The organism is Stenotrophomonas sp. STEN018, assembly GCF_056760235.1.
Window position 1 is genome coordinate 1 of sequence record NZ_JBRREK010000014.1, and the last position, 92,288, is coordinate 92,288.

General features: G+C 61.7%; 80 protein-coding genes and 1 tRNA gene. 49 read left to right on the top strand and 32 right to left on the bottom strand.

The genetic code is table 11. From position 1 onward, the window contains the following. The first annotated feature begins 187 nt into the window (after positions 1 to 187). The 4 genes from ACVOMB_RS07495 (at position 188) to ACVOMB_RS07510 (ending at position 2,681) form a co-directional block, all read left to right on the top strand. Positions 188 to 514 carry a metalloregulator ArsR/SmtB family transcription factor gene (locus ACVOMB_RS07495; protein ID WP_481530585.1) on the top strand — a complete coding sequence of 109 codons (327 nt, stop codon included), beginning with the start codon at positions 188 to 190 and terminating at the stop codon, positions 512 to 514. 17 nt (positions 515 to 531) lie between these two features. Next, positions 532 to 1,920 (top strand): DUF2867 domain-containing protein, encoded by a 1,389-nt coding sequence (locus ACVOMB_RS07500; RefSeq protein WP_481530586.1) that lies wholly within the window; start codon positions 532 to 534, stop codon positions 1,918 to 1,920. Between the two features lie 104 nt (positions 1,921 to 2,024). Further along, on the top strand, positions 2,025 to 2,426 hold the full coding sequence (locus tag ACVOMB_RS07505) for an OsmC family protein (protein WP_481530587.1): 402 nt from the start codon (positions 2,025 to 2,027) through the stop codon (positions 2,424 to 2,426). 6 nt (positions 2,427 to 2,432) lie between these two features. Next, positions 2,433 to 2,681, top strand: a complete 249-nt coding sequence (locus tag ACVOMB_RS07510; RefSeq protein WP_481512674.1) for a hypothetical protein — start codon at positions 2,433 to 2,435, stop codon at positions 2,679 to 2,681. A 278-nt stretch (positions 2,682 to 2,959) separates the two neighbouring features. On the opposite strand, the gene ACVOMB_RS07515 is transcribed toward ACVOMB_RS07510, so the two are convergent. After that, positions 2,960 to 3,751 carry a DUF4349 domain-containing protein gene (locus tag ACVOMB_RS07515; RefSeq protein WP_481530588.1) on the bottom strand — a complete coding sequence of 264 codons (792 nt, stop codon included), beginning with the start codon at positions 3,749 to 3,751 and terminating at the stop codon, positions 2,960 to 2,962. A gap of 264 nt (positions 3,752 to 4,015) precedes the next feature. Here ACVOMB_RS07515 and ACVOMB_RS07520 point away from each other — a divergent pair, with 264 nt between their 5' ends. The 6 genes from ACVOMB_RS07520 (at position 4,016) to ACVOMB_RS07545 (ending at position 9,353) form a co-directional block, all read left to right on the top strand. Further along, complete coding sequence (locus tag ACVOMB_RS07520; RefSeq protein ID WP_481530589.1) at positions 4,016 to 5,818, top strand: DUF885 domain-containing protein; 1,803 nt, start codon at positions 4,016 to 4,018, stop codon at positions 5,816 to 5,818. Positions 5,819 to 6,186: 368 nt separating this feature from the next. Further along, positions 6,187 to 7,191, top strand: a complete 1,005-nt coding sequence (locus tag ACVOMB_RS07525; protein ID WP_481530590.1) for an NAD(P)H-quinone oxidoreductase — start codon at positions 6,187 to 6,189, stop codon at positions 7,189 to 7,191. Between the two features lie 110 nt (positions 7,192 to 7,301). Beyond that, positions 7,302 to 7,883 (top strand): TMEM175 family protein, encoded by a 582-nt coding sequence (locus ACVOMB_RS07530; RefSeq protein WP_481530591.1) that lies wholly within the window; start codon positions 7,302 to 7,304, stop codon positions 7,881 to 7,883. Between the two features lie 143 nt (positions 7,884 to 8,026). Further along, on the top strand, positions 8,027 to 8,482 hold the full coding sequence (locus ACVOMB_RS07535; RefSeq protein WP_481530592.1) for an iron chaperone: 456 nt from the start codon (positions 8,027 to 8,029) through the stop codon (positions 8,480 to 8,482). 51 nt (positions 8,483 to 8,533) lie between these two features. Continuing rightward, the gene (locus tag ACVOMB_RS07540; RefSeq protein WP_481530593.1) at positions 8,534 to 9,031 is read left to right on the top strand and encodes a hypothetical protein; all 498 of its coding nucleotides are present in this window, start codon (positions 8,534 to 8,536) and stop codon (positions 9,029 to 9,031) included. 22 nt (positions 9,032 to 9,053) lie between these two features. Further along, positions 9,054 to 9,353 carry a hypothetical protein gene (locus ACVOMB_RS07545; RefSeq protein ID WP_481530594.1) on the top strand — a complete coding sequence of 100 codons (300 nt, stop codon included), beginning with the start codon at positions 9,054 to 9,056 and terminating at the stop codon, positions 9,351 to 9,353. Positions 9,354 to 9,436: 83 nt separating this feature from the next. Here the strand turns inward: ACVOMB_RS07545 and ACVOMB_RS07550 are convergent, their stop codons facing one another. Both ACVOMB_RS07550 and ACVOMB_RS07555 read right to left on the bottom strand, forming a co-directional pair. Further along, a complete protein-coding gene (locus ACVOMB_RS07550) occupies positions 9,437 to 11,269 on the bottom strand; it encodes an ABC transporter ATP-binding protein (protein WP_481530595.1) in 1,833 nt (610 codons plus the stop codon). A 193-nt stretch (positions 11,270 to 11,462) separates the two neighbouring features. Continuing rightward, positions 11,463 to 13,040 carry a serine hydrolase gene (locus tag ACVOMB_RS07555; RefSeq protein ID WP_481530596.1) on the bottom strand — a complete coding sequence of 526 codons (1,578 nt, stop codon included), beginning with the start codon at positions 13,038 to 13,040 and terminating at the stop codon, positions 11,463 to 11,465. A 103-nt stretch (positions 13,041 to 13,143) separates the two neighbouring features. Between ACVOMB_RS07555 and ACVOMB_RS07560 the strand changes: the two genes are divergently transcribed. The 3 genes from ACVOMB_RS07560 to ACVOMB_RS07570 all read left to right on the top strand — a co-directional run bounded on the left by ACVOMB_RS07560 (position 13,144) and on the right by ACVOMB_RS07570 (position 15,565). Beyond that, a complete protein-coding gene (locus tag ACVOMB_RS07560; protein ID WP_481530597.1) occupies positions 13,144 to 13,572 on the top strand; it encodes a VOC family protein in 429 nt (142 codons plus the stop codon). A gap of 198 nt (positions 13,573 to 13,770) precedes the next feature. Beyond that, entirely contained in the window at positions 13,771 to 14,598 is an 828-nt protein-coding gene (locus tag ACVOMB_RS07565; protein ID WP_481530598.1) for a DUF72 domain-containing protein, read from the top strand. Between the two features lie 46 nt (positions 14,599 to 14,644). Beyond that, on the top strand, positions 14,645 to 15,565 hold the full coding sequence (locus tag ACVOMB_RS07570) for a DMT family transporter (RefSeq protein ID WP_481530599.1): 921 nt from the start codon (positions 14,645 to 14,647) through the stop codon (positions 15,563 to 15,565). 25 nt (positions 15,566 to 15,590) lie between these two features. On the opposite strand, the gene ACVOMB_RS07575 is transcribed toward ACVOMB_RS07570, so the two are convergent. The 4 genes from ACVOMB_RS07575 to ACVOMB_RS07590 form a co-directional block, all read right to left on the bottom strand. Then, positions 15,591 to 16,655, bottom strand: coding sequence for a GGDEF domain-containing protein (locus ACVOMB_RS07575; RefSeq protein ID WP_481530600.1), 1,065 nt, complete (start codon positions 16,653 to 16,655; stop codon positions 15,591 to 15,593). Positions 16,656 to 16,736: 81 nt separating this feature from the next. Then, entirely contained in the window at positions 16,737 to 17,459 is a 723-nt protein-coding gene (locus tag ACVOMB_RS07580) for a pseudouridine synthase (RefSeq protein ID WP_481530601.1), read from the bottom strand. A gap of 54 nt (positions 17,460 to 17,513) precedes the next feature. Continuing rightward, positions 17,514 to 19,139 carry a sensor domain-containing diguanylate cyclase gene (locus ACVOMB_RS07585; RefSeq protein ID WP_481530602.1) on the bottom strand — a complete coding sequence of 542 codons (1,626 nt, stop codon included), beginning with the start codon at positions 19,137 to 19,139 and terminating at the stop codon, positions 17,514 to 17,516. 238 nt (positions 19,140 to 19,377) lie between these two features. Continuing rightward, complete coding sequence (locus ACVOMB_RS07590) at positions 19,378 to 21,360, bottom strand: DEAD/DEAH box helicase (RefSeq protein ID WP_481530603.1); 1,983 nt, start codon at positions 21,358 to 21,360, stop codon at positions 19,378 to 19,380. A gap of 195 nt (positions 21,361 to 21,555) precedes the next feature. Here ACVOMB_RS07590 and ACVOMB_RS07595 point away from each other — a divergent pair, with 195 nt between their 5' ends. After that, a complete protein-coding gene (locus ACVOMB_RS07595) occupies positions 21,556 to 21,819 on the top strand; it encodes an RNA-binding S4 domain-containing protein (RefSeq protein WP_481530604.1) in 264 nt (87 codons plus the stop codon). Positions 21,820 to 21,992: 173 nt separating this feature from the next. On the opposite strand, the gene ubiM is transcribed toward ACVOMB_RS07595, so the two are convergent. From ubiM to ACVOMB_RS07610, 3 genes are all read right to left on the bottom strand, one after another. Further along, the gene (gene ubiM, locus ACVOMB_RS07600) at positions 21,993 to 23,171 is read right to left on the bottom strand and encodes a 5-demethoxyubiquinol-8 5-hydroxylase UbiM (protein WP_481530605.1); all 1,179 of its coding nucleotides are present in this window, start codon (positions 23,169 to 23,171) and stop codon (positions 21,993 to 21,995) included. Positions 23,172 to 23,316: 145 nt separating this feature from the next. Then, positions 23,317 to 23,880 (bottom strand): DUF4019 domain-containing protein, encoded by a 564-nt coding sequence (locus ACVOMB_RS07605; protein ID WP_481530655.1) that lies wholly within the window; start codon positions 23,878 to 23,880, stop codon positions 23,317 to 23,319. Positions 23,881 to 23,980: 100 nt separating this feature from the next. Beyond that, complete coding sequence (locus ACVOMB_RS07610; protein ID WP_481530606.1) at positions 23,981 to 25,138, bottom strand: COG3904 family protein; 1,158 nt, start codon at positions 25,136 to 25,138, stop codon at positions 23,981 to 23,983. 165 nt (positions 25,139 to 25,303) lie between these two features. On the opposite strand from ACVOMB_RS07610, the gene ACVOMB_RS07615 reads away from it, so the two are divergent. The 3 genes from ACVOMB_RS07615 to ACVOMB_RS07625 all read left to right on the top strand — a co-directional run bounded on the left by ACVOMB_RS07615 (position 25,304) and on the right by ACVOMB_RS07625 (position 28,665). Further along, complete coding sequence (locus tag ACVOMB_RS07615) at positions 25,304 to 26,794, top strand: DNA-3-methyladenine glycosylase 2 family protein (protein ID WP_481530607.1); 1,491 nt, start codon at positions 25,304 to 25,306, stop codon at positions 26,792 to 26,794. After that, the gene (locus ACVOMB_RS07620) at positions 26,791 to 27,303 is read left to right on the top strand and encodes a methylated-DNA--[protein]-cysteine S-methyltransferase (protein WP_481530608.1); all 513 of its coding nucleotides are present in this window, start codon (positions 26,791 to 26,793) and stop codon (positions 27,301 to 27,303) included. Before ACVOMB_RS07615 ends, ACVOMB_RS07620 begins: the two co-directional genes overlap by 4 nt. 114 nt (positions 27,304 to 27,417) lie before the next feature. Next, positions 27,418 to 28,665: an alkaline phosphatase family protein gene (locus tag ACVOMB_RS07625; protein WP_481530609.1), complete on the top strand. Its 1,248-nt coding sequence runs from the start codon at positions 27,418 to 27,420 to the stop codon at positions 28,663 to 28,665. Between the two features lie 109 nt (positions 28,666 to 28,774). On the opposite strand, the gene ACVOMB_RS07630 is transcribed toward ACVOMB_RS07625, so the two are convergent. Beyond that, on the bottom strand, positions 28,775 to 28,954 hold the full coding sequence (locus tag ACVOMB_RS07630; RefSeq protein ID WP_481517546.1) for a 30S ribosomal protein THX: 180 nt from the start codon (positions 28,952 to 28,954) through the stop codon (positions 28,775 to 28,777). Positions 28,955 to 29,059: 105 nt separating this feature from the next. After that, positions 29,060 to 29,476, bottom strand: coding sequence for a MerC domain-containing protein (locus ACVOMB_RS07635; RefSeq protein WP_481530610.1), 417 nt, complete (start codon positions 29,474 to 29,476; stop codon positions 29,060 to 29,062). A 138-nt stretch (positions 29,477 to 29,614) separates the two neighbouring features. Here ACVOMB_RS07635 and ACVOMB_RS07640 point away from each other — a divergent pair, with 138 nt between their 5' ends. From ACVOMB_RS07640 to ACVOMB_RS07670, 7 genes are all read left to right on the top strand, one after another. After that, a complete protein-coding gene (locus ACVOMB_RS07640; protein ID WP_481530611.1) occupies positions 29,615 to 31,810 on the top strand; it encodes a TonB-dependent receptor in 2,196 nt (731 codons plus the stop codon). A gap of 634 nt (positions 31,811 to 32,444) precedes the next feature. Beyond that, on the top strand, positions 32,445 to 32,873 hold the full coding sequence (locus tag ACVOMB_RS07645) for a MarR family winged helix-turn-helix transcriptional regulator (protein WP_481530612.1): 429 nt from the start codon (positions 32,445 to 32,447) through the stop codon (positions 32,871 to 32,873). Next, entirely contained in the window at positions 32,870 to 34,081 is a 1,212-nt protein-coding gene (locus ACVOMB_RS07650) for an MFS transporter (protein WP_481530613.1), read from the top strand. The genes ACVOMB_RS07645 and ACVOMB_RS07650 overlap by 4 nt, the downstream gene beginning before the upstream one ends. A gap of 76 nt (positions 34,082 to 34,157) precedes the next feature. Further along, positions 34,158 to 34,727 (top strand): TetR/AcrR family transcriptional regulator, encoded by a 570-nt coding sequence (locus tag ACVOMB_RS07655; protein WP_481530614.1) that lies wholly within the window; start codon positions 34,158 to 34,160, stop codon positions 34,725 to 34,727. Then, the gene (locus tag ACVOMB_RS07660) at positions 34,724 to 36,388 is read left to right on the top strand and encodes an MFS transporter (protein WP_481530615.1); all 1,665 of its coding nucleotides are present in this window, start codon (positions 34,724 to 34,726) and stop codon (positions 36,386 to 36,388) included. The genes ACVOMB_RS07655 and ACVOMB_RS07660 overlap by 4 nt, the downstream gene beginning before the upstream one ends. Next, a complete protein-coding gene (locus ACVOMB_RS07665) occupies positions 36,385 to 37,476 on the top strand; it encodes an HlyD family secretion protein (RefSeq protein WP_481530616.1) in 1,092 nt (363 codons plus the stop codon). The genes ACVOMB_RS07660 and ACVOMB_RS07665 overlap by 4 nt, the downstream gene beginning before the upstream one ends. A gap of 342 nt (positions 37,477 to 37,818) precedes the next feature. Beyond that, positions 37,819 to 39,513, top strand: a complete 1,695-nt coding sequence (locus tag ACVOMB_RS07670) for an amidohydrolase (RefSeq protein WP_481530656.1) — start codon at positions 37,819 to 37,821, stop codon at positions 39,511 to 39,513. A 202-nt stretch (positions 39,514 to 39,715) separates the two neighbouring features. Here ACVOMB_RS07670 and ACVOMB_RS07675 read toward each other — a convergent pair whose 3' ends face one another. The 7 genes from ACVOMB_RS07675 to creB form a co-directional block, all read right to left on the bottom strand. Further along, a complete protein-coding gene (locus ACVOMB_RS07675; RefSeq protein WP_481517869.1) occupies positions 39,716 to 40,201 on the bottom strand; it encodes a transcriptional repressor in 486 nt (161 codons plus the stop codon). A gap of 13 nt (positions 40,202 to 40,214) precedes the next feature. After that, positions 40,215 to 41,615 carry a glutamate--tRNA ligase gene (gltX, locus tag ACVOMB_RS07680; protein WP_481530617.1) on the bottom strand — a complete coding sequence of 467 codons (1,401 nt, stop codon included), beginning with the start codon at positions 41,613 to 41,615 and terminating at the stop codon, positions 40,215 to 40,217. A gap of 648 nt (positions 41,616 to 42,263) precedes the next feature. Then, on the bottom strand, positions 42,264 to 43,856 hold the full coding sequence (locus tag ACVOMB_RS07685) for a M20/M25/M40 family metallo-hydrolase (protein ID WP_481530618.1): 1,593 nt from the start codon (positions 43,854 to 43,856) through the stop codon (positions 42,264 to 42,266). Between the two features lie 886 nt (positions 43,857 to 44,742). After that, positions 44,743 to 45,156: a hypothetical protein gene (locus ACVOMB_RS07690; protein ID WP_481530619.1), complete on the bottom strand. Its 414-nt coding sequence runs from the start codon at positions 45,154 to 45,156 to the stop codon at positions 44,743 to 44,745. A 67-nt stretch (positions 45,157 to 45,223) separates the two neighbouring features. Then, on the bottom strand, positions 45,224 to 46,570 hold the full coding sequence (creD, locus tag ACVOMB_RS07695) for a cell envelope integrity protein CreD (protein WP_481530620.1): 1,347 nt from the start codon (positions 46,568 to 46,570) through the stop codon (positions 45,224 to 45,226). A gap of 82 nt (positions 46,571 to 46,652) precedes the next feature. Then, the gene (gene creC, locus ACVOMB_RS07700) at positions 46,653 to 48,089 is read right to left on the bottom strand and encodes a two-component system sensor histidine kinase CreC (protein WP_481530621.1); all 1,437 of its coding nucleotides are present in this window, start codon (positions 48,087 to 48,089) and stop codon (positions 46,653 to 46,655) included. Between the two features lie 3 nt (positions 48,090 to 48,092). Beyond that, positions 48,093 to 48,794: a two-component system response regulator CreB gene (gene creB, locus ACVOMB_RS07705; protein ID WP_481530622.1), complete on the bottom strand. Its 702-nt coding sequence runs from the start codon at positions 48,792 to 48,794 to the stop codon at positions 48,093 to 48,095. Positions 48,795 to 48,945: 151 nt separating this feature from the next. On the opposite strand from creB, the gene ACVOMB_RS07710 reads away from it, so the two are divergent. The 4 genes from ACVOMB_RS07710 (at position 48,946) to ACVOMB_RS07725 (ending at position 54,897) form a co-directional block, all read left to right on the top strand. Next, on the top strand, positions 48,946 to 49,803 hold the full coding sequence (locus ACVOMB_RS07710) for a 23S rRNA (adenine(2030)-N(6))-methyltransferase RlmJ (RefSeq protein WP_481530623.1): 858 nt from the start codon (positions 48,946 to 48,948) through the stop codon (positions 49,801 to 49,803). 96 nt (positions 49,804 to 49,899) lie between these two features. Continuing rightward, the gene (locus ACVOMB_RS07715; RefSeq protein ID WP_481511147.1) at positions 49,900 to 50,445 is read left to right on the top strand and encodes an N-acetyltransferase family protein; all 546 of its coding nucleotides are present in this window, start codon (positions 49,900 to 49,902) and stop codon (positions 50,443 to 50,445) included. A 137-nt stretch (positions 50,446 to 50,582) separates the two neighbouring features. Further along, the gene (gene mfd / locus ACVOMB_RS07720) at positions 50,583 to 54,179 is read left to right on the top strand and encodes a transcription-repair coupling factor (RefSeq protein WP_481530624.1); all 3,597 of its coding nucleotides are present in this window, start codon (positions 50,583 to 50,585) and stop codon (positions 54,177 to 54,179) included. 97 nt (positions 54,180 to 54,276) lie between these two features. After that, on the top strand, positions 54,277 to 54,897 hold the full coding sequence (locus ACVOMB_RS07725; protein WP_481530625.1) for an HD-GYP domain-containing protein: 621 nt from the start codon (positions 54,277 to 54,279) through the stop codon (positions 54,895 to 54,897). Between the two features lie 9 nt (positions 54,898 to 54,906). Here ACVOMB_RS07725 and cls read toward each other — a convergent pair whose 3' ends face one another. Then, positions 54,907 to 56,403 carry a cardiolipin synthase gene (cls, locus tag ACVOMB_RS07730; protein ID WP_481530626.1) on the bottom strand — a complete coding sequence of 499 codons (1,497 nt, stop codon included), beginning with the start codon at positions 56,401 to 56,403 and terminating at the stop codon, positions 54,907 to 54,909. A gap of 215 nt (positions 56,404 to 56,618) precedes the next feature. Here cls and ACVOMB_RS07735 point away from each other — a divergent pair, with 215 nt between their 5' ends. Next, entirely contained in the window at positions 56,619 to 56,903 is a 285-nt protein-coding gene (locus tag ACVOMB_RS07735) for an EF-hand domain-containing protein (RefSeq protein WP_481530627.1), read from the top strand. 27 nt (positions 56,904 to 56,930) lie between these two features. Here the strand turns inward: ACVOMB_RS07735 and ACVOMB_RS07740 are convergent, their stop codons facing one another. The 4 genes from ACVOMB_RS07740 to ffh are packed head-to-tail and all read right to left on the bottom strand — an operon-like array spanning position 56,931 to position 60,680. After that, a complete protein-coding gene (locus ACVOMB_RS07740; RefSeq protein WP_481530628.1) occupies positions 56,931 to 57,725 on the bottom strand; it encodes an aminotransferase class IV in 795 nt (264 codons plus the stop codon). Next, positions 57,722 to 58,795 carry an NAD(P)H-dependent flavin oxidoreductase gene (locus ACVOMB_RS07745; RefSeq protein WP_481530629.1) on the bottom strand — a complete coding sequence of 358 codons (1,074 nt, stop codon included), beginning with the start codon at positions 58,793 to 58,795 and terminating at the stop codon, positions 57,722 to 57,724. Before ACVOMB_RS07745 ends, ACVOMB_RS07740 begins: the two co-directional genes overlap by 4 nt. Before the next feature lie 32 nt (positions 58,796 to 58,827). After that, positions 58,828 to 59,262: a hypothetical protein gene (locus ACVOMB_RS07750; protein WP_481517790.1), complete on the bottom strand. Its 435-nt coding sequence runs from the start codon at positions 59,260 to 59,262 to the stop codon at positions 58,828 to 58,830. 38 nt (positions 59,263 to 59,300) lie between these two features. Beyond that, complete coding sequence (gene ffh / locus ACVOMB_RS07755; RefSeq protein ID WP_481530630.1) at positions 59,301 to 60,680, bottom strand: signal recognition particle protein; 1,380 nt, start codon at positions 60,678 to 60,680, stop codon at positions 59,301 to 59,303. Positions 60,681 to 60,790: 110 nt separating this feature from the next. On the opposite strand from ffh, the gene ACVOMB_RS07760 reads away from it, so the two are divergent. Next, positions 60,791 to 61,582, top strand: coding sequence for a cytochrome C assembly family protein (locus ACVOMB_RS07760; protein ID WP_481530631.1), 792 nt, complete (start codon positions 60,791 to 60,793; stop codon positions 61,580 to 61,582). Positions 61,583 to 61,805: 223 nt separating this feature from the next. Here ACVOMB_RS07760 and radA read toward each other — a convergent pair whose 3' ends face one another. Continuing rightward, entirely contained in the window at positions 61,806 to 63,188 is a 1,383-nt protein-coding gene (radA, locus tag ACVOMB_RS07765; protein ID WP_481530632.1) for a DNA repair protein RadA, read from the bottom strand. 132 nt (positions 63,189 to 63,320) lie between these two features. On the opposite strand from radA, the gene ACVOMB_RS07770 reads away from it, so the two are divergent. Further along, the gene (locus ACVOMB_RS07770) at positions 63,321 to 65,381 is read left to right on the top strand and encodes a putative bifunctional diguanylate cyclase/phosphodiesterase (protein ID WP_481530633.1); all 2,061 of its coding nucleotides are present in this window, start codon (positions 63,321 to 63,323) and stop codon (positions 65,379 to 65,381) included. A gap of 233 nt (positions 65,382 to 65,614) precedes the next feature. Here ACVOMB_RS07770 and cyoD read toward each other — a convergent pair whose 3' ends face one another. The 7 genes from cyoD to ACVOMB_RS07805 all read right to left on the bottom strand — a co-directional run bounded on the left by cyoD (position 65,615) and on the right by ACVOMB_RS07805 (position 77,067). After that, positions 65,615 to 65,953 (bottom strand): cytochrome o ubiquinol oxidase subunit IV, encoded by a 339-nt coding sequence (gene cyoD / locus ACVOMB_RS07775; protein ID WP_282271076.1) that lies wholly within the window; start codon positions 65,951 to 65,953, stop codon positions 65,615 to 65,617. Continuing rightward, entirely contained in the window at positions 65,953 to 66,591 is a 639-nt protein-coding gene (cyoC, locus tag ACVOMB_RS07780; RefSeq protein ID WP_481511135.1) for a cytochrome o ubiquinol oxidase subunit III, read from the bottom strand. Before cyoC ends, cyoD begins: the two co-directional genes overlap by 1 nt. Further along, positions 66,588 to 68,585 (bottom strand): cytochrome o ubiquinol oxidase subunit I, encoded by a 1,998-nt coding sequence (gene cyoB, locus ACVOMB_RS07785; RefSeq protein WP_481530634.1) that lies wholly within the window; start codon positions 68,583 to 68,585, stop codon positions 66,588 to 66,590. Before cyoB ends, cyoC begins: the two co-directional genes overlap by 4 nt. 2 nt (positions 68,586 to 68,587) lie before the next feature. After that, entirely contained in the window at positions 68,588 to 69,676 is a 1,089-nt protein-coding gene (gene cyoA / locus ACVOMB_RS07790; RefSeq protein ID WP_481530635.1) for a ubiquinol oxidase subunit II, read from the bottom strand. A gap of 626 nt (positions 69,677 to 70,302) precedes the next feature. Further along, positions 70,303 to 70,378 (bottom strand) — tRNA-Thr (locus tag ACVOMB_RS07795). A gap of 362 nt (positions 70,379 to 70,740) precedes the next feature. Beyond that, on the bottom strand, positions 70,741 to 71,709 hold the full coding sequence (locus tag ACVOMB_RS07800) for an IS5 family transposase (RefSeq protein WP_481530636.1): 969 nt from the start codon (positions 71,707 to 71,709) through the stop codon (positions 70,741 to 70,743). A gap of 765 nt (positions 71,710 to 72,474) precedes the next feature. Further along, a complete protein-coding gene (locus tag ACVOMB_RS07805; protein WP_481530637.1) occupies positions 72,475 to 77,067 on the bottom strand; it encodes a LysM peptidoglycan-binding domain-containing protein in 4,593 nt (1,530 codons plus the stop codon). 78 nt (positions 77,068 to 77,145) lie between these two features. On the opposite strand from ACVOMB_RS07805, the gene ACVOMB_RS07810 reads away from it, so the two are divergent. From ACVOMB_RS07810 to ACVOMB_RS07895, 18 genes are all read left to right on the top strand, one after another. Then, complete coding sequence (locus tag ACVOMB_RS07810) at positions 77,146 to 78,216, top strand: EscU/YscU/HrcU family type III secretion system export apparatus switch protein (RefSeq protein ID WP_481530638.1); 1,071 nt, start codon at positions 77,146 to 77,148, stop codon at positions 78,214 to 78,216. Continuing rightward, entirely contained in the window at positions 78,213 to 80,288 is a 2,076-nt protein-coding gene (locus ACVOMB_RS07815; RefSeq protein ID WP_481530639.1) for a flagellar biosynthesis protein FlhA, read from the top strand. The genes ACVOMB_RS07810 and ACVOMB_RS07815 overlap by 4 nt, the downstream gene beginning before the upstream one ends. 14 nt (positions 80,289 to 80,302) lie before the next feature. After that, a complete protein-coding gene (locus ACVOMB_RS07820; protein WP_481530640.1) occupies positions 80,303 to 81,019 on the top strand; it encodes a flagellar hook-basal body protein in 717 nt (238 codons plus the stop codon). Between the two features lies 1 nt (position 81,020). Further along, the gene (locus ACVOMB_RS07825; protein ID WP_481530641.1) at positions 81,021 to 81,782 is read left to right on the top strand and encodes a flagellar hook-basal body protein; all 762 of its coding nucleotides are present in this window, start codon (positions 81,021 to 81,023) and stop codon (positions 81,780 to 81,782) included. Then, complete coding sequence (locus ACVOMB_RS07830) at positions 81,782 to 82,264, top strand: flagella basal body P-ring formation protein FlgA (RefSeq protein ID WP_481530642.1); 483 nt, start codon at positions 81,782 to 81,784, stop codon at positions 82,262 to 82,264. Before ACVOMB_RS07825 ends, ACVOMB_RS07830 begins: the two co-directional genes overlap by 1 nt. After that, complete coding sequence (locus tag ACVOMB_RS07835; RefSeq protein ID WP_481530643.1) at positions 82,264 to 82,848, top strand: flagellar basal body L-ring protein FlgH; 585 nt, start codon at positions 82,264 to 82,266, stop codon at positions 82,846 to 82,848. The genes ACVOMB_RS07830 and ACVOMB_RS07835 overlap by 1 nt, the downstream gene beginning before the upstream one ends. A 134-nt stretch (positions 82,849 to 82,982) precedes the next feature. Further along, the gene (gene flgI / locus ACVOMB_RS07840; RefSeq protein ID WP_481530657.1) at positions 82,983 to 84,113 is read left to right on the top strand and encodes a flagellar basal body P-ring protein FlgI; all 1,131 of its coding nucleotides are present in this window, start codon (positions 82,983 to 82,985) and stop codon (positions 84,111 to 84,113) included. A gap of 11 nt (positions 84,114 to 84,124) precedes the next feature. Continuing rightward, a complete protein-coding gene (locus ACVOMB_RS07845; protein WP_481530644.1) occupies positions 84,125 to 84,490 on the top strand; it encodes a flagellar basal body rod protein FlgB in 366 nt (121 codons plus the stop codon). A gap of 3 nt (positions 84,491 to 84,493) precedes the next feature. After that, positions 84,494 to 84,928 carry a flagellar basal body rod protein FlgC gene (gene flgC / locus ACVOMB_RS07850; RefSeq protein WP_481530645.1) on the top strand — a complete coding sequence of 145 codons (435 nt, stop codon included), beginning with the start codon at positions 84,494 to 84,496 and terminating at the stop codon, positions 84,926 to 84,928. Next, positions 84,925 to 85,227: a flagellar hook-basal body complex protein FliE gene (fliE, locus tag ACVOMB_RS07855; protein ID WP_481530646.1), complete on the top strand. Its 303-nt coding sequence runs from the start codon at positions 84,925 to 84,927 to the stop codon at positions 85,225 to 85,227. Before flgC ends, fliE begins: the two co-directional genes overlap by 4 nt. Further along, positions 85,228 to 86,697, top strand: coding sequence for a flagellar basal-body MS-ring/collar protein FliF (gene fliF, locus ACVOMB_RS07860; protein WP_481530647.1), 1,470 nt, complete (start codon positions 85,228 to 85,230; stop codon positions 86,695 to 86,697). Then, positions 86,684 to 87,214: a hypothetical protein gene (locus ACVOMB_RS07865; RefSeq protein ID WP_481530648.1), complete on the top strand. Its 531-nt coding sequence runs from the start codon at positions 86,684 to 86,686 to the stop codon at positions 87,212 to 87,214. The genes fliF and ACVOMB_RS07865 overlap by 14 nt, the downstream gene beginning before the upstream one ends. After that, complete coding sequence (locus ACVOMB_RS07870) at positions 87,196 to 87,894, top strand: FliH/SctL family protein (protein WP_481530649.1); 699 nt, start codon at positions 87,196 to 87,198, stop codon at positions 87,892 to 87,894. Before ACVOMB_RS07865 ends, ACVOMB_RS07870 begins: the two co-directional genes overlap by 19 nt. Beyond that, positions 87,887 to 89,212: a FliI/YscN family ATPase gene (locus tag ACVOMB_RS07875; protein WP_481530650.1), complete on the top strand. Its 1,326-nt coding sequence runs from the start codon at positions 87,887 to 87,889 to the stop codon at positions 89,210 to 89,212. The genes ACVOMB_RS07870 and ACVOMB_RS07875 overlap by 8 nt, the downstream gene beginning before the upstream one ends. Further along, the gene (locus tag ACVOMB_RS07880) at positions 89,209 to 89,661 is read left to right on the top strand and encodes a hypothetical protein (RefSeq protein ID WP_481530651.1); all 453 of its coding nucleotides are present in this window, start codon (positions 89,209 to 89,211) and stop codon (positions 89,659 to 89,661) included. Before ACVOMB_RS07875 ends, ACVOMB_RS07880 begins: the two co-directional genes overlap by 4 nt. 107 nt (positions 89,662 to 89,768) lie before the next feature. Next, positions 89,769 to 90,341, top strand: coding sequence for a hypothetical protein (locus ACVOMB_RS07885; protein WP_481530652.1), 573 nt, complete (start codon positions 89,769 to 89,771; stop codon positions 90,339 to 90,341). Then, positions 90,331 to 90,738: a flagellar hook assembly protein FlgD gene (locus ACVOMB_RS07890; RefSeq protein ID WP_481530653.1), complete on the top strand. Its 408-nt coding sequence runs from the start codon at positions 90,331 to 90,333 to the stop codon at positions 90,736 to 90,738. The genes ACVOMB_RS07885 and ACVOMB_RS07890 overlap by 11 nt, the downstream gene beginning before the upstream one ends. Before the next feature lie 12 nt (positions 90,739 to 90,750). After that, positions 90,751 to 91,944, top strand: a complete 1,194-nt coding sequence (locus ACVOMB_RS07895) for a flagellar hook protein FlgE (protein ID WP_481530654.1) — start codon at positions 90,751 to 90,753, stop codon at positions 91,942 to 91,944. Positions 91,945 to 92,288 lie beyond the last annotated feature (344 nt).

Below are 92,288 nucleotides of genomic sequence, written 5' to 3' on the forward strand. Positions count from 1 at the left end.
CCCCCCGCCCCCCCGCCCCCCCCCCGCCCCCCCCCCCCGCCCCCCCCCCCCCCCCCCGCCGCCCCGCCCCCCCCCCCCCCCCCCCCCCCCCCCCCCCCCCCCCCCCCCCCCCACTACAGGTACACCGCTTGACATGCCCGGGCAATCAGGCGCTTAATTAATTAACGAATTAGTTAATTGATTATCCATGCCTGCCGATCAGATCTTCGAAGCCCTTGCCTCTCGCCCGCGCCGGGAGATCCTGGCCTATCTGTCGGCGCAGGAACTCACCGCAGGCGAGATTGGCCAGCGTTTCGAGATGAGCGCACCGGCCATCTCGCGCCACCTCTCGGTTCTCTCCGCCGCCGGGCTGGTCACCAGCGAGCGTCGCGGCCAGTTCGTTTTCTACCGGCTTACCCCCGACAACATGGTCAACACTTTGAGCAGCTTCGCCTTCAAGCTCTGCCCAACCGCCGGGCCGCTGCAGCGCGAATCGCGTCGCAATGCCAAGACCAAGGCAAAACCCGTCAGCTGACTACCACGAGGCATCGCATGGAACGCAGTCGCACTCCCAACGAAAGCAGCTTTCCGCATGTCTCGGTCAATGCCAGTGATGGCAGCCGCGCTGCGGAAGTCACACTACTGACCCAGCTGGATGTGGGCGCCGGCGATGCGGTTGCAACAGCGGCAGGTGCACGGCAGGCCCAGCATGCGCATTTCAACGATGCGCTGGACGAGCCTTCGGCGCGGCTTTCAGCACCCAACCTGGCGGCCGGCGACAACGCCGCGCTCTACACGTTCTCGGTGGGTCGCAATGGTCACCCCTTCCACCGTCATGCTGCACCGCGTGTGTTCACCGCGATCAGCGGCAGCGGCGGCGCGCGCCTGCGATTCATCGCCGCCGGTTCGGCCTGCGATACGTCGATGGATATCCAGCGCGCCCTGCGCCACGTCGAAATTCCCGCCGATTGCCTGTTCACCGTGCGCATGGCCGCCAACACCTGGCACCAGTTTGAGCCGCTACGCGGCAATGGCAGGCATCCGGCCCTGTTCGCGGTTTCCTGCCACCCTGATGAAACCGCAGGCGCGCTGGATCCCACACTGCAGGCACAGGTAATGCGCGGCGAAGCCGACCTCGCCAGTCTCACTGAACTGATGCCGGCAGCACTGCAGCAGCACACACAACAGACGCAGGTGTGGACCAGCGTACTCAGCTTCGATCCACTGCCTCGGCAAGCTTGGGCCTGTGCGTTTTTGCGTCGTCATGCCGGGCAGTTGCGCCAACTGCTGGTGCAACGCCGCCCGCGCAGCGGCACTACATCGCACAAGCTCCCCACCCTGCGAGCGCAAAGCACGCATCAACTGCCGCCGAACTCACTGTTGGCCAAGCAACTGGCGAGTTACCACCATCAGGATCACGTAGAAGTTCAGATCGACCAACGCTGGCTGGTCGGTAGCAATCCGGAACAACTACTGGCAGCGCTGCTCGCCGCCTTCATCCAACAACCCGCCGGCAGCGTCAGCGGCCTGATGCGGCTACGGAATCTATTGGCGCGGCCGTTGCGACTGCGCACCTCTTCATTGGGTTGCCCGGTGTCGTCGCTACTGAGCGATGCGCCAGCACAACGCTTTGCCCAACGCTTCCCGGTGCTGGCCACTTCCATCAGAGCCAACTCGGCACAGGTGCTGCTCGGCGCCGATGATCGCCATCTGCAATTCCGTTCCAGCGTCGCCGTGCAGCGCGATGGCGAGCTGATCACCTTCAGCCTTTCCACCCGCGTGCATTGCCGCAATACCTTCGGGCATCTGTACATGGCAGCGGTGGACCCGATGCATCGCCATTTCATCGCACCGAAGATGCTGAAGACTGCGGTCAATTGCCTGCTTGAGGAGGCTGCAACAGCCCACCATGCGGGCGCCGCGGCCATCGTGACGATGTGAACAACGGCATCGTTCAGCCGATGGGACGATGCAGGCAATAATTGGTGACTACCGGAGCTGCCTGTATCGCAGTAGTTTGGTGATTCGTTCCGAAGGAGGCTGCCATGGCCCACGTCACCATTGAATCAACGGCAAGCAACTACGCCCATCACATCAGCAACGGCGTCCACAGTCTGGTTGCTGATGAGCCGGCCCGGTTGGGCGGGCAGGACGCGGGCATGGCGCCATTCGATCTGTATCTGGCATCGCTGGCAGCCTGCACCGCCATTACCTTGCGCATGTATGCAGAGAAAAAAGGTTGGCAGCTGGGTGAGTTCAACGCCGATCTCACATCCAGCCGCGATGAAGCCGGTAAGCTGCAGGTGCACCGCATTCTTTCCGCTACCGGCGCGTTGACTGGCGAACAATGGGAGCGATTACTTGATGTCGCCACCCGCACACCGGTCACAAAAGTGATGGGCGAAGGTGCGACCATCACCAGCGAACACCGCGCCCTGAAAAGTTGAGACGCCATGTTTACGATTGTTGTGATCTGGGATGCAGACAACGCGGAAGTGACGCAGTGGGATGAGACCCCATGGGTCACCACTTTCAAGGATCGCGAAGTGTCTTTGCGGGCTGGGCCGCGCGAGCGGGTGGATGCCAATGGCGTCAGCAGCCAGGTGGCGGTCTATCTGCCCGATGAGTTCAACGAGGAGGAGTTCCAGGAACTGTTTGCCGCGCATGAAAAGCGCATTCCGGAGCTTCATCTGCACGGCTGATGCTTGATGTGGGATGTGGAATGTGGGAGCGGGGGGGGGGGGGGGGGGGGGGGGGGGGGGGGGGGGGGGGGGCGGGGCGCGGCGGGGGGGGGGGGGGCGGGGGGGGGGGGGGGGGGGGCCGCGGCGGCGGCGGGGGCGGGGGGGGGGGGGGGGGGGGGGGGGGGGGGGGGGGGGGGGGGCGGGGGGGCGGGGCGCCGCCCCCCCCCCCCCCCCGCCCCCCCCCCCCCCCCCCCCCCCCCCCCCCCCCCCCCCCCCCCCCCCCCCCACAAAACCAATGATTACTTCTTCTTGCGACGGCGCCACCACAGCCGCAGCAGCCACGCCATGAAGCCACCAACCAGAATCAACGGCAGCAGGCCTGCGGCAATGCGGATCACATAGGCCACGCTGGTGGTGAAGATCTCGCCGAAATCGCCGAACGCCCGACCAATCTCGCTGCGGTTGCGCTGACTGTTGGTCGATTCGATATTGATGGTCACCAGCTGCGTATCGATGCGGCGGTGCTGCTGTGCCGAATCACGATTGGCCTGCTGCAGCCCGGCTTCAATTTCCGAAAGACGCTGCGAGATGGTCAACAGGTCGGCCACGGCCAGATCACGGCGCTGTTGATACTCGATCAGGCGCTCGTGCTCGGCCTTCAAACGGTCCTGCATCAACTGGGTATCGGCAACCTGCTGGGCCAGATCCTCGGCCTCGGTGTTGCGGGTGGTCACTTCGCCCTTGTCGCTGGCCAGCGCGATCAGCGGCTCCACGCCCTTGGGGGCGACCCGCACCTTGATCGAACCGCGGGGCGTATCACCGCCCTGCTGGGACACGTTGAGCACCGCACAATCGCCGAGCTTCGCGCTCTGGCAGGCCTCGGATACAGCCTTCACCCTGGGGCCAATGTCCTTGCCCGGCAACTGCAGCTGTACCGTGTGCTCGTAGGCCAGGAACGCGCCTTCCGGGGATTGCACCGCATCGGCGGCACTGGCCGCGCTATCGGCCGACATCTCATGCTTGGCGCAACCACCCAGCGCAAGTAGCGCGCCCAATGCCAACGCCAAGGTCCTTCCGTGCAATTGCTTCATGCTTCCATGTTCCAGGTGGTTTCGTGGCGGCAGCATAGCGATATAGCTGAATACGAAGGCTAAAAATTTGTGCAGAGCCAGGTAGCCCGTGTAAGCGCAGCACTCCCGGGAGCTGATTCGCCCGGCAGACCGCACTCGCAGGTGCGCTGCGGTGTCCATCCGCACCCAATCGCCTATCTCGGCAAGCCGCCACCAACCAACGGCATGTGCGGCGCAGGCCCAGTCCGCCTATGCTCGGGGATTCCCTCAGTAACAGGATCACCGATGCGCAAGCACCTGCTCGCCGCCGCCCTGCTCGCCAGCCTTGCCGGCTGCCAGAGTGGCGACGCCCCGACCGCTCCGTCCACCACCACCGAGCAGGCTGGACAGGCCCAGGCCGATGCACAGTTCGCCGAGCTGTCGAAGAAGGCGCTGGATACCTGGATGCAGCTGTCCCCGGTCAGCGCCACCCAGATCGGTGATCACCGCTACGATAGCCAGCTCGACGACCTCAGCGCCGCCGGCCAGCAGAAGAGCCTGGACGCCAGCAAGGCCCTGCTTGCCGAGCTGGACAAGCTCGACGTCAGCAAGCTCGGCCGCGAAAACCAGGTGGATGCCGCGATCCTGCGCAACCAGCTGCAGTCGGACATCTGGTCCAACGAAACCATGCAGTCGTGGAAGTGGGACCCGCAGGTTTATAACGGCCTGGCTGGCAGCGCCATCTACGGCCTGATGGCGCGCGAGTTCGCACCGCTGCCGGAGCGCCTGAAGTCGGCCACCGCACGTATCGAACTGATCCCGCAGATCTTCGCCGCCGCGCGTACCAACCTGGACCCGGCACGCGTGCCGAAGATCCACGCCGAGACCGTGGCCAAGCAGAACCGCGGCATCCTCAGCCTGGTTGAAACCTTCATCGTGCCCAACATCGGCCAGCTTGAAGCCGCCGACCAGGAACGCCTGAAGACCACCATCGCCACGCTGACCACCGCCGTCGAAGAACAGCAGACCTGGCTGGACAAGACCCTGGTGCCGAATGCCAAGGGTGAGTTCCGCATCGGCGCGGAGAAGTACGACCAGAAGCTGAAGTTCTCGCTGAACTCCTCGCTGTCGCGTGCCGAGATCGGCGAGCGTGCCCGCGCTGAACTGACCCGCGTGCGCAAGGACATGTACGGCATCGCCCAGGTGGTGTTGAAGGACAAGCCGGGCGCACCGGAAATGCCGGCCAACCCGACCGATGACCAGCAGCAGAAGGCGATCGAAGCCGCGCTGGAACTGGCCTATGCCGACAAGCCGGCCCGCGACAAGGTCGTTGACGATGCCAAGGCCGCGCTGGACCAGTCCACCGAGTTCGTGCGCAAGCATGACCTGATGACCCTGCCCGACGCGCCGGTCGACATCATCCTGATGCCGGAATTCCAGCGTGGCGTGGCCGTGGCCTATTGCGACTCGCCGGGCCCGTTGGACAAGAACCTGAAGACCTTCTACGCGGTCTCGCCGATTCCGGACGACTGGAACGACAAGCAGGTGGATTCCTTCCTGCGCGAATACAACAGCCGCATGATCCACCTGCTGTCCATCCACGAAGGCACCCCGGGCCATTACCTGGAAGGCTGGCATTCGGGCAAGTTCCCGTCGACGCTGCGTGCGGTATTGCGCTCAGGCCTGTTTGCCGAAGGCTGGGCGGTGTACACCGAGCGCATGATGCAGGAGCAGGGCTACCTGGATAACGACCCGCTGTTCCACCTGGTGCAGCTGAAGTTCTACCTGCGCACCATTGCCAATGCCATCCTCGACCAGGGTGTGCACGTGGACAACTGGAGCCGCGAGCAGGCCATGCAGCTGATGACCCACGACGCCTTCCAGCAGGAAAGCGAAGCCTCCGGCAAGTGGGTGCGCGCACAGCTCACCTCCGCGCAGCTGCCGACCTACTTCGTCGGTGCGCAGGAGCACTTCGACACCCGCAAGGCAGTGCAGGAAAAGCAGGGTGCAAACTTCAACCTGAAGGCCTACCACGACCAGATCCTGTCCTACGGCGCGCCGCCGGTGCGTTTCGCACGCCAGCTGATGCTGGAACAGCCGATCGAGTAAGACCGGTTGGTTTGTCTACTGAAAAGCCCGGGCAATGCCCGGGCTTTTTTTGCGCCCCTTGCATCACACGCCACCCGCGCGCAGCGCTTGCGTTTGTAGGAGCGGTGTAAGCCGCGAAGCTGGCATTGCTTGAGCCAAGCGTACCTGTGCAGTCCAGTGATGTATCTGTTTGCCGGCATATGCCGATCCCAAGAACGGACGCCTAGCATTCAGCAGCTCAGCTGCCAGCTGCCAGCTGCCAGCTGCCAGCTGCACCGTACATAACAATGCATGGCAGAAAAATCATATGTGGATGTGCGCTTGTAGCTGACGCTGAGAGCTATTGTCGATGCGTTCCAATACGCAGCGGCCGCGCCAAATCTCTAAAAATGACCATCCCAAAGAAGATGCAACAGATCCAGGTTTCGGCTGCAGGCGATGCCAGCACGCTGCAGCTTGCAACCGGCACCACGCCAGAACCGCGTAGCGGTGAAGTCCTGATACGCGTGGCCGCCGCCGGCATCAATCGCCCCGATCTGTTGCAGCGACGCGGCCTGTATCCACAACCCGCAGGTGCCTCCGATATTCTGGGATTGGAGGTTGCAGGAACCGTGGTCGACACCGCTGCCGATGTGCAGTCGCCGCGCGTGGGCGAGCGCGTCTGTGCGCTGCTGACTGGCGGTGGCTACGCCGAGTATGTGACCGCACCGGCGCTGCAATGCCTGCCCATTCCTGCGCGCCTGTCCATGCTGGAAGCCTGCGCACTACCGGAAACCTTCTTCACCGTCTGGTCCAACCTGTTCATGCCTGGCAACTTGGCAGCGGACGAAAGCATCCTCATCCATGGCGGCAGCAGTGGCATAGGCACCACCGCCATTGCACTCACGCACGCCTTTGGCGCACGCGTCATCGTCACCGCAGGCAGCGATGAGAAGTGCCGCGCCTGCCTGCGTCTAGGCGCCGACCATGCGATCAACTACAACACCCAGGACTTCGTCAGCGAGGTCCGTGACATCCAGCACATTGGCGGCGTGGATGTGGTGCTGGACATTATCGGTGGCGAGTACTTTGCGAGGAACCTGGAGTTGTTGAACATAAAGGGGCGCATCGTCCAGATCGGCATACAGCAGGGTTCGGAAGTGACACTTCCGCTGCGCACCCTGATGCAGAAACGCGCCTCGATTACCGGCTCGACACTGCGCCCGCGCAGCGTCGCCGAGAAAGCCGCTATCGCCCAGCAGCTTCAGCAGCAGGTGTGGCCATTGATCGAGTCAGGCAAGATCCGCCCACCCTTGATCGACAAGGTCTTCCCCCTGGCCGATGCTGCGCAGGCACATGCATGGATGGAACGCGGCGAGCATATCGGCAAGATCGTGTTGCAGGTGGCGCACTGAGGCGGCCACCTAGCGTCCCCTCCACTTCGCGCGCTCCAACACACCGCCACGACGCTCCGGCATGTTAGGTTTCCGCCAAATTGAAGGCGGAATCCCGCCAGGAGCTGACGATGGGCAAGGGTCGACTTGAAGCCTTCAGTGACGGTGTACTGGCCATCATCATCACCATCATGGTGTTGGAGATGCGACCACCGGAGGGCGCCTCGCTTGACGCACTACGGCCGCTGCTGACTACCCTGCTCAGTTACCTGCTGAGCTTCGTCTACATCGGCATCTACTGGAACAACCACCATCACCTGCTGCAGGCCTGCCAGAAGGTCACCGGCAGTGTGTTGTGGGCCAACCTGCACCTGCTGTTCTGGCTGTCGCTGCTGCCGTTCGCCACCCATTGGATGGACGACTTCAACAACCAGCCACTGCCCACCGCACTCTACGGCTGCATCCTGCTGGCCGCCGCCATCGCTTACTGGATCCTGCAGCGACGCATCGTCGCTGCCGACGGCGAAAACTCGCGCCTGCGGCATGCGCTGGGCAGTGACTGGAAGGGCAAGTTGTCGCCGCTGCTCTACATCAGCGGCGTCGCCCTGAGCTTCGTCAACGCCCATCTTGCACAGCTGCTATACGCCGCCGCTGCCCTGCTCTGGCTGATCCCCGACCGGCGCATTGAGCGCGAGCTCGGCCAAGCCGACTGAGCTGCCAGCAACTGGCAAGCAGTCGCTTCGCCTGCCGATACCGCCTGCCTCATGGCGGACTGCCCATCTGCACCCGCACTTTACATTTGCGCCCGTCGCTTGGGTTAAAAAGCCCTGCCCACCCATCCTTTGCAGGAGTTTCGATGGCCGCTTCCAAATCCAGCGGGTTTACCGCCGAAGAACAGGCCGCGATGAAAGAACGCGCGCGCGAGCTGAAGGCCGAAGCCAAGGCCGGCAAGCTGAAAGCCGATGGCGAAGCCGAACTGCTGGCCAAGATCGCCGAGATGCCAGCCGCGGAACAGCAGATGGCCCAGCGCCTGCATGCCATCGTCAGCGCCGACGCCCCCTCGCTCAGCCCCAAGACCTGGTACGGCATGCCAGCCTACGCACGTGATGGCAAAGTGGTTGTGTTCTTCCAAGGGGCAAGCAAGTTCGGCTCGCGCTACTCAACGTTGGGCTTCAACGACACCGCGGCACTGGATGACGGCGCCATGTGGGCCACCGCCTTTGCGCTGACCGAGTTCACGCCCGACGTCGAGAAGAAGATCACCATGCTGATCAAGAAAGCCTTGCGCAACCGGGGCAGCAGCCTGCAATAGGCAATCCTGACGTCTGCAGCTATCTTGTCCTGCCCGACAGTGATGGACCGCATGTCTTTCTGGACCTGGTTGTTTCCGCGTACGCATATTGTGTTCTCCAGCCCTCTGCCGCGCCAGCAGGCGGTACAGGCTCTGCGCGCTGCCACCGCGCGTGGCAACCTGACCGCCACCGGCAGCGTCGCCGGATCGGTAGGCGAGCAGAATGTGCATCTGTATCACCGGGTCGTGATGCGAAATTCGTTCAAACCGCATTTCCGCGGCGAGTGGCACGCCACCGCGCAGGGCTGCGAACTGCGGGGCAGGTTTGCCCTGCCAGCACTGGTCTTTCTCTTTGTATCCTTCTGGCTGGGCTTCTGCGTATTGTGGAGCCTGGTGACAGCCACGCAGTTGGGCAGGTTCGACCTGATGCTGCTGCCTGCAGTGTTACCGGGCGTGCTGATGTGCGGCTTCGGTATCGGCCTGTTGCGGCTAGGCCAATATCTGGCCGCTGATGACCCGGCGATCCTGTCACGGGTGATCAGGCAGGCACTACAGTCCCCGTCTGTCTGATCCCAGTTGAGAGAATCCCTGCTTGTCCAATCACAACAACGCCACGCTGGAACTGCAGAAGCTGCAATTTGAAGTGATGCAGCAACTGGAAGTGATCGCCGACGACATCAAGGCCGGGCGGCTTGCTGCCGATGAGGGCTCGGCCAAGGCCAAAGCCATCATCGCCGCCAGCGAACAGCAGCGTGTAGCCATGTTCAACGCCGCGATCAGCGCGACCCAGCGCCAGCGCCGCCGCGGCTGGTTGTTTGCGTTGATGGTAGTTGTCGCCATCGCGGCATTGGTAGCCGGTCTGCTGCTGGCGCGTATCAGCGCTAGCATTTAGCCCTGTAGTGCCGAGCCATGCTCGGCAGGGGCATTACCGGGAAGGCCTCTGTCGAGTATGGCTCGGCACTACCACACACCAATTCAGCCTTCGGCTGCAACAAACCCACCGGTCTGCCGCGCCCACAACCGCGCATACAGCCCGCCCGCTGCAACCAGCTCGGCATGCGTGCCGGTCTCAACGATCCGGCCCTGGTCCATCACCACCAATCGATCCATGCGTGCGATGGTCGACAGGCGATGGGCAATGGCAATGACGGTCTTGTCGCCCATCAGCTCGTCCAGACTGTCCTGGATCGCCGCTTCCACTTCCGAATCCAACGCCGAAGTCGCCTCGTCGAGGATCAGGATCGGCGCGTCCTTCAGCAATACGCGGGCGATGGCGATACGCTGGCGCTGTCCACCGGACAGCTTCACTCCGCGCTCGCCAACATGGGCGTCATAGCCCTGCCGGCCCTGCCCGTCCACCAATGAATCGATGAAGCCTTCGGCACGGGCCTTGGCCACGGCGGCGCGCAACTGCTCCTCACTGGCATCCGGACGGCCGTACAGCAGGTTGTCGCGGATCGAGCGATGCAGCAGCGAGGTGTCCTGGGTAACCACGCCGATATTCGCGCGCAGGCTGTCCTGGGTGACGTGGGCGATGTCCTGCCCATCAACCAAGATCCTGCCGCTCTCCAGGTCATACAGCCGCAGCAGCACGTTGACCAGGGTGGACTTGCCGGCGCCCGAGGGCCCGACCAGACCGATCTTCTCCCCCGGCTTTACCGCCAGGTTCAAACCAGCCATCACCCCGCCGCGCTTGCCGTAATGGAAGTGCACGTTCTGGAAATCCACCGCGCCGGCAGTGACAAGCAGTGGCTTGGCATCGGCCGCATCCTGTACGGTCAAGGGCTGGGCGATGGTTTCCATGCCGTCCTGCACCGTGCCGATATCCTCGAAGATGCCGTTGATGGTCCACATGATCCAGCCGGACATATTGTGGATGCGGATCACCAAACCGGTCGCCAAGGTGATCGCGCCGACGCTGATCAGGCTGTCCTGCCACAGCCACAAGGCCAGCGCACAGGTACCGACGATCAGGAAGCCATTGAGGACTGCGATCACCATCTCCAGGCCGGTGGTGATCCGTGTCTGCGCGCGGTGCTTTTCTGCAAGCTCCTGGATGGCCTCGGCGACATAGCGCTGCTCATGGCCGCTGTGCGCGAACAGCTTGAGCGTGGCGATATTGGTATAGCCGTCGACGATGCGGCCCATCGCCCGCGAACGTGCATCGGATGCGATCCAGGCGCGGTGCTTCATCCGCGGCACGAAGTACACGCCGATGCCGATATAGGCCACCAGCCAGATCGCCAGTGGCAGCATCAAACGCCAATCCGCCTGTGCGAACAGGTAGAGCGCGGTGCCGGTATAGACCACGATGTACCACAGCGAATCCACCATCTGCACAGCGGATTCGCGCAGCGAGGTGCCGGTCTGCATCACCCGGTTGGCGACGCTGCCAGCAAAATCATTCTGGAAGAAACTCAGGCTCTGCCGCACCACATGGTTGTGCATCAGCCAACGCGAACGGTTGCTCAAGCCCGGAACGATGGACTGGTTGACCAGCAGATTGTGCAGCGCGACCAGCAGCGGCCGCGCCAGCAGGGTGATACCGGCCATCCACAGCAGTTCACTGGCGTGGCGCTGGAAGAAGCCATTGCCAGAACCCTCGGCAAGCATGTCGACGATGCGGCCGAGGAAATCGAACATTGCCACTTCAACCAGCGCCAGCAGCAGGCCGGCGATCAGCGTGGCCAGCAGCACCGGCCAGACCGGGCGCAGGTAATGCAGGTAGAAGCGCACCACGCCACGCGGCGGCGTGCGGGTATCCACCGGCGGGAAGACGGGAATCAGGGATTCGAACCAGCGCAGCATCGCCACGGCCTGTAAAACCAGAACAGGCCGCGATTGTCCCATCGCGGCCTGTGTTGTGTCTGTCTAGACGATGAGGAACTGTCTGGTTGTGGGAGCGGCGTCAGCCGCGAAGCCGATACCGCTTCCACACCCCTGATCAGCAGCGATCTGACAATTCATCTGCTTCGCGGCTTACGCCGCTCCTACAAATGCGTCACTCCGCCTTTGGCTTCAGCAGCAGATCCTGGAAGTCGAAGCTGAAATCGGTCAATGACGACACTGCCTGCATCCTTACCTCACGCACCTTGCCATCCGGATCCAGGCTGAAGTTGACGAAGGCATCAGCGTTGAGCGAGCGGTTGTCCCAACGCACGATGAAGGTGTCGTGCTGCCAGTGCTCCATGGTGCCGACCAGATCCGCCGTCGCACCGAAGCGCAGGCGTAGCTTGCTGCCCTGCTGCTCGACGAACACATCGCCGTACCATGCATCGCGATAGGCGCCCGCATAGCCGGACAGCGGCAATGAAGACTTGCTCTTGGCATCACGTGCAGCCACATGCTTGTCCCAGCCCTCGTCGGCGTTGCCCTGCGCCTTGGCGACACCGGCGGCATACGCAGCCACCCAGTCATTGCCCTGCGCGCCGAGCATGGCATCGAGCACACTCATGGTGATCGCATTGAAGGCGGCACCGGATTCCTGATTGGTCAGCACCACCACGCCGAGGTTCTGCTCCGGCACCAAGGTCAGACGCGACACCTGGCCCGGCCAGCCGCCTGTATGCCAGACCAGTTTCTGGCCGCGGTAGTCACTCAGGCTCCAGCCCTCGCCGTAACCGGCGAAGTTCGGCCGTGCCGGCGCCAACTCCGGCACCGATGGCTTGGGCACCACCTGCGGGATCTGCATCTGCCACATCTGCTGCTGGGTCTTCTCGGTGAACAGCGGCGTGCCATCGGCGAGCTTGCCTTCGGCCAGCTGCACGTTCATCCACTTGGCCAGGTCATGCACGCTGGAATAGATGCCACCGGCACCAGCGTTGTTGGACCAGGTCAGCGGCGGCACCGGGCGCAGGTCCTTGAAGTCGAACTTGGCATGGCCAACGGCGGCCTTGTCACCGGGCTGCAGGTGGTCGGCGTTGTAGCGGGTCTCGCTCATGCCAACTTTGTTGAAGATACGCTGCTGCAGGAAGTCGGCGAACGACTGCCCGGACACCTTCTCGATCACCTGCTGGGCAACCGCATACAGGATGTTGTCGTAGGCATAGCGGTCACGGAAGCCGTTCTTCAGCGGCACCTGCGCCAGCCGCGCCACCACCTCGGCATTGCTGTAACGGGTGGTCGGCCAGAACAGCAGGTCGCCAGCGCCCAGACTCAAGCCGCTACGGTGCGAAAGCAGGTCACGGATGCGCATTTCGCCGGTGACATAGGGATCGGACATGCGGAACGACGGCAGGTGATCGACTACGCGGTCGTCCATCTTCAGCTTGCCGTCCTCGGCCAGCAGGTTCAGCGAGGTGGCGGTGAAGGCCTTGGTGTTGGAGGCGATGGCGAACAAGGTATCGGCCTGCACCGGCTCGGGCTTGCCCAGCTCGCGCAGGCCCCAGCCACGTTCCAGAATCACCTTGCCGTCCTTGACCACGGCCACGGCCACGCCTGGCACATCGAACAGCTGGCGTACGCGCTCCACCGTGGCGTCCAGCTGCTGCAGTTCCGTCGGCACTGCCTCCTGTGCGGAGGCCATCGGTGCCACCACGCCCATCGCGAGCACCAGCCCGCCACCCAACCAACTATTCAAAGTGCGCTCCTGTGTGGATCGATGCCAGCTCGGCGCCGGCCTTCTCGCGATGGTAACGCGAGCGCGCCCACCCTCGCCTTTCCGCAGCTGCCCACAAGCCACCATGGACCTCGCCGCCCGCACCACCGCTACCATCATCCCCTGCCTGCGCTACCGCGATGCACCGGCCGCCATCGAGTGGTTGTGCACGGCCTTTGGCTTCCAGCGTCACGCCGTGTACCAGGACGGTAACGTGGTTCATCACGCACAGCTGGTGTTCGGCAACGGCATGATCATGCTCGGCTCGGTGCAGCCAGGCGAATGGGGCAGCAATATGATCCAGCCCGATGAAGTGGGCGGCATGGAGACGCAGAGCGCCTGCGTCATCGTCAGCGATGCCGACGCGCATTACGCGCAGGCCAAGGCCGCTGGCGCGGAGATCATCATGGATATCGCCGACCAGGCTTACGGCGGCCGCGGCTATGCCTGCCGCGATCCGGAGGGCCATCTGTGGTGGTTTGGCAGCTATGACCCGTGGGCCCCCAGCGCGTAGGGGCCGCGGCCCCGCCGCCGCGTGTGGGGGGGTGGGTGGGTGGGGTGTGGGGGGGGGTGGGGGGGGGTCGGTGGCGGGGGGGGGGGGGGCGCCCCAACTACACCGCCCTCTTGCCGAGCATGGCTCGGCACTACCTTGTGCGGTTACATTGTCGGCTTCGCGGCTTACGCCGCTCCCACAAAACATCGGGGTTTGGCTTTGAACGATCTGTTTGCGAGCGCGCCGCATACACCCGGTGTGCACATCGGTATTGGTGGCTGGACCTATGTGCCGTGGCGCGGCGGCACCTTTTATCCAGTCGGGCTGGTGCAGCGGCGTGAGCTGGAATTCGCCAGCCAGCAGTTGACCAGCATCGAGATCAACGGCACCTACTACGGCGCACAGAAGCCACACATCTACGCCGCTTGGCGCGATGCCACGCCGGAGGGCTTCGTGTTCTCGGCCAAGGCGCCCAAGCGCATTGTCACTGCACGCAAACTTGCAGCTACCGGCGGGCAGATCGAAGACTTCATCGACGGCATCAGCCATCTCGGTGATCGCCTCGGGCCGCTGCTGTGGCAGTTCGAAGCCGGGCGCAGCTTGGACCGCGACGATCTTGCCGCCTTCCTGCAATTGCTGCCGCAGCAGGTCAACGGCCGCCGCCAGCGCCATGCACTGGAAGTACGTGATCCAGGCTGCTTCGACGCAGATTTGGTGGCGCTGATCCGCCAGCACGGTATCGCTCTGGTCTATACCGACTCGACGGCCTATCCCAACGCCGCCGACCTCTCCGGCGACTTCGTCTACGCACGCCTGATGGGCAGCCGCGACGAGCACGCTACCGGCTACCCCGCCAGTGAGCTTGGACAATGGGCCGAACGGGTCCGTCGCTGGCGCAAGGGCGAAGATGTGGCCGAACTGCCACATCTGGCCGCGCCGGTTGCGGCCGCCGCACCGCGCGAGGTCTTCCTCTACTTCATCAGCGCCGCCAAGCACCGCAACCCATCGGCAGCGCGCGAACTGCAGCGCTTGGTCGATACAAACTGAAGCCGGCAGCACGGCGCCGCCGATCCGCATCGGCGACAATAGGCCGATGCCTACCGACGATACCCGCAAAGCCCTGTTGCAGATCCATTTCTGTGTTCTGCTATGGGGCATCACCGCCATTCTTGGCAAATTGATCACTCTGCCCGCGCTGCCGCTGGTGTGGTGGCGCATGTTGCTGGTGGTGGCGATGCTGGCACTGCTGCCACGGGTGTGGCGCGGCCTGTCGGGCTTGAACCTGCGGCTGGTGCTGGGCTATGCCGGTATAGGTGCACTGGTGGCGCTGCACTGGCTAACGTTCTATGGCGCGGTGAAGCTGGCCAATGCCTCGGTTGCCGCGACCTGCATCGCACTGGCGCCGGTGTTCACCGCCATCATCGAACCGTGGATCGCGCGGCGTCCGTTCCAGATGCGCGAGTTGGCGCTGGGCGTGGTGGTGCTGCCAGGTGTCGCGCTGGTGGTTGGCGGCGTGCCTGATGGCATGCGCCTGGGCGTGGCGGTAGGTGCTGCATCCGCGTTGCTGGTTGCCCTGTTCGGCTCGCTCAACAAGCGCATGGTCGGCCATGCCGATCCGCTGACCGTCACTGCTGTGGAATTGGGCGCGGGCACCTTGACCCTGACCCTGTTGGCTCCGGTACTGCCGTTCCTGCTGCCCGCCTTGGCCAGCGATCTGTGGGTGCTGCCCAACCTGCACGATGGCTTGTTGCTGCTTGCCCTGTCCGGCCTGTGCACGCTGCTGCCGTTTGCCTTGGCACTGGTCGCACTAAGGCATTTGAGCGCCTACACCACGCAGTTGGTAACCAATCTGGAACCGGTCTACGCGATCGTGCTGGCGATGCTGTTCCTCGGCGAGCAGCATGAGCTGACGCCGCAGTTCTATCTGGGCGTGGCGATCATTCTCGGTGGTGTGTTCCTGCATCCACTGCTCAACCGCCTGCGGCCGGCGGCGGCAAGCGCCGGTTCGGCCTGATCGGCTGTTGTTGGTATAGCCCGACTCAGCTTGCTACCACCACGCGGTCGCGCCCCTCGGCCTTGGCCTGATAGAGCGCGGCGTCGGCACGCCGCAGGGTTTCGCCCGGGGCTTCGCCGGCGCGATGCACGGCCAAACCGATGCTGACCGAAATCGGCAGGCCGATCGGCAGCAGTCCCACCGATTCGCGCAGGTATTCGCATTGCAGCTCGGCCTGTTGCAGCGGCGTGTCCGGCATCAGGATCACGAACTCCTCGCCGCCATAGCGCGCAGCCATGCCGCGACCCGCGAACTGCGACTTCAGCACGCTGGACAGCTCGGTAAGAACCCGATCACCTTCGTTGTGGCCATGGATGTCATTGACCAGCTTGAAGTGGTCGATATCGACGATGGCCACTGCTGGCGGCACCTCACCAGCACGCCCGATCGCTTCCGAAAGCGCGGCAGACAGGGCGCGACGATTGGGCAAGCCGGTCAGCGGATCGGTACGGGTCTGTTCGGACAGCTCAAGATTGAGCTGCTCCAATTGCTGGTAGTACTCGAGCAGATGCGCCTCGTACCAATCGTGCTCAGCCTGGTGATGGTCGATTTCAATCCGCAGCAGGCGCATCTCCATCATCCGGCTGACCTGCCGCGACAGCGCGCGCAGCGCTTCGGCCTGCGGCGTACCCAACTGCGCCGGCACCGAGTCGAACACGCACAGCGAACCCAGCGCATAGCCGTCGCTGCTGAGCAGCGGCGCACCGGCATAGAAGCGGATGTGCGGGTCGCCCAACACCGACGGGTTGCCACTGAAACGCTGATCCTGGCGGGCGTCGGCTACCACCGTCAGCTCCTGCGGCTTGAGGATGGTGTGGGCGCAGAACGCCTCGTCGCGCGGGGTCTGCTCGCCATCCAGCCCCTGCAGCGATTTGAACCATTGGCGGTCGCGATCAATCAAGGTCACCGCCCCCATCGGCGTGCCGCAGATGGTGCGGGCGATGGTCACCAGATCATCGAACTCCTGCTCGCGTGCGGTATCCAGCACGCGGTAGCGCTGCAGCGCGGCAATACGTTCGGTTTCATTGGCAGGCAGGGCGGGCTTGATCATGCACGAGTCCAAAGCGGCAGGATGGAGAGCGCTGCAGAGTCTAGCTGCACCGCGCGCAAGGCGCGGTGAGCACGTCACATTTCACCACTGCTGCTGTTGCGGCAGCAGACCGTGCAGTTCCTGCTCGCTCAGGTTGCGCCATTGGCCCGGCTTCAACGCACCGATCTTGACGTTGTCGATGCGTACGCGCCGTAGCGTGTTGACGCGGTAGCCGAACTCGGACGCCATCAGGCGGATCTGCCGATTCAAGCCCTGCTCCAAAATGATGCGGAAGCCATACTTGCCCAGGCGGCTGGTGCGGCACGGCAGCGTGGTCTCGTTGCGGATGCGTACGCCACGGGCCATGCCACGCAGGAATTCATCGGTGACCGGCTTGTTGACCGCCACCAGATACTCCTTCTGGTGGCCGTTTTCGGCACGCAGGATCTGGTTGACGATGTCGCCATTGCTGGTCAGCAGGATCAGTCCTTCGGAATCCTTGTCCAAGCGGCCGATCGGAAAGATGCGCTGCTCGTGGCCAATGAACTCGATGATGTTGTCGCTGACCGCACTCTCGGTGGTGCAGGTGATGCCCACCGGCTTGTTCAGCACGATATAGACATGGCGGCGGCCGGTGCTCTTCTGCACCGTACGCGCACGCAGCGGCTGGCCGTCGACTTTTACATCGTCGCCCTCGCCCACCACCGCACCGGTACCGGCGACGATGCCGTTGACGGTGACGCGACGGGCGGAGAGCAGGCGGTCGGCCTCACGGCGCGAACAGAAGCCGGTTTCGGCAATGTGCTTGTTGATTCGAATTGTCATAAGCGAATTATCCGCCATCGCCCGCGGCCGGAACAGCACGGCCGAATCGCTTGTTCAGGGCACTTCCTGAATATCGCGCGCATCCACCACCTGGTCGCGGCCGCTACGCTTGGCCTGGTACATGGCATTGTCGGCCCGCCGCAGCAGCCCGGCCACGTCATTGTCGCGGTACTGCAGCTCGGCCAGACCAATGCTGGCGGTGACCACCAGGCCATCGTGCTTGAGCCCCCGCGCCTGTACGGTGACCTTCTCACGCAGCTGCTCAAGCCGCGGCCGCGCCGCATCAGCGCGGATCCCGGGCAGCAGGATCAGGAACTCTTCACCACCCATGCGGATCACGTCACTGCGGCTGCGTACGCCGCTCAGCAGTGTTCCAGCCACCGATACCAGCACCTCATCGCCGCCATCGTGGCCATAACGGTCGTTGATCTGCTTGAACAGGTCGATATCCAGAAAACCGATCGACAGCGGCTGCCCGGCGGCCTTGGCCTCGCGCAGGTAGTGCTCCAGCTGGCGCAGGCCGGCGCGTCGATTGGGCAGGCCGGTCAAAGTGTCGGTATCAGCAAGCTCACGCATCTCGTCGCGCTGCTGACGTAACTGACTGAGACTGCGGTTGAGCGAGTACGCAGCCATCATCAGGAACCAGGTTACCGATACCTGGATCGCCTCGACCCGGAATTCCACCAGCAGGCGGTTGTCCAGCAGGTCCGCCAGCGCCATCACCAGCAATGGAATCACTGCCACCAAGCCATCCAACGCCTGGAAATAGCCGCGCCGCAAAGCGACGATGGCAATGCCTACCGAGGCCAGGCAGATCAGCGTGAACAGGTCATCCAGCGTGCCTCCCATCCACGCCAGCAGCGGCCATGGCATCAACGGCGCAGCCAGCGCGACCAGTGCCAACACGATCATCAGCACCTGCATCCAGCGCCGCGAGCCACGCATCACCCAGCGGCCACCGCACATGCGCCAAAGCACCCAGCCCATCACTGCATAGCTGAGTGCGGATACCGACACCATCCACACCGGCGCATGCCCGCCCACCGGCAGCCACGGCTCGGGATAGCCGCTGAGCCCGCTCAACACTGCCTGCCACACCACCAACAGCGCGCAGACCAAGGTATAGATCAGGAAATCACGCCCACGGGTGGTGGCAAAACCCATCAATGCAGACAACGCCAAGGCCAGTGCAATCGCCACGCATGCGGTACGCACCACCAGTCGCAGGGTGTCCTGCTGCTGCAACGGGCTGGGCGCACCGAGGTGCACGGTGGGAATCCAGCGTGGCTTCAGTGGCGACTCCCAGGCCACCCGGATCGGCTCGACCGTGCCCTGTTTGGGCACCACGACCAGACCTACGCCCGCGCGGAAACGCGAGTCGCGAGTGCGGGCGTCCTGCATGTCACCGCAGACCTGTCGCTCACCGTGCACAATCATCACTTCACCGGCAAAGACGTTGAACACGCCCACGCCCTGCGGTGCGCCTGACCAACCGCCTTCGGGAGCCGGAATTTCAATCGCCGGGCGCATTCGCGCCAAGGCTTCGGCGCTGCAGGCACGCAAGGGCGCCTGTTCAGCGGTTGCGGCGCCGGTAATCAGGAAGTCACGGTCCACCTGCAGCGGCTGGGTAGCGCCCAGCAACGGCCACAACGTGAAAAACGCCGACAGCAACAGAAGCACGGCCCAGCCACGCCTTACCCTGCCAGCACCTGCCCCTCCCCCTACTGCCATGAGCTTCCCTCTCGCGTTCCCCGACGCGGACGGGCGGCATTATCGCAATAACCCGACGCCAGCAGTACGTGAAGGCGATCGCGGCCTGCACTTGTCGCCCCGCTCTGTCCTGGCAGGCCGACAAACGGTCAAAACAGACAACCCCGGCATTGCCGGGGTTGTCTGGTCACACATTGGACTGGCTGGATCAGTAGTTGCGCGGGCCGCGCGGCTTGAAGCCACCCGGACGCGAACCACCAGGACCACCCGGGCCGCCCGGACGCGGGCCGCGCGGGCCACCCGGACGCGGACCGCCCGGCTTGCCGTCGCCCTTGTCGAAGCGCGGCTTGAACGGCGTCGCTGCGCCACCCTGCTCTTCGCCTGCCTCAACCTTGCGCATCTGCAATTGCTGGCCCGACACCCACACCTTCTTCAGGTGCTGCAGCACGTCGGTCGGCATGTCTGCCGGCAGATCCAGCACTGAGTGGCCGTCATGGATATCGATGCGACCAATGAAACGGCTCTCAAGACCCGCTTCGTTGGCGATGGCACCGACGATATTGGCCGGCTTCACACCATGGGTGTGACCGACTTCAATGCGGTAGGTCTCCATGCCGAATTCCGGCGCGCTGCGCGGCGGCATTTCGCGACGCGGACGCGACTCGAAATCACCTTCGCCACGCGGCGGACGCGGTGCACGCTCGCCGTCGTCATGACGCGGTGCACGCTCGAAACGCGGCTCGAAACGGGCCGGGCGATCGCCACGGTCACCGCGCTCGTCACGGCGATGGAAGCCGCCGTCACGGGCCGGACGCTCGTTGCGGTCATTGCGCTCGAACGACGGCTCGCGGCGTTCACGCACCGGCGGGCTCAGCAGGAACGGCGAATCACCCTGCAGCAGCTTGGCCAGCGCGGCGGCGATATCGATGGCCGGCACGTTGTGCTCGCCTTCGTAACGCTGCAGCAGGTCGCGGTAGAAATCCATGTCACCAGCAGCCAGGGTCTGGCTGATGCGGTCCATGAACTTGGTCACGCGGTGGTCGTTGACCGCATCCACGCTCGGCAGCTGCATTTCTTCGATCGGCTGGCGGGTAGCGCGCTCGATCTGGCGCAGCATGCCCTTCTCGCGCGGGGTGACGAACAGGATCGCCTCACCGCTGCGGCCGGCACGGCCGGTACGGCCGATACGGTGCACGTAGCTTTCGGTGTCGTACGGGATGTCGTAGTTCAGCACGTGGCTGATGCGTTCCACGTCCAGACCACGGGCGGCCACGTCGGTGGCAACCAGGATGTCGAGCTTGCCTTCCTTCAGCATGGCGATGGTGCGCTCACGCTGGGCCTGCTGCATGTCGCCGTTGATGGCGGCAGCGGCCAGGCCACGCGCCTGCAGCTTGCTGGCAAGCTCCTCGGTGCCGGCCTTGGTACGCGCGAAGATGATCATCGCGTCGAAGGTTTCCACTTCCAGGATGCGGGTCAGCGCGTCCAGCTTGTGCATGCCAGCCACCCACCAGTAACGCTGGCGGATATTGGCCGAGGTGGTGGTCTTGGACTGGATGGTCACTTCCACCGGCTCACGCAGATAGGTCTGCGCGATGCGGCGGATCTGCTGCGGCATGGTGGCCGAGAACAGCGCGACCTGACGGCTTTCCGGCAGCTTCTTGAGCACGGCTTCGACGTCGTCGATGAAGCCCATGCGCAGCATTTCGTCGGCTTCGTCGAGCACCAGCGTCTTCAGCTCGGACAGATCCAGGGTGCCGCGATCAAGGTGATCGATCACCCGGCCCGGGGTGCCGACCACGACGTGCACGCCACGGCGCAGCGCCTGCAACTGCTGTGCATACGGCTGGCCGCCGTACACCGGCAGCACGCGGAAGCCCGGCATCGACGCCGAATAGGTCTGGAACGCCTCGGCGACCTGGATGGCCAGCTCGCGGGTCGGGGCCAGCACCAGCACCTGCGGCTTGGTGGCGGAAAGATTGATGTTGGACAGCACTGGCAGCGCGAAGGCACCGGTCTTGCCGGTGCCGGTCTGCGCCTGGCCGAGCACGTCGCGGCCTTCCAGCATGGCCGGAATGGTGGCAGCCTGGATCGGTGACGGGGTCTCGTAGCCGACTTCGGCCACTGCCTTCATCACAGGCTCGGATAGGCCGAGATCTGCAAACAGCAGCGGCGCGGGGGTATCTTGGGACATGGTAACTCCGGGGGCACCGCCGCGAACGGGCGGGCGAAAAGACGCATATTGTGCGCTCTAAACAGCTCTGCTGTCGCGCATGGCTTGATTTGCGTTCAGCTTACGAACACAACCGGCCGCCGCTTGGCCCCTGTTGGAGCACCCGCACGGGTCGCCGATGACGCACAATAGCACTCGTTTTTATCCGTGAACACCATGCAGACCATAGAATTTGAACTTGACCGCGATTACGTGGAACTGAAGCAGCTGCTGAAACTGGCCGATCTGGTCACCAGCGGCGGCGAGGCAAAAATGATCATTGCCGACGGCCAGGTCACCGTGGATGGCGTGGTGGAGCTGCGTAAAGCCTGCAAGATCCGCGGCGGCCAGCAGGTTGTGCTGGGCGATGTCAGCATCAACGTGCTCGCCGACCCGGACCCGAATCGTGCCGAAGAAGACGACGAAGACGAAGACGAGTGATGTAGTGCCGAGCCATGCTCGGCAGAAGCTTTCCCCGCACCCGTCAGCCCCGCAGCGTTTGTAGGAGCGGCGTAAGCCGCGAAGCTCACGCCCTGTCCGGCATCGCACCCTCGCCTGCCACCTACACCGGCTTCGCGGCTTACGCCGCTCCTACAAACCCGCGAGCCCCGCCGCTACGCACGAGCCTGGGTCAGATGCCCGGCGATCAACTTCCTGAACGGAACCACACCCTGCGCGGCCCGCAATGCCGCGCCGCGCAGCAAACGCGCCGGCAACCGGCTGTCGTTATAGAGCCCGGCAATGGCATTGGTGGCTTCGTATAGCGGCCGTGTCGCCAGCCGATGGCCGCGCTGGTAACTGGCCAGCAGGCCGTCCGCGCCGATATCGCCGCCACCGCGAACCGCATCCAGCAGCAACCGCGCCAGCCGTTGCTGGCTGTGCAGGCCAAAATTGAAGCCGTGCGCGGTAACCGGATGCATGCCGACCGCGGCATCGCCGATCAAGGCATAACGCTTGCCGACAAAGCGGTGCGCATACACCCCCACCAAGGGATAGGCATGACGCGTCCCCACCGGGGTCATCGCGCCCAGTCGATGTTCGAAGAAACCGCTGACAATGCGGCCGAAGTCAGCCTCATCCAGCGCCAACAACTGCTGCAACTGCTGCGGCGGCATGGTGATCACGGCCGAGGCCTGATTGCCCGGCAACGGCAGCATCGCCAGCGTGCGCTCGTAGCCGAACCACTCCCAGGCGGCGTGCTCATGCGGCCGCTCGCACTGCATCCTGCAAACCAGCATGGACTTGCCGAAGTCACGCATCTGCGCGCCGATCCCCATCATCCGCCGGGTCGCCGAGAAGCGGCTGTCGGCGGCGACCACCAGCCGCGCGCCGAGCTGACTGCCGTCACTCAAGCTAACCGTGCTGTACGCCTCGCCGGCATCGATTGCAGTGACCGAACGGCCATCCAGCAGCTCCAGCCCGGCCTGGCCCTGCACCGCCTCCCAGGCGGCGCGCCGGATCAGGTGGTTGGGAATCAGCCAGCCGAGCTCATCGACGCCCTCGCCCTGCGCGGCGAAACCCAGCGCAAACGGCGAGCTGCCATTCATTACTTTTGCACTGCGCAACGGCGAGATCTCGGCCGGATCGATGCGCTGCCACAGGCCCATGCTGCGCATGATCTGCCGCGAGGCGTGGGTCAGCGCGATCTCGCGACCGTCGAAAGCCGGCTCGGCAAGCGCCGCCAGCGGTTGCTGCTCGACCAGCGCCAACGACAGGCCACTACCCGCAAGACTGCGGGCCAGACTCAAGCCGGCCGGGCCAGCTCCCACCACCACCACATCCACCTTGCGCATGTGCCACTCCGTTAGGCCTACCGCAGGCAGGGTAAGCAGGCTGATGTAAGGATTCATTGATCCAGATCAGCTACCCGGCAGTCAGCGCGCAACCGCAACGGGCGCCCTGCGGCGCCCGTGTGCGATGCATGCGATGTGATGGCGCTTAGTTGGCCGAGGCCGCGCGCACGCTATAGCCGGAGGCGCGCCACACCTTGTCCTCATCCAGACGGAACGAGACCAGCTCGCGTACCGGCTGCGCATTGTTGGCAAATCGCGTAGGGAAGCTCACGTTCAAGTAGATGCCTTCCGGCACCGAGGCACCGGCCGGGTATTGCACGCGGGTGATCGATGGTTTGCCACGCGATACCAGCGCGCCCAGCTTGGCGCGATCTGCGTTGACGTTGTTGGCGAACACATCACGGGTCACCGCCTTGCGCGCGACTGCCGAGGCACCGTCCCAGACCGAGCTAGCCTGCTGGCTGTCCACCAACTGCGCCACACGCTGGGCGGCAGCGGTCATCTCCGCGTCCTGCTTTGCCACCTGCGCCTGCTGCGCTGCATTGAGCGCGGGTGCCGGTCGAGCAGCGGCAGGAGCCGCTGCGGGTGCCGCCGGCGTCGCAGCCCGCGCCGGAGCAGGAGCCGGGGTTCGACTCGCCGCGGGAGCCGGAACGGCGGCGGGCGCCTGCGCAAATGCGCTGGCAGCCGGCAGGACCAAGGACAACACCATCAACAAACAACTGGATCGCATAGCTCTCTCCATGACGCTTTCAGTTGAACGGAACGCCAATCCAATCATGGTTTGCGGCGTTCCGCACCCTCCTTCCTGTTCATTTCCGTGTGCCGGGCGCCCCCACCTGCGCGCCGACGGCTGGCGCAGTAGCTACAGCCGGCGCGGCCACCGCCGCCGCAGCGCCGGTCGGGATGGTGGTCGGCATCGGCTCCAGCATGGCGGTATCGATTTCCGACAGCGGACTTTCCTCCGGGCAGGTCTCATCCGGGAACCCGAACTGCTCCTTCAATGCCTGACCGCAGCTGTTCACCGCTTCCAGACCCGCGCCCGCCGTCTTGCAGTCGCGATCGAAGGCGACCAGGAACGCATCCTTGCGGCGTACGAAGTCATCCCCACATTTGCGCATCTGCTTGATCCGCTCCAGGTCATCCTGCACCGCGTTGGTACCGTCCAGACCGTACTGCTTGAGCTCTTCGTTGGTCAGCACCCGCAGGCTGCGGTTGGGCACGGTCATCATCAGGTCGGCCACGCCCACCGCCACGCCGTTGCGCTGCAGGTAGTCCTTCACGTTGTCGTAGACCTCATGCAGCTCCTTGTTCAACTCCGCGCGTGAACTGGCGCTGGAGCTGATCCGCATCATCCGGTGGATGCCAACCTTGCCGGAGATCAGCCGGTTGTCGCCGGCCGCCAGCACGAATACACAGGCGCTGTGGCAGACCGAGCCTTCACGCACCCAGATGGTCCAGCCGGACTCGCCAATGCTGTCGCCAGCGACGATCGCCGCTTCCACCTGGCCGCCACTGGAATCCAGATCGAGGATGCGCCGGCTGATCTTCATCGCATCGGCCACGACTGCCAGCCGCGTCACCATCGCCGCAAACGAAGGGTTGATCTTGCCGGCATAGCGCACCCGCAGCAGCCCACGCTCTTTGCACGGCTCCAAGGCTGCATCCATGCTGGCGCGGTCAAACGCGGCCAGCTCGGTGCCATCGCCGTTCTCGCCGGCATAGTCGGTGCCGCAGCTGACCCAGGCCTTGCCGTTCTCCAACACCAGCTCGGGCCAGGGCTTGTCCTTGGCCGGCAGTACCGGCGCTGGCGGAGTCGGCGCATCGGCGGCATTGATCGACACCATGTGGTCGCCATCGGCAGCCAGTGCAGCCGTGGGGTCGACCACAGGCTTTTTATCGCCGGTCTGCGGATTGCAGGCCAACAGCCCGATGCACAACAACGGCGACCAGCAGAACTTGGGCAACATGGAGAGCAATCAGGTCCGTACTACGGCGCAACCGCGCCAGGAAGGTGGACAGTCTAGTGCGCAACACCCTCTCTGCTGCAACGCCCAATGAATCAACACAGCGTCGCGCGCATTGATGTCCGAAAATGGCCAGTAACGACCGCCGGCCGCGCCTAGACTGGGGCCATGCAAAACCTCCTGATGCCCGCCCATGTGCAATGCGAACAAGCCCGTCTGGCCCGCGATGCGCGCTTTGACGGCCTGTTCTTCACTGCCGTGCGCAGCACCGGCATCTACTGCCGGCCGGTCTGCCCGGCACCGCCGCCCAAGCCCGAGAACGTCAGTTACTACCCCAGCGCAGCTGCGGCCAGCGCCGCCGGCTACCGGCCCTGCCTGCGCTGCCGTCCCGAGCTGTCGCCGGATGACGCCAATCTGCTGCAGGACCAGACCCTGCATCAGGCATTGGCCTTACTCAACGAAGGCATCCTGCAGGAGCAGTCGGCCAGCGCCCTGGCCGACGCGATGGGGGTCAGCGCGCGTCAGTTGCAGCGTCTGTTCGTGGCCAAGCTGGGTGCCACACCGGCACAGCTGCACACCACCCGCCGCCTGTTGCTGGCCAAGCAGCTACTGACCGAAACCGCGCTGCCGGTAACCCAGGTCGCACTGGCGGCCGGTTTCAACAGCCTGCGCCGTTTCAACAGCGCCTTCCTGGAGGGCTGCGGCATGCCGCCCAGCGCGCTGCGCAAGCAACATGGCGCAGTGTCAGGCGGCGAGCCGGTGCTGCGACTGGCCTACCGGCCGCCGCTGGACTTCCCGTTGATGCTGGCCTTCCTGCGCCGCCGCTCGTTGCCGGGCATCGAGTGCATCGACGAGAGCAGCTACCAGCGCGTGGTCCTCGCCAATGGCGTGGCCAGCCTGATCCGGGTCACCGCCGATCCCAAGCGGCCGGAACTGCGCCTGCAACTGGGCACCACCGACCCCCGCGCGATTCCCGCCATCGTCGCCAAAGTGCGGCGGGTCTTCGACCTGGATGCCGACCTGCGTACCGTCCATGCGGCGTTGGGCCAGGAACCGTTGCTGGCGCGGGGCATCACTGAACGGCCGGGCCTGCGCATTCCCGGCGGCTGGGACGGCTTTGAAGTCGCAGCGCGCGCCGTACTTGGCCAGCAGGTCAGCGTCGCCGCGGCGACCACGCTGGCGCGGCGCTTGGTCGACCGTTTTGGTGAGCACCTGCCCGGCATGCCCGAAGGCCTGGACCGGCAGTTCCCGGCACCGGCAACCGTGGCCGACGCGCCACTGGAAAGCATCGGCCTGCCGCGCAGCCGCGCAGCCACCCTGCGCGCGATTGCCCGCGCCTGCGCCGAGCAGCGTCTGGATTTCAGCCGCGCGCAGACGCTGGAAAGCTTCGTGCAGAAAGCCACTGCCCTGCCCGGCATCGGCCCGTGGACCGCACATTACATGGCACTGCGGGCAATGGGACTGCCCGATGCCTTCCCAGCCGGTGATCTGGTGCTGCAGCAGGTACTGGGCGAAGGCCAACGCCTGAGCGAACGCGAGACCGAGCGTCGCTCGCAACTCTGGCGGCCATGGCGCGCCTACGCCGTGTTGCATCTATGGCATCTGGCGGTGCCGACCGAAAGAAAGAATTCCAAGACTGTTACGGAAGCCAGCGCATGAACACCCTCTACTACGACCGCTTCGACAGCCCCATTGGTGCACTGACCGTCGCTGTCGACGAGGTCGGCGTACGCCATATCCTGTTCGCCGAGAACCGCCACGACGCCAAGGGCCGCGAGCACTGGCAGCGCGACCCGGATGCGGTCGCCGAACCGCGCCGGCAGTTGCTGGAGTACCTGCGCGGTGAGCGCCATCAGTTTCAGTTGGAGTTGGCACCGGTGGGCACCGAGTTCCAGTTGCAGGTCTGGCACACGCTGGCACAGATTCCATTCGGCGCAACCTGGAGCTACCGGCAACTGGCCGAGCGCGTCGGCCGGCCCACCGCTACACGTGCGGTAGGTGCTGCCAATGGCCGCAATCCTTTGCCGATCGTGCTGCCCTGCCATCGGGTGATCGGCAACAACGGCACGCTGACCGGGTTCGGTGGCGGGCTGCCGACCAAGGCGGCATTGTTAAAGCTGGAAGGCGTAGCCAGCGAAGGCGAGCGCGTGGCGGATCTGTTTGGCTGAACCCTCCGATTGTCCGGGAGCGGCTTGCTTCCTGCGGCTACAGGGTCAATCAGCCCCAAGCAACATGCCGAAGGTTGTATTTGTACGGTCACTGGCCCGGCCTATCATTGCTGCATGACTTTTCTACGCATTTCGGCCACTGCACTGGCCTGCGCACTGCTCGCTGCTTGCGCCACCACATCCTCGCCCAACGCCGCACCGGAAGCACCGCCCACCGTATTGATGATCTCCATCGACGGCCTGCGCGCGGACAAGCTCAGTGAAGCAGACAGTCCAAACCTGATGCGATTGGCCCGCGAGGGTGTGCGCAGCGTCGGCATGCGTCCGTCCTATCCCTCGCTCACCTTCCCCAATCACTACACACTGGTCACCGGTCTACGCCCGGACCATCACGGCCTGGTGCACAACGCGATGAGCGCCGACGTACTGGGCGAATTCAAGGTCAGTGATCGCTCGGCCGTGCAGAACCCCGCATGGTGGGAGGGCGGCGAGCCACTTTGGGTCAGCGTGCGCAAGGCGGGGTTCAAGAGTGCCACCTGGTCCTGGCCCGGCAGCGAAGCGCCGGTGCACGGCCTGCACGCCAACCATTGGCGCATGTACGACGAAAGCGTGCCGCTGCCCGAGCGCATGAACCAGGTGCTGGCCTGGCTGAATGGCGAGCCGGATGCGATCAAGCCGCGCTTCATTGCCACTTACATGGAGCAGGTGGACAAGGCTGGGCACACCTATGGCCCGGACTCACCCGAGTACAGGACGGCGTTGCAGCAGGTTGATGGCACCATCGGCCAGTTGGTCGACGGGATGCGCCGCGACGGCCTGCTCGACCACACCAACGTGATCGTCGTTTCTGATCACGGCATGGCAACGGTCAAGTACGGCAATGCTGTCGCGGTTGAAGACATGGTCTCGGCGGATATCGCCAAGGTGGTGTCGGTGGGCCAGTCAGTAGGTTTCGCACCACTGCCGGGCAAGCAGGCCGAAGCGGAAAAGGCGCTGCTTGGCGAGCACGCGCACTACCAGTGCTGGAACAAGGCGCAACTGCCAGCGCGCTGGCACTACGGCAGCAACCCGCGCATACCCGCCATCATCTGCCAGATGCAGGAAGGCTGGGATGCGGTGACCCGCGACACCATCGCCAAGCGCCCGCCCGGTGATCGCGGCTCGCATGGTTACGATCCTGCATTGCCGTCGATGCAGGCGGTATTCGTCGCACGTGGCCCGGCGTTCGCGCAGGGCAAGCAACTCACCGCCTTCGACAACGTTGACGTCTATCCATTGCTCACGCGCTTGATCGGCATCCCGGCCCAGCCCAACGATGGCGACCCGCACGCACTGGAGCAGGCACTGCGCCAATCGAAGTAAGGTTGGCCGGGTGCGCTGAGCGCCCCCGGGAACGAAGCCCACCCCACGCAACAGGCACAAAAAAAAGCGGCGCAATGCGCCGCTTTTCTGTAACCACTGCCTGGCTGGATCAGCCGGCCTTGGCGACGGTCTTCTTGGCAACAGCCTTCTTGGCGGCAGCCTTGGCGACGGTCTTCTTGGCGACCGGCGCAGCTGCGCCCACGGCCACCTTGCTCACGTGCGAACGCGAAATGCCGTAGCTGGCGTTATAGCGCTTGCCCTTGGCGGTCTTACGGTCACCCTTACCCATGTCGTCAACTCCTTGGTTTGTAATCAGTTACCCCGTGCATGCACGGGTTTGGCGAGGCCACAACAAGCGCCCTCGCGCATGGACAGGAAGCCTACCATGCGCCCCTCAATGTGCGCAGCTGGCGTCGTGTACGTGCACGTGGTTCAAGCGCAGGTTGGCAACATGCGCCAAACCCACCAGCACGCCGCCCAAGGTCATCACCACGGCATGCGGAACCTGCGAATGATGCAGCTCCGGATACAGCAGACCGGCCCACAGCAGCAGCAGGCCCGGCACCAGCAGCAACAAGGCCATCAGCGCACGATGGCGCAGATAGCCCCAGATAAGGCTGAACAGACCCAGCACGGTAACGAAGATGACGATGCTGGCTTCCACTCCATCACTGAGCCAGAACGACAATCCCAGTGCCGGTGCCACCGCCAGCAAGGCCGGCAACAACGCGCAATGCACCGCACAGATCAGGGATCCGGTCGCACCAAAGCGATCGAGGAATTTGCGTAGTCCGGTAGGTGGGGTGGGCATGACTTCCAGCAGGGGCGACGGAACGTTATGGAATAATATAACATTATTGTCCTCCCCGCCCTAGCCGCCTGCGCCAGCCCACTGCCGCCTCCGGTTCAGACTGCCACCCCAGTGATACAAAGTAACAAAGGAATCCTCATGCCCTTCCCTCGTCGCACCCAGCATCACCTGCTGTTCCTCGCCCTTGCCGCCGCCCTGCCTGCTGTCGCCAGTGCCGCCGATGACGACGCCGGGCAGAGCCATCATCTGACCGAACTGACTGCTGTGAAGGTCACCGCCTCACCGCTGCAGGGTTCGGCCGAGTCACTGGCCCGTCCGGTCGAGGTATTGGCCGGTGCTGATCTGGATGAACACAAGGCCGGCACCCTCGGCGACACCGTCGCCAAACTGCCGGGCGTGCAGAGCACCTTCTTCGGGCCTGGCGTGGGCCGCCCGATCATCCGTGGCCAGGAAGGCCCGCGCGTGGCCGTGGTCGCCAATGGCATCGGCAACATGGACGCCTCCACGGTAAGTGCCGATCACGCATCGAGCATCGAGCCGTTCCTGGCCGACCAGATCGAAGTATTGAAAGGCCCGGCCACCCTGCTGTTCGGCAGCGGCGCGATCGGCGGTGCGGTGAACGTGGTCGACGGCCGCATCGCCAGCGACGTGCCGGACCGCCCGCTCAGCGGTCGCGCCGAGCTGCGAGGCAACTCGGTCAACCAGGAACGCAGCGGCATGTTCCGCCTGGACGGCGTCAGCGGCGGCAATGTAGTGCTGCATGTCGACGGTCTGGTGCGCAACGGCGATGACTATCGCATTCCCGGCTACGCGATCGACCCGCACGCCCTGGATGCCGATGGCCACGACGACCATGCGGATCTGGAAGGCGAACTCGGCCCGCGTGGCCGCCTTGAGAACAGTTCCACCCGCACCCGCGCCGGTGGCGTAGGCGCCACCTGGCTGGGCGACAAGGCCTTCCTCGGCGCTTCGCTGAGCACCTACCGCAGCAACTACGGCATTCCCAACGGTGCCCACGTCCATGCTGACGATGATCACGGCCACGACCATGACGACCATGACCACGCAGAAGAAGACGGCGGCGAGCACGACGTGCGCATCGACATGGTGCAGAACCGGTTTGAACTGAAGGGAGGCCTGTACAACCCGACCTCGTTCCTGAAGAGCCTGACCCTGCATGGCGGCTACACCGATTACGAGCACACCGAGCTCGAAGCCGGCACGCCTTCTACCCGCTTTACCAACAAGGGCTTCGAGGGCCGCCTGGAAGCCGTGCAGCAACCGCTGGCTGGCTGGGACGGCGCATTCGGCCTGCAGTTCGGCAGCAGCGACTTCGGTGCCATCGGCGAAGAAGCCTTCGTACCGGGCACCACCACCGACACCATTGGCGCATTCGTCCTGCAGGAAAAGCAGTTCGGCCCATTCAAGCTGGAACTTGGCGCACGCCACGACCAGGTCAAGCTGGACCCGAACGACGCCCAGCGCAGCCGCAGCTTTGGTGCCACCAATCTGTCGGCCTCCGGCATCTGGGCGTTGAACGATACCTTCGACCTGCGCTTCGGCGTGGATGCCTCCGAGCGTGCGCCAACCAACGAAGAGCTGTATGCCGCCGGGGCACACATCGCCACCCGCTCGCTGGAAATCGGCAACGCCAACATGGACACCGAGCGCGGCCGTCGCATGGAGCTGGGCCTGCATGCGCATAACGAGCGTATCGACGTACAGGCTGCGATCTACCAGACCAAGTTCAAGGACTTCATCTACCTGGCAGATACCGGCGTGGTCGAAGGCGGCCTGCCGGTGCGCACCTGGACCCAAAACGACGCAACGTTCAAGGGCGCTGAAGCTGAAGCCACCTGGCACATGCTGGAGAACGTGGCCGGTGACTGGGACCTGCGCGTGTTTGGTGACTACGTGAAGGCCGAACTGGATGGCAACGGCACCCGCAATGTCGCCATTGCCGTGCCGCATGGCGATCACGCGCACAATTACAACGTCGAGCTGGCCAACGGCGGCTACCTGCCGCGCATCGCACCAGCCCGCGTCGGTGCTGATCTGCATTGGTCGCTCGGCGGTTGGCGCGCCTCGCTGGGCGCCGTGCGTTATGGCAGCCAGAAGGATGTTGCTGTGAACGAAGAAGCCAGTGCCGGTTACACGCTGGTGGATGCACACCTTGCTTATCGCTGGGACCGCAACGGCAGCAACAGCTACGAAGTGTTCTTTGATGGCAGCAACCTGACCAATCGTGAGGCACGGCCGCATACCTCGCTGCTGCGGGATTACTCGCCGCTGCCGGGCCGTGGTGTGGCGTTTGGTATCCGCGCCTGGTTCTAAGCGATTGGTTTGAGCAATGGCTCAGAGCTGTTGCTTTGAGCTGTTGCTTTGAGCTGTTGCTTTGAGCTGTTGCTTTGGCACTTGCTTTCCCCTCTCCCGCCTGCGGGAGAGGGGTAGGGGTGAGGGCAAGCCTTTGTCTTTTGCTTTTGCTTTTGCTTTTGCTTTTGCTTTTGCTTTTGCTCTTGTTCTCGCTTCTGCCGCCCCCTCACAGCCCGAGCACAGATGAAAACCACCGCAAGGTGGTTTTTCTTTGCGCTGAGCAATTTATGCGGGAACCATTTCAAAAAATGCCGAAGCCAAATCAATAGCGCCCCCATCCGCCCTTCGGGCACCTTCCCCCGCAGGCGGGAGAAGGGAAGACAAAAAGCAAAGCCGGAGCCAGAGCCGGAGCCAAAGCCAAAGCCAATACCAAAGCCAATACCAAAGCCAGAGCCAGAGCCAGAGCCAGAGCCGGAGCCGGAGCCGGAGCCAAAACCAAAGCCAGAGCCAGAGCCAGAGCCAGAGCCAAAGCCAAAGCCAGAGCCAGAGCCAGACCTAAAACCAAATCACAGCAAGAGCGCGACCGCACAACCCATTCTCGCAATTACGTGCATATACACATAAACTCCACCCCATCGCCCCGCCCTACAAGCCGATGGACACTTCCAGCCCCTGCACCTGCTTCCAGCTGCGCCGCGCCACACGCCGCGTCACCCAGTTTTATGACCGCCATCTTGCAGCCGCCGATCTAAGCCTCAACGCCTATTCCATCCTGCGCCGCTCCAGCCAACCACGCCCGCTGGGCGAGCTCGCCGATGCGCTGGGCATGGACCGCACCACCCTCACCCGCAACCTCAAGCCGCTGCTCGAATCCGGCCTGCTCAGCTCCGCGCCCGGCGCAGATTCCCGCCAGCGCCAGCTGCACATCACCGCCGCCGGCAAACGTCGCCTGCAGAAAGCCTTGCCCCTCTGGCAACAGGCGCAACAGGAAATCGAAAACCTGTTCGGCAGCGCGCGGATCGCGGGTCTCAACCAACAGCTGGAAGCACTCACCCAATCACTGGAACAGGAGCAACCGGCATGAGCGCGCAAGCCCCAACCCGCACACCTTGGCTGCTGTTGCTGGCCGCCTCCAGCATCTTGATGGTGACCATGGGCGTGCGTCAGACCAGCGGTCTGCTGATCGACCCCATCCATGTCAGCACCGGCCTCGGCATCGCTCAGATCAGCTTTTCATTGGCAATCGGCCAGTTCGTCTGGGGCGCTGTACAGCCGCTGTTCGGTGCCATGGCCGACCAGCGCGGGCCACTTCCGGTCTTGGTTGGCGGTGGTGTGCTGCTGGCCGTCGGCCTGCTCGCAGCAACCCTGCTACCTGGCGCCTGGGGGCTGAACCTCAGCTTCGGCCTGTTGCTGGCCGCCGGTGCCGGTGCCGGCAGTTTCTCGGTACTGATCGGCGCAACCGCCTGGCGCATCCCCGCGCAGAAGCGCTCGATGGCAGCCGGCATCATCAATGCCGGTGGCTCGCTCGGCCAATTCCTGTTTGCGCCGCTGGTGCAGTTGCTGCTCAGCGCCTTCGGCTGGATCAAGGCTTTATATGCATTGGCCTTCATCGTGCTGTTGTCATTGCCGCTGGCCTGGCCGCTGCGCAAGCGTGCGCCGCGCAGCGAAGGAACCGACGACGGCGAAGCACTGCGCCCACAACTGCAGCGCGCCCTGCGTGACCGCAGCTACTGGTGCCTGCATCTGGGCTTCTTTACCTGCGGGGTGCACATCGCCTTTCTGGTCACCCACCTACCCGGCGAGATCGCGCTCTGCGGCCTGTCGCCGAACGTGGCCTCGGTATCGATTGCCTTGATCGGCCTGTTCAATGTCGCCGGCAGCCTGATCATCGGCGCGCTCGGCGAGCGCTTCCGGATGAAGTGGCTGCTGTTCTGGATGTACCTCAGCCGCGCGGTGTTGATCGCGGTCTATCTGGCTTCGCCGCCGACGCCGATGACCTTCTATGTATTTGCCGCAGCATTGGGCTTCACCTGGCTGGCGACGGTGCCGCCCACCGCTGGGCTGGTCGGCAAGCTGTTCGGGCCGCGCCATATGGGCACCTTGTTCGGCCTGACCCTGTTCTCGCACCAGATCGGCGCCTTCTTCGGTGCTTGGCTGGGCGGCGTGGCGCTGGAATACGGCGGCGACTACAGCTGGATGTGGTACGCGGACATGGCACTGGCGGCCGCTGCAGCTCTGATCAACCTGCCGATCCGCGAGGCACCGGTGCGCCGCCAGCTCGCCGCGAGCTGAACGAAACGGGCCGCTGCAACGGCCCGTTTCATCACGCCCATTGAAACCGGACACTTTTGTCCGGATCATATGGAGCATGACCTCCATTCGTTCCGATGCCGCCGCACGTCGCGCCTTGCTGCTGGATGCGGCCGACGCTGTGTTCGGCGAACACGGCATTACCGCCCCGCTCGACCTGGTGGTGGCGCGGGCCGGCGTGGGCCGGGCAACGCTGTACCGCAACTTCCCCGACCGCACCGCGTTGATCGAAGCCCTGCTGCAGCGGACCGTGGAAAAGATCGAAGCGCATCTGCAGGAGCTGGGCGAGCGTGACGATGCGCTGTTCGAGCTGATCATCGGCATGGCCAAGCGCATCGTGTACTCGCCAGCGCTGGCCGACTACTGGCGCGCAGTGGACCAGGACGAACCCGCAATCAAGGCCGCACGCGAGCGCATCCTGAGTCTGTCCGAACCCGCCCTGCTGCGGGCAAAGGCCGCAGGACTGTGCCGGCTGGACCTGCAGCTGTCCGATATTTCATTGATCTCCGGCATGCTCGGCGCGGCGTTGCGCGGGCGCACCGTCGAAGATCGCGCCACCCTCGCACGGCGTGCGATTGAATTGCTGCGTCCCGGCCTGTCCAAGCAGGCTGCAGCGGAACGCACATGAAGCCACTCAAACCCATTCCGGACTGGGAAGAACACGAAAAACCCAGCCTGCCCGGCTCGGCCTCGATGCCCTGGCACCCACCACACCGGCGCGCGGCCTATGCCGCGGTGGCGGTGCTGGTGGCGATCACCGGCGGGCTGGGCAATGCGTTGATCAGCGCCAACCTGCCGCTGATCACCGGCCAGATGGGGCTGCAGGCCAGCGAGGCCAACTGGTTGGTGGCTGCCTATCTGATGGTCAACGTCAGCGCCAACCTGCTGGTGTTCAAATTCCGTCAGGAATACGGTATCCGCCTGTTCGCCGAGATTGGTCTTGGCACCTATGCCGCACTGGCGGTGCTGCATCTGTTTGTCGGCAACAACACGACTACCTTGCTGGTACGCGCAGGCAGCGGTTTTGCCGGCGCCGCCTGCACCACGCTGGGCACGCTGTACATGCTGCAGGCGCTGCCGCGCAAATACGTGGGCAACCTGCTGGTGATCGGCGTTGGCCTGTCGCAGCTGGCCGTGCCTTTGGCCTGGCTGTTGTCGCCCAGCCTGCTCGACCACGGCGAATGGCAGAACCTGTACCTGTTTGAAGCCGGGTTGGCGCTGTGTTCGTTCGCCGCCGTGGTGGTGCTGAAGCTGCCCCCCGGCATCCAGATCAAGGTCTTCGAGCGCACCGACTTCCTCACCTTCGCCCTGCTCGCGCCGGGACTGGCGCTGCTGGTGGCGGTACTCAGCCAAGGCTATCTGCATTGGTGGTTTGACTCGCCCTGGCTGGGCTGGGCACTGGCCGCCGCCGTCGTGCTGATCACCACCGGCCTGTGCATTGAACAACAGCGCCGCAACCCGCTGCTGCAGGTTCGCTGGTTGATGGGGCCGGTGATGCTGCGCTTCATCGTCGGTGCATTCCTGATCCGCTTCCTCACCAACGAGCAGTCCTACGGGATGATCTCGATGATGCGTGCGCTGGGCATGGGCCCGGAGCAGATGGCGCCCTTGTTCGGGGTGATACTGATCGGCGTACTCGTCGGTATTGCTGCCGGTGCGCTGACCTTCGGTCCGAAGGCGCTGATTCCGCAGTTGCTGGTGTCGATCATCCTGCTCGGCAGTGCCGCCTTCCTCGACCAGCACCGCACCAGCATGGACCGGCCGATGGATTTCGCCCTCAGCCAGTTCCTGGCGGCGGTGGGCAGCGGCATGTTCATGGGCCCGCTGATGCTGATGGGCATACGCCAGGCGATGGCGCGCGGGTTGGACCATATCGTGTCCTTCATCGTCATCCTGTCGCTGACGCAGAGCTTCGGCAGCCTTGCCGGCTCGGCCTTCCTGAGCAGTTTCCAGCTGCACCGCGAACATATCTATTCCACCGCACTGGTCAGCCAGCTCAATCCCGCCGATCCGCAGGTGGCGCGCCGCCTGCAGCTGCAGCAACAAGCCTACGCCCGCGTCATCACCGACCCGGTACAACTCAAGGCACAGGCCAGTGCAGCCTTGGCGGCAGCAGCCAGGCGCGAGGCCAATGTTCGCGCGTTCAATGATGTCTTCGCCTTCAGTGGCTGGGTGGCGATCTGCTTCCTGAGCTGGCTGCTGCTGGAAGTGACGCTGCGCAATCCACGCGTGAAACAGGTGATCCGGCGTGACCGCGCCGGGGCCCAGGACAACCGAGCAGAAACATGAGCAACAAGACCGAAAAGAAAGCCTCAGCACCGGCAGCCGAGGCCGTGTCCAAATACAACCGACCCAGCCGCCGCGCGGTGGTGCTGATGATCATCGTCGCCCTGGTCGGACTGACCTTGATCCTGCGCGCCTGGCAGCTTTGGCCATTCAACAGCACGTACATGCATACCGACGACGCCTATGTGCGCGGCCAGGTAACGGTGCTTGCGCCGCAGGTCAACGGCTATGTCACCGAAGTACTGGTCAGCGACTTCGACCATGTGAAAAAGGGCCAGCCGCTGCTGCGCATTGATCCGCGCATCTACCAGCAGAAGGTGGATCAAGCGCAGGCTTCCCTGGAAGATGCACGCGCGCAGTTGGCCAACTCCGACCAGAGCCAGGCGCAGAACCGCGCGCAGATCAGCTCGGCCCGTGCAAATCATTCAGCGCAGCAGGCCGAGCAGCAACGCAGTCGCACCGAACTGCAGCGCTATGAAGCCCTGGCCGCACAGCAACTGGTCTCCAATAGCGACCGCGACAAGCTGCGCGCCTCCGCGCAGGCGGCAACTGCTGGCGTGGCGCAATCGCAGGCAGCCATCCATATCGCCGAGGAAACCCTCACCTCCACCGAGGTCGCGCGCAAGGGCTTGGAAGCGAAGGTCGCCATGGCTGAAGCCGCCTTGGAACTGGCAAAGATCGACCTCGACAACACGGTTATCAAAGCGCCGCGTGATGGTCAGGTATCCGAGGCCACCGTGCGGCTTGGGCAATACGTTACCGCCGGCAGCCAGTTGCTGTTCCTGGTGCCGGACACGCTGTGGGTAGTGGCCAACTACAAGGAAAGCCAGACCTGGAACATGGCCATTGGCCAGCCAGCGACGTTCAGTGTCGATGCGTTCCAGGGCAAGAAACTGACTGGTCGCATAGAGCAGATTGCCCCGGCCACAGGCTCGGAGTTCTCGGTACTCAAGCCCGACAACGCCAGCGGCAATTTCACCAAGGTGGTGCAACGCCTACCGATCCGCATCGCCATCGACCCCGACCAACCGCTGGCCGCACGCCTGCGCCCCGGCATGTCAGTGGTGGTGGAAGTAGACACCGCACGGTAGTGCCGAGCCATGCTCGGCAGGGGCATTACCGGTGCTGAACTTGTAGGAGCGGCGTAAGCCGCGAAGCTGACATTGGTAGAAAGGCCCAAAAGCCAACCCCTCCCCAACCCTCCCCTGCTGCGCAAGGGAGGGAGCAACAGCGGTAGTGCCGAGCCATGCTCGGCAGGGGCACTACCGACAATCTTGTGGGAGCGGCGTAAGCCGCGAAGCTGACATGAGTAGGAAGGCCCAAAAGCCAACCCCTCCCCAACCCTCCCCTGCTGCGCAAAGGAGACAGCAAAGCCTTAACCCGATTGCGCTAGGCTGTACCCCTGCCCACAGCCGGGAGAACCCTCGGTGAAAATGATTCTGGCGCTCTCCGTACTGGCCGCACTTACGGCCACCTCCGCCAACGCAGCCGACACGCTGTACTCCGGCGGCCCCATCGTCACCGTGGATGACCGCCAACCCGATGCAGAGGCCATCGTCGTGCGCGATGGCCGCATCGCCTTTGTCGGCACCCGCAAGGCGGCGCGCAGCTTCAGTCCGCAGGCGCAGCAGGTTGACCTGCAAGGCCATACCCTGACGCCGGGTTTCATCGATGCCCACGGCCACGTCTCCGGCGTCGGCCTGCAGGCGCTGTCAGCCAATCTGCTGCCCGCACCCGATGGCGAAGGCAATTCGATTCCCGCCCTGCAGAAGATCATGCGCGAGTTCCGCGCGCATCCGACCACACCCGAGGGTTACAAGGTGTTGATCGGCTTCGGCTACGACGATTCACAGCTGGTCGAACAGCGGCATCCGACCCGGCAGGATCTGGATGCGATCGCCACTGATATTCCGATCATCCTGATGCATCAGTCTGGCCATCTCGGCGCCTACAACAGCAAGGCGCTGGAAATGGCGGGTATCACTGCCGACACGCCCAATCCACCCGGTGGAGTGATCCGCCGCGAACCGGGCAGCAATGTGCCTGACGGTGTGCTTGAGGAAAGCGCGCACAACATCGCCCTGGCCAAGCTGATGCCGGCGATGACTGTCGAGCAATCCTTTGCCATGCTCGAAGCCGGCCAGGCGCTGTACATGAAATACGGTTACACCACTGCCCAGGACGGCAAGACCGACGCCGGTACCTTGCAGCTGCTGCCGATGGCGGCCAAGGCCGGCAAGCTCAAGATCGACGTGGTGTCCTATCCCGACATTGAAGTGGCCTTGCACAACCCAGCCATGCAGGGGCCGTTCTATGGCCTGAACTACACCGACCACTTTCGCATCGGCGGGGTAAAGATCAGCCTGGATGGCTCACCACAGGGCAAGACCGCATGGCTGACCAAGCCTTACTACAAGGTGCCCGAGGGCGAGAAGCCAGACTATGCCGGTTATCCCGCCTTCCCTACCGCCAAGGTCGATGACCTCATCACCCAGGCCTGGGGCCACGGCTGGCAGGTGCTGGCACATGCCAATGGCGATGCCGCCATCGATCAGCTGATCCATGCCGTGTCCGCCGCTGAAGCCAAGTACCCGGACAAGCATCTCGTCCCCGTGCTGATCCACGGCCAGACCCTGCGCAAGGACCAGGTTGGCGAACTGCGCCGCCTCGGTATCTTCCCTTCCCTGTTCCCGATGCACACCTATTACTGGGGCGACTGGCATCGCGATTCAGTGTTGGGCCCGGAGCGTGCCGAGAACATCTCGCCGACGCAATGGGTGCTGGATGCGGGCATGGTATTCACCTCGCACCATGATGCGCCGGTGGTATTCCCGGATTCGATGCGGGTGCTGGATGCGACGGTCAACCGCGTGACCCGCAGTGGCCGCGTACTGGGGCCGGATCAACGTGTATCACCGGCGATCGCGCTGAAGTCGATCACCTTGTGGGCAGCGCGTCAGTACGGCGAAGAGAGCAGCAAGGGCTCGATCGAAGTCGGCAAGCGCGCGGACCTGGTGCTGCTCTCGGATAACCCAATGAGCATCGAACGCAGCCAGCTGCACACCATCAAGGTGCTGCAGACCATCAAGGATGGCGAAGTGGTCTACGAAGCAAAACCGAAGCCGTAAGCATAGTGGGCTGTTGTAGGAGCGGCGTAAGCCGCGAAGCTGATAGGCCCGGACCTTCCCGGTTACTTCGGCTTGGTCAATGCACTATCGGCTTCGGGTGTTGCAGTGGTTTCGCGGCTTACGCCGCTCCCACAAAGACCGGTTCAGTGCGGCACCTTCCCCGCACCCCACCCCCTCTCCCGCAGGGAGAGGGACTAAAGCCTCAGCCTGCGCAGTTCGCGCACAGGCCGTGTACTTCCAGCGTCTGTGCCTGCGGCTTGAAACCAAGCTCCTTGGCGCGGGCTTCGAGCTGGCGAACGATGTCGCGGTCTTCCAACTCCACTGCGCTATGGCAGCGATCGCAGATCAGGAACGGTACCGAGTGCTGGTTGCTGCTCGGGTGATGGCAGGCAACGAACGAGTTGACCGAAGACAACTTGTGCACGAAGCCATTGGCCATCAGGAAATCCAGCGCGCGGTAGACCGTGGGTGGGGCATCAGCGCCCACACCCTTGCCTTCGCGCACCCATTCCAGCAGCTCGTAGGCCTTGACCGGCTTGCCGGCCTCGGCGATCAGCCGCAGCACGTTGGCGCGGATCGGGGTCAGCCGCAATCCGCGCTCGCGGCACACCCGTTCGACCACCGCGACAAAGCCCGCCGCGTCTTCGACGTGGTGGTGCGGAGCGGTACAGGAGTGTGCTTCGGTCATGTCTACCTCAGGGTCAGGCCGTTGGGATCTTGATGAGTGCTGCGTCGATGCGTTTCAAGGCCTCGTCGCGTCCCGCCAGATACACGGTATGGGAAATGTCAGGACTCACCTGGGTGCCGGTGATGGCCACACGCAGTGGCTGGGCGACTTTGCCCATGCCCATTTCCAGCTGTGCGGCCACCTCATGCAACGCGACCGACACGCCTTCGGCGGTCCATTCAGCATTGGCCAGCAGCTCGCGGGCCTTGGCCAGCGGCAGATCGGCACCGGGCTTGAAGTGCTTGGCAACCGCGGCGTCGTCGTACTCGTTCAGCGGGGTGTACCAGACCACGGCCTTCTCAGCCATTTCCTTCAGGGTCTGCACGCGCTCGCGCAGGGCGATGACCACGTCGACCGGGGCCGGACCCTTGCTCACGTCCAAACCCAGTTTTTCCAGCTGGTAAACCAGCTGCGGGGCAATGGATTCCGGGGTTTCGGTCTTCAGGAAGTGCTGGTTGACCCAGCCCAACTTGGCCATATCCAGGCGCGCGGCCTTGGAATTGCAGTTGGTGACGTCGAACAGCTCGATCAGCTCCTGACGGGTGAAGATCTCCTGGTCACCGTGCGACCAGCCCAGACGGGCCAGGTAGCTCAGCAGCGCCTCGGGCAGGTAGCCAGCGTCCTTGTACTGAATGACATCGGCCGCGCCGGTGCGCTTGGACAGCTTGGCGCCCTGCTCGTCCAGGATCATCGGCATATGGCCGAACTTGGGCACCGGCGCACCGATGGCCTCGTACAGATTGATCTGGCGCGGGGTGTTGTTGATGTGGTCATCACCGCGGATGACCTCATTGATCTTCATGTCCCAATCGTCGACCACCACTGCGAAGTTGTAGGTGGGGAAGCCGTCCGGGCGGAAGATGACCATGTCATCCAGCTCGCTGTTGGCGATCTCGATATTGCCCTTGATCAGGTCATCGAACAGCACCGTGCCTTCAAGCGGGTTCTTGAAGCGGATGACGCGGTTCGGGTCGTCCTTGTACGGCAGGTTCAGCTCGCGGGCAGCGCCGTTGTAGCGCGGCTTTTCCTGCTTGGCCATGGCAGCTTCGCGCATGGCGTCGAGCTCTTCCTTGGTCTCGTAGGCGTAGTAGGCCTTGCCCGAAGCAATCAACTGCTCGGCCACTTCCTGATAACGGGCGACACGCGCGGTCTGGTAGATCGGACCTTCGTCGTAGCTCAGGCCCAGCCAATCCATCGCCTCGATGATGGCATCGATAGCTGCCTGGGTAGAGCGCTCGCGGTCGGTATCTTCAATGCGCAGCACGAACTCACCGCCACGGTGGCGCGCTTCCAGCCAGCAATACAGCGCGGTGCGGGCGCCACCAATGTGTAGGTAGCCGGTGGGACTGGGGGCAAAGCGGGTACGGACGGTCATGACGGGCGCAGAAGTGGGAATCGGGGCATTTTACCTCTTCGCCCCTGCCTGCGCTTTGAACCCGCTTCAGCCCTTCGCGCACCGGCCAGAAAACGCAGCAAAGCCCGCTACCTGCAGCTGCAAGCCCCTCTCCCGTTCACGGGAGAGGGGTTGGGGTGAGGGCAGCTCTGGCTTCGGCCGTTGCCGTTGCCGTTGCCGTTGCCGTTGCTCCAGCCCTTGACCCACCGGGCCCCTTCCGCAGCGACGGAGCTGGCGGACAAGACCCCGCACGGGGCGACGCACATGGATGTGCGTCGTTTTTCGACGAGACAGGGATGTCTCGTCGAAAAATCCTGCCAGCGGAGTGGACCCGCGTCGCGTAGCGGCCGTGGGCGCGGAGGCAGGGTGTGTTTCTTTTGGTTACTTGTTCTTTGCACAAGCAAAGAAAAGTGACTCGCTCCCCGCAGGGGAGTGAAAGCTCTTGATCTTGCTGTTGCTGTTGCTGTTGCTTAGAGCAACAACCGAAGCCAAAGCCAAAGCTCCCCTCATCCGCCCTTCGGGCACCTTCTCCCGCATGCGGGAGAAGGGAGGCATCAAGCATCTGTTTGCTCTGCACCAAAAAGCAGAAGGGCCGCGATGCGGCCCTTCCTTCAAGCAAACCCGGCTAGCTCACTTCTCCAACAACGGCTTGCGCGGGAACCGCTCCTCACGCATCGCAGCGTTGTAAACAAACGACGCCACAATCGCCGCCGCCTGCTTCAGATCCTCCGCCTCGGCGTGATCCCAGGTATCCAGATGGCTGTGGTGCACATTGCTGAAGTAATCCAGACGATCCTGGATGAACTGGAAGCCCGGCAGGCCAACCCGGTCATAACTGATGTGATCGGTGCTACCGGTATTGCGCGTGGCCACCGTGGTCGCACCCACATCGTTGAACGGCTTCAACCATGCCTCGAAAATCGGCATCGCCGCCATGTTTTCCTGCGCATAGATGCCGCGGAACCGGCCCGAACCATTGTCCATGTTGAAGTAGACCTGGAACTTCTCGTAGTCACGCAGCTTCTGCAACGGACCCGTCGGCTCACGCAACGACGCCGGCAGCGCCTTCTGCGTTGCATCGGCCGGCTCCGGGTAACGCGCGAAATGCTGCGCCACATAAGCCTGCGAACCAATCAGGCCCTGCTCCTCACCACTCCACAGACCCACGCGGATCGTGCGCTTGGGCTTGGCCCCCACCGCCTTGAGGATGCGCATCGCCTCCATCATCACCGCCACGCCCGCAGCATTGTCAGCCGCCCCGGTACCGGTGTGCCAGGAATCCATGTGCGCACCCAGCATCACGATCTCGTCGGCCTTGCTGCTGCCACGGATCTCGGCCAGCGTGTTGTGGCCCGGCTGATTGGTCTCGTCGGTGAAGCGCGCGTCCACATTGACCCGCAGCGTCACCGTCTGCTTGTCCTTGAGCGCACGCACCAACGGATTGAAGTGCTCGGCGATCATCGCCAGCTCCGGGATGCCCACCGACTCGCCGGCCTTGCGCGAACCACCACCTGCCACACGGATGATGCCGTTGTCCCAGCCACTGATGCTGATCGACGCCAACGCGCCTTCTTCGATGAAGAACGCATTGACTGCCTTGGTCAGCTCCTGGCGCTCGTTGAAATCCTTCAGCCGCTTTGCGCGATCTTCTTCCGCCGCCTTCGGAATGGTGAAGGCCTGCAGGCCTTCCAGCGAGGTTGCATCGTGGCGGTGCGAATCGGACTCGGTGCCACGCTTGTATTCGCGCGCATCCCCCAACAGCAGGATCTTGCCGCGCAGCTTGCCCTTGTACTGCTCAAGGTCAGCAAGCTTCTTGATATCGACCTGGATCAGCTCACCTTCCACCGCACCATTGGTACCCGGTGTCCATGCCTTGGGCAGGGCATGCAGCGGCTGTACCCGCTGGCCCAGCATCTCGACGCTCGCCGAGGTGAACTCCCAGCCGCGACCAAAGTCCTCGAAGGCCTCGTCGTGCACATTGACCAGGCCCCACTCGTTGAACTTGCCACGGCTCCAGGCATTGGCCTGGGTCATGGCCGGCGAATTGCTCAGGCGCGGGCCGATGGTTTCGGTCAGATGGCTGAAGGTATCCATCACCTGCGAACGGTGGAACGCCTCCTGACGGATCTTGCTGACCATGTCCAGATCCACCTGTTCGGCCGCCTGCGCCGTAGCGCTCACCGCCAAACCCATGCACAACGCCAACAATCCCCGCTTGATCATGCTTTCCCCGGCCTAAGGCCCAATAACGACAAACCACCGAGTCTAGCCAGTGAACAGCAGCTGCCGAGTCGGCCAATGGTCATGGTTTAGCTATAACGGTGCGATTCAGTCCGCGCGGATTGCCACCACGTAAGCCAGCATAGGCTGCAGCCGACTTTGCCGATCAAGGTCATTGGCTTTTGGAGCAGGTTTCGGTAGGTCAGATAGGCTGCGGAACCCAGATCCACGTCAGTCCACAGCAGTCGCGCTTGTTGCTGTTGCTGTTGCTGTTGCTGTTGCTGTTGCTGTTGTTTCCGCCGTTGACTCACCGGGCCCCTTCCGCAGCGACGGAGCTGGCAGACAAGACCCCGCACGGGGCGGCGCACATGGATGTGCGTCGTTTTTCGACGAGACAGGGATGTCTCGTCGAAAAATCCTGTCAGCGTAGTGGACCCGCGTCGCATAGCGGCGTGGGCGCGGAGGCAGGGTGTGCTTTCTTTTGGTTATCTTTTCTTTGCACAAGCAAAGAAAAGTAACTCGCTCCCCGAAGGGGAGTGAAAGCTCTAGCTCAAGCTCCCGCTCCCGCTCCCGCTTTGGCTTTGGCTTTGGCTTTGGCTTTGGCTTTGGCTTTGGCTTTGGCTTTGGCTTTGGCTTTGGCTTTGGCTTTGGCTATCAGCAGTCATTTTCACAGCAACAGCCAAGGCAAAAGCTCCCCTCATCCGCCCTCCGGGCACCTTCTCCCGCAAGCGGGAGAAGGGACGTGTCATGCAGCACGGTATGCGCCCGCTGCCCGCCTTCGCGGGGTCGGCTCTTCAAGCATCCCGCCTTTGCGGCAGAAGGCCCAACATTCCTCTCGAACGCGAGAGAAGGGAGCAAATGCGCAATCTGGCAAGAACTCAGCACTCCCTCACTTCCACCACCCATAAACCACCATCCGCTCCACCGGCAGTACCACAAACCACGAACGACCATCTTGAGCGACTGCCGAGTACCCGGCGCCATGTGTCTTCGGCAGCGCGTCCATAGCTACTGTCGTCCCGCACGCATCGTCATCAACATCCAGCGTAAAAGCCGCAGCAAACGCCGAATACACCCAATCCCCCGGCTCGAAATACCGCAGGCCCTTGCGCCGGATCGCCAACGCCGTCGACAACGACAACCGCAGCGCCACAACTCCCTGCCCCTGCTCACCAGCAAACACACTGCCCAACAACGCCCGCTCCACCTGTCCCGGCGCCATACCAAAGTGCAACAAACCACAGGTCTCGATACCAGCCGGCAACAAGCGCTGCGCGCGGCGATGGATCAATGCACGATTCATGTCATTCCTCCTTACGAAAGAGGCGGGATGGCCAACGCCACCCCGCCCCGTCATCGCAATCGTCCAATCAAGCCTGCTTGCTCACTGCACGACTGCTCAACTCGTACCAGTCCACCTTGCGGGTGATCCACATGATCGCCGCCAGGATGCCGAACAGCAGCAGCGAGCCCATCAGCAATGCGTTGTTTTCCGAGATCAAGAGCACGTACAACACGCCGTACAACATCGTCAGCATCGTTGCGAAGCCGACACCGCGCTTCCAGCTATGCAGCACTCCGCTGAGATAGAAACCCTGCAGACCGATACACGCCGCCGCCGCGATCAGATACGCCTGCCAGAACGCAATCTGCTCAGACAGACTCAGCAGCAGCAGGAAGAAGATCGCCAACGCCAGACCGACCAACAGATACTGCAGCGGATGGATCTTCAGCTGCTTGATCAGCTCGAACAGCGCAAAGCCAACGAAGGTGAGCAATACGAACAGGATGCCGTACTTGCTGGCCCGGTCCACCTGCGTATAGGTGTCCACCGGATCCACCAAGGCCACGTTGAGGACCTCGACATTGCTACCGTCACTGCGGATGGCCTGGGTCAGCTGCGACTGCGCCGCCGACGCCAGCGAAGACACCGCCCACTCCGCTTTGAAACCGCTGGCATCGATGCTGCGCTCGTTGGGCAGGAAACTGCCACCAAACAACGGGTGCTGCCAGGTCGAAGACAAGGAGACCCGGGTATCGTCACCCACCGGCGCAATCGCCAACGAACGCGTGCCGCCAAGCACGAACTCCAGTTCAACCTTGTTGCCCTCGCGCAACACGCCCTGCATCGAGTCCTGCAATGGCGACAGCGTTGCATGCAGGCCCTTTGAGGTTCCTTCCAATACCCCGGCGCCCGGCTTCAACTGGATCGCACGGCCGTCGACGCGCAGGTTCGGCGTACCAACAAGACCGCGTACGTCGGAGATGCCCATCGCCAGATACGGGTTGCCATAGGTGCGGCCCGGCACCGCGACATAGCTGGTTTCGGAAAACTCAGCCTGCAGCTTGGCCTGCCAGTTGTAAACCGGCACCTTGAACAGGCCCACGGTGCGCTCATCGGTGCGCATAGTGCCCTGTACGTTCAAGCGCGTCGGCATCTGCAGGTCATAGCCGCTTTCGACGCGCAGCTCGGTCCGGCGCGGCTTGTCGCCTTCGGCCGGAATATCCACTTCACGCTGCTGGGTCCACGGCAGCACCCGCACCGGGCCAATCAGCGACTGCTCGCCAGCCCAGCTCTGCGATACCCGTTCGACCGCCTCGTCGCGGTAACGCTCACGCTCATTGATGGTGCTGCGGATCAGCAGCAGAGGAATCAGCAGCAACAACACCAGCCCGCCGACAATGGCGAAGCGCAACAGCAGTTTCAGGGAAGTCATGTCCCGTCCTCGTGTGGAAACAGGGACAGGTTGAACGCCGCTGGTGAGCAGGGTTTGTGCCGAGTTTGAAGCGAATGTGAAGTCAGCCAGCCGGCAGCAACAAGCGTGCCTCTGCACCGCCGTCAGGGTGATTGCCCAGCTGCGCGACGCCACCATGCAGGCGCGCCACCTCGGCCACGAACGGCAGGCCCAGGCCGGAACTGCGTTGGCCCGTACCCGGCCGCGCCAGCGAGTAGAAACGCTCGAACACCCGCTCCTGCGCGTACTCCGGCACACCGGGGCCGTTGTCGCGCACGGCGATCCGCCAGTTCTGCTGCTGGCGCTGCACGCTCAGCACGATGCGGCTGCCCGGCGCGGAGAATGCAATCGCGTTGTCCAGCAGGTTGGACAGCGCCTGCCGCAGCAGGAAGGCATCGCCCTGCACCGCTGCCTGCTCTGGCAATTCCACATCCAGACGAATCTGCCCGGCCTGCAGGCGCGGCGCTGCATCGTCGGCCAGCGCGCGGCAGACCGCGACCAGATCGACCTCGGTACGCCGCTGCAACCAGCCGTGCTGTTCGACCTCGGCCAGTCGCAGCAACTGGTCGATGGTTTCGGTCAGGCGCCGCTCCTGCTGCACGATGTTGGCGGCGAAGCGTTGCCGGTCGGCTTCCGGCAGGGGCTCCTGCAGCAACTCGGCAGCGCCGCGTATCGCCGCCAGCGGGCTCTTCATTTCGTGCGTCAGCGATTGCACGTACTGCTCGACGTAGGCCTTGCCTTCGAGCTTGCGGCGCATGGTTTCCAATGCCTGACCAAGGTCACCGATTTCATCGCGGCGACGTTTCGGCGGCGGTACCGGCTCACCAGCACTTACCGCCTTGGCATAGCGGCTGAGACTGCCAATGCCGCGCGACAGCCACCAGGTCATCAACAGGCCGATCAAGGCCGACAATCCGATCAGCCACGCGCCGCGAGCGATGATGGCGCGCTGGCTGGCAACGATGAACGGATCGATGGTGTCGTTGGGCTGTGACAGGGTCAGCACGCCGATCATGCTGCGGCCATCCGCCGGGTCATACATCGGCGCGGCGACGTGCATCACCGTCTTGGTTTCGTCGCCGGGGGTTTCGGCGCTGGAACGCGCTCCGTACTCACCACGCAGGGTTTTGTAGACATCATTCCAGCGCGAGTTGTCGCGGCCCACGTCCTGCCCGCGCGAGTCGTAAACCACGATGCCCTGCGCATTGGTCACCGTTACCCGGTAGTCGATGCTGCGTTTGGGGAAGCGCCACACCATCGCCTTGGGATCGCGGCGCTGGGCCATGGCCAGGCGCGCGGCGAATTCGCCATCGCCGATATGACCGGCCTTCAGATCCGGCGCGGCCATCACTGCCAGCACATTGGCCGCGTCCACCAAGGTCGATTCCATGGCTTGGCGTACGCCGGGTTTGACTTCGTTGACGAACACCCGCATCACGAAGAATGCGGCGATGCCGACAATCAGGAAGAATCCCAAAAATATCTTCAGCCCAAGCCGCATCTGTCACACATCCAGGGCGTAGCCGACGCCACGATGCGTGCGGATAGGCTCGCCCTGCGCACCGGCCGCGCGCAACTTTGCGCGCAGGGTTTTGACGTGGGTATCGACGGTGCGATCGGTGCTGTCGCTGGCGTGGTCCCAGCCGCGTTCCATCAACTGCGTCCGGCTCAGGATCGCCCCGGGCCGCTGCAGCAATGCGGCCAGCAAGGCGTACTCGTAGCGGGTCAGCTCCAGCAACGCCTCGTCGTAGCGGATGCGGCGGCCTTCGTGATCAATCGCAAACCGGCCCAATTGCTTCCAGCCACCCGCCTCGGCCGCAACCGGCGCAGCAGGCGTGGTCCGGCGCAGCCGCGCGCGCACCCGCGCCACCATCTCGCGCGGCGAGAACGGCTTGGTCACATAGTCGTCGGCGCCCAGCTCCAGGCCCAGCACGCGGTCGAACTCGTCGTTGCGGGCGGTCAGGAAGATCACCGGCACCTGGCTGAAAGTGCGCAGCTCACGGCAGACCTCGAAGCCACCCAGGTCGGGCAGGCCGACATCCAGCACCACCACATCGGCGCCGTCCTGGCGCAGCAAGGCCAAGGCCTCGCGGCCCAAGGCGCAATGGCTGGCGGCGTAGCCTTCGCTGCGCAGCGCATAAAGAAGGGTGTCGGCGATGGCGGCCTCGTCTTCGACGACGAGTACCCGGGCTGGTTGGCTGGACATTGCATCAGCATAGCTGGCCTTGCCACAGACACCAGCGGGACGCGCCCGGAGCGGGCGGATCAAGCCCTCCGACCAGCCACTTGAGCCGCCGCCCAGCCGTCCCCGTCCAATGAAAACGCCCACACAACGCTGCAAGCCGTAAACTTCGCCGATGAATTATCGCCACGCCTTCCACGCCGGTAACCACGCCGACGTTCTCAAGCACATCGTCATGTTGGCGATGATCGACGCGCTCAAGCGCAAAGACTCGCCCTTCTTCGTGCTGGACACGCATGCCGGCCGTGGTCGCTACCTGCTGTCCGCCGAGGAAAGCCGCAAAACCGCCGAGATCGATGAAGGCGTGCTGCGACTGATGACCACCCCATCGCTGCCCGAAGTGGTGGAGCAGTACCTGCGCGCGGTGCAGGCCGACAATCCGGTCGGCGCGCTGATCTCCTACCCGGGCTCGCCGTTGCTGGCCGCCCGCGCCCTGCGCGAACAGGACCGCATGGCCGCCTGCGAGCTGCAGAAGGACGAGGTCACCGCGCTCAAGGAGCTGTTTGCCCACGATCGCCGGGTACAGGTGCACGCCGGCAACGGCTACGAATCCATCCGTGCCTTCATTCCGCCGAAGAGTGGCGCCATCAAGATTGGCCGGGCGCTGGTGCTGATCGACCCGCCGTATGAAGTACAGGACGCCGAGTACCCGCTGATCATCTCAACTCTGCGTGAGATTTTGACCCGTATGCCGCAGGCACAATGCGCGGTCTGGTATCCGATCAAGCAGCGCCGCACCCTGCAGCCGTTCTTCCGCAAGGCGGCCGCGCTGCCGGCCAAATCCATCCTGATCGCCGAATTCATGGTGAGGGCCGATGACTCCCCGCTGCGTCTGAATGGTAGCGGGATGCTGTTGCTGAACCCGCCATGGCAGTTTGAGCAGGTGCTGGCCCCGGCCTTGCCCGTCCTGAAGCAGTATCTGGGTGAAGCCGGTGCCTCGACCCGACTGGAGTGGCTCAAGACGCCCGAGTGACGGGCACCGCCGGCAATCTGCGGCTGCTTTGGACCGCGTTCACAGAACGTAGCACTGGCAGTGACAGAATCAGGCGACTTTGGAGGAAACGTAGTCATGGCAACTCGCAACCGCATGCCCCCGTGGCATGAAAATTTCAAGGCACCCAGCGGCCGTGAGCTGCTGATACGACCCATCCGCCCTGAAGACGGTGCGCCGCTGCAGGGCGCGTTTGCCCTGTTCGGGCCGGAAGAAGTGCGCGACAAGTTCCTGCAGTCGGTTGAATCACTGTCTGATGAGACCGCCCAGCGCCTGACCCACCCCAATCCCAAGACCGAGATCGCGCTGGTTGCGGCCGAGCCACTGCCTCCCGGTGAAGCGGTAGTCGGCGCGGTGGCGCGCGCCTCCATCATCCCGGGCACCCGCGATGCCGAATACGCGATCCTGGTCAGCGGTTTCCTCGCTGGTCAGGGCCTGGGCCGGCAGTTGATGCGCAAACTGGTCAAATGGGCGCGCGGCAAGTACCTGGACCGTCTGTATGGCGACATCGCCCAGGACAACGAGCCAATGCTGCAGTTGGCAGCGTCGCTGGGCTTCAAGCAGGTACCCCACCCCTCCGCCGCCCCCGGGCTGGTGCGGATGGTGCTGGAACTGGCCACCTGAGTAGCCATCCCAGGCTTTACTTACGACGGGCGCCGACAAGGCGCCTGTCGCATTTATGGCCTACGCCGTGCCTTGCTGCGCAAATCAGCGCTTGCCCGGGCAGGCAACAAGGGCGCATCTGGTAAAATTCGCGGTTCATGTCGCCTATTACCTACCCCATTCCGCCGCTGCCCCGTTCGGGCCAGCTCCGCGCCTGGTGGCGCGCTCCGGCTTCCAGCAGTGCGCTGGCCTGGCATGTTGCCTGCGCGGCGCAGGCGCACGCCAAACCGCTGCTGCTGGTAACCCGTGACAACCACAGTGCGCATCAGCTGGTAGCTGATCTGCAGACACTGCTTGGTGCAAACAGCCCGCTGCCGGTGGTGCCGTTCCCGGATTGGGAAACCCTGCCCTACGATCAGTTCAGCCCACACCCGGACATCATTTCGCAGCGCCTGGCTGCCCTGCACCGCCTACCGACGCTGAAGCAAGGCATCGTCGTGGTGCCGGTGCAGACCCTGCTGCAGCGCTTGGCACCGCTGAGCTACATCGTCGGTGGCAGCTTCGACCTGAAGGTAGGCCAGCGCCTGGATATGGACGCTGAAAAGCGCCGTCTGGAAAGCGCCGGCTACCGCAATGTCGTGCAGGTGATGGACCCGGGTGATTTCGCCGTGCGCGGCGGCCTGCTCGATGTCTATCCGATGGGCGCCGACGCGCCACTGCGCATCGAGCTGCTGGACGAGGACATCGATTCCATCCGCGAGTTCGACCCGGAATCGCAGCGCTCACTGGACAAGGTAACGGCAGTAAAGATGCTGCCCGGCCGCGAAGTACCGATGGACGAGGCCAGCCTCAGCAAGGTGCTGGCCACGTTGCGCGAACGTTTCGACGTGGATACCCGGCGCAGCCCCCTATACCAGGATCTGAAGGCTGGTCTGGCGCCTTCGGGCATCGAATACATGCTGCCGCTGTTCTTCAACCAGACCGCGACCTTGTTCGACTACCTGCCGGACGGTTTCATGACCGTACTCGGCAGCGGTGTCAGCGAAGCCTCCGATGCGTTCTGGCTGCAGACCAATAGCCGTTACGAGCAGCGCCGCCACGATATCGAACGGCCGCTGCTGCCTCCGGAAGAGATCTACCAGTCGCCGGACAGCCTGCGCGAGCAGTTCAACAAGCTGCCGCGCGTGGAAGTGTGTGCGGCCGATCATCCGCGCGCCGCCGAAGCGCAGGCGCTGGGTGACCAGCCGCTGCCGCCGTTGCCGGTCGCGGCCAAGGATGCGCCGGCTGGACAGGCACTGAAATCTTTCATCGAGCATTACCCGGGCCGGGTGTTGATCGCGGCGGATTCGCCGGGACGGCGTGAAGCCTTGTTGGAAGTGCTGCAGGCTGCTGAATTGCGGCCTGAAGTTGTTGGCAGCTTCAACGACTTTCTTCCTTCCCCCATCGGGGGAAGGTGGCCCGAAGGGTCGGATGGGGGTAAGGCTGCTAGCGAAAGCAAGAGCAAGAGCGCCCTCACCCCAACCCCTCTCCCGTTAACGGGAGAGGGGCTTAAGAGCAAAGCGGGGCTACCGCGGTTCGCCATTACCGTGGCACCGCTGGACGACGGCTTTGCGCTCAGCGAGCCGGCCTTGGCCGTGCTCACAGAGCGCCAGTTGTTCCCGGAACGTGCCGGCCAGGCGCGGCGTACACGGCGGGCGGGGCGTGAGCCTGAGGCCATCATCCGTGATCTTGGCGAGCTGACCGAAGGCGCGCCCATCGTTCATGAAGATCATGGTGTTGGCCGCTACCGCGGTTTGATCGCGATGGATGTCGGCGGTATGCCCGGCGAATTCCTCGAAATCGAATACGCCAAGGGCGACCGTCTGTATGTGCCGGTCGCGCAGCTGCACCTGATCAGCCGCTACTCTGGCGCGTCACCGGAAACCGCGCCGCTGCATTCACTCGGTGGCGAGCAATGGGCCAAGGCCAAGCGCAAGGCCGCGGAGAAAGTCCGTGACGTTGCCGCCGAGCTGCTGGAGATCCAAGCCCGTCGCCGCGCCCGTGCCGGCCTGGCTTTGGATATCGACCGTTCGCTGTACGAGCCGTTCGCGGCCGGCTTCCCGTTCGAGGAAACACCCGACCAGCAGGCGGCGATCGAAGCGACGCTGCGCGACCTGCAATCCAGCCAGCCGATGGACCGTGTGGTCTGCGGTGACGTCGGTTTCGGCAAGACCGAAGTTGCGCTGCGTGCGGCGTTCGCTGCGGCAAGTGGCGGCAAGCAGGTTGCGGTGCTGGTACCGACAACCCTGCTGGCCGAACAGCATTACCGCAACTTCCGTGATCGCTTCGCCGATTACCCGCTGCGGGTGGAAGTGCTGTCGCGCTTCAAGAGCACAAAGGAAATCAAAGCCGAGCTGGACAAGGTCGCCGAAGGCACCATCGATGTGATCATCGGCACCCATCGCCTGCTGCAGCCTGACGTGAAATTCAAGGACCTGGGCCTGGTCATCGTCGATGAAGAGCAGCGCTTTGGCGTGCGCCAGAAGGAAGCGCTGAAGGCAATGCGCGCCAACGTGCACTTGCTGACCCTGACCGCTACTCCAATCCCGCGCACCTTGAACATGGCGATGGCAGGCCTGCGTGATCTATCGATCATCGCCACGCCGCCGCCGAATCGCTTGGCAGTCAAAACCTTCATCACCGCCTGGGACAACGCGCAGCTGCGCGAGGCCTTCCAGCGTGAGTTGTCGCGTGGCGGCCAGCTGTACTTCCTGCACAACGATGTGGAAAGCATGGGGCGGATGCAGCGCGAGCTGTCCGAGCTGGTCCCCGAGGCACGTATCGGCATGGCCCACGGGCAGATGCCGGAGCGCGAGCTGGAACGGGTGATGCTGGATTTCCAGAAGCAGCGTTTCAACGTGCTGCTGGCCAGTACCATCATCGAGTCGGGTATCGACATTCCCAACGCCAACACGATCATCATCAACCGCGCCGATCGCTTCGGTCTTGCGCAGTTGCATCAGCTGCGTGGCCGCGTTGGTCGCTCGCATCACCGCGCCTACGCCTATCTGCTGGTGCCGGACAAGCGCTCGATCACACCGGATGCGCAGAAGCGTCTGGAAGCCATCGCCTCGATGGACGAACTGGGCGCCGGCTTCACCCTGGCAACGCACGATCTGGAAATCCGTGGCGCCGGCGAGCTGCTGGGCGAAGACCAGAGCGGGCAGATGGCCGAGATCGGATTCAGTCTGTACACCGAACTGCTGGAGCGTGCGGTACGTTCGATCAAGTCGGGCAAGCTGCCGGATCTGGATGCCGGCGAAGAAGCACGCGGTGCCGACGTCGAACTGCATGTACCGGCTTTGATTCCGGAAGACTACCTGCCCGACGTGCATACCCGCCTGACCTTGTACAAGCGCATCAGCTCGGCACGTGACAGCGAGCGCCTGCGCGAGCTGCAGGTGGAAATGATTGATCGCTTCGGCTTGTTGCCGGATCCGGTCAAGCATCTGTTCGCCATCGCCGAGCTCAAGCTGCAGGCCAACGAACTGGGCATCCGCAAATTGGAGCTGGGCGAGAACGGTGGTCGCATCGTGTTCGACAGCAAGCCCAACATCGACCCGATGGTGGTGATCCAGCTGATCCAGAAGCAGCCCAAGCTCTACCAGATGGATGGCCCTGACAAGCTGCGCATCAAACATCCGCTGCCGGAAAGCGCTGACCGCTTCAACGCCGCACGTGCGTTGTTGACCACGCTGCATCCCGGTCGCGCCTGAATAAATGGAGCGGTAAATATTGCGTGAAGGCGAAAGGGCGTTGAAAATAACGCCCCCTCTCTTACGCTCGCAGCCGTCCCCCCGCGGCTTCGTAATCATGTTGACCATCACCACGCCTGTGGGCCTGTCGCATCCACCGGATGACAGTTCCTGCGCTATCGATGTATTGGCCGCCGCGCTGGACCAGCGCGACAGCTATACCGACCACCACTGCGATCGCGTCTCGCAACTTGCCCAGGCCATGGGCCGACGCTGCGATTTGTCCGAAGAACGCATAGGCCATCTCGTGCTTGCCGCACGCTTCCACGATGTCGGCAAAATCGGCATCCGGGACGAGGTACTGCTGCATCCGGGCAAGTTAGACGAGGACAAAATCTCGGCGATGCGCACTCATCCGGAACGTGGCGCACGTCTATTCGCCGCCACCGGCCGCAGTGACGCCAAGGCCGTTGCCACGCTGATCCGCCATCATCATGAAGCCTGGGATGGCAGCGGCTATCCGCATGGCCTGCAGGGCGAAGACATTCCACTTGAATCGCGCATCCTGACCATCGTCGATGGCTTCGATGCGATGACCTCGCAGCGCCCGTATCGCGGCCCGATGCCGATGCAGCGCGCCATCGAGATCCTGGCCAACGACCGCGGACGCTTGATTGACCGGCGTCTGTTTGGCGAGTTCATGGGTCTGTTGCGCGGCGACGCCGCCCCGGCTGCCTGAGCCGAAGCCTCACAACACCGGCGACATCATCGCCACGGCGTTCTGCACCAAGCGCGTGGCCAAAGGCCACGCCATCACCTGCGTCAACAGCACCGGTTCGGATACAGAAAGATAGCCTTCCTGCCGCTGCACGATGCTGGCGGTGACTGCGCTGTCGGCAATCAGCAGATTGTTCTCGAAGTTCAGCTCAAGGCTGCGCCGGTCCATATTGGCCGAGCCGATCAAGGCGATCTCGCCATCTACGGTCAGCGACTTGGCGTGCAACAGGCCGAGCGGATATTCGTAGACCTCTACGCCACACTGCAGCAGATCGGCATAGGTGCTGCGACTGCTCTGCCCTACCAGCCAGGAGTCATTGCGCTTGGGGAAGATCACCCGCGTACGCACACCGCGTCGTGGTGCCGCACAGATCGCGCGTAGCAACGCTTCGTCCGGCACGAAGTATGGCGTGCTGATGATCAGTTCACAGCGCGCCGCATAGATGCAGGCCACGAACATATCGGTCATCGCGTTGTGGCGGGTAACCGGACCGGTTTCGAACGCCATTGCCAGGCAGCCCTGGTCAAACTGCGGATGCGCCTCCGCCGCTGCATAACCATCCAACCCCTGCTCACCGGTTTCTGGAATCCAACCACTGAGAAACAGCCGCTGCATCTGCGCCACCACTGGGCCCTCGCAGCGCAACAGCAGATCGATCCACGGTGCATAGCTCGGCTTGACCCGGAACTCGGGATCGGCGCAGTTCTGACTGCCGCAATAAGCGATGCGGTTATCGATGACCACGATCTTGCGGTGATCGCGCAGGTCCATGCGACTGAAGGCCACGTGCTGCAGACGGGTCAGATCATCCAGGGTACGCACCAGCTTGACCCCGGCCTGCTGCAGCGCCGTCCAGCGCGGGCTGCCACTGAATGCCCGCGAGCCCAGCGCATCCACCATCACCCTGCAGGCTACACCGCGCCTTGCCGCAGCAACTACCGCGTCGGCGACGCGGCCACCGGCACCATCATCCAGCCAGATGTAGAAGGCGATATGCACGCTCTGCTGCGCCTGGCTGATGTCCTGCACCAGCCGATCGATGGCTGCACGGCAATCCTCCATGGGCGCGTGCGCAAGCGGTTGCGCGGCACCCAGCAGCACGATCCGGTTGCCCGGCCTTGGCGCAAAGCCATTGATCGACTGCGCCAGCGCGAACAAGGACACTGCCTTGCCCGTCATTTCCGCAACAGTACTGGCGTGCGCATCACCCGCCGCCTGCAGCATCCGAACGGTCTGCTGTAGACGCCGAGCGCGCGCACGCCCAATGCTGGTTTCGCCCAACAACAAATAGGCAAACATGCCCAGCAACGGCGCCAGCATGATCACTGCCACCCACGCCGCGCGCGACGCTGGGGCGCGGTTGGAGCGGGTAAGCGCGCGCGCAGCGACCAGCAGGTGCGCGACGAAAACCAACACGCTTGCCACCCATTGAATAGGAGCCTGCGGCCAGCCCAGTTCAAACATCATGCCATTCTCCCAACGCCAAATACGCTGTGCATGGCGGACCAATAGCATGCCTGTCGTGTGCCTGGAATCAGTCCGCATCCCCCCGTCTGCCAACCGCGGATGAACCGAGCAGCACGACCAACGCCATCGCCCGCTTTTCTTCACATCTCACAAAGACGCAACGGCGTCTGCTAAGGCGGCAGACAGCCGGATGGTCCGGCTGCAAGGAGAAGATGATGCGCGTGCGCCACCCAGCAAAACTACTACTGACCGCCGCTCTACTCGCTGGCGGCTATTCATTGGCGCAAGCCACACCGCCTCCTGCCGACACCAGCTTGCCAAGCTATACACAGCTGGACAAAGACAAGGATGGCATCGTGACCATGGCCGAGATGGACGTCTACCCTCCAGCCGTAGCTGCGCGACTGCATCGCTGCGACATCAACAAGGACCACAAACTGAGCCAACAGGAATACGCGCAGTGCACGGTCAACGCCCATTCTCATACGCCAGCCAAGTAGCCCGCTACGCACACCCCCTGCAGGGCTTCACAGCAGCACCCATGGCGTCTGCGCAAGCGCTGTTGTCAGGCGTGCCAACAACACGTCGGACTGCTCCAGGCGCTGCTCGCCGATTGCAGCCAAGGGCCAGATTGCGGAGGCATTGCATGCCACCGCACCGCTGAACCGGGCCAGCGTCGGCAGATGCACTTCAATATGGGTCTGCGTCTGCTCAAGCGCGCTCAAACCGTCCATCAGCAGGCGCTCGGTGCTGCCACGCAGCGCCGACGCCTGCGGCCAGCACACCTGCGCGCCGTCCCACAACGCCAGGTTCCAGGTCGTACCTTCGCTGATGCGGCCTTGCGCATCGACAAACAGCGCATCGTCAAAACCGCGTTGCAGTGCCTGCCGCCGTAGCTGGAACAGCGGAAACGTACCCACGTGCTTGATATGCGCCAACTCGCGTTGATAACGCAGCGGCAGCACTGAACGCGCAAGCGCAGGTATCTGTGCGGGCGCGCCGATGCCGATCAATATATCCACCGGCACCGCACGCAGCGGCTGACGGAAATCGAATTCCCGCGAGAACACCGTGATACGCACCGAGGCGTCTGCGGTGTCGAGCTGCCGCAATGCCTGCTGCAACCACACCAGTACCTGTGCGCAATCCAACTCGACCTCAAACAATTCGCGCGTGCCCTGCTGCAGCCGCGCAAGGTGCAACGCCCAGCCCTGCACCGCGCCGCCGCGCACCTGCAAAGAAGTGAAGTGACCATAGTTGACCAGCGCCGCACTCAAGGCGCCTGCATCGGCCAGTTGCCCATTGCAGAACAGCACGGTCATGGCAGCGCCTGCGCCTGTGCCCACATCGCCCGCAGAATCTGCGCCGCAGGCGCGCGCTTGGCCAACCATGCCGACTGCCCTGCCCATGCCTGCATCGCATCGAGCTGATTGGAAGCATTGGCTTGTTTGCGCATGCCCGCGGTCAGTGCGCGCTGCACCGGATAGGATTGTGGCGCTGGTGCATCAGCAGCCTCGGCGGCGCGCACATAAGGCGTATCCAAGGCCCGCCCAAGTCGGCCACTGAAGGCCCGCGTCGGCCGTGTGGCTTCGGGCTCGGCAACCGCCAGCGCCTGTTTCCACACGGCCGGAATATCGGATTCATCCGCGGCCAGGAATGCCGTCCCCACCTGCACCGCGCTGGCGCCGAGCATCAGGGCAGCGGCGACGCCGCGGCCATCGGCAATGCCACCGGCGGCTATCACTGGCACGCTGAGATGATCGACCAGACGCGGCAGCAAAGCGAACAAACCTATGGTCTGTCGTTCGGCCTGCGCCGCATCAAACGCCCCACGGTGGCCACCGGCCTCCATGCCCTGCGCAACCACCGCATCGGCACCGGCGGCCTGCGCCTGCAGTGCCTCGCTCAAGGTAGTGGCACAGGCAAACCAGGCAATGCCTGCGGCCTGCAGTCGCGCCACCTGTGCAGCAGAAAACACACCCAGGATGGTCGAAGCCACCGCTGGCCGCGCGGCAATCAGCGCATCGAACTGGGCATCGAAATCGGCCGGACCAGCATCGCCAGCTTCTGCTGCAACGTGCGGGCCCCACTGAGCCAGAAACTCGCGTGTAGCCGCTTCGGCGGCAGGGTCACGCTGCGGAGCAGGATCCGGCACCCATAGATTGACCTGCGCCGGCCCCTGCGACTGCTGGCCGAACGCATGCATCCACTGGCTGATCTGTTCCGGCGTGGACAGTACCGCGCCCATCGCGCCCATGCTGCCGGCATTGGCCACCGCGGCAGACAGTGGCACTGGACAGGCCCCGGCCATCGGCGCCAGCAGGATCGGAAGTTCAAGACCGAAGCGTTGGCAGAACGCTTCGGTCCGGGCTGAAATGACGGCGTTGTGCATGGCGGTGATCGTGCCGCCGGTGCCTATGCCACTCAGCGTAGCGAGAGGGCGTAGGAACGCACCAGCTGGCTGTCCATCTCTTCGTTGAAGGTGAAGTTCACATACTGCGCATCATCGGCGGGGAAATCCACTTCCACCCGCGAGCGGCCGATTTCGGCGCCCGACTCATCCAATGCACGCGCCAGGAATGCACCCTTGTAGGGCTTGGTTGCCACCACATATACCGAAGCGTCCTTGGAGCCCATACCGCGGCTCTTGCCCAAGGTCACGGTCATGCCGTTGCTGACAATTTCCGGCGCCACATCGAGCTTGAGCGACATGCGCTTATCAACGCCCTCACCAAGGCCCGCAACGAAATCGGTAGCGGTGCCGCTGATCGCGCTGCCGGCTTTCTGTGAGATCGAGCGGTCTTCACCACACGCGCTCAGCGCCAGCACCGCCAATACCAGATACATCCTGTTGTTCATGCACCACTCCTTGTTGAATCGGTTGGAAACAGTTGCCATCAACGGAACGGCAGGCCGCCCTTGCCACCCATGGCGCCGAGCATGCCCTTCATGTTGCGCATCATGCCCTTCATGCCACCGCCGGCCAGCTTGCCCATCATCTTTTCCATCTGCATGTACTGCTTCATCAGCTTGTTGACGTCGGCCGGCTGGGTGCCGGAGCCGCGCGCGATGCGGGCGCGGCGCGAGCCATTGAGCAGGCCCGGATTGCGGCGCTCTTTCTTGGTCATCGAGCCGATGATGGCGATCATGCGCGGCACTTCCTTGCTCTGGCTGACCTGCGCCTTGAGGTGCTCGGGGATCTGACCCAGGCCAGGCAGCTTGTCCATCAGGCCGCCGATGCCGCCCATGTTCTGCATCTGCTCCAGCTGGTCGCGCATGTCGTTCAGATCGAACTTCTTGCCCTTGGCGACCTTCTCGGCCAGCTTCTGTGCCTTGTCCTTGTCGACCTGCTGCTCGACCTGCTCCACCAGCGACAGTACGTCGCCCATGTCGAGAATGCGGCTGGCGACACGGTCCGGATGGAACACATCCAGGCCGTCGAGCTTTTCACCGGTACCGGTGAACTTGATCGGCTTGCCGGTGATGTAGCGCACGCTCAGCGCGGCACCGCCACGGGCGTCACCGTCGGTCTTGGTCAGCACCACGCCGGTCAGCGGCAGCGCTTCGCCGAACGCCTTGGCGGTGTTGGCGGCGTCCTGGCCGGTCATGGCATCGACCACGAACAGGGTTTCAGCCGGGTTGACCGCAGCGTGCAGGGCCTTGATCTCAGCCATCATCGCTTCGTCGATGGCCAGGCGGCCGGCGGTATCGACCAGCAGCACGTCAACGAACGACTTGCGCGCGTCATCGATGGCAGCGCGAACGATGTCGACCGGCTTCTGCTCCGCGCTGGACGCGAAGAACAGCACGTCGACCTGTTCGGCCAGCGTCTTCAACTGCTCGATGGCGGCCGGACGGTAAACGTCGGCAGAAACCACCATCACCTTCTTCTTGCGCTTTTCCTTCAGGTGCTTGGCCAGCTTGCCCACCGTGGTGGTCTTACCGGCACCCTGCAGGCCCGCCATCAGGATGATGGCCGGCGCTGGCACATTGAGGTTCAGGTCGGTGGCCTGCGCGCCCATCACGGCGGTCAGCTCATCGCGCACCACCTTGATCAGCGCCTGACCCGGGGTAAGCGACTTGAGCACCTCCTGGCCAACCGCGCGGACCTTGATCTTCTCGATCAGGGCCTGCACCACCGGCAGGGCCACATCGGCCTCCAGCAGGGCGATGCGCACCTCGCGGGTGGCCTCGCGGATGTTTTCTTCAGTCAGGCGGCCGCGCCCACGCAGGCGCTCGATGGTGCCGGAAAGGCGCTGGGTCAGTGACTCGAACATGCGACGGAACCTGCGGAAATCGTGGAAACAGAGACAGTTAGTATAGCGGCCAGTAGCCGCCACCGCCGGTTCAGATCGCCAGCAGCGGGCCTGTATGCGAAACTGGATCGATGACAATCGTTCTCATCGCCGCCGCACTCTATCTGGTGTCCACCGCCCTGCTGGTCCGCGGGCTGGCCGGCGAGCGCAGTCCGTCGTCGCGCAACTGGCTGGTGCCCACCATCGCCGCGGTGCTGCTGCACGCCGGTTACCACCTGATGGTGGCGATGAAAACCGCTGGCGGCCCGGACATGCACTTCTTCGCGGCGCTGTCGCTGGTGGGCCTGGGCATGGCGGCATTGACCGCCGTGGTTGGCGCACGCGGCCGCATGTCGGCGCTGGGCGTGGTGGTGTTCCCGATGGCGGCGATCCTGCTGCTGGCCTACCACGGCTACGGCCATGAACCGAGCAAGCTGCTGGGCTGGCGGCTGGCCACCCACGCCTGGCTTGCGCTGCTGGCCTACGCCACCCTGAGTGTGGCGGCCTTGTTGGCGATCATGCTGTGGCTGCAGGAGCGGGCCTTGCGCCGCCGCGACTTCCGCCCGTGGTTGCGCGCCCTGCCGCCGCTGGCCGACCTGGAAACCCTGCTGTTCCGCACGATCACGGTCGGCTTCTGCCTGCTGACCCTGACCCTGCTGACCGGCGTGTTGTTCGTCGACAACCTGCTGGAGCAGAAGCTGGTGCACAAGACCGTGCTCAGCGTGCTGTCGTGGATTGTGTTCGGCACCTTGCTGATCGGCCGCCGCCGTTACGGCTGGCGCGGCGGCAAGGCCGTGCACTGGACCCTGACCGCGATGGCGCTGTTGCTGCTGGCGTTCTTCGGCAGCAGGTTCGTGATCGAGCTGGTGCTGGGCCGCGGCTGAGCCCCGACCGGTAGTGCCGAGCCATGCTCGGCAAGGGCGTTACCGACAATGCCTCGGCCCATCGGCATCTCGTAGGAGCGGCGTAAGCCGCGAAGCTGGCGGTAATGAAATTGCAGGCAGCTCTGGATCGGATCGGCTATCAGCTTCGTGGCTTACGCCGCTCCCACAAGCTGCATTCCCCGGAAAGCCTCTGCCGAGCATGGCTCGGCACTACGGTCGCTGCTTATTCCATCGCTGCTTCCAGCGCCTGCGATAGCCGCTCCACCGCAATCACTTCCATGCCTTTCACCGTACCGGCCTTTGGCGCATTGGCCTTGGGCACGATGGCGCGCTTGAAACCATGCGTCGCCGCTTCGCGCAGGCGGTCCTCGCCATTGGGCACTGGACGGATTTCGCCGGACAAACCAACTTCGCCGAAGGCAATCGTCTTCTCCGCCAGCGGCCGGTCCTGCAGCGAGGACAGCACCGCCAGCAGCACCGGCAGATCGACTGCGGTCTCCTGCACACGGATACCACCCACCACGTTCACGAACACGTCCTGGTCCCCGACCAGCACACCGCCATGCCGATGCAGCACCGCCAGCAGCATCGCCAGCCGGTTCTGCTCCAGACCCACCGCTACCCGCCGCGGGTTGGACAGCGGCGAGGAATCCACCAGCGCCTGTACTTCCACCAGCAACGGCCGGGTGCCTTCGCGGGTCACCATCACACAACTGCCGGGCTGGCGGGTACTGCCACCGGACAGGAAGATCGCCGATGGATTGGGCACTTCCTTCAAACCCTTCTCGCCCATCGCGAACACACCCAGCTCATTGACCGCGCCAAAGCGGTTCTTGAAGGCGCGCAATATGCGGAAACGGCTGCCACTTTCACCTTCGAAATACAGCACCGCATCCACCATGTGCTCAAGCACACGCGGGCCGGCAATGCCGCCCTCCTTGGTGACATGGCCAACCAGAAACACAGCTGTACCGGTTTCCTTGGCAAAGCGCACCAGTCGCGCCGCACTCTCGCGCACCTGGCTGACCGAGCCCGGTGCAGCAGTCAGCGCCTCGGTCCACAGCGTCTGCACCGAGTCGGCGACGATCAGCTTGGGCTGCGACTTCATCGCGTGCTGCAGGATGTGCTCGACGCCGGTTTCGGCCAGCGCATTGATGCCTTCCAGCGGCAGATCCAGACGCACCGCGCGGCCCGCAACCTGCGAAAGCGACTCTTCACCGGTGACATACAGCACCGGCAAGGTGCTGGCCATCTTCGCCACTGCCTGCAGCAACAGCGTGGACTTGCCGATACCCGGGTCGCCGCCCACCAGCACCACCGCACCTTCCACCAGCCCACCGCCCAACACCCGGTCGAACTCGCTGATGCCGGTGGAAACCCGCAGATGCTCGGTCTGCTGCACATCCTTCAATGCGGTGATCTTGGGCGCCTCGACCTTGCCGGCCCAGCCGCTGCGGCGCGCCGCCGGCGCCTTTGCCGAGGCGGCGGTCTCCAGCACGATCTCGCTCAGCACGTTCCATACACCGCATTCGGTGCATTGGCCCTGCCACTTGCTGTACTCGGCGCCACATTCGCTGCAGACGTATGCACTGCGGGTCTTGGCCATGGAAATTCCTATCTGCGTCAGCGCCGCAGGATAGCCCAGAGATGTCGCAAAGGCTGCGACAGCTAAAGACTGCCCCGCTGCGGCCGCTACGTAAGTGGGGCTTTGTACCGTCTCGATGTTCCAGGAACCCGCATGATCGGTAGTTACAATCAAGGCCTCGTTGTCGTCTCGTTACTGGTGGCGATCCTCGCCTCCTACACAGCTCTGGACATGTCCGCGCGCGTCGCCAGCAGCCAAAGTCGGCGCGCGGCGCGCATCTGGCTGGTGGGCGGCGCGGTGGCGATGGGGCTGGGCATCTGGTCGATGCACTTCATCGGCATGCTGGCCTTCAAGCTGCCGATACCGGTGGGCTACGACCTCGTCCTCACCATCTGTTCGCTGGCGGCCTCCATTGCCGCCTCCATGTATGCGCTGTGGCTGGTGTCACAGCAACGGCTACCGATCGGCCGCCTGCTGGCCGGCGCGGTGCTGATGGGGCTGGGCATTGCGGCCATGCACTACATCGGTATGGCCGCAATGCGGATGCAGCCGGGCATCGACTACGACCCGCTGTGGTTCATCGTTTCGATCCTGATCGCCATTGGCGCCTCGGCCGCGGCGTTATGGATCGCACAGCGGCTACGTCACGAACAACCCCGTTTGATGCCCATGCGCCTGCTGGCATCGCTGGTGATGGGCGTGGCCATCGTCGGCATGCACTACACCGGCATGGCCGCCGCGCGCTTCCCCGCCGATGCGATCTGCGGTGCCATCAGCGACGGCGGACTTGATACGCACCTGCTTGCAGGCCTGGTGATCGTCACTACCATCGCCACCTTGAGCGTTGCGCTGCTGGCGTCCATCTTCGATGGGCAGATGCGGCTGCGCACCGGCGTACTGGCTCACTCACTGGCCAACGCCAATGAAAAACTGGTGCAGGCAGCCCTGCACGACCCACTGACCCAGCTGCCCAATCGGGTGCTGCTGCAAGACCGCATCGAGCGCGCCATCGAAAAAGCCAACCGGCGCGAATTCGGACTCGCGTTGATGTTCTGCGACCTGGACGGTTTCAAGAACGTCAACGATGCCTACGGCCACCAGCTTGGCGACCGCCTGCTGGTGCAGTTCAGCAAGAAGGTCAGCGCGCTGCTGCGCAGCCAGGACACCTTCGCCCGCCTCGGTGGTGATGAGTTCGTCATCGTGATGGCGATCGATACGCCCGACGATGCCGCCTTGATGGCCGAGCAGATCAGCGCCGCCATCAGCGAACCCTTCCTGATCGACAATGCCGAGCTGCTGGTCAGCACCAGCATCGGTATCGCGCTATACCCAGAGGACGCCAGCAACGAGCGAGAGCTGATGATGCATGCCGATGCGGCGATGTACCACGTCAAACACAGCGGGCGTAACGGCCATGCCTTCTTCACCTCGACCATGCAAGCAGGTACGCGCCAGCGCCTGCGCTTGCTGCAGGACCTGCGCCACGCAACCGCACGCAATGAGCTGGTGCTGCATTACCAACCCAAATTCCCAGCCGGTGGCAGCCGTGCCAACGGTGCTGAAGCGCTGCTACGTTGGAATCATCCAGAGCTGGGCATGCTGTCACCGGACGTATTCATTCCCGTTGCCGAGCGCAGCGGCCTGATCATCCCTATCGGCGAATGGGTGCTGGACGCGGCCTGCGCACAGCTGCGTAGCTGGCATGATGCCGGCAACACGGATTGGTCGATGGCGGTGAACCTGTCGCCATTGCAGTTCGCCTCGCCGACGCTGGTGGAGACGGTACGCTGCGTACTTGAGCGTCACGCGCTGGATCCGAGCCAACTGACCCTCGAAGTCACCGAAAGCACAGCGATGAAGGACGTGGAAGCCAGCCTGCAGATGCTGGAAGCCCTCACCGCGATGGGCGTACGCATTGCCATCGATGACTTCGGCACCGGTTACTCCAGCCTGCTCTATCTCAAGCGCATGCCAGCCACCGAGCTGAAAATCGACCGCGCCTTCGTCCGCGACCTGGAGCACAACAGCGAGGATGCAGCCATCGTCTCCTCGATCATCGCGCTGGGCCGCACGCTGCAATTACAGGTCGTTGCCGAAGGTGTGGAAACCGAGGCGCAGCGCAATTTCCTCGGCGAACTGGGTTGCGACGTATTGCAGGGCTACCACCTGGGCCGGCCGGTGGCAGCAGCCGAGTTCATGCGCTGCAACAGCTGAGGCGCTCCCGCCATTTGCGGGAGCGGCGTAAGCCGCGAAGCTGATGGACCAGCAGATCTTGGGAATGCCGATTCCCGAAGGAATTGCTGCTTCTCGGCTTACGCCGCTCCCACAACTGTGGTTGGCTGAGGCATCGTGGGAACGCCCCTGCCGAGCATGGCTCGGCACTACAAAGAACAAAAACAAAGGCCGCCTTTCGGCGGCCTTTGCTATGCATCAAGCGATCAAACCGCTCAGTGCATCATGTGGTGATTCATGTTCCACATGACCCACAGCGTGCCCAGCACGATGATACCGATCACCACCAGGGTGAACATGCCGGCATTGACGTTCCAACGGGCAGCCGAGGAACGGTCAAGGTGCAGGAAGAACACCAGGTGCACCAGCAGCTGCAGGATGCCTGCAACCACGATCACCGCGCCGGTGGCGAAGCTGGACATACCACCGCTCATCACTACCCAGAACGGGATGATGGTGAGCACGGCAGCCAGCACGAAGCCGATCAGGTAAGACTTGACGCTGCCATGGCTCTCGCCAGCGGCACCGTGTGCATGATTGTCATGTGCGGACATTACATCGCTCCCGACAGATAAACGACAGAGAACACGCCAATCCAGACCAGATCCAGGAAGTGCCAGAACAAGCTCAGGCATGCCATGCGGGTCTTGTTGCGCGGGGTCAGGCCATCCTGCTTGAGCTGGACGAACATCACCGCCAACCACAGCAGACCAGCGGTCACGTGCAGACCATGGGTACCAACCAGGGCGAAGAACGCCGACAGGAAGGCACTCTTGTCCGGGCCGTGGCCGTTATGGATCAGGTGGTTGAACTCCCAGATTTCCATGCCCATGAAGCCGGCACCCAGCAGCCAGGTGATGGCCAGCCAGAAGAACATCAGGCCCTTCTTGGACTGGTGCATGGCGATCATGCCCAGGCCGAAGGTCAGCGAGGACACCAGCAGCAGTGCGGTTTCCCACGCTACGAACGGCAGCTCGAACAGGTCCTTGGCCGACGGGCCACCATTGGTGCCGCCGGACAACACCACATACGTCACGAACAAGGTGGCGAAGATGAGCAGATCGCTCATCAGGTACACCCAGAAACCGAAGACGGTGTTCTCGCTGGTGTCGTGATGCTCGTGATGGTCATCGCCATGGTCCGCAGCGTGAGCTGCGGAACCGTGGGTCATCGTGTGGGCGTTCGTGCTCATGCCTTCACCTCGGTCTTCACCAAGCCCTGAGCTTCCAGGTGCTTACGGTGTTCGTTCTCGATACGTTCCACCTCGGCAGCCGGCACCCAGTAATCCACGTCCTTGTCGAAGGTACGGTAGATGAAGGTGGCGATCATGCCGACCAGGCCGATGATGGCCAGCAACCAGATGTGCCAGACCATCGCAAAACCCAGCACCAGGCTGAACGCGCCGATCACAACGCCAGTGCCGGTGTTCTTCGGCATGTGGATGTCGCTGTACTTGGCCGGCTTCTGCCAGGCTTCGCCGCGCTGCTTGCGGTGCCAGAATTCGTCCAGTTCCTCACCCTTGGGCAAGGTGGCGAAGTTGTAGAACTGCACCGGGGAAGCGGTTTCCCACTCCAGGGTACGGGCATCCCACGGGTCGCCGGTCAGGTCAGCATTCTTCTTGCGGTCGCGGATCGACACGACGATCTGGATCACCTGACACAGGATGCCCACGGCGATGATCGCAGCACCGATGGCGGCAACGATGAAGTACGGCTGGTAGTCCATGTTCGGGTAGCTCTGCATACGACGCGTAGCACCCATGAAGCCCAGTGCGTACAGCGGCATGAAGGCCACGTAGAAGCCGATGAACCAGCCCCAGAACGCACGCTTGCCCCAGGTTTCATCCAAGGTGAAGCCGAACATCTTCGGCCACCAGTAGGTGATACCGGCAAACATGCCGAACACCACGCCGCCGATGATGACGTTGTGGAAGTGGGCAATCAGGAACAGCGAGTTGTGCAGCACGAAGTCGATCGCCGGGATCGCCAGCATCACGCCGGTCATGCCGCCGATGGTGAAGGTGACCATGAAGCCGATCGTCCACAACACCGGCGAGGTGAAGTGCACGCGGCCGCGGTACATCGTGAACAACCAGTTGAAAATCTTCACGCCAGTTGGGATCGAGATGATCATCGTCGTGATGCCGAAGAAGGCATTGACGTTGGCACCCGAGCCCATGGTGAAGAAGTGGTGCAACCACACCAGGAACGACAACACACCAATCGCACAGGTGGCGTAGACCATGCCCTTGTAGCCGAACAGGGTCTTGCGCGAGAACGTGGCGATCACTTCAGAGAACACACCAAATGCCGGCAGCACCAGGATATAGACTTCCGGGTGACCCCAGATCCAGATCAGGTTGATGTACAGCATGGCGTTGCCGCCACCATCGTTGGTGAAGAAGTGCGTACCCAGGTAACGATCCAGGGTCAGCAGCACCAGGGTGATGGTCAACACCGGGAAGGCAGCAATGATCAGCAGGTTGGTGACCAGAGCGGTCCAGCTGAACACCGGCATGTGCATCAGCTTCATGCCCGGGCTACGCATCTTGAGGATGGTGATGAAGAAGTTGATACCGCTCAGCGTGGTACCCAGCCCGGAGACCTGCAGCGCCCAGATGTAGTAATCCATACCTACGCTTGGACTGTATTCCAACCCTGACAAGGGCGGGAACGCCAGCCAACCGGTCGCGGCGAATTCACCGATCCACAGCGAGATCATCATCAGGCCGCAGCCTGCGACGAACAGCCAGAAGCTCAGCGAGTTCAGGAACGGGAAGGCAACGTCGCGGGCACCAATCTGCAGCGGCACCACCAGGTTCATCAAACCGGTGATCAGCGGCATGGCCACGAAGAAGATCATGATCACGCCGTGGGCGGTGAAGATCTGGTCGTAGTGGTGTGGCGGCAGATAGCCTTCAGCGCCGCCAGCGGCAACCGCCTGCTGGGCACGCATCATGATCGCGTCGGAGAAGCCGCGCAGCAGCATCACAAACGCCACGATCAGGTACATCGCGCCGATCTTCTTGTGATCCACCGAGGTGAACCACTCCTTCCACAGGTAGCCCCACAGCTTGAACTTGGTGACCGCGGCTACAACAGCCAGGCCGCCCAGCATCGCGCCGATGAGGGTGGAGAGCACGATGGGATCGTGCGGCAGTGAATCAAGAGAGAGTTTTCCAAGCATCGTCATTCTCCCGAGGTGCCGTGGCCGGCATGTGCGGCTTCGGCGGGCTCGTTGGCAGTGTGACCGGCGTGGCCGTCAGCCTCGGCGGCAGCAGGAGCGGCGGCGGCAGGAGCGGCATGGCTCATGGCGGCGTGATCCATCGCGTCGTGGCCCATCGCTTCGGCCTGCATCGCCTCGTGGCCAGCACCTTCGTGCGACATCTTCTTGCCATCGTGCTTCATGCCGAAGTGGTGATTCTCACCGGCGTGCTTGGCAATGATGGTGTTGAACAGGCCCTTCTCGGTGCTGCCGTAATAGGTCACCGGGTACCAGTCGTGGTTCTTCTCGGCGCCCAGTTCGGCGAAGGACTTCTGGTCCAGCACCTTGGCATCGCCACGAACCTTGGCCAACCAGGCCTGGTATTCCTCGTTGCTCACCGCGTGCGCGGTGAAGTGCATCTTGCTGAAGCCGGCGCCGCTGTAATGCGAGGACAGGCCTTCGTAGCTGCCAGCTTCGTTGGCAACCAGATGCAGCTTGGTCTCCATGCCAGCCATCGAGTAGATCATGCTGCCCAGATGCGGAATGAAGAACGCATTCATCACCGTGTCGGCGGTGATCTTGAAGTTCAGCGGAGCATCAACCGGGAAGGTCAGCTCGTTGACCACGGCGATGTTCTCTTCCGGATAGACGAACAGCCACTTCCAGTCCAGCGAGATCGCTTCGATCACCACCGGCTTGGTATCAGACTCAAGCGGCTTGTACGGATCCAGCGCATGCGAAGAGCGCCAGGTCAGCACGGCCAGGACCAGAATGATCATGCACGGGATCGACCAGACCACCACTTCAATGGCGGTGGAGTGAGACCAGTTGGGCTCATAACGGGCCTTGGTGTTGGATGCGCGGTACTTCCACGCGAACACCAGCGTCAGCACGATCACAGGAATGACCACCAGCAACATCAGCACCGTACAGGTGATCAGCAGCGTGAGTTCATCCCGGGCGATCTGGCCCTTGGGGTCAAACAAGGCCCAGTCGCAGCCCGTCATCATGACGGCCATAGCGACAATGAGGCCCGGACGCAAAAAGCGTCCAAGAGTTTTCAACGGAATCATCGGTCGATCCAATTGCGAGGGAGAGCCGAACCTGGCAAGCCCATACATGCGAACGCAAAAGAGCACCCGGGGTTTGCCCTCCGGGAGACATGTAGGGGGTTGTCAGATTTCAGCCCGGCAATTTTAGGCCTTCACGCACCACTTAAGAAAGGTATTGACAATGATTTCGCGCAGCAAAAGCGGGCAATCCTGTGCGACACGTTGTCGCACCTGGGTGGCGCAGAGGACAGATTCGGCAAAGTGCAGGACTGATAGCAGCAGCGCTCGGCCCTGTTTCACCCTGTCCCGCGTCGACGTCGAGCGCGTTCAGATGGCATAAGCCTGTCCAGCCAAGCCGGGCCTGACATCGGTGAATGCGCCTGCCCGCAGAACCATTACCGCCAGACTCGTTCAGGTTAATGAGCGCAATGGCTGCCCTGCGTGATGACGAAACGTCACATGTTCAACAGCGACCCGCAAGATCAGCCCCGCCAAAGTCGCAGGCATCTGGTTGAGCACGCCCAGTGCAGCGACGCTTGCCGCCATCACAACCAGCCTGGCAACTGCACCAGCGACCCAGCCGTAAGCGCGCAAGTCACCGCCCCGCCGACGCCCACAGAAAAGGCCCGCACGAGGCGGGCCTGATCTGGTGCCGGAAATAGGAATCGAACCTACGACCTACGCATTACGAATGCGCCGCTCTACCAACTGAGCTATTCCGGCGAAGTCGGTAATTGTAGGCAAAGGTTATGGCATCGGTCAATCCATTGGTCACACTACCGTTCTATACCCCGAGTCCCTTCCAAGCCGCTGACATCCTGCCGACGGATGTACCGGCCTCGGCCTAGCGCAGGGCAAACGCAATCTGCTCTTCGGTGAACTTCGACTTCTTCATGGCAAAACCACCTCTCTGCTTTGGGTTAGTTTCGCCGAATCTTTCTACTTTTAGGGAAGGTCTGAACAATCAGCTCATACCCTTTGTTATGCAGCGATTGAACTAGCGCAGTCGGCAGCCTGCATCAAATCGGTAACTTTCATGCCTAACTTCGCACAGCAGGACGGCATTTCCTGTCCTGCAGGCGCAATTACCCCATCTGCGGCAGTAGCTGCCGCCGCACCATCCACAAGTTCGACAGCGCAAACAGCGTAAGCATCTGCGCCGTGTTCTTAGCCAGGCCGCGGTAGCGCACCTTGGTGTAACCAAACTGGCGCTTCACCACCCGGAACGGGTGTTCGACTTTGGCGCGGACACTCGCCTTGAAGTGCTCCCAGCGACGTGCATGTTTGAAGTCGCGCTTGCTCTTGATAGCACGCAGTCTGGAAGGCTTTTCGGCGATCAAAAACGCTGCCACGACGTCCTGCAGCTCCGCACGATTCTCCGCACCGGCATATCCGCTGTCGCCATAGACCTCCTGTTCGCGGCCATGCAACAGGTGCTGCACCTGGGTGACGTCACCCACATTAGCCGCCGTGCAATGCGCGTGGTGAACGAGCCCAGAGTGCTCATCCACACCAATATGTGCCTTCATCCCGAAGAGCCACTGATTGCCCTTCTTGGTCTGATGCATCTGCGGGTCACGCTTGCCGTCGTCGTTCTTGGTTGACGATGGCGCATTGATGATCGTTGCATCGACAATGGTGCCGGCGCGCAGGCTCATGCCCTTACGCGCAAGGTGCGCGTTGATCTGCTTGAACATTGCCGCCGCCAACTGATGCTTCTCCAGAAGACGGCGGAAGTTGAGGATGGTCGTCTCATCCGGAATCTCCTCCAGCCCGCCCAGCTGCGTGAACTGGCGCATCACCGGCGTATCGCACAAGGCCTCTTCCATCGCCGGGTCGCTCAATGCGTACCACTGCTGCAACAGGTGGATACGCAGCATGGTTTCAAGCCGATACGGTTGCCGGCCGGGGCCGCCTGTTTTTGGGTAGTGCGGCTCGATCAACGCCAACAGCGCTTTCCACGGCACAACCTGCTCCATCTCGGACAGGAATATCTCGCGCCGTGTGCGCTTGCGTCGGCCTTGTTGTTCGGCGTCGCCAAAGGTTAGTTGCATGGGTCGATCAAGCTCTCAAATCGCGGATTGCAGTCTGGCAGCTTCGGGGGAGTTGTTCAGAGCTTCCTTAGATGGCTCAAAAAGCTGGGAGGTGGTCAGCGGCAACTGCTGCCGAAGCTGGGGTAGTTGCGCCTGCAGGACGGGATACTCCGTCCTGCGGTGCAAAGTTCGGCATGAAAGCGGCCATTCTATTGCTCGCAATCGACCCTAGCGGCTCAATTTCTGCAGAACAAAGAGTGCAAGCTGATTTTTCAGACTTTCCTTAGAGCTATCGCTTGATCGCCAAGAAGCCCCCGGAAGAAGGAGCCGAGTAGACGTGGCGGCGAAGAATATCGATCAGCTCAGATGCGCTTGCGGAAACGAATTCCTCAAGCCTATCTCCCGATGGCGCAAACATTACCGCCCAAGAACGGACTGAGTTCAGCAGCTCAAGCACACCTTCCTCAAATGAGTGTAGTGAACCCACAGCCAAGCCCCCGGGCTCACTCGATAGCCAGGCGCAATACTCATCCAACCCTTCCCCCACCATGTAAACGTACTCAATGTCTCCATGGGAAAAGTCTGCTGTCAGCCGTTTCTTGATGAATGGCGTAACAGGATACAACTGGCAACGAACATCCCTAAGCAAACTGAAGGAATACTCAAAATCACCAACCTCATGTACCTCACCGCCCCATGACTTAGCCTCCCGCGGCAAGGGGGATAAGTATCTCTCTCGGTCCGACTTAAGAAGAATAACCCCGAAATTTGCGTTCATATCGACTCTCAATGGTTGAAGAAGGGTTTTGCCGATGACTCGACCCAAGCCTTCTGCATAGGGTCGAAGCGGAATTCATGAATATGCGGCACCGGATGTGATGGACCGGGCAAGTACTTATGAGCCGTCCAATCGACTCTACCCCATGGCACATTTTTGCCATCAAGCTTTGGCCAAGTAGAACCCGGGAAGGTTGCTGTCTGACGATAGATCGTCTCTCCATCACTAGCCAAGCGGGAACCAATAACTGAGTGAGGCCCTTGGGCAACCGGGTCCGGCAGAGGAATCCTCTGACCAGAGCTAGTGATTTGCTCTGCGAGGGGGATCGGCCTTCCTGCGACATCGAGCGGCATGTAATGTCCAACATCATTTGGAACCGCCTTCTCCGCAATCCTCGCCACATCCTGAACAGCATCAAGCTTTCGAATCAATCCGAAACCACCCGTTGCGGCTGTGGCAATCAGCTCTGTACCGACGCTACGTAGCTTCTCTTCACGCGGAGACTCCCACCACTGTACAGCGGCGCCCTTTACCCCTTCAGCAACCTCCTGCGGATGCGTCACGGCATACTGCAGAGAACCTGCAACCTGACGGGCATGCTCTACATCCGTCAACAGGCCAGAAATTGACACAGCGCTCTGCGCAATCCCCATGCCTGCATTGCTAGCCATGGCTCCAAACTCTGCAAAGGCATTTCCGAACATGCCGCCACGGAAGCTGTCGTAGTAGGCCTTGTTTTCCCTACCCACCTCATCCAACCAGGCCACCCGTTGTGCGGTGGCGGATTTGGACAGCGGGCTTCGGGGATCCTCAGGCAAGTCCTCGATCAGGATGCGCGAGGTCTCACGCACCCGGCCTATGCCAGTGCCGGCCGTCAGCTGGATGTCAGCCAACCTCCCCTCCTCCTGCTGGATCATGCGCTCACGCATCAACGCATCTTCACGCTCCCATTGCCCACCGGGGCCTTGGGCAGCCATCGAGCGGGCGACCGCGCCGTCGGCAATCGCGCTGGCCAAGGTGCTACCCAGCACATCCAGACCTATCTCCTTCAGCGCCTCGCCGCTCATGTTGCCGCGGATCAAAGCGCTGGCGGCACCTGCGGTCACGCCGCTACCAGCCCGTTGCATAGCGACGCTCCAGCCTGAGCTTGTGCTCAACCCCGCCGAACTCTGGAGCCTCGCTACCCCACGCCCGGCCGCTGTACCGCCCGCCGCCGCCACTGCACTAACTCCAACGTTCTTCCAATCGAAGCTGCTGACGTCGAGGACCGAGCCGAGACCGCTGTTTACGGTACTGACTACCGCGCCTTTGGCGAGCGCGCCCACAACAGGCCTGGTTGCAGCTAGATTCTGGGCCAAGGGAGACTGCGCCACACCTGCGGTGACCGCGCCTCCAACTGCCGCCAGTGCTACTCCCTTCCAGTCAAAGCCGGATTGTTCGCCCGCCGCCATCAGCACGCCCTGGCTGGCTATCGAGCCAACTGCTGCGCCAGCGGCCATCGCACCAGCACTGGCGCTCAAGCCAGCACTCATCGCCGAGGTGAATCCCCAAGCAGCGCCGCTGGCAATGCCTGCTGTGTAGATCGTCACAACCACCGCCACGACGATAGCCAGCACCTTGGCAAACCCACCACAGCCACCACCACTACGCGGCGGCGGGGGCGGCTCGGGCAATGTTGGATTCACATTGCCGATTGCCTGCCCTGCGTCATACGGTTTGAACGTGCTGGCATTGTTATGCACGTTCAACACCTTGTTGGGCACACTCAAGGTGGTGTTGGCAATCAACGCCTGATTGGCGGTGAGCCCGTTGGCCTCGGCCAGCACGTACCACAGGCTACTATCGCCCCACAGCGCTGCGGCAATGGCCGTCAGTGTGTCGCCCTCACGGACCACGTACGTGCCCGGTGCTGCGGTTGGGTAGAGACTGTTGATCGGCTGGTAGTTCACATCAAAGTCGGCACCGGCCACCGGCGCGAAGCGCTTGTGGTCGGCGTCCGGATTGTGGCGGGCAGCACGCTCGCGCTGTGCCAGCTCCTGTGCGTAGTCGATGCGATCCACGCCATCGTTGCCGATATTGCCCACCTGCCGGTCGTCGTACAGGTAATAGCTGTGGAAGCGGTTCTGCTGTGCGTTGCTGACATTGCCAGCAGCATCCACTTGACCACCGATCAGCTCATCGCGCTGCAGAATGCGGCCTTCGCCATCTGCCTGGTAGTAGAAGCCACGCTGCCCGGCCACGTCGTAGGCCAACTTCAAGTTACCGCGATCGTCATAGACGAACTTGCTGAACCCCGGCGCCCACTCTCCCTTTACCTCCTTGTTGCTGGCATCCACCCGGATCTCGGTCTGGCGGGCCGTGTCATACCACTCGTAGGTGTAATAGGTCTTGGTGCGCGTGTACTTATTGTCACCAGGCTTGTAGTGATCGGTCCACGACACCGTGCCGTTGGCCAGACGATGGGTATCCGTCTGCGTCGTCTCGTAGCTCCAGTTGCCCTTGCTGTCTTCTTTCCGGCGCTGCACCACGTCGGTGATCAACTGGCTGTCGGCATCCCAAGTGTGGGTGATCGACTGGCTCAAACGACCGTCAGCGAGGTACTCGCTATACGAACTTACCCGACCGGCAATGTCGTTTACCCGGCGCGCGCGCAGCACCTTGTTTGCGTCGCTTGCGGTCCGCATATGGGTGTCGGTCAAATAACCTTGCGCGTCGTAGCTGTAGTACTCGGTATGCCCATCACGGGCGTACGTCGCCTCACGGCGCTGCCCTGCCAGATCGTAGGCAATCTGCACACCGTCACCGCTGCTACCCAGCCAGACAAACGCACTGCCATCCTGTGCCGTCGTGCCACGGCGGCCATCCTTCAGCTGTCCCATGGTCACCACGAAGCGATTCATGGCGTCGTACTGATACCAGTAGTCCTGCTCGGCCTGGTTGCCGCCGAGGGCGTCCTTGTAATTGGAATACATGCGGATGCGGTTGCCCACCGCATCGTATTCGTAATCAATCACGTAGCGCGGGTCCTGCACCCGCACCAGACGATTCAAGGCGTCATAGGTACCAGTCGATTGCTGGAACGCCCACGCCTTGTCCTTGCCGGTGAAGCCTTCAAAGGTGCGGTTTCCGTTGCGGTCGTACTCGTAGTAGCCATCGGTGCCACTGGCCTCATCCTTCATCCGCATCAGCAAGCCGTTGCCGTAATACTGATACGACGTGCTGCCATCACGCGCCAGCAGGCCGGCAAAGTTGTAGCTGTAGTCGAACCTACGCCCACCAAGATCTACATGACTGAGCTTGCGCCCGTGCGCATCCACCATATCGGTGGTGCTGCGGCCGTTGGCATCGGTCACCACCTGCTTCCAATAGCCGTCCTGACCATTGGCCGGCTCCACCCAGACGCGGCTGTACTCGGTCGTCCGCCCAGCAGCACTGACGGTGCGGGTTACATTGCCACTGGTGTCGTACTTAGTGGTGCTGCGCCCCAATGCATTGCTTTGCGCAATACGCTGACCCCACTCGTCGTACTCGTAGGTATCCCAAGCACGCGTGCCGTCGCTGCGCAGCGGCCCCTCGCTACGAACCAAGCGGTTCTCCCGATCGTAGCTGTAGTCGCTGCGGCGACCAAGCGCGTCTATCTGCACACGACGGTTACCCAGAATGTCGTACTGGTACCGCATAACACTGCCGTCGGCACGCCATTCCATGGCGATGGTCGGCTGCCCGGTGCCATAGTTCCATGCTTGGGTGGTGAGGTTACCGTTGGCGTCTTGATAGCCAACCAAACTACCTACCCGGTCATAGATGAAGCGCGTCTCTGGCCGCACACTGTCTCTAAAGCCGTTGGCATGCGTGACCTCAACCTGTGGGCCACGCTTCAATGTTAGGTTCCCGAGCGTGTTGTAGGTCAGCTCTGTCTCGTTGCCACGACCGTCGATCTCCGTCGCGACCTCACCAAATGCATTCCAGCGCTGCTGTCGATGGATGGTGGACGTCTGCACATCGATGTTTGAAATTTCCCAGCGTGTCTCAACCGCACCGCGGTTGGTGTCCGGGAAGAAGTAGCCTCGGTTGCGCACCAGCGACAGCGACGGATCACCTGCCTGTGCCTGCACAACACCAGCAAAGACATCGTAGAAGTACTCATAGGTTTTGGCCGGGTCCAAACCCAAGCTGTCCCAGCGGTAGTTTCCAGCTGCACCCCGGCGCAGCAGAATCTGCTGAAAGGGTGCGTTGATGTCGCCTTCGGCACGGTAATGCAGCATCAATGCCTGTCCGCCGGCAACCGGTGTGCCCTCAGCCGTACGCGGATCCAGATTTACCGTGAACAAATTCTGGTCGGTATTGAGCACCGCGCCAGCCTTCCGCTGTGGCCCCACTTCAATACTGCCGCGCGCCGTGTAGGTACGAATCGACCCGTCGGCATTGACCACGTGACCGTCTTGGAACGTAGCCACCAGCGTATAGCTGGCGAAATTATTCCCCGCCTCCGCAAACAGCGTTGCGGGAATGGGCACAGCGAGATTGTTCGCATCCGCGATCGTCATCGCCCCGACTGTTGCTGCTACCGAACCATCGGCGCGCAGGAACGCAAAGCTCACCGTGGACGCGGCTGGCGGCAGGTTGCCAAGCTGGATGGTACTCGGCGCCTGTGGGTATGCGGCATCGCTGGCAACCCAATGAGCGAGACCGACCAGAACAAAACAGAGCAGGCGACCTCCTACAAGCTGGAACAGGCCAAGAAGAAGGGCATGGTTGCCAGAAGCCAGGAGCTAGGAATCGTGGTCTCCCTGGTGTTCGCCTCAGGCTACATTTCGATGCGCGGCGACAATCTGATCTCGGAAATGTATGCCATAAGCGCGCGCGCCTTGGCTGAAGCAGGCGCAATTGGCACCAATGGCCTCGCCCTCACGGCTTGGCTAAGCAGCTTGATGTCTGAAGCAGCCAGTCTGGTAACGCCACTGATTGCCACAGTACTAGTGGGCGCGGTACTGGGCTCGATCGTCCAAACTGGCGTTATCTTCGCCCCTGCCGCATTCAAGGTCGATGTCTCGAAGCTCAGTCCGAGTCAAGGACTCAAGCGAGTCTTCTCAATGCAGCTGCTGCTCGATGCAGGCAAGGCGCTGTTCAAGATGACGATCTATGTCGGTCTCTCCATAGTCTTCATCTGGAAAGTTGCTGCAAGTGTCTCCCACACCGATCTTGCGGTACAGGATGTCATGGGAGCGATGCGGTCCTACGGCATGGATCTGATGATCCTCTTCTTGCTGGCGGCCGGCGTATTCGCCGCAATTGACCAAGTCATCGTTCGACGCATGTTCGCCAGAAAGATGCGCATGAGCAAGCATGAACAAAAACAGGAAGCAAAACAGCTCGAAGGCGACCCACGCATCAAGAGTCGACGAAAGCAATTGCAGCGCGAGCTTTTGAAGCGCGCCAGGAGCATGCGCAACATTCGCGGTGCGGATGTATTGATTACCAATCCGACACACTACGCCGTCGCGTTGCGCTACGAGCCAAGCACCATGTCAGCCCCAACGGTCGTTGCCATGGGAGCGGGTGACTTCGCTGTGCGCCTGAAGAAGCTGGCATTCGTCTACGCAGTTCCCGTGATCGAATCCCGCGCAATCGCCCGCAAGCTTTACTACAACTCGCTCTTGGACCAGGAAGTAAGCGGCGACCTCTATCAGGACACAGCGTCCATCTACCTGAAAATTCGTCGATTGAAAGCAGAGATCTGCTCAGCATGAAAGCGCTTCTGAAGCTCAAAGAAAATTCCGATCTTGCGCTTGTATTCGCCGTTCTCGCAATACTGCTAATTTTATTCATACCTATTCCATCAGCTGCACTCGATCTACTCCTTCTCGTCAACCTTGCATTCGCACTGACGATACTTTTGATGACGTTCTATGTACCGCGGCCTGTGGATTTCTCAACTTTCCCGTCGTTGCTATTGATCGCCACCCTGTATCGACTGTCACTTAACATCGCGGCCACTCGATTGATTCTTTCGGGTGCCGACGCTGGCCAAGTCATTGGGGCTATTGGAAAGTTCGTCGTCGATGACAATTTCATCATCGGCTTGATCGTATTTTTCATTCTGATCGTCGTTCAGTACGTTGTAGTAACCAACGGCGCTCAACGTGTTTCAGAAGTATCCGCGCGATTCGTTCTAGATGCGATGCCCGGTCAGCAGATGAGCATAGACGCCGATCTGAATATGGGCTTGATCGATCAAGACGAGGCTCGCAAGCGGCGAAAGGACTTGGAGAAGGAGGCAGGGTTCTACGGCTCCATGGACGGCGCAAGCAAGTTCGTCAAGGGTGACGCCATCGCGAGCATCATCATCCTGCTCATCAATATTGTTGGTGGCTTGGCCGTGGGCGTGGCGCAGATGGGAATGCCTTGGGGTGAAGCAGCCCGGGTGTTCACACTACTCACCATCGGCGATGGAATCGTTACACAGGTTCCCGCATTGGTGATCTCGGTTGCCACTGGGATAATTGTTACCCGCTCTGCCTCGGATAATCAGCTCAGCCACGAGATCGTTCGGCAGCTGGCGAGCTTCCCCAAGATCCAGTTGATAGTGATAGTCGCGCTGGCAAGTCTTCTGGTGCTACCCGGCATGCCGAAGTGGCCAGTCGTTATCCTGGTCGCGATAGCGGCAATAATCTGGCTGAGCCTGCGGAAGAAAGCCGCTACCGATCCGTCGGAGCACAAGGAGCTACTGCAAGACGCACCCAACGAGGACATCGTCGCACGCGCACCTGTCGCCCCCATTGAAATCACATTCGGCCCCAACTTGGCCGAGGCATGGAAGCCCATGCAACCGGTCCTTTCAGAGCGGATCTCAAGCTTCCGAAAGCGGTTCTCTGAGGAAATGGGAGTCATGATTCCGCCGGTTGTGTTCCGCGATGATCGCCAGATCGCAGCCAACGACTATCGCATCCTGCTGTTTGGCGATTCCTTTGCACAGGCCAACCTGCATCACGACAAGACCTTGGCGATTCATTCAAGCGAAAGAAGCGCCGGGCAGCTATCAGGCATACCGACAAAGGACCCAGCTTTCGGCCTACCCGCAGTCTGGATAACAGCAGAACAGACCGTCCAGGCCAAGACGCTTGGCTATACGCTCGTGGACGCGATTACGGTATTCAGCACACACGTCACCGAGGTAATCAAAGAGCGCGCATCGATACTGCTGCTCCGCACCGAAGTCATCTCTTTGCTGGAAGGAGTACGCACGCGTCAACCTGGACTGGTCGAGGAGCTTGTTCCTGGCCTGACCTCTCTGAGCGACATCCAGCACGTTCTGCAAGGGCTTCTTGATGAGTCTGTATCGATCCGAAACATCGACCTTATCGTCGAAGTTTTGGTAGACAAAGCCAGGCATGAGAAGGATCCCACTAGACTCGCCGAAGCTGTGCGACAAAGGTTGGGACACGCAATCTGTCGCTCCGTTCAGGGCGAGCGGGAGGTTCTGTCGGTTCTGACGCTGGACCCTGTCATCGAAACCCGCATGACACAGAACCTGCAGGATGCCGGTGCCTCCGGCGCATTCATTCTCGACCCGCATCTCTCCGAGGGCTTTCTCGGGAAACTGGTCACTCACGTGGACTCGATGATGCGCAAGAACATCATCCCGGTGCTTCTTTGCAGGCCGGAGATCCGGCGCCCCCTGAAAGTATTCACGCGGCGGATCGCTCCGCGACTCTGCGTTATCTCCATGAACGAGGTACCGCACTCTGTCAGTTTGACCTCATTCGCAATAATCGCCGCTGAGGCTGAGCCACCATCGCCCATGACTAAAGCCGCCAACTGAAGGAATCCGCCTCGATGGACAAACTAATGGTAACGGCGACGGAGCTTATTTCGCGGGAAACTCTGCGTTTGGAAGCCCTAAGTCATAACATTGCCAATACCGCTACGCCTGGATACAAGCGAGTCATCAGCTTTCAGCAAGCGGCCTCAATTTCCGAACCAGGAAAGAATGAAGGGCCTGGCCAAGCTGCAGGTGTCGTGCATGCCACCGATTTCACCAGCGGCAAAATGGTCCGTACCGGAGATCCGCTGGACATAGCGATTGTTGGCCCAGGATTCTTCCAGATCGGCACCGATGACGGCATTGCCTATACCCGTTCCGGGACGTTCCGGCGTGACGCCGCTGGTCGACTGATCGCAGCCACTGGCGGCAACTTGCTGTCTTCGGATGGCCGCGACATCACCGTGACGATTGGAGATTGGTCCATCGAACCGAATGGAACCGTCATTGAGCAAGGAGTTCCCATCGCCAGCATCGGTATCGTCGAGTTCGAATCGACAAACAGCTTGGCGCGCAAAGGGGACAACCTGTTTCTTGCGCCCGCGTTGGAAGCGAAGCCTTCCTCCTCTTCAACTCTAGCTCAAGGCTACAAGGAGATGGCCAACGTCTCCGTGGGAAACGACATGATCCAGATCATGGAGTCCATGAGGCGTATCGAGTCAGGGCAGAAAGTTATTCACGCCTATGACGACATGATCGGAACCGTACTGCAACGCTTGGGAGAAATGTAAAGTGAATGGGATATTCTATATCGGCGCTACAGGCCTGAACGCTCAACAGACCGCCGTCGATGTAACTGCCAACAACATAGCCAATATAAACACGGCTGCGTACAAGCGAGGAACCGTTTCGTTCTCCGAGTTGGTGGCGAAGCCATCCTCCGCCGACGCCGTCCAAGCCAGCACATCGCCTAATGGTGTCGCAGTCAACCCGGCACTACACGTTTTCACCCAAGGAGAACTGCGGCCGACCGGCAATAGCTGGGATATCGCCGTTCGTGGTGAAGGCTTCATAGAGCTATTGGAGCACTCTGGGAAAAGCGTACTTTGGCGCGGAGGCACCTTACATGTTGGCCAAGATGGCTACCTCACGGCACCGAATGGATTGCCGTTGAGCTCCATGATTTCCGTGCCCACTGACGCCACCGCAATCACAGTTCGTAGCGATGGGCGCGTTCTGGCTGAGGTAGGAGGACAGACTGAACTGCAGCACTTGGGCGACATCGAACTGGTGCTGGTAAAAGACGTTTCCAGCCTGCAGTCGCAGGGGGGCGGCATGTATGCAGTTCCTGACGAGCAGCTCAGGCTGACCCCAAGCACACCTGGCGAAGATACTGCGGGGCTACTCGCACAGGGTTTCAGCGAAGCTTCGAATGTACAGCTCTCTGACGAGCTAGTCAGTCTGATGATCTATCAGCGTGCATACGCGGCCAATGCGCGCCTCATCCAGATCGGTGACGAGCTGATGGGGATTGCCAATGGACTGAAGCGCTGATGCGAACCTTAGTCTTGTTGCTTTCTATGTTCGCTCCAATAGCGGACACCTCCGCCACGGGCCTCATGGAAGACTATCCCGTGAAACAAGCCATTGAGCATCCCGGCATAGAGTGCTTGCGCGTTACCAAGCCACTGCAACGCGGTGATGCGCTTACGTTCAGTGATCTGGAACCAATCAGTTGCGGCGTTAACCTTCCACAGCTGAATAACGGCGTGCAATTCGATTCGAAGCTACAACTCGTTCGCGCGGCGCGCGATATTGGTGTTGGCGAGATCCTTCCGTCAATAGCTATCAGGATTCTGGCGAACGCTCGTAGAGGGGAACAGGTAACGGTCGTACAAAGAAGCGGCTCTCTTACTGTAGCAAGAACCGCAACTGTTCTTCGCGACAGCTCCTGCGGTAGCCACGTGCTGGTCGATATGGGCAACGGCGAGACCGTCGCTCTATCGCGACCGTGCAATCATCTGAGCAATAACTGATGCGCGTCCCAGCCAAATGTTTCGTGTTGCTTGCGCTTCTACTCTGCCATGGAGCCACAGCCAGCGCCGACAATCTGTTCAATGGAGCAGACTACCGCCCACTCTTCTCAGACCGCCGCGCCTCCCAACCGGGAGACATCGTTACGGTACTGGTTTATGAAAACTCCAGCGCTCGCAACAGCACCGACACGACAACGTCTACCGGTTTTGGAATTGGAGTCAATGTCAGATCACCGGGCAACACTGAAACTTCGCTGCAAGCCAATCTGCGTGACAACTACAGCGGCCGCGGGCAGGTGCAGCGCAGCGGCAACCTGCTCGCCCAAATCAGTGTGTCGGTAAGCGAACGCTTATCAAATGATGACCTTCTCGTCTCTGGCGAACAGGTTATCGATATCAATGGCGAGACAACCCGAATTCGATTGTCGGGGCGTATCCGACCGGTTGACATTTCCCAGAGCAACACCGTTCTCTCAACCCGCATAGCCGATGCCACGATCGACTACGTGGGCGATGGCCACATCACCGATCGCACGCGTCCGGGGCTTATTCCGCGCGTACTCGCCTGGCTTGGCATCTGGTGATCGACATGAGCACGGCACTAGACAACAAAATGATTCGATCCAACTTTCGAGAACAGCCATATGCGCCGAATTCAGTTCTTTGCCGCACAATCAATGCACGAGCAATGAACCCGAGATGCAGCCCAGCGCGCGTCATGCTTGTACTCCTATCCGCCCTTCTTCTGCCCCCTATCGTAACCACTGCTGTGGCCGCGGACAGCTCGCAGCGGGGCGTATCCAATGTCCGACTCAAGGATCTCGGTCGTTTCCTAGGACGTCGGGACAATATGTTGGTGGGGTATGGAATCGTTACTGGCCTGGCAGGCTCTGGTGATGCACCGCGCAATCAGGCAACACGTCAAGCCATGTCCAACATGTTCTCTCAGTTCGACCTAACGGTGCCACAAGAACAGATCCAGAGCCGAAACGTCGCGATGGTACTCGTAACCGCAACGTTGCCTCCGGGGGCAAACATCGGAGACAAAATTGACGTAAATGTTACCTCGACCGGAGAGGCGCGAAGCCTTGCCGGAGGAACTTTGATACTCAGCCCACTGCGGGGACCTGATCGACGTATCTATGCACTGGCACAGGGGCCTGTGGTGGTAGGCGGCTATCAATTCAACGCCAATGGCAATCAGCGACAAAAAAACCACCCTACCGTTGGAACTGTCTCCGACGGAGGAACTGTCGAGCGCCCAATCCACTCGGAGCTGACTATCGACAATGATCGCCTGACCTTTGTCTTAAAGAACCCTGACTCGACCACCGCAGAGCGAATTGCGGAGCAAATAAATCGTTCCTTCAACAGCAATATGGCGATCTCCCGAGATGCAGAGACCGTAAGTGTACGAGCCCCGGCTGCGCGCGCTGATCTAAACGCATATGTCTCACGTATCGAGCACCTCGCCGTTGTTCCGGACCAATCCTCGCGAGTCGTAATCAATGAGCGCACCGGCACGGTAGTGGCAGGTGGCGACACTCGAATTTCGCCGATCACCATCTCTCATGGATCCATTCGAGTAGCTGTGGATACCGATTTCTCTGCCTCGCAACCAGACATCATCGGCGTCACCGACGGATCGGTACGCAGCCTGATCATAAGCAATAGCGATTTGACGGTGGAGGACGACGATCAGCGCGTTGCCAGAACATTCAAGAACATAACCATTTCGGACTTGGTCAGCGCTCTATCGAAATCACGCGTAAGCACCCGTGATGTTATCTCCATCATTCAATCGATCAAAGCGGCCGGCGCCCTGCACGCCGACGTCGTTGTCCAGTAACGGAATATCCAATGTCATCCGAATTCATAAGAGCGATCACAACCAAAGCACTTGACGGCTTGCACGCTCGCCATCTCGCCACCGCGCAGAATATCGCAAACGCCAGTTCTGAAGGCTACTCGCCACTGCGAGTCGCCTTCGAAGAACAACTGCGCCTAACAGCTCTGCAAAATGATGGAAGTGATCCTTCTGCGGCATCCCGAGAGATCGGCAGGGTGCAGCCCACACACTACTATTTGGCCTACGACTCCAACCAAGGGGTAAAGATAGACCAGGAAATCGCTACGGCGTCAGAGACATCAGCGCGCTATGCCATGCTGATCGGAATGCTCAGTCGCTCGTTGCAGATCGAAAATCTAGCCATAAAGGGAGGCTGATAAGTGGCGAATTCAATTTTCTCTATTTCTCGCTCAGCCTTGGATGTTGAGCGTCAGCGGATGGAAATCATCGCTCAGAATTTGGCAAATATTGGCACAGTTAGCGAGCCCGGCGAAGAACCGTATCGCGCACTACGATTGATATCGGGTCCAAGCAAGCCACGCTTTAGTGAAACACTGGAGCGTCTCAATCCGAGCAGCATGGGCGGCGTCAAACCCTACGCGCTGCAACAAATGGACCTTCCGGCGCGGATGGTGCGTGACCCTTCCCATCCATCAGCCAACAAGGATGGCGATGTTGCCTATCCCACAATCAATCACGCAGCAGAAATGGCATTGATGATGCAAACCCTGCGCACCTATGAGGCCAACACTGTGATGTACAACTCGGCACGTGCGATGTACATGCGCGCACTTGAACTCGGTGGCACGCCGTGAGCGTTGAATCTGTAGGCAATATCAACCTTGCGCCGACATTCATTTCGACTCCAGGAGAGTCAGCTGCTGCCAACACTCAGCTGAACTTCAAAGAAATCCTCCTTGATGGGGCCATGAATGTAGATGCCAATCAGAAAGTTGCCGACCAGGCGGTGCAGGCGTTTGCGATCGGCAGCGACATACCACCACATCAAGTGATGATGGCTCTTGAACAGGCGCGCATGTCTCTACATTTTGCACTCCAGGTCCGCTCACGGCTGGTCGAGGGATACCAGGAACTTATGCGGATGCAGCTCTAAATGGCCACAGGGAAAGCAAGCATCATTCAATCTTTCGCTTCGTGGAGCCGATCAAATTATCGACTAGTTGCTGGAGCAGCGTTCCTGCTTATTTTCGTGGTTGCTTTGATTATTTACCTTTCGCTGCGACCAAAATACGAACCCCTCTTTACTGACCTAAAGGCCGCGGACGCTCGCGCGATCATTGCCGAGCTAGAGAAAGAAAAGATCCCCTATCAGCTCGACGAAGAAGCCGGTCGAATCCTTGTTCCGGATAACAGCAGCCGCGCTACCCGAATTAAGCTCATGAGTGGTGATCTGCGCCTTCAGGACGTTGTCGGCTTGGAACTGTTCAAGGAATCAAGCTTGGGCCTGACCGAGTTCGCCCAGAAGGTGAATTACCAGCGGGCACTCCAAGGGGAGCTATCTAGAACAATCATGTCGCTCGACGAAGTGGACGTTGCGCGCGTGCACCTTACCTTGCCTGAATCATCGATCTTTCGCCGGGATAGGCCGCGGCCGAAAGGTTCAGTCGCGGTATTCATGCGTCGCGACCAGCAACTGAGTGAAGAAACCATCGAAGGCATCCAGCGTTTGGTTGCGGCAGCCATCCCTGAGATGCAGCCGTCCGACGTGACGGTGCTCGATTCCCGCGGTGCTGCAATGGCATCTTCCAAAAGAGAGACAGAAGATAAGAGATTGGCATTGAAGCAGGCCATCGAATCTCACTATCAAGATAAGATCGTGGCTCAGGTCGCGCACCTGATTGGAAGTTCGCCTGTCAATATCGCAGTCGACGCTGACGTCAATTTTGATCAGGTCCAAGTTACGCGCCATTCGGAGTCGCGTCCGCGCTCCTTCAGCGCACCCAGCTTGGCCTCGTTGCCCAGCATTCGGGAAGCAGACGAGAAGGATGTAGTCTCAATCGAACGCCCCCCCCTGCCGACACTTCAAAGTGAACGGAAGAACAATCGTGTTGTAGAGCAAGTAGTTTCCGCGCCGGGATCTATTCGGCGCCTTTCAGTTGGCATAGCTTTGGAAAAAGAGCTTTCGCCGGATGATACCCGACGCTTGACAGAAGTGGTTTCAGCGTCCATCGGTCTGGACCCCAGCCGTGGGGACCGGATATCCATCGTCGCTCGCGTTCCAACTGCGCTTGCGGATGCAGCTTCAGAGAGCTCCGCTCCACCTAGCCTGGTAACTGCTACAAACCCGGCCTCAACAAACCCTGATCCACCTTCTGATAGCCATGCGCTTTCAGAAGCAGCAACAACGTCATCAGGTGCAAGTGGCCATTCCCGCTTCGCGCGCCTGCAAGAGCACGCTTGGCTCGCAATACCGTGCCTGCTTCTGTTAGCTCTGATCGCCATCTTCTTTACCCGCAAATCCACACACAGCGCTCATCCGCCGATGACCGAGGCTGAGCGGCAGGTATTCGTGCAACGACTTAAAAAGCTGATCCAGGACGAGGAACACCATGGCGAAGCATGAATACGACTTACGCAGGGCAATTTCAAAATTTAGCGAATTGTCCTTCAATGATCTCGAGCAGATATGGGGCAGTCTCAACACCGCTGAGCAGCAGCGACTGCGCCCGCTACTAAACGAAAGTCAGGTTCCACTTCCGCTGGCGCCAGGTGAGCCCGATGCTCTTCCACGCAACGCCAGCTCTGCAACGGTTGACGCGAAGGCGGAAGAAGATCAGATGCGAAGGGCAGCGAAACTAGCCAGCGTTGTCGATTCAGTCTCGATAGAGCTGGCTGCAAGAATCTGCTTCGGACTACGTATCACCCATGAACACGCACTACTGGAAGCTCTTACACGCGGAGGTCTAAATAGCTCTTCGATACATGAGGATAGCTGCGGCTTGACGCCGCGCGCCGGCCGGGCACTTGTACAAGCAGCGCTGAGTGCTCCGGCCTCGATGCTTGCGGAACAGACTACGCGGGACGTGGACACCAAGGGCGTTGCAAAGCGCAGCAGAGAAAAGTGGAAGTTCTGGCGATGAGCGGGGTAATCAAGGCACACACGATTTCAGTCGGCTCGGCGCGTCAAAAGATACCCGGCGGCCCTGCCGCCGGCGAGAATTCTGTGACTGAGGAAAGGGTGCTAGCTGAGACCTTAAGGGCGGAAATTGCTTTGCTTCAAACTGATCTCAAGAAATCAAAGCAGTCCGCCGAAGAGCGCGAAATTTCTGGTCATAATCGCGGCCTGCAGCTTGGTGTGGAGCAGGGTAAAAAGAGCGCCGCAGACCAAAGCGTGGCCCGGAACAATCTGCTGCGTGAAGCCATGAATCGGGCACTCGAGCACTTTGAGAACTCGCTTGACCAGCACGTCAGCGATCTCGCTACCAAAATCGCCGCGACAGCACTGAACAATGTCCTCGGCAACATCTCCGGGTATGCAGAGCTTATTGCAGATAGCGCCGCACATCATCTACGTGAAGTCACCCGCGATGCGCTGATACTTATCGAGGTATCAAAAAGAGATTTCCCTGACGAGGATGATCTGGCTCATCAATTGCCTGATCGTCTATGCGTTCCCGCCTGCAAAATACTGGCCAGGCCCGAGCTCGAGAGCGGCACCTGCCTTATCAATCTGACGCTTGGCACAATCGACATCAGCATCCAAGCGCAGCACACAAAGCTCAACAAAGCGTTGGATCGCTTGCAGCGCAGTCATGTCTGATATTCCAATGCACCCTTTCGTCCAAGCCATGCACGACGTGGAGACTGCTACGTATTGTGGAAAAATCACACGAATCATGTCGACCCACCTGGAAGCCGACGGTCCGGGAGTTCCACTCGGTTCACTCTGCGCGGTTACACGAAGCAACCAAGACCCTCTGTTGACGGAAGTTGTAAAGGTCGAAATCGGCCGGGTGACACTAGTCCCCTACGGACCCGTAACATCTATTCGGATAGGTGATTACGTGGAGGCAGTCCGTATCGGGGCCACATTACCCGTAGGAGATGCTTATCTCGGCCGCATCATTGACGCGCTCGGCAATCCACTGGATGGCGGAGCGCCTATCGATGATATGGCGCAGCAGCGGCCACTTGCTGGCATACAAAGCGCCGCCTTAGATCGAGTGTCACCGAAGTATCCACTGGAGACAGGCGTCCGGGTAATCGATAGCCTCCTAACGTTGGGAGTTGGACAACGCGTCGGTATTTTTGCTGGTAGCGGAGTCGGAAAAACCACGCTACTCGGCGGGATGGCGAGTCACGTTTCAGCAGATGTATGCGTACTGTGCCTAGTCGGAGAACGTGGCCGTGAAGCGCAAGATTTTTGGGAAACCGCGCTAACTGAAGAGGCACGCAGTCGCTCGATCATGGTCCTGGCCACATCTGACCAACCGGCCGTGATGCGTGCTCGTAGCGTGCTGGTCGCACTGACCTTGGCAGAGTACTTCAGGTCAAAGAAGCAACACGTCCTACTGCTTTTGGATTCAATGACCCGATATGCCATGGCGATGCGCGAGATGGGCTTGGCCGCCGGCGAACCTCCGACAGTCCGCGCCTACACTCCAAGTGTTTTTGCGGCATTGCCTAAGGTTATTGAACGGTGCGGTGCACTTCGAGATGGCGGCGCCATAACTGCACTGGTAACCGTTCTGGCCGAGAGCGATGACATTGATGATCCCATGTCCGACTCCCTACGTGCGTTGCTCGACGGTCATATAGTCCTGACTCGCGAGCTCGCAGAAATGCGGCATTTCCCGGCAATTGATGTACCCAAGAGCATCAGCAGAGTATTCGGAGTGGTTACCAATAAAGATCAGCGTGATGCCGCCGCAGATGCCATATCGCAGCTCTCATTGCACGATTCCTCAAGGATGCTGATCGAGTCCGGCTTGTATGTTCCCGGCAGTCACCGAGCGCTGGACCGCTCGATCAATCTGCGACCGGCATTGCTTGCCTTCCTTCGGCAAGACTCCAGCGAGTTCACCACCAGAAGCGACAGCATCAAATCATTGCAGCATCTATTGGGCAACCCATCATGACGAAGCGCGCCGATTTCGTCGCTCGCACGACCATCGCTGATCTGTACAAGCTTCGACGCTATTGCGCTGAAACCCAATCCATCTTGCTTAAGTACAAGACGGATTGCGCGGCAGTGGCCCGAGACTCAGCTTTCGTTGCGTTGGAGTCCTCATATAGCCAAAGGCGGCACTTGCTGGCTTCCCGCGATGGATTTTCACCAATTGCGATCATGGATTGGTCTCGTGCCTCCGCGCGCGCAGACACCTCATATAACAGCGCCAAGATTGAATATTCGACTGCCCTGGAGCGCTTTGATGAGCAGCAAATCCTGCTGATTCAACAGAAGAAACTGGCGGAAAGTTCAGAGCGAGAAGCTGCGCGCGCCGGTGCACGCTATCGCCAACGCTTAGACGAGGATCGCTCTGACCTACTGAATGAGCTGCACCAACGCTTGAGAAACCAACTTTGAAAATTCCCTCTCCCCAAACGCAAACAACAAACCACCCAGTGTCGACACCGGACCGAGTCGGGCCAAATGTCGAATTTCAACAAATACTGCGCAAAGCGGAGAGCGGCATGTGGACGACGTCACGCGTTGAAGATAACGCCGCAAGCACCAAACACATAAAGGGCAGCAGCCTTGATCACGCCTCCACCTCGACAACACAGGCGTTGCACGTTCCCGCCTCGGCTTCGCCCGCTCATGAGCTGATGCCAGAAATCTCGAATCGCATCAAGGGGGCACATCATGCCACCGGCATCCGGACATCTACACATGGCCCAGGAAGCGTTCATCCCGGCCCAGAGCAGCTTGCATCCGGTCAACTCTCATTGGCCGCACTTCAAGCGGACCTCCCTTACCGTAGCGCGATTACTAAGGACAAGTCATTTGCATCTGTTGAGCGACTTCACCGCTCAATGCCGTGTGAGCAAAGCCCAATCACTCCCGGTCTGATCACTCTCATGCAGGGCAGCTATGGTCTCTCAGTCTCCGTCCGCCTAAAGGAAAGCGACCCGCGCGCACTAGATGATCTCCAACGTGAGGTATTGCGGACTGTTAAAGCGCACGGCGTGATGCTGGACCGACTCTTCATCAATGGAAACGAAGTTTCGCCCACCACAATCAAGGAGCTAAGCCATGCCAATTAGTCCAATAGGAAATGAGAGCGCCGCGAGCCAGCGAATTGATGCGTCCGGCCTGGATATGCAATCCCTCCTGCAGATCATCCTGACCCAGCTCAAGTACCAAGACCCCCTGAAGCCGGTCGACAATTTCGAGTTCATTTCTCAGTTGGCACAGTTCACCGCGCTGGAACAAACCCGACAGATGACAGACAAGATCGACGACCTGCTCTCCGTGCAATCAGCCACTCAAACCATTGGCTTGCTTGGGCGCACCGTGGATGTACAGACAACTACGAGTTTGCTCAGCGGCGTCGTCAAGAGCATCTCATTCAAAGAGGGCACGCCCAATTTGACTATCGAGACTCCTAGTGGCGAATTCTTGACCAACGCCAATATATCCCAGGTAGTTCAGGTGCGCTAAGGAGTTTTGACAATGCTCGAAAGTATCTATATCGGAATGAGCGGCTTGACCGCCCATTCCAAAGGTCTGCAGACGATCAGTAACAACGTCGCAAACATCAACACATCCGGATTCAAAACTACAACGCCTCGCTTCTCCGATCTTTATTATGGTCAACAATTCTCGAACAACACACTAGGCCATTCCCACACAATGCAGTTTGGTAGTGGGGTGGAATATAGCTATTCTTTCGTCAATTTTGCGCAAGGTGACACGCGCCGGAGCGACGGCCAGCTTGACCTAGCCATTCAAGGAGAGGGCTTCATTCCCCTACTCGATGGCGAACAGGTGAGATATGTCCGTACCGCTCAGTTCATTATTGGCGATGACGGCTATATACAAGACAAGGGTTCGGGTTTACGCCTGGCAACGCTGACGAGCAACGGAAAGTTGGAGCCAATCCAAATTGACGGAAAGAGGATGAGCCCTCCTTCCCCAACGACGAGCATTCAGTTCTCAGACAATCTTTCTGCTAGCGCCAAAGAATTCTCGATTCCCAATGTCGACGTCTACGATAGCAACGGGCAGAAACAAACTCTAAAGATCGTCTTCACACTCGACAACGACATCTTTCCTGGTCGTTGGTCCGTCGCTGTGCATGATTCTGATAATAAAGAAATCAGCAAGAATACCTTGCAGTTCCTCGGCGGAATCCCGGAGCCAGGCATGGACGTTCTGGAGTTCACGTTGGAAGCTTCAAACGCACCAGCCAGCACAATTAAATTGGATTTCTCCAGCGGCGTCACCCATTTTTCAGCAGGAACCAATTCCAGCCTGAGGGTCTCGCAAAGTGATGGTTACACCGCAGGAAGCCTGGCATCCACAACCGTCGACAAAAAGGGCAGCCTGATACTGAACTACTCGAATGGACAGTTGGAGGAAATTGGAAATATAGCCTTGGCAAAGTTCCATGATCCACAACGACTTGTGCAGGAAAGCAATGGGCTTTTCAATGCTTCAAAGTCACTATTCCCAAGCTACACCACCAGCGGCGAGAATGGCGTTGGCACATTGGTATCTGGCTATAGCGAAGCCTCGAACGTTGACCTTTCAACCGAATTTGGACGTCTGATTTTGATACAGCGAGGATTCCAGGCATCTTCCCAAGTGATCAGCACGGCCAATGAAATGATAATGCAACTATTCCAAATGCGGGGCCAAGGATGAGTCCTTCTTACTGCACTTGGCGCCCATTAACATCGGCCGATAGCAAACAACTCACAAGCGTAGTTCGCGATGTATTGGTGCGCTGGCAGTGCGAATGGTTCGCACAGCAGCACGATATCACTATTGCGGTAGAACAGCTGCCGCCAGGCAGCTCCTTCCTGCTTTCCAACGAAAGATGGCACCGGGCCCTTAGGGAAGGTCTGAACAATCAGCTCATACCCTTTGTTATGCAGCGATTGAACTAGCGCAGTCGGCAGCCTGCATCAAATCGGTAACTTTCATGCCTAACTTCGCACAGCAGGACGGCATTTCCTGTCCTGCAGGCGCAATTACCCCATCTGCGG

Coding starts and splice junctions, on each gene's coding strand:
- ACVOMB_RS07575 (WP_481530600.1), bottom strand. CDS start 16,655: ATGATCAAGCCCGCCCTGCCTGCCAATGAAACCGAACGTATTGCCGCG.
- ACVOMB_RS07500 (WP_481530586.1), top strand. CDS start 532: ATGGAACGCAGTCGCACTCCCAACGAAAGCAGCTTTCCGCATGTCTCG.
- ACVOMB_RS07650 (WP_481530613.1), top strand. CDS start 32,870: ATGAGCGCGCAAGCCCCAACCCGCACACCTTGGCTGCTGTTGCTGGCC.
- ACVOMB_RS07590 (WP_481530603.1), bottom strand. CDS start 21,360: ATGTCCCAAGATACCCCCGCGCCGCTGCTGTTTGCAGATCTCGGCCTA.
- flgI (WP_481530657.1), top strand. CDS start 82,983: ATGCTTGTACTCCTATCCGCCCTTCTTCTGCCCCCTATCGTAACCACT.
- ACVOMB_RS07745 (WP_481530629.1), bottom strand. CDS start 58,795: ATGCACAACGCCGTCATTTCAGCCCGGACCGAAGCGTTCTGCCAACGC.
- ACVOMB_RS07865 (WP_481530648.1), top strand. CDS start 86,684: ATGGCGAAGCATGAATACGACTTACGCAGGGCAATTTCAAAATTTAGC.
- ACVOMB_RS07525 (WP_481530590.1), top strand. CDS start 6,187: ATGACCATCCCAAAGAAGATGCAACAGATCCAGGTTTCGGCTGCAGGC.
- ACVOMB_RS07625 (WP_481530609.1), top strand. CDS start 27,418: ATGACTTTTCTACGCATTTCGGCCACTGCACTGGCCTGCGCACTGCTC.
- ACVOMB_RS07580 (WP_481530601.1), bottom strand. CDS start 17,459: ATGACAATTCGAATCAACAAGCACATTGCCGAAACCGGCTTCTGTTCG.
- ACVOMB_RS07570 (WP_481530599.1), top strand. CDS start 14,645: ATGCCTACCGACGATACCCGCAAAGCCCTGTTGCAGATCCATTTCTGT.
- ACVOMB_RS07670 (WP_481530656.1), top strand. CDS start 37,819: ATGATTCTGGCGCTCTCCGTACTGGCCGCACTTACGGCCACCTCCGCC.
- ACVOMB_RS07890 (WP_481530653.1), top strand. CDS start 90,331: ATGCCAATTAGTCCAATAGGAAATGAGAGCGCCGCGAGCCAGCGAATT.
- ACVOMB_RS07560 (WP_481530597.1), top strand. CDS start 13,144: ATGGACCTCGCCGCCCGCACCACCGCTACCATCATCCCCTGCCTGCGC.
- ACVOMB_RS07540 (WP_481530593.1), top strand. CDS start 8,534: ATGTCTTTCTGGACCTGGTTGTTTCCGCGTACGCATATTGTGTTCTCC.
- ACVOMB_RS07880 (WP_481530651.1), top strand. CDS start 89,209: ATGACGAAGCGCGCCGATTTCGTCGCTCGCACGACCATCGCTGATCTG.
- cyoD (WP_282271076.1), bottom strand. CDS start 65,953: ATGTCCGCACATGACAATCATGCACACGGTGCCGCTGGCGAGAGCCAT.
- ACVOMB_RS07690 (WP_481530619.1), bottom strand. CDS start 45,156: ATGAATCGTGCATTGATCCATCGCCGCGCGCAGCGCTTGTTGCCGGCT.
- ACVOMB_RS07660 (WP_481530615.1), top strand. CDS start 34,724: ATGAAGCCACTCAAACCCATTCCGGACTGGGAAGAACACGAAAAACCC.
- creC (WP_481530621.1), bottom strand. CDS start 48,089: ATGCGGCTTGGGCTGAAGATATTTTTGGGATTCTTCCTGATTGTCGGC.
- radA (WP_481530632.1), bottom strand. CDS start 63,188: ATGGCCAAGACCCGCAGTGCATACGTCTGCAGCGAATGTGGCGCCGAG.
- ACVOMB_RS07815 (WP_481530639.1), top strand. CDS start 78,213: ATGAAAGCGCTTCTGAAGCTCAAAGAAAATTCCGATCTTGCGCTTGTA.
- ACVOMB_RS07495 (WP_481530585.1), top strand. CDS start 188: ATGCCTGCCGATCAGATCTTCGAAGCCCTTGCCTCTCGCCCGCGCCGG.
- ACVOMB_RS07595 (WP_481530604.1), top strand. CDS start 21,556: ATGCAGACCATAGAATTTGAACTTGACCGCGATTACGTGGAACTGAAG.
- ACVOMB_RS07715 (WP_481511147.1), top strand. CDS start 49,900: ATGGCAACTCGCAACCGCATGCCCCCGTGGCATGAAAATTTCAAGGCA.
- ACVOMB_RS07885 (WP_481530652.1), top strand. CDS start 89,769: ATGTGGACGACGTCACGCGTTGAAGATAACGCCGCAAGCACCAAACAC.
- ACVOMB_RS07800 (WP_481530636.1), bottom strand. CDS start 71,709: ATGCAACTAACCTTTGGCGACGCCGAACAACAAGGCCGACGCAAGCGC.
- ffh (WP_481530630.1), bottom strand. CDS start 60,680: ATGTTCGAGTCACTGACCCAGCGCCTTTCCGGCACCATCGAGCGCCTG.
- ACVOMB_RS07535 (WP_481530592.1), top strand. CDS start 8,027: ATGGCCGCTTCCAAATCCAGCGGGTTTACCGCCGAAGAACAGGCCGCG.
- cls (WP_481530626.1), bottom strand. CDS start 56,403: ATGATGTTTGAACTGGGCTGGCCGCAGGCTCCTATTCAATGGGTGGCA.
- ACVOMB_RS07615 (WP_481530607.1), top strand. CDS start 25,304: ATGCAAAACCTCCTGATGCCCGCCCATGTGCAATGCGAACAAGCCCGT.
- ACVOMB_RS07550 (WP_481530595.1), bottom strand. CDS start 11,269: ATGCTGCGCTGGTTCGAATCCCTGATTCCCGTCTTCCCGCCGGTGGAT.
- ACVOMB_RS07725 (WP_481530625.1), top strand. CDS start 54,277: ATGTTGACCATCACCACGCCTGTGGGCCTGTCGCATCCACCGGATGAC.
- ACVOMB_RS07520 (WP_481530589.1), top strand. CDS start 4,016: ATGCGCAAGCACCTGCTCGCCGCCGCCCTGCTCGCCAGCCTTGCCGGC.
- ACVOMB_RS07640 (WP_481530611.1), top strand. CDS start 29,615: ATGCCCTTCCCTCGTCGCACCCAGCATCACCTGCTGTTCCTCGCCCTT.
- ubiM (WP_481530605.1), bottom strand. CDS start 23,171: ATGCGCAAGGTGGATGTGGTGGTGGTGGGAGCTGGCCCGGCCGGCTTG.
- ACVOMB_RS07760 (WP_481530631.1), top strand. CDS start 60,791: ATGACAATCGTTCTCATCGCCGCCGCACTCTATCTGGTGTCCACCGCC.
- gltX (WP_481530617.1), bottom strand. CDS start 41,615: ATGACCGTCCGTACCCGCTTTGCCCCCAGTCCCACCGGCTACCTACAC.
- ACVOMB_RS07740 (WP_481530628.1), bottom strand. CDS start 57,725: ATGACCGTGCTGTTCTGCAATGGGCAACTGGCCGATGCAGGCGCCTTG.
- ACVOMB_RS07830 (WP_481530642.1), top strand. CDS start 81,782: ATGCGAACCTTAGTCTTGTTGCTTTCTATGTTCGCTCCAATAGCGGAC.
- ACVOMB_RS07845 (WP_481530644.1), top strand. CDS start 84,125: ATGTCATCCGAATTCATAAGAGCGATCACAACCAAAGCACTTGACGGC.
- ACVOMB_RS07630 (WP_481517546.1), bottom strand. CDS start 28,954: ATGGGTAAGGGTGACCGTAAGACCGCCAAGGGCAAGCGCTATAACGCC.
- ACVOMB_RS07645 (WP_481530612.1), top strand. CDS start 32,445: ATGGACACTTCCAGCCCCTGCACCTGCTTCCAGCTGCGCCGCGCCACA.
- ACVOMB_RS07675 (WP_481517869.1), bottom strand. CDS start 40,201: ATGACCGAAGCACACTCCTGTACCGCTCCGCACCACCACGTCGAAGAC.
- ACVOMB_RS07505 (WP_481530587.1), top strand. CDS start 2,025: ATGGCCCACGTCACCATTGAATCAACGGCAAGCAACTACGCCCATCAC.
- ACVOMB_RS07655 (WP_481530614.1), top strand. CDS start 34,158: ATGACCTCCATTCGTTCCGATGCCGCCGCACGTCGCGCCTTGCTGCTG.
- ACVOMB_RS07875 (WP_481530650.1), top strand. CDS start 87,887: ATGTCTGATATTCCAATGCACCCTTTCGTCCAAGCCATGCACGACGTG.
- ACVOMB_RS07810 (WP_481530638.1), top strand. CDS start 77,146: ATGAGCGAGACCGACCAGAACAAAACAGAGCAGGCGACCTCCTACAAG.
- cyoB (WP_481530634.1), bottom strand. CDS start 68,585: ATGCTTGGAAAACTCTCTCTTGATTCACTGCCGCACGATCCCATCGTG.
- ACVOMB_RS07510 (WP_481512674.1), top strand. CDS start 2,433: ATGTTTACGATTGTTGTGATCTGGGATGCAGACAACGCGGAAGTGACG.
- ACVOMB_RS07820 (WP_481530640.1), top strand. CDS start 80,303: ATGGACAAACTAATGGTAACGGCGACGGAGCTTATTTCGCGGGAAACT.
- creB (WP_481530622.1), bottom strand. CDS start 48,794: ATGTCCAGCCAACCAGCCCGGGTACTCGTCGTCGAAGACGAGGCCGCC.
- ACVOMB_RS07610 (WP_481530606.1), bottom strand. CDS start 25,138: ATGTTGCCCAAGTTCTGCTGGTCGCCGTTGTTGTGCATCGGGCTGTTG.
- mfd (WP_481530624.1), top strand. CDS start 50,583: ATGTCGCCTATTACCTACCCCATTCCGCCGCTGCCCCGTTCGGGCCAG.
- ACVOMB_RS07620 (WP_481530608.1), top strand. CDS start 26,791: ATGAACACCCTCTACTACGACCGCTTCGACAGCCCCATTGGTGCACTG.
- ACVOMB_RS07515 (WP_481530588.1), bottom strand. CDS start 3,751: ATGAAGCAATTGCACGGAAGGACCTTGGCGTTGGCATTGGGCGCGCTA.
- ACVOMB_RS07770 (WP_481530633.1), top strand. CDS start 63,321: ATGATCGGTAGTTACAATCAAGGCCTCGTTGTCGTCTCGTTACTGGTG.
- ACVOMB_RS07605 (WP_481530655.1), bottom strand. CDS start 23,880: ATGGTGTTGTCCTTGGTCCTGCCGGCTGCCAGCGCATTTGCGCAGGCG.
- ACVOMB_RS07710 (WP_481530623.1), top strand. CDS start 48,946: ATGAATTATCGCCACGCCTTCCACGCCGGTAACCACGCCGACGTTCTC.
- ACVOMB_RS07750 (WP_481517790.1), bottom strand. CDS start 59,262: ATGAACAACAGGATGTATCTGGTATTGGCGGTGCTGGCGCTGAGCGCG.
- cyoA (WP_481530635.1), bottom strand. CDS start 69,676: ATGATTCCGTTGAAAACTCTTGGACGCTTTTTGCGTCCGGGCCTCATT.
- fliF (WP_481530647.1), top strand. CDS start 85,228: ATGGCCACAGGGAAAGCAAGCATCATTCAATCTTTCGCTTCGTGGAGC.
- ACVOMB_RS07835 (WP_481530643.1), top strand. CDS start 82,264: ATGCGCGTCCCAGCCAAATGTTTCGTGTTGCTTGCGCTTCTACTCTGC.
- ACVOMB_RS07895 (WP_481530654.1), top strand. CDS start 90,751: ATGCTCGAAAGTATCTATATCGGAATGAGCGGCTTGACCGCCCATTCC.
- ACVOMB_RS07635 (WP_481530610.1), bottom strand. CDS start 29,476: ATGCCCACCCCACCTACCGGACTACGCAAATTCCTCGATCGCTTTGGT.
- cyoC (WP_481511135.1), bottom strand. CDS start 66,591: ATGAGCACGAACGCCCACACGATGACCCACGGTTCCGCAGCTCACGCT.
- creD (WP_481530620.1), bottom strand. CDS start 46,570: ATGACTTCCCTGAAACTGCTGTTGCGCTTCGCCATTGTCGGCGGGCTG.
- ACVOMB_RS07685 (WP_481530618.1), bottom strand. CDS start 43,856: ATGATCAAGCGGGGATTGTTGGCGTTGTGCATGGGTTTGGCGGTGAGC.
- ACVOMB_RS07530 (WP_481530591.1), top strand. CDS start 7,302: ATGGGCAAGGGTCGACTTGAAGCCTTCAGTGACGGTGTACTGGCCATC.
- ACVOMB_RS07665 (WP_481530616.1), top strand. CDS start 36,385: ATGAGCAACAAGACCGAAAAGAAAGCCTCAGCACCGGCAGCCGAGGCC.
- ACVOMB_RS07735 (WP_481530627.1), top strand. CDS start 56,619: ATGCGCGTGCGCCACCCAGCAAAACTACTACTGACCGCCGCTCTACTC.